Annotated in this window: 89 protein-coding genes (1 of these 89 only partly in view); 37 read left to right on the forward strand and 52 right to left on the reverse strand. The window is 47.8% G+C overall.

The window, feature by feature from the left end:
• Positions 1–303: 303 nt before the first annotated feature.
• Positions 304–588, reverse strand: a complete 285-nt coding sequence (locus tag NG792_RS01550) for a DUF427 domain-containing protein (RefSeq protein ID WP_261196982.1) — start codon at positions 586–588, stop codon at positions 304–306.
• A gap of 79 nt (positions 589–667) precedes the next feature.
• The gene (locus tag NG792_RS01555) at positions 668–889 is read right to left on the reverse strand and encodes a hypothetical protein (RefSeq protein ID WP_261234259.1); all 222 of its coding nucleotides are present in this window, start codon (positions 887–889) and stop codon (positions 668–670) included.
• A gap of 317 nt (positions 890–1206) precedes the next feature.
• Between NG792_RS01555 and recQ the strand changes: the two genes are divergently transcribed.
• Together recQ and NG792_RS01565 are read left to right on the forward strand one after the other, a co-directional pair.
• Complete coding sequence (gene recQ / locus NG792_RS01560; protein WP_261234379.1) at positions 1207–3726, forward strand: DNA helicase RecQ; 2520 nt, start codon at positions 1207–1209, stop codon at positions 3724–3726.
• Positions 3727–3906: 180 nt separating this feature from the next.
• Complete coding sequence (locus tag NG792_RS01565; RefSeq protein ID WP_261196984.1) at positions 3907–4245, forward strand: antibiotic biosynthesis monooxygenase; 339 nt, start codon at positions 3907–3909, stop codon at positions 4243–4245.
• A gap of 487 nt (positions 4246–4732) precedes the next feature.
• On the opposite strand, the gene NG792_RS01570 is transcribed toward NG792_RS01565, so the two are convergent.
• Positions 4733–5833 (reverse strand): tetratricopeptide repeat protein, encoded by a 1101-nt coding sequence (locus NG792_RS01570; RefSeq protein WP_261234260.1) that lies wholly within the window; start codon positions 5831–5833, stop codon positions 4733–4735.
• Between the two features lie 223 nt (positions 5834–6056).
• Between NG792_RS01570 and NG792_RS01575 the strand changes: the two genes are divergently transcribed.
• Positions 6057–7130, forward strand: coding sequence for a DUF3616 domain-containing protein (locus NG792_RS01575; protein ID WP_261234261.1), 1074 nt, complete (start codon positions 6057–6059; stop codon positions 7128–7130).
• Between the two features lie 96 nt (positions 7131–7226).
• On the opposite strand, the gene NG792_RS01580 is transcribed toward NG792_RS01575, so the two are convergent.
• The 6 genes from NG792_RS01580 to NG792_RS01605 all read right to left on the reverse strand — a co-directional run bounded on the left by NG792_RS01580 (position 7227) and on the right by NG792_RS01605 (position 18918).
• The gene (locus NG792_RS01580) at positions 7227–7580 is read right to left on the reverse strand and encodes a DUF732 domain-containing protein (protein WP_261234262.1); all 354 of its coding nucleotides are present in this window, start codon (positions 7578–7580) and stop codon (positions 7227–7229) included.
• Positions 7581–7954: 374 nt separating this feature from the next.
• On the reverse strand, positions 7955–15736 hold the full coding sequence (locus NG792_RS01585; protein ID WP_261234263.1) for a CHAT domain-containing protein: 7782 nt from the start codon (positions 15734–15736) through the stop codon (positions 7955–7957).
• Between the two features lie 465 nt (positions 15737–16201).
• Entirely contained in the window at positions 16202–17332 is a 1131-nt protein-coding gene (locus NG792_RS01590) for a site-2 protease family protein (RefSeq protein WP_261201517.1), read from the reverse strand.
• 233 nt (positions 17333–17565) lie between these two features.
• Positions 17566–17880 (reverse strand): Mo-dependent nitrogenase C-terminal domain-containing protein, encoded by a 315-nt coding sequence (locus NG792_RS01595; protein WP_261201516.1) that lies wholly within the window; start codon positions 17878–17880, stop codon positions 17566–17568.
• 328 nt (positions 17881–18208) lie between these two features.
• Positions 18209–18406 carry a hypothetical protein gene (locus NG792_RS01600; RefSeq protein WP_261201515.1) on the reverse strand — a complete coding sequence of 66 codons (198 nt, stop codon included), beginning with the start codon at positions 18404–18406 and terminating at the stop codon, positions 18209–18211.
• 263 nt (positions 18407–18669) lie between these two features.
• Positions 18670–18918 (reverse strand): hypothetical protein, encoded by a 249-nt coding sequence (locus NG792_RS01605; protein WP_261201514.1) that lies wholly within the window; start codon positions 18916–18918, stop codon positions 18670–18672.
• Positions 18919–19386: 468 nt separating this feature from the next.
• On the opposite strand from NG792_RS01605, the gene NG792_RS01610 reads away from it, so the two are divergent.
• Positions 19387–20181 (forward strand): DUF4114 domain-containing protein, encoded by a 795-nt coding sequence (locus NG792_RS01610; protein WP_261234264.1) that lies wholly within the window; start codon positions 19387–19389, stop codon positions 20179–20181.
• Between the two features lie 454 nt (positions 20182–20635).
• On the opposite strand, the gene NG792_RS01615 is transcribed toward NG792_RS01610, so the two are convergent.
• Complete coding sequence (locus NG792_RS01615; protein WP_261234265.1) at positions 20636–22429, reverse strand: SWIM zinc finger family protein; 1794 nt, start codon at positions 22427–22429, stop codon at positions 20636–20638.
• 284 nt (positions 22430–22713) lie between these two features.
• On the opposite strand from NG792_RS01615, the gene NG792_RS01620 reads away from it, so the two are divergent.
• Positions 22714–23454 (forward strand): Uma2 family endonuclease, encoded by a 741-nt coding sequence (locus NG792_RS01620; protein ID WP_261234266.1) that lies wholly within the window; start codon positions 22714–22716, stop codon positions 23452–23454.
• 31 nt (positions 23455–23485) lie between these two features.
• Here the strand turns inward: NG792_RS01620 and NG792_RS01625 are convergent, their stop codons facing one another.
• Positions 23486–23722, reverse strand: coding sequence for a hypothetical protein (locus NG792_RS01625; protein WP_261201509.1), 237 nt, complete (start codon positions 23720–23722; stop codon positions 23486–23488).
• Positions 23723–23922: 200 nt separating this feature from the next.
• Here NG792_RS01625 and NG792_RS01630 point away from each other — a divergent pair, with 200 nt between their 5' ends.
• The 5 genes from NG792_RS01630 (at position 23923) to NG792_RS01650 (ending at position 28685) form a co-directional block, all read left to right on the forward strand.
• Positions 23923–27039 carry a tetratricopeptide repeat protein gene (locus NG792_RS01630; RefSeq protein WP_261234267.1) on the forward strand — a complete coding sequence of 1039 codons (3117 nt, stop codon included), beginning with the start codon at positions 23923–23925 and terminating at the stop codon, positions 27037–27039.
• Positions 27040–27162: 123 nt separating this feature from the next.
• Entirely contained in the window at positions 27163–27489 is a 327-nt protein-coding gene (locus NG792_RS01635) for a flagellar basal body rod protein FlgC (protein ID WP_261234268.1), read from the forward strand.
• Between the two features lie 137 nt (positions 27490–27626).
• A complete protein-coding gene (locus NG792_RS01640; protein WP_261234269.1) occupies positions 27627–27821 on the forward strand; it encodes a hypothetical protein in 195 nt (64 codons plus the stop codon).
• Between the two features lie 266 nt (positions 27822–28087).
• Positions 28088–28333: a type II toxin-antitoxin system RelN family antitoxin gene (locus tag NG792_RS01645; RefSeq protein ID WP_261234270.1), complete on the forward strand. Its 246-nt coding sequence runs from the start codon at positions 28088–28090 to the stop codon at positions 28331–28333.
• A complete protein-coding gene (locus NG792_RS01650) occupies positions 28323–28685 on the forward strand; it encodes a type II toxin-antitoxin system RelE family toxin (protein WP_261234271.1) in 363 nt (120 codons plus the stop codon). Before NG792_RS01645 ends, NG792_RS01650 begins: the two co-directional genes overlap by 11 nt.
• Positions 28686–28858: 173 nt before the next feature.
• Here NG792_RS01650 and glmS read toward each other — a convergent pair whose 3' ends face one another.
• From glmS to NG792_RS01665, 3 genes are all read right to left on the reverse strand, one after another.
• Positions 28859–30766 carry a glutamine--fructose-6-phosphate transaminase (isomerizing) gene (gene glmS / locus NG792_RS01655; protein WP_261234272.1) on the reverse strand — a complete coding sequence of 636 codons (1908 nt, stop codon included), beginning with the start codon at positions 30764–30766 and terminating at the stop codon, positions 28859–28861.
• A 336-nt stretch (positions 30767–31102) separates the two neighbouring features.
• Positions 31103–31348: a photosystem I iron-sulfur center protein PsaC gene (gene psaC / locus NG792_RS01660; RefSeq protein ID WP_007355303.1), complete on the reverse strand. Its 246-nt coding sequence runs from the start codon at positions 31346–31348 to the stop codon at positions 31103–31105.
• A 347-nt stretch (positions 31349–31695) separates the two neighbouring features.
• Positions 31696–32601, reverse strand: a complete 906-nt coding sequence (locus tag NG792_RS01665; protein ID WP_261234380.1) for a CoB--CoM heterodisulfide reductase iron-sulfur subunit B family protein — start codon at positions 32599–32601, stop codon at positions 31696–31698.
• 396 nt (positions 32602–32997) lie between these two features.
• Between NG792_RS01665 and acpP the strand changes: the two genes are divergently transcribed.
• The 3 genes from acpP (at position 32998) to tkt (ending at position 36848) form a co-directional block, all read left to right on the forward strand.
• Positions 32998–33249 (forward strand): acyl carrier protein, encoded by a 252-nt coding sequence (acpP, locus tag NG792_RS01670; RefSeq protein ID WP_261234273.1) that lies wholly within the window; start codon positions 32998–33000, stop codon positions 33247–33249.
• 60 nt (positions 33250–33309) lie between these two features.
• The gene (gene fabF, locus NG792_RS01675; protein ID WP_261234274.1) at positions 33310–34560 is read left to right on the forward strand and encodes a beta-ketoacyl-ACP synthase II; all 1251 of its coding nucleotides are present in this window, start codon (positions 33310–33312) and stop codon (positions 34558–34560) included.
• A 257-nt stretch (positions 34561–34817) separates the two neighbouring features.
• Positions 34818–36848, forward strand: a complete 2031-nt coding sequence (gene tkt / locus NG792_RS01680; protein ID WP_261201501.1) for a transketolase — start codon at positions 34818–34820, stop codon at positions 36846–36848.
• Between the two features lie 654 nt (positions 36849–37502).
• Here the strand turns inward: tkt and NG792_RS01685 are convergent.
• Positions 37503–37838, reverse strand: coding sequence for a WGxxGxxG family protein (locus NG792_RS01685; protein ID WP_261234275.1), 336 nt, complete (start codon positions 37836–37838; stop codon positions 37503–37505).
• Positions 37839–38022: 184 nt separating this feature from the next.
• Between NG792_RS01685 and NG792_RS01690 the strand changes: the two genes are divergently transcribed.
• Complete coding sequence (locus NG792_RS01690) at positions 38023–38187, forward strand: hypothetical protein (protein WP_261234276.1); 165 nt, start codon at positions 38023–38025, stop codon at positions 38185–38187.
• 286 nt (positions 38188–38473) lie between these two features.
• On the opposite strand, the gene NG792_RS01695 is transcribed toward NG792_RS01690, so the two are convergent.
• Entirely contained in the window at positions 38474–38755 is a 282-nt protein-coding gene (locus tag NG792_RS01695; protein ID WP_261201497.1) for a hypothetical protein, read from the reverse strand.
• 140 nt (positions 38756–38895) lie between these two features.
• On the opposite strand from NG792_RS01695, the gene NG792_RS01700 reads away from it, so the two are divergent.
• From NG792_RS01700 to NG792_RS01715, 4 genes are all read left to right on the forward strand, one after another.
• Positions 38896–41316 (forward strand): sucrose synthase, encoded by a 2421-nt coding sequence (locus NG792_RS01700; RefSeq protein WP_261234381.1) that lies wholly within the window; start codon positions 38896–38898, stop codon positions 41314–41316.
• Between the two features lie 916 nt (positions 41317–42232).
• A complete protein-coding gene (locus tag NG792_RS01705; RefSeq protein WP_261234277.1) occupies positions 42233–45664 on the forward strand; it encodes a Calx-beta domain-containing protein in 3432 nt (1143 codons plus the stop codon).
• Between the two features lie 162 nt (positions 45665–45826).
• Positions 45827–46390, forward strand: coding sequence for a peptide deformylase (gene def, locus NG792_RS01710; RefSeq protein ID WP_261201493.1), 564 nt, complete (start codon positions 45827–45829; stop codon positions 46388–46390).
• A 139-nt stretch (positions 46391–46529) separates the two neighbouring features.
• Positions 46530–46730: a hypothetical protein gene (locus NG792_RS01715; protein ID WP_261201492.1), complete on the forward strand. Its 201-nt coding sequence runs from the start codon at positions 46530–46532 to the stop codon at positions 46728–46730.
• Between the two features lie 63 nt (positions 46731–46793).
• Here NG792_RS01715 and NG792_RS01720 read toward each other — a convergent pair whose 3' ends face one another.
• Positions 46794–48080 carry an endonuclease/exonuclease/phosphatase family protein gene (locus NG792_RS01720; RefSeq protein ID WP_261234278.1) on the reverse strand — a complete coding sequence of 429 codons (1287 nt, stop codon included), beginning with the start codon at positions 48078–48080 and terminating at the stop codon, positions 46794–46796.
• 207 nt (positions 48081–48287) lie between these two features.
• On the reverse strand, positions 48288–49814 hold the full coding sequence (gene crtH / locus NG792_RS01725) for a carotenoid isomerase (protein WP_261234279.1): 1527 nt from the start codon (positions 49812–49814) through the stop codon (positions 48288–48290).
• 525 nt (positions 49815–50339) lie between these two features.
• On the opposite strand from crtH, the gene upp reads away from it, so the two are divergent.
• The 3 genes from upp to NG792_RS01740 all read left to right on the forward strand — a co-directional run bounded on the left by upp (position 50340) and on the right by NG792_RS01740 (position 52174).
• Positions 50340–50990, forward strand: coding sequence for a uracil phosphoribosyltransferase (gene upp / locus NG792_RS01730; protein ID WP_261234280.1), 651 nt, complete (start codon positions 50340–50342; stop codon positions 50988–50990).
• Between the two features lie 215 nt (positions 50991–51205).
• On the forward strand, positions 51206–51538 hold the full coding sequence (locus NG792_RS01735; RefSeq protein ID WP_261199941.1) for a ssl2009 family thylakoid membrane protein: 333 nt from the start codon (positions 51206–51208) through the stop codon (positions 51536–51538).
• Positions 51539–51886: 348 nt separating this feature from the next.
• Positions 51887–52174 carry a YggT family protein gene (locus NG792_RS01740; protein WP_261199942.1) on the forward strand — a complete coding sequence of 96 codons (288 nt, stop codon included), beginning with the start codon at positions 51887–51889 and terminating at the stop codon, positions 52172–52174.
• 124 nt (positions 52175–52298) lie between these two features.
• Here the strand turns inward: NG792_RS01740 and NG792_RS01745 are convergent, their stop codons facing one another.
• Positions 52299–52799, reverse strand: coding sequence for an FxLYD domain-containing protein (locus NG792_RS01745; RefSeq protein ID WP_261234281.1), 501 nt, complete (start codon positions 52797–52799; stop codon positions 52299–52301).
• Positions 52800–52963: 164 nt separating this feature from the next.
• Positions 52964–53830 carry a shikimate dehydrogenase gene (locus NG792_RS01750; RefSeq protein WP_261199944.1) on the reverse strand — a complete coding sequence of 289 codons (867 nt, stop codon included), beginning with the start codon at positions 53828–53830 and terminating at the stop codon, positions 52964–52966.
• Positions 53831–54147: 317 nt separating this feature from the next.
• Between NG792_RS01750 and NG792_RS01755 the strand changes: the two genes are divergently transcribed.
• The gene (locus tag NG792_RS01755) at positions 54148–55248 is read left to right on the forward strand and encodes a BLUF domain-containing protein (RefSeq protein ID WP_261199945.1); all 1101 of its coding nucleotides are present in this window, start codon (positions 54148–54150) and stop codon (positions 55246–55248) included.
• A gap of 984 nt (positions 55249–56232) precedes the next feature.
• Positions 56233–57138, forward strand: a complete 906-nt coding sequence (locus NG792_RS01760; protein ID WP_261199946.1) for an SGNH/GDSL hydrolase family protein — start codon at positions 56233–56235, stop codon at positions 57136–57138.
• 368 nt (positions 57139–57506) lie between these two features.
• On the opposite strand, the gene NG792_RS01765 is transcribed toward NG792_RS01760, so the two are convergent.
• Positions 57507–58688, reverse strand: coding sequence for a histidine kinase (locus NG792_RS01765; RefSeq protein ID WP_261234282.1), 1182 nt, complete (start codon positions 58686–58688; stop codon positions 57507–57509).
• A 302-nt stretch (positions 58689–58990) separates the two neighbouring features.
• On the opposite strand from NG792_RS01765, the gene NG792_RS01770 reads away from it, so the two are divergent.
• Together NG792_RS01770 and NG792_RS01775 are read left to right on the forward strand one after the other, a co-directional pair.
• Positions 58991–60817 carry a DUF2079 domain-containing protein gene (locus NG792_RS01770; protein WP_261234382.1) on the forward strand — a complete coding sequence of 609 codons (1827 nt, stop codon included), beginning with the start codon at positions 58991–58993 and terminating at the stop codon, positions 60815–60817.
• Between the two features lie 101 nt (positions 60818–60918).
• Entirely contained in the window at positions 60919–62106 is a 1188-nt protein-coding gene (locus NG792_RS01775; protein ID WP_261234283.1) for a glycosyltransferase family 4 protein, read from the forward strand.
• A gap of 282 nt (positions 62107–62388) precedes the next feature.
• On the opposite strand, the gene NG792_RS01780 is transcribed toward NG792_RS01775, so the two are convergent.
• The 5 genes from NG792_RS01780 to NG792_RS01800 form a co-directional block, all read right to left on the reverse strand.
• Positions 62389–63054, reverse strand: coding sequence for a DUF4276 family protein (locus NG792_RS01780; protein WP_261234284.1), 666 nt, complete (start codon positions 63052–63054; stop codon positions 62389–62391).
• Positions 63048–64268 carry an AAA family ATPase gene (locus tag NG792_RS01785; RefSeq protein ID WP_261234285.1) on the reverse strand — a complete coding sequence of 407 codons (1221 nt, stop codon included), beginning with the start codon at positions 64266–64268 and terminating at the stop codon, positions 63048–63050. The genes NG792_RS01780 and NG792_RS01785 overlap by 7 nt, the downstream gene beginning before the upstream one ends.
• A 184-nt stretch (positions 64269–64452) precedes the next feature.
• Positions 64453–65625, reverse strand: coding sequence for an IscS subfamily cysteine desulfurase (locus NG792_RS01790; RefSeq protein WP_261234286.1), 1173 nt, complete (start codon positions 65623–65625; stop codon positions 64453–64455).
• Positions 65626–65941: 316 nt separating this feature from the next.
• Positions 65942–67219, reverse strand: a complete 1278-nt coding sequence (locus NG792_RS01795) for a sensor histidine kinase (RefSeq protein ID WP_261234287.1) — start codon at positions 67217–67219, stop codon at positions 65942–65944.
• Positions 67220–67529: 310 nt separating this feature from the next.
• A complete protein-coding gene (locus tag NG792_RS01800) occupies positions 67530–72629 on the reverse strand; it encodes an ATP-binding protein (protein WP_261234288.1) in 5100 nt (1699 codons plus the stop codon).
• A 775-nt stretch (positions 72630–73404) separates the two neighbouring features.
• Here NG792_RS01800 and NG792_RS01805 point away from each other — a divergent pair.
• Positions 73405–73842, forward strand: a complete 438-nt coding sequence (locus tag NG792_RS01805) for a ribbon-helix-helix domain-containing protein (RefSeq protein WP_261234289.1) — start codon at positions 73405–73407, stop codon at positions 73840–73842.
• Between the two features lie 136 nt (positions 73843–73978).
• On the opposite strand, the gene NG792_RS01810 is transcribed toward NG792_RS01805, so the two are convergent.
• A complete protein-coding gene (locus NG792_RS01810; protein ID WP_261199953.1) occupies positions 73979–74203 on the reverse strand; it encodes a hypothetical protein in 225 nt (74 codons plus the stop codon).
• A gap of 216 nt (positions 74204–74419) precedes the next feature.
• On the opposite strand from NG792_RS01810, the gene NG792_RS01815 reads away from it, so the two are divergent.
• Positions 74420–75352, forward strand: a complete 933-nt coding sequence (locus tag NG792_RS01815; protein WP_261234290.1) for a ribbon-helix-helix domain-containing protein — start codon at positions 74420–74422, stop codon at positions 75350–75352.
• 250 nt (positions 75353–75602) lie between these two features.
• Here the strand turns inward: NG792_RS01815 and psbA are convergent, their stop codons facing one another.
• From psbA to NG792_RS01830, 3 genes are all read right to left on the reverse strand, one after another.
• Positions 75603–76685, reverse strand: coding sequence for a photosystem II q(b) protein (gene psbA / locus NG792_RS01820; protein WP_261197103.1), 1083 nt, complete (start codon positions 76683–76685; stop codon positions 75603–75605).
• 367 nt (positions 76686–77052) lie between these two features.
• Entirely contained in the window at positions 77053–77262 is a 210-nt protein-coding gene (locus tag NG792_RS01825) for a hypothetical protein (RefSeq protein ID WP_261199955.1), read from the reverse strand.
• A gap of 47 nt (positions 77263–77309) precedes the next feature.
• Positions 77310–77543 (reverse strand): hypothetical protein, encoded by a 234-nt coding sequence (locus NG792_RS01830; protein WP_261234291.1) that lies wholly within the window; start codon positions 77541–77543, stop codon positions 77310–77312.
• A gap of 760 nt (positions 77544–78303) precedes the next feature.
• Here NG792_RS01830 and NG792_RS01835 point away from each other — a divergent pair.
• Positions 78304–78690 carry a hypothetical protein gene (locus tag NG792_RS01835; protein ID WP_261234292.1) on the forward strand — a complete coding sequence of 129 codons (387 nt, stop codon included), beginning with the start codon at positions 78304–78306 and terminating at the stop codon, positions 78688–78690.
• A 608-nt stretch (positions 78691–79298) separates the two neighbouring features.
• On the opposite strand, the gene NG792_RS01840 is transcribed toward NG792_RS01835, so the two are convergent.
• Complete coding sequence (locus NG792_RS01840; RefSeq protein ID WP_261199958.1) at positions 79299–79421, reverse strand: hypothetical protein; 123 nt, start codon at positions 79419–79421, stop codon at positions 79299–79301.
• A gap of 79 nt (positions 79422–79500) precedes the next feature.
• Here NG792_RS01840 and NG792_RS01845 point away from each other — a divergent pair, with 79 nt between their 5' ends.
• Complete coding sequence (locus NG792_RS01845) at positions 79501–80250, forward strand: sulfite exporter TauE/SafE family protein (protein ID WP_261199959.1); 750 nt, start codon at positions 79501–79503, stop codon at positions 80248–80250.
• A 305-nt stretch (positions 80251–80555) separates the two neighbouring features.
• Positions 80556–81296 carry a glutathione peroxidase gene (locus NG792_RS01850; protein ID WP_261199960.1) on the forward strand — a complete coding sequence of 247 codons (741 nt, stop codon included), beginning with the start codon at positions 80556–80558 and terminating at the stop codon, positions 81294–81296.
• 155 nt (positions 81297–81451) lie between these two features.
• On the opposite strand, the gene NG792_RS01855 is transcribed toward NG792_RS01850, so the two are convergent.
• Positions 81452–83476 carry a mechanosensitive ion channel family protein gene (locus tag NG792_RS01855; protein ID WP_261234293.1) on the reverse strand — a complete coding sequence of 675 codons (2025 nt, stop codon included), beginning with the start codon at positions 83474–83476 and terminating at the stop codon, positions 81452–81454.
• A 230-nt stretch (positions 83477–83706) separates the two neighbouring features.
• Between NG792_RS01855 and ribD the strand changes: the two genes are divergently transcribed.
• The 3 genes from ribD (at position 83707) to NG792_RS01870 (ending at position 87657) form a co-directional block, all read left to right on the forward strand.
• Complete coding sequence (gene ribD / locus NG792_RS01860; protein WP_261234383.1) at positions 83707–84774, forward strand: bifunctional diaminohydroxyphosphoribosylaminopyrimidine deaminase/5-amino-6-(5-phosphoribosylamino)uracil reductase RibD; 1068 nt, start codon at positions 83707–83709, stop codon at positions 84772–84774.
• Between the two features lie 265 nt (positions 84775–85039).
• Positions 85040–85765 carry a hypothetical protein gene (locus tag NG792_RS01865; RefSeq protein ID WP_261234294.1) on the forward strand — a complete coding sequence of 242 codons (726 nt, stop codon included), beginning with the start codon at positions 85040–85042 and terminating at the stop codon, positions 85763–85765.
• A 491-nt stretch (positions 85766–86256) separates the two neighbouring features.
• Positions 86257–87657, forward strand: coding sequence for a CHAT domain-containing protein (locus NG792_RS01870; RefSeq protein WP_261199963.1), 1401 nt, complete (start codon positions 86257–86259; stop codon positions 87655–87657).
• Between the two features lie 162 nt (positions 87658–87819).
• Here the strand turns inward: NG792_RS01870 and NG792_RS01875 are convergent, their stop codons facing one another.
• The 3 genes from NG792_RS01875 to NG792_RS01885 all read right to left on the reverse strand — a co-directional run bounded on the left by NG792_RS01875 (position 87820) and on the right by NG792_RS01885 (position 90915).
• Positions 87820–88779 (reverse strand): Npun_F2552 family protein, encoded by a 960-nt coding sequence (locus NG792_RS01875; protein ID WP_261234295.1) that lies wholly within the window; start codon positions 88777–88779, stop codon positions 87820–87822.
• A 135-nt stretch (positions 88780–88914) separates the two neighbouring features.
• On the reverse strand, positions 88915–89235 hold the full coding sequence (locus NG792_RS01880) for a hypothetical protein (RefSeq protein WP_261234296.1): 321 nt from the start codon (positions 89233–89235) through the stop codon (positions 88915–88917).
• A gap of 270 nt (positions 89236–89505) precedes the next feature.
• The gene (locus NG792_RS01885) at positions 89506–90915 is read right to left on the reverse strand and encodes an aspartate ammonia-lyase (protein WP_261234297.1); all 1410 of its coding nucleotides are present in this window, start codon (positions 90913–90915) and stop codon (positions 89506–89508) included.
• 134 nt (positions 90916–91049) lie between these two features.
• On the opposite strand from NG792_RS01885, the gene NG792_RS01890 reads away from it, so the two are divergent.
• Together NG792_RS01890 and NG792_RS01895 are read left to right on the forward strand one after the other, a co-directional pair.
• A complete protein-coding gene (locus NG792_RS01890; RefSeq protein WP_261234298.1) occupies positions 91050–92231 on the forward strand; it encodes a tetratricopeptide repeat protein in 1182 nt (393 codons plus the stop codon).
• A 418-nt stretch (positions 92232–92649) separates the two neighbouring features.
• Positions 92650–93558 carry a tetratricopeptide repeat protein gene (locus NG792_RS01895; RefSeq protein ID WP_261234299.1) on the forward strand — a complete coding sequence of 303 codons (909 nt, stop codon included), beginning with the start codon at positions 92650–92652 and terminating at the stop codon, positions 93556–93558.
• A gap of 226 nt (positions 93559–93784) precedes the next feature.
• Here NG792_RS01895 and NG792_RS01900 read toward each other — a convergent pair whose 3' ends face one another.
• Entirely contained in the window at positions 93785–95662 is a 1878-nt protein-coding gene (locus NG792_RS01900; RefSeq protein WP_261234300.1) for an ABC transporter ATP-binding protein, read from the reverse strand.
• An 85-nt stretch (positions 95663–95747) separates the two neighbouring features.
• Entirely contained in the window at positions 95748–96392 is a 645-nt protein-coding gene (hisG, locus tag NG792_RS01905) for an ATP phosphoribosyltransferase (protein ID WP_261199970.1), read from the reverse strand.
• Positions 96393–96555: 163 nt separating this feature from the next.
• Here hisG and NG792_RS01910 point away from each other — a divergent pair, with 163 nt between their 5' ends.
• Together NG792_RS01910 and NG792_RS01915 are read left to right on the forward strand one after the other, a co-directional pair.
• Positions 96556–97269, forward strand: a complete 714-nt coding sequence (locus tag NG792_RS01910; protein ID WP_261199971.1) for a response regulator transcription factor — start codon at positions 96556–96558, stop codon at positions 97267–97269.
• A 99-nt stretch (positions 97270–97368) separates the two neighbouring features.
• Positions 97369–97989, forward strand: coding sequence for a hypothetical protein (locus tag NG792_RS01915; RefSeq protein WP_261234301.1), 621 nt, complete (start codon positions 97369–97371; stop codon positions 97987–97989).
• Between the two features lie 159 nt (positions 97990–98148).
• Here the strand turns inward: NG792_RS01915 and NG792_RS01920 are convergent, their stop codons facing one another.
• From NG792_RS01920 to NG792_RS01985, 15 genes are all read right to left on the reverse strand, one after another.
• Positions 98149–99450 carry a serpin family protein gene (locus tag NG792_RS01920; RefSeq protein WP_261234302.1) on the reverse strand — a complete coding sequence of 434 codons (1302 nt, stop codon included), beginning with the start codon at positions 99448–99450 and terminating at the stop codon, positions 98149–98151.
• Between the two features lie 112 nt (positions 99451–99562).
• A complete protein-coding gene (locus NG792_RS01925) occupies positions 99563–100414 on the reverse strand; it encodes a metallophosphoesterase (protein WP_261234303.1) in 852 nt (283 codons plus the stop codon).
• 205 nt (positions 100415–100619) lie between these two features.
• Positions 100620–101228 carry a glutathione binding-like protein gene (locus NG792_RS01930; RefSeq protein ID WP_261199975.1) on the reverse strand — a complete coding sequence of 203 codons (609 nt, stop codon included), beginning with the start codon at positions 101226–101228 and terminating at the stop codon, positions 100620–100622.
• Between the two features lie 441 nt (positions 101229–101669).
• The gene (locus NG792_RS01935; RefSeq protein ID WP_261199976.1) at positions 101670–102731 is read right to left on the reverse strand and encodes an NAD-dependent epimerase; all 1062 of its coding nucleotides are present in this window, start codon (positions 102729–102731) and stop codon (positions 101670–101672) included.
• A gap of 6 nt (positions 102732–102737) precedes the next feature.
• Positions 102738–104021 (reverse strand): nucleotide sugar dehydrogenase, encoded by a 1284-nt coding sequence (locus NG792_RS01940; RefSeq protein ID WP_261234304.1) that lies wholly within the window; start codon positions 104019–104021, stop codon positions 102738–102740.
• A 56-nt stretch (positions 104022–104077) separates the two neighbouring features.
• Positions 104078–105175 (reverse strand): MraY family glycosyltransferase, encoded by a 1098-nt coding sequence (locus NG792_RS01945; RefSeq protein WP_261234305.1) that lies wholly within the window; start codon positions 105173–105175, stop codon positions 104078–104080.
• A gap of 336 nt (positions 105176–105511) precedes the next feature.
• On the reverse strand, positions 105512–106687 hold the full coding sequence (locus tag NG792_RS01950) for a glycosyltransferase family 4 protein (RefSeq protein ID WP_261234306.1): 1176 nt from the start codon (positions 106685–106687) through the stop codon (positions 105512–105514).
• Positions 106688–106760: 73 nt separating this feature from the next.
• Positions 106761–108740 carry an asparagine synthase (glutamine-hydrolyzing) gene (gene asnB, locus NG792_RS01955; protein ID WP_261234307.1) on the reverse strand — a complete coding sequence of 660 codons (1980 nt, stop codon included), beginning with the start codon at positions 108738–108740 and terminating at the stop codon, positions 106761–106763.
• Positions 108741–109568 (reverse strand): class I SAM-dependent methyltransferase, encoded by an 828-nt coding sequence (locus tag NG792_RS01960; RefSeq protein ID WP_261234308.1) that lies wholly within the window; start codon positions 109566–109568, stop codon positions 108741–108743.
• Positions 109568–111313, reverse strand: a complete 1746-nt coding sequence (locus NG792_RS01965; RefSeq protein WP_261234309.1) for a carbamoyltransferase family protein — start codon at positions 111311–111313, stop codon at positions 109568–109570. The genes NG792_RS01960 and NG792_RS01965 overlap by 1 nt, the downstream gene beginning before the upstream one ends.
• Before the next feature lie 21 nt (positions 111314–111334).
• Complete coding sequence (locus tag NG792_RS01970; protein WP_261234310.1) at positions 111335–112423, reverse strand: glycosyltransferase family 4 protein; 1089 nt, start codon at positions 112421–112423, stop codon at positions 111335–111337.
• Complete coding sequence (locus tag NG792_RS01975; RefSeq protein ID WP_261234311.1) at positions 112420–113571, reverse strand: hypothetical protein; 1152 nt, start codon at positions 113569–113571, stop codon at positions 112420–112422. Before NG792_RS01975 ends, NG792_RS01970 begins: the two co-directional genes overlap by 4 nt.
• Positions 113572–113648: 77 nt before the next feature.
• Positions 113649–114113: a class I SAM-dependent methyltransferase gene (locus tag NG792_RS29065; protein WP_353961700.1), complete on the reverse strand. Its 465-nt coding sequence runs from the start codon at positions 114111–114113 to the stop codon at positions 113649–113651.
• The gene (locus tag NG792_RS01980) at positions 114083–114553 is read right to left on the reverse strand and encodes a class I SAM-dependent methyltransferase (RefSeq protein ID WP_261234312.1); all 471 of its coding nucleotides are present in this window, start codon (positions 114551–114553) and stop codon (positions 114083–114085) included. The genes NG792_RS29065 and NG792_RS01980 overlap by 31 nt, the downstream gene beginning before the upstream one ends.
• On the reverse strand, positions 114540–115343 hold the 3' portion of the coding sequence (locus NG792_RS01985) for a glycosyltransferase (protein ID WP_261234313.1). Its footprint extends 438 nt past the window's final position; the window shows 804 of its 1242 coding nt (coding positions 439–1242); the start codon falls outside the window, past its right edge; the stop codon is at positions 114540–114542. The genes NG792_RS01980 and NG792_RS01985 overlap by 14 nt, the downstream gene beginning before the upstream one ends.

The raw sequence follows: 115343 nt of genomic DNA on the forward strand, positions 1-115343 counted from the left end.
CGCTCTATGCATGAGGGTTCCCTTAATTCCCCCTGAACAAACAAGAACGCTCCTGTTTTTTCCGGAAATGTTTCGACCTTAGTCGAGTTGGCTCCTCTCTTCAGGCGATCGGTTGTCTCAACGGCTCCTGTTCTCTCTATTTTTATCACTTAAGTGATTTTTGCCGAAAAACAGAAAAACCCCCTCCAGTCGCCATTTCAGAGTAGGGGTCATTCATGAATCACCCCGACCCCAGTGGGGACGTTGAACCTGGAGAAACAGGTAAAACAAAGGTGTGTTCTATGAACACACCTTGAGCACAGCTTAGACTTCTACCTTAACTCCACGCCAGAAGGCGACATAACCTTTAATCTGCTTGGCAGCATCTTTAACATTAGGATAATACCAGGCAGCATCTTTGTTGACCTGACCCTCAACCACGATATCGTAATAACTGGCTTGACCCTTCCAAGGGCAATTGGTGTGGGTATTACTATCTTGGAAATATTCCGACTTGATGGAATCTGGGGGAAAATATTGATTCCCTTCGACAACTTCACAGCGATCGCTTTCGGCTAAGATAGCTCCATTCCAGATGGCTTTGGGCATGATAGGTTACTCCTGATGTAAGGGTCTGTTCACCATTATGAGCCGATGGGCGAGCAAGTGGAGTGGATTTTGGGGAAAACTAACCCGGGATTTCCACGGCGATCGCCGTTACCAAACAGCGCAGTTTGGCTGCGGGACACCAGGCACAGCTATCGTGGAGTTTGGTAGAAGAACGGGCGCAAACCGAGTTGAGCCAGAGTTCTCCCGTGATTGGACAGACAAAGGTGTTGGGGTCGATCGCCCGTTGTCGGTAAGCATCTAACCCGATGACTTTGCCCCCTTTGGATAATGGTAGCCCCACCCTTGAGGGGATTCCGTCGGGGGGGGCTGGTGGGAGCATTCTCATCCGACTCCACCGATGCCTGGTGGTTGGATGCCTTAATAAAGGCGTTCCCATGTTTCTCCTCACATCACTTAAGTTATAAAAAAGCATCAGGCTGGCAAGTCTCATCCCAATCCTTGTCAGCAAAGGCTACATCGAAACTTCTAGCGAGGAGGTCCTGTGACCGGATAAAATCAACGATCAGGACATTAAGCCAAAATCCCGACTTAATTTAAGAATGATGCGGGTCTGTGACCCGATAAAATAAGGTGAAACTCAACGACAAACTGCGAGCCATGTCAGGCATCAGCCCTTTAAACGCCACTGCCCCGAATCAGTTAGAGCGATCGCTCAAACATTTTTTTGGGCATGATAGCTTTCGTCCGGGACAGCGAGAGATCGTCGAAGCCGCCCTGCAAAATCGGGATCTGCTGATCGTCATGCCTACGGGTGGCGGTAAGTCTTTGTGCTTTCAACTCCCGGCCCTCCTGCGAAAAGGGATAACCGTGGTGGTGTCACCCCTGATTGCTTTAATGCAGGATCAAGTGGAATCCCTGAAAAATAACGGCATTGCCTGTACCTTTCTTAATAGCACCCTGAGTTGGGAACAGACGCGATCGCGGGAACAAGCTATTCTCCAAGGTGAAATCAAACTCCTCTATGTCGCCCCAGAACGTCTGCTGAGTGAACGATTTCTGCCCTTCATGGACCTGGTACGCGCTCAAGTGGGCATCTGTGGGTTTGCGATCGATGAAGCCCATTGTGTCTCGGAATGGGGCCATGACTTCCGCCCGGAATATCGGCAAATGCAACTGTTGCGCCAGCGCTATCCGGAAATTCCCATGATGGCCCTGACTGCTACCGCAACCGATCGCGTTCGTCAAGACATTACCCAGCAACTGGCCCTGCGGGATCCAAAAATTCACATCGCCAGTTTTAACCGCCCTAACCTCTATTACGAAGTTCGTCAAAAAAACAAGCAATCTTATCGAGAATTAGTCAAGCTGATTCGCGAAAGCAAGGGTTCGGGAATTATCTACTGTCTCAGTCGTCGCCGCGTCGATGAAATCGCCCATAAATTGCAGCGAGAAGGCATTGATGCCATCCCCTATCATGCCGGAATGAACGATGAGGAACGCACCCTCAATCAAACCCGCTTTATTCGCGATGATGCTCAGGTGATTGTTGCGACCATTGCCTTTGGCATGGGCATCAATAAACCTGATGTCCGCTTTGTGGTTCACTATGATTTACCCCGCAATATTGAAGGCTATTATCAAGAATCGGGACGGGCGGGACGGGATGGAGAACCGGCAATTTGTACGATGTTTTTTGGGTATGGTGATATTAAAACAATTGAATATATTATAGACCAAAAAACTGACGTAGATGAACAACGGATTGCCCGTCAGCAGTTGCGACAAATTATTAATTATTCAGAAAGTACGGTTTGTCGGCGCACGATTCAACTGGGATATTTTGGGGAACGGTTTCCGGGAAATTGTGAAAATTGTGATAATTGTAGACATCCTAACCCGACAGAAGATTGGACGATTGAAGCGATGAAGTTTCTCTCCTGTGTGGCGCGCTGCAAGGAAAGATTTGGGATGAATTATATTATCGATGTGTTGCGGGGTTCTAAAAATCAGAAGGTTTTAAAATATGGTCATGAAACGCTTTCAACGTATGGGATTGGATTAGATAAAACCGCTGATGAGTGGAAAATGCTGGTTCGATCGCTAATTCATCAAGGGTTACTGGAAGAAACGACTGATGGGTATGCGGTTCTCAAGTTAAATGAGGGCAGTTGGGAGGTGATGCGAAAGCAACGGCAGGTTTTCATTGCGGTTCCGAAAGCGCCGGTGAATACAGAAATGACCGATCGCGATCGCAAAAAGGCCGAGGTGGAAATGTTGCTCGATCGCTTGCGATCGCTACGCAAGGAAATCGCCGATGAGCAATCTGTCGCCCCCTATATGGTGTTTGCAGATTCCACCCTGAAATTAATGGCGCAGCAACGTCCCCAAACCTTAGATGAATTTGGCAATCTCTCAGGAGTGGTAGGATATAAAGTCGAGCAGTATGGCGAGCGTTTTGTAACAGAAATTCGCGAGTATTGTCGCACATATTCACTCTCTTCGGTGGGGATGAATCGCGGCAGCAATAGCAATAATGGTAATGGGGAGTTGGATGCAACCGGGGACGAGTTATTTGAGCAGTTGCGCGTCCTGCGTCGGGAAATCGCCAATGAGCGGGGGGTTCCGCCTTTTGTGGTGTTTCAAGATAGTACCTTGAAAGCGATCGCCCAGGACCGTCCCCAATCTTTGGCAGCACTGAAACAAATCTACGGGGTGGGAGAGTATAAACTGGCGGAATATGGCGATCGGTTTATTACCGAAATTCAAAACTATTGTCAAGCCAGAGGACTACAGGAAAGTGCGCCCACGGACATTCCTGAATTAGAGGTGAATTCGGACCCTTCTTTGACTCAGCTACTCACCCTAGAATACCATCAAAACGGGATGAGTATTGCAGAAATTGCGGCAAAACGAAATGTGAAAGAGACCCGGGTGGAATATCACTTAATTAAACTGTTGGAAATGGATCAGGCAGTGGATATTCACCGCTTGGTTCCGGTGCAACGGCAGCAGGTGATTATCGAAGCTTTGCAATTGTTAGGTTCTAATCTACTCAAGCCGGTTTATGAACATTTGGGGGGAAAATATAGCTACAATGAGCTACGGTTAGTCCGGGCGGCTTGGCAACGGAATCTCTGTGGGAATCTTCAGTCTATCGAGGATGAATTGGAGTTTTAAACGGGTCATGGATTGACGGGGTTGTTCTCGGTTAAGGGGGCTAAGAATGGTAAGGTGGAAACAACCCAGGAAGGAGAGGGAGGAGAGATTCGAGTTAGGGGAATGTACCGTCCGAACTTGCCTCCTCCGGACTCTACTGGGGATTAAATTAGCAAGTTTTGTGACCCAGCGGAGGCAGTCATGACCGAGTTTATGGATTTTCTCAGACATAAATATGCTTATGTGGCGATCGGCGAATTTAAACCGGGTAAATTTGAAGAAGCCAAGCAACTATATGCCAAAGCCGTCTCTACTTACACCCAAGGGTTTAAGGGAGCCTATCTACTGCAACAGCCAAATACTGATAAAGGAATTGCAGTGATTTTTTGGGACGATATCGACGCGATGGAGTCTAACCACAGTGAGGCTTATGCGGCAATTTTAGACGAAATTTCCCATTTATTTGCTAAACCCCCGATGACGGCGTTTTATGACGTTTGTACCGAATTTCCGGCACCGGAGTCGGTGGCAGTGGAGTAAATTAAAGGTGCCGATCGCCGGTTGTTAGCCAGAATACAGCGAGATCGGCCCTCCGATGTTCCCGTGGGGGATTCCGGACCACTGACCCCCGCATCAGTGGTCCGCTGGGGAGAACCCCCTGGTCCTTTCCCCTAAAATGCAGGCGATCGCAACGACAAAGACGGGGTACAAAACCGAGGACTCTCTCTATTTTTATGTACCCAGGCTGTGCAAATCACCAAAAGTAGTATTCAATTCAATAGCAGATCAACGGATTTTTAATTCTCCTAATATCATATTTGCAGGCGCACCCCTACTGACCTAACCCCCTTTCCCCCTGCAAAGGATGGGGGAGAAGAGGAAAAACTGTTTTTTTAGGTTAATCCAAGGGACTTGATATAAGTTGAAAAAGTACGACGCTTTTGCCAAACAGGCTTTAGTGAGTTGCGCAATGGGTTTTTTGCCAGCGCGATCGCGATTCCATGATGGAGCATACTCGCACTTACATTCAATCCAACTCCTCCGCAAGCTCCTCTGCTTGGGCTTTTAGTGCCGCTTGCATCGTTTTTTCCGCATCCGCGAGAATCGGACTGGCTTCGGCATCCCGATTAGCTAACTTGAGGGCTGTACCCAAGTGATTCAGGGCTTCGGCTCGATAACCATCAACGCCGATGGAGTAGGCTAATGCCGTGGCCTCACAGAACTGTCCAGAACGAGCCTGCGCTGCCACAATTTCACACAGTGCCTTTTCCGGCCAACTCGGATAGCGCATAGAGCGAGCGGCTTCTATGGCCTCAGAAAAACGTCCAGCTTGGGTCAGTGCCGTTGCCAGTTGGTTCAGACTATTCTCGCGCTGCACCGGAGCGCCCAGAGAATAGGCGATCGTTTGTGCTTCAGTCAAAACGGTATCCGCTTCCCTGGGTCGGTTTACTCGCTCCAGAGTTGTCATCACCTGAAGTAGAGAATAAACGGAGCAAGACTCCATCCCCCGAGCGACCGTAGTAGCTTCGGCGAAAATAGCGCTGGCTTCATCCGGGCGATCGCCACTCTCCAATGCTAGGGCTAACTCTAAAAACGCACGGACTCGCTCGCTACGCTTGGTAATCGAACGGATCACATTTGCCGCTTCCTCAAAGTTTCCGGCTTGAGTCCATGCAGTTGCCAAACTCCTGAGCGCCTTGATGCACTCGCGTTCCCCCTCCAAAGAAGCCGCAACAGAGGCCGCTTCGGTAAACTGTCCCGCTTGTGCTAAGGCTGCCACTAGCTCGCTCAGAACGTTTTCTCCACTGGAAGCAGGCCACAGGGACTGAGCGATTTGGGGGATTTCGGCAAACAGAGCCTGTGCTTCATCATGACGGTGGGCTCGATGGAATGCTGTTGCTAACTCGCACAGCGCAATCGCTCGACTAGACATTTTCCGAATAGAGCGAGTTGCTGTAGTTGCCTCGGCAAAAACTGCACTCGCTTCACTGTCACGATTAGCGATCGCCAATTCTACGGCGCGATCTCTCAATTCTTGCCTTCGTCTCGTCTCTACAAAGTCCATACAAGAGGCTACCTCCATGACCGATTGCAAATGCTTAAATGCCTGTTTAAGCCCGGTTATCAATATAGCTCGTCGTCGGTGTCCTTTGCTATAGACATAGCAAGCAAGGTGCAAAGCCTGATCCCAGGCGATCGCTTACCGCACGTCCCGGGATTCCAGATTGGATCCCTTGTCAAATATCAAAATGATTTAGGGTTGCGATAGAGTCGCCCGCAATCAATTGTGTAGAGGGGGCAATTCCTGTAAGATGGGCCTATATAAAATACCGAACTCTGGTTAACTTCTTATGTCTGAAGCTTTTTTACTCAGCCGAATTCTGCTTAAATTTGACCCGGAATCCCAGGAACGGCTGGGAGATTTATCCGCCGTTGCCTTTACTCCCGATGGTTCATTATGGGTTGGTTCCGATGAATTACTAACTCTGGAACGGCTTTCGGTGATTGAACCTTATGTTTATGGAAATCATCAACCCTTTGAAATCGGAGAATTGATCGAGTTATCTAATCACGAAGAGGAAATCGATATCGAAGGAATGGATTACTCGGAGGGCTACCTCTGGTTTACCGGGTCTCACAGTACAAAACGTAGCCAGCCGAAAGGGAAGAATCCGGAGAAAGATATCCGCAGGCTGGCCCGAGTCAAAAGCGAGGCCAATCGCTATTTATTGGCCAGAATTCCCATTCAAGATGGAGTTCCGGTTAAAGCCTCTCCCGACCCTTTGAATGGCGATCGCCCCTTGACTGCGGCTTCCTTGGAAAAAACTGAAAGCGGCAATATTTTAATAGACGCCCTGAAAAAAGATGTTCATTTCGGTTCAATTATCGCCGCACAGCTTCCCAGCAAAGAAAATGGATTAGATATAGAAGGATTGGCCGTTCGGGGTTCTAAAATTTTTATGGGGTTTCGCGGTCCCGTTCTGCGCGGTTGGTCGGTGATTATTGAACTGGAAGTCGAAGAAAGTGCGCCCGGAACATTAACGCTCAAAGAGATTGGCCCAGAAGGACGGCTTTATAAAAAGCATTTTTTGGATCTCAATGGCTTAGGGATTCGAGAAATCTGTTTAGATGGAGATGACTTAATTATTTTAGCCGGTCCAACTTTAGATTTAGATGGTGGAATGAAAATGTTCCGGCTGACCCGGGTATTTGAGCGCCCGGGAGATACAATCATCGCCCAGGATGAGACGGAATTAAAAGTTTTATTTGAGTTACCGTTTAAGCTAGGAACCGATCGCGCTGAAGGATTAGCCCTTGTGCCTTGTTTGGGACATCCCAATTCTTTGCTCGTGGTTTATGATTCCCCGGACCCGGCGAGATTAGTTAATAATGATTCGGTATTTGGGGATGTGTTTCGCCTATGATTATTCACGGCTGAAAAGATTAAAGGTTTAAAACTGAAGTCATGGCAAGGGGAGGCAGGCTTCCCCCACTGACACAGGGGTGAAGCCTGCTTTTGCTTATAATGCTTGCAATTGGGAAAAGCGCTCGGGACAGAAGAGGGCGACTCCAACAGCAATCACCTTACCGCTATAGAGTCCCCGCGCTTGTAATTGCGCTTCGGGCACATTTTCTTGGGCGATGGACTCGGCGACTTTTGTCGCAAAGTCTTCGACGGAAGACCCAGCAGCCAGGGCGCTACAGGCTTCTTGACCCAACTGTTCCGCCTGTTGACTCCCCACCTGTTGATGGATTTGGAGTTCTTCTGGGGTCAACAGTCCTTCTAAAACAGTATCAAATTCTTGAGCATAAGCCGGAGTGAGAGAGCCTAAAACAAGGGAAGTGCTTAGACAAACGAGGGATTTTTTCAGCATAATTGTATGTTAAGAAAGCGGTGATATTGTTTCCCGTTCCACGAGTGAGCGAGATTGGGGAAAGCTAGACGCTTTAAATTACCCCTGCATTATAGTCGGGAGTGGGGAAAGTCAGCTTAGGGGGTGATCGCCCTCCCCCTGGGTGAATTTGGTCGGCGGTACTCCAAAACCCTTTACCCTGGCCTAAATTGAGAAGGACGCCAGGGAAAGAGGGGTCGGAAACTGGGGGATTTTTTCCCCAAGACAAGTTGGATCCGTAGGCTCTAATCGTAGGGAGGACTACTTATTTAGGCCAGAATGAACTGACAGTCAAAGGTGGGAAATCATTTTATGTAGTGGGGATGAATGGCGGCGGGTTGAACTCCAAAGGGGGTTTACCAGGGACTGCCGATCGCTGTAAATCCGGACCAGTAGTAGGGATGGGATAAGGCATAATCTCCTACTTCTGACAATTCCGGTGGCAGGTTGAGCGCCCCTTGGGAGTGAATTAGGCGATCGGATTCAATTCTCACTTCACCGCGTAGCATAGCCAGTTGTGCTTGCCGCAAGGCATCGGCTTTCAGGGAAACTAAGTTGAGATGATGGTATAATTCGGTCATGAGTCCTAATGTGGCTTCATCATTGACATACCACAGAGAGGCGATCGCGGTTTTTACGCCACTTTTAACCGCTAATCCCGCAAACCCTAATTCTGCCTCGCGATCTCCCAGGGCGGTGCGGCAAGCGGATAGCACTAATAACTCCACCGTAGGCATATCTAACTGTAATGTGGTCATTTCATCTAAATTCAGCCGACGGTCCCAGAGTTGAATATAAGAATTCGTGCGATCGCCTGTTTGAAATTCCGCATGAGTTGCCAAATGAATGATTTTTAAATTATCTCTTTTATGGGATTCTGACAAATTTTCTAGGGTAAATTCTTCGTTTAAAAAGGCTTTATCTGACCCGGTTTGTTGCACAATATGGCTCAACTCTAACGGCACTGCTGGTAAAGGAGAGTGTTGGGCAAATTTAGAAGCACCCATTGCCAACACTGGAGAATTTTGCAGGGAATGATAGGTTTGGGCAGTTAGGCTAAAACTGGGAATTAAACTCAGACTATACCGTTCAATTAAAAATTGCTCCCCATCAAACAAGGCGGCAATGGGTAAGCTGCGTAATCCCGGATCCAAAGAAAACAGGAGGGTGTCAATTTCTAAATTTTCTAATTCTTCCGCAATGGGCCCAATAATCCAATCATACAACTGTTTCCCCGAGGAAAAATAGTTGTTCATATTTTGTCTTCTGGGGTCGGTAATTTCCCACCGAAATTCATTAACCACCGGAAACAATACTTCCGGAGTTGCTTCAAAAATGGTCTGGCGAATGGGAGGACCAACGGGGGGGACTAAGATGATTTCCAAGCGATCGCCCCGGGAAATGGCATAAAGAATGGCGGCCTGTTTTCCGGTTTGCTCCTTGAGGGTTTTTAAGGTCTCTTGGAAGCTAAACAGGGTTAGATTTTGGGAAGGCAAATTCCCCGTAACACCCAGATAATCTTGGAATTCTTGATTCCGCGACTCTTCGATCGCCCAGATAATTTCTTCGGTATTCTCATGGGCAAATGCCAGTTCTAAGCGCGAGATGATCTGTTCGGATTTTTCCCCCTCCATGAAGGTTTGAGGATTGGGGTACGCCCCCATCGCCCTGGAACTAATATACTGGTGTTCCTGTTGATGAGGAATCAACGAGGACTCGGTGAGATTAGCATTAGGAACGATGTTTCCCAGGGTAGATTTCATTTGTTTGAGGGATTCCAGCATTTCCTTCCCTTTGGCAATTTCAGTATCTGATAAGTTGGGATTTGTGCTGATTGCCCATTGATACCAAATTGAACTATCAATGTTCAAAATTTCATTAAAAATCCATCCCGCATCGCCGAGGGGTTCTAGGGGTTCTGTAGCGGAATAGTTTAGGTTAGAGGCAGAAACCTGATCGCCGGTTGTACTGGCGGGGATGGGGTTGGATAAAGGTGCGATCGCCACTTGTCCCGATTCTGGCACATTCTCCCCGGTGGGTTGGGATAAGGATTCGGGCAAAGTGTCGGTGACTCCCGATGGCGATGCCAGTAATGGCAGATTCTCGGTATCGGGTGCGATCGCTGGCATTTCTCCCCCAACCGTTGCCTTGATGGGTTCCGTTACCCCCTCACTTGGAGATAACTGAGGCAGTTCTATGGACTCACCGAGTTCCGGGGTGACCAAAATTGGCGATCGCTCACTTTCAGGGCCGACGCCTTGATCCGGTCCCGGGTCTAGAGATTGCTCACCGGGGGGTAATTCCATTGGCGATATCGAGGCGATCGAGACCCGGGGAATATTTCCTGACGGTTCTGCTGTAGGCAGGGGTTGGGATGTCGCCGGTGGTGATTGAATCGGTAGCGGTGTAGAAGATTGTACCGGCGCCGGTGTGGGTGTTGGCAAAGAGGATTCTACCGGCGTGGGTGTTGGCGCTGGCAAAGAGGATTCTACCGGCGCGGGTGTTGGTGTGGGTGTTGGTGTGGGCGTAGGGGATTCTACCGGCGCTGGTGTTGGCGCTGGTGTTGGTTCCTGTACGGGTTTCGGTGGAGGTTCGGGAACGGAGTAAATCCCGATATTGCCTTGGGTAAAGGTATATAAAAACGAGTCACTGGTGATCTCACTGGTCCCGGTGGTTAAAGCACCGGCAGTCCCATTGATGCGGGCATCTCCGACAATAAAAGGCACAATCCCATCCCCTCCGTGACGAATGACGATCGCACCGCTACCTGTACCGCCCATAGTGGAAATACTCGCCTCTTGTCCATTTGCTGCGGTAAATGTCCCGGTAGCGCGGAAATTGCTCCCGGTTGTGATATCCACCGTTCCCCCAATTGTTCCTCCTTGAGCATTAATCCAACTCACTTCGATATCCCCTTCCGGGTCGAGAGTGACATTTCCCCCGGCCCCCGCAGTTCCGGTGGCGGCGATCGCCCCGGCGAAGATGGCGGTTTCGGCGAGGACTTGAATACTGCCTCCATCCCCTGCACCAGAGGCGTTCAAGTCTCCCGAGGTAATCGTTCCCGGGGCCAGAGTCCCATTACCTCCGGTTAAGGCAATGTTCCCCCCATTTCCGCCGGTGGCGCCACTATTCACAGTCCCCATTGTGATATCATTCCCCGTTTGAATGCTCACCTCACCCCCGGCAGTCCCGCCGGATGTGTTAATATTTCCTAGGACAATATTCCCGGTTGTGGTATTAACGGTGAGGTTTCCCCCAGTTCCGAGGTTGGCACTACTATTAATGTTTCCCCCAGTAATTCCGGTATTGGCACTCAGGGCGATCGCCCCGCCATTGTCTCCCTGGGTGGTTAAGGGTCCGACGGCGACTGACCCGGATGTACTCTCTAGGTTAATGTTGCCCGCCGTGAGATCCGTGGTAGTGATGTTGCCCACTGCGGTTACCTGGGTATTGCCTTCAGTGGCGATCGGGCGGTTCAGACGAACGGTTCCTGTAGCATCAATGGTAACCCCGCCCAATTCTACGGCGATCGGCGCATCTACAGTTACATCCCCGGCCTGAATTTCTAACCCCATCAAGGGAATTATATTCCCGATCGCCTTCTCAAGTTGCAGGTTACCTGTACCGCTATTTAAGGTCAACTCTTGGGAACCATTCACGGTTCCCCCCAGGATAATCTGTCCATTTGCTGCGGAGGTATCCAGGATAATATCTCGCTTCAGTTGAATATTGTCGCTTTGAATGGTAATTCCATTACCCTGGGTGGTGACCATATCCCCATTGAGTATCGTTTCACTTGCTGTGGCATTCAGGTCGGCTAAATTAGCACTTTCTAAGCGAATTGTGCCACTCTGTGCATTCAAAATTAAGGCGCGATCGCCATTCACAATCCCAGCAAAATTAATATCTCCCTGGGACGTTTCCACTGCTGTATTATCCTGCAAGATAATATTGTTAGATTCAAAGGTAATTGACGAATCATTCGCCCCGCTAATAGACCCGGCGAGTTCTATCGTATTTCCCCGCAAGATGAGCGAATCTCTAAATTCTACAACACCCCGACCTACTTCTAAGGTGGTGGTTCCGGTCCCGTCTGTCCGTCCGATGGTGATGGAGTTAAACCCAGTTTGCAATAAATCCAGTTCCGTTGCTGTCAGGGTTAATGTGGAATTTTGGCCCTGATTGATTGCACCCAGTTTGATATCTAAACTGGGCGTAAAGGGTTGTAAAACCAAATTGCCATCACCCCAAATTGTCCCGCCAAAGTTTAGGTCGTCAGCAGTTAAGGTAATATCATTTAAAGGGGTGATGGCCCCGATGCTTAAATTAAAATTAATGCTGCTGTTTCCAGCAGTTACGGTTAAGTCTTGATTGCCATTGACCGTCCCATCAAAGGTAATGTCTGCGTTTGTTGTTTCTACAGTAGCGGGATTGAGGATTGAAATATCCCCGGTGGTTGAAAAGGTCAAAGAAGCGTTATCTGTGCCTTGGACTGTATTGTGTAGATTAATCATGCCCGTCTGCGATCGCACGGTCAAGGGGTCGCTGATGGAAACTTGATTCAAATCAATGGCGGCAGTGCCATCCATCCGGCCAATGGTAATAGAATTAAATCCATTTTGGAGTTGATTTAATTCACTTAAAGTTAAGTCTAAAGCGGGGGTATGATTCTCGGCCTCCCCGAGGGCAATGGGTTGGTTAGGGGTGAAGGGTTCTAAGGTGAGGTCACCTGTCCCGGAAACTGGACCGCCAAAGTCAATTTCCTCTCCCCGTAAGCGCAGATTGCCCTTTAATAATATACTATCCCTGAAATCGAGGAGAGTCGCGGTAGCATTTCCCGATAAGGTGGTGGGGGTATCGGTGGTTAAGAGATTTAAGGGGGTGGTTTCTCCAATATTTCCCTCTAGGTTGATTGTACCTGTGGCGGTTTGCAGGGTTAAATCATACCGGCCATCAATCTCCCCGATTATATCAATTGTACCGCCCCCTGCATCAACGCTGGTATCTTGATCGAGGATAACTGTGCCTGCGATTTGAATGGCATTGCTGTGGGTAATGATTTCATCTTCCGGGGTGATGATTCCTCCAGCAGTGAGGGCGATCGCACCTCCCGTCCCGGAACTGCCCTGGGCAGTGATATTTCCCGGGGTAACATTGCCCCCTGCGGCAACGGTAATATCCCCTCCATCCCCAGCAGATGAGGCATTCAGGATTCTTGTGATAATATGTTCCCCAGCATTGAGTTCAATTCCTCCCGGGGCGATGATATCCTCGGTGATAATATGGGTTCCTGCATCGAGGGCGATCGCGGCATTTCCCACAATCCCATCGGGGGCGGATATCGACCCCGCACCCTCGGGAGTTCTAATCAGCAAGGGGTCGTTAAAAGTGTGAGAATTGGTAACGGTGACCATCCCGCTACTGTTACTCCGGCCAATAGTGAGGGAAGCAAACCCCGGTTGTAACCAACTCAAATCCGTTGTTGTCAGTTGGAAAATGTGGGGATTTCCGTTACCGGGTCCGGCGATCGCCATGTTTTGGGCCGGGTTGAAGGGTTGTAAGGTGAGGTGAGTTGTCCCGGAAACGACATCGGTAAAATGAATCCGATTGGCGGTGAGTTCCACATCCCTAGTGATGTTAATTGGGGTATTATAGGTTTGAGTCTGGGTGGTGGTGATATTCTCGGCGATCGCCGTCTGTGCCGCATTCACTGTTAAATCAACTAAAGGCGTCTTTTCCCCCACAATGGAATTCAGGGTGACGGTTCCCTCTTCCGTCTGGAGGAACAAACGGGCATCCCCATTTACTGCCCCTTCCAGGTTGATCCCTCCCTGATTTTGGTACTGTTCAAGGGTCAAATCCTGATTAACCTGAAGATCCCCCTCGATGTTAATCGGATTAATATATCCTTGAATCGACTGCACCGAAATAGTCCCCGTCGGAGCCCATAAATCTATACCTCCGCCCCGGGTCCCATTGCTCGTAGACCGGGACCAGATCCTCTCACTATCAATGTTTCCCTGGGGACTCATGAGACGAATGTTACCCCCATCCCCAGCACTATAGGACCGAGAATCGATATTCCCTGTCAAAATGGAACTGCTGGCACTCTCTAAAGTAACGGCCCCACCGGATGCCCCACTACTGCGAGTGCTGATATCGCCCGTTTGGATATCAGTTCCTGCGGCGATCGCTATTGCACCCCCATCCCCTTTCACCAACCCATCCATATAGGCAGCGGTACTCAGAATCCCCGTTTCCACTCGTCCCAAAGGGGCAGATAAGGTAATATCCCCACCCCCTTGCATGACCAAATCCCCCAGCAAATTATCATTCGCCTCGGCAATAATATTCCCGGTGACAATATCTCCCCCGGTGGCGGTGAGGGTGACACTCCCGGCATTTCGCGCCATCAGTCCTAAAAATAGGATGTTTGTACCCACATCACTCACATCCACGTTCCCGAGGGTAATATTCACCCCAGAAATGGTCAGACTCCGACCCTTAGCGATAATCGATTGGGTCGGGTCCATTCTAAAGTCGCCACTGCCGCTATTATTGGCATCAGCAATAAAGGCCAGTTGTAAGGGGTTGGCCCCCACGAGGGTTCCTCCGGGATTGGCAAAGTTCAGCGAAACCCCCGGGGCAATAGTGATATCGTTATTCGCCTCCAACCGGATATCAGCGACAATTGAAGTTAGATTCCCAACGCTGATTGTATAATTAAGGTTGGGGTCATCCATCCCGGAAATAGTGCTATTCAACAGCAGTTTATTATTGTGAGTTCCGCCCGTTGCCACAATTTCGATATTTTCTGGGTCCAGCAGCAAGTTCCCCACAGTTCCCCGGACGGCACTCAAGTCCACATGGCCTCGAAACAGGAGGGTCTCTTTCCCCGATACTTCCACAAAACCCCCATCGGATGAGGTTTCCTGACTGCCTCGGGCGGTGATACTTCCGGCAAACTCCGTTGTATCATCGGCCCATAAAATCACCGTCCCGCCATCGCCTTCTTGGATTGCATCTGCGGTAATTTCTGACCCTTCACTCACAACAGTCTGGGTGGCATTGGGAATATTTCCCCGTCCCTGAAAGTCTCCACCAATTCTAATCGTCCCGCCACCACTTCCCGAGGCATCCAGGGTTCCTTCAACCACCGCCACACGGTTGCCGAGGAGGGCGATTTGTCCTCCGGTCGTGTCCTCGGCGGAGACATCCAGGGTCCCGGAGGTAATGGCATCGCCCGGTTGTGCAGCAACGCTGATTCCTGAACCCGTGAGGGCGATCGTGCCATCTTCCTGAACCTCAACGCCGGTGGCATGGGTGAGACTCCCCCCGACAAGCAACTCCGGTAAAGACAAGGGGGCGATCGCCCCCCAGGGTTGCATTTCCGGCGGTCTCACCTCTAAACTCAGCAGATGATGTTCTTGGGAAATTCTCACTACGCTTTCACCGGGGACCGCTGCGATCGTAATGCTTCCCCCAGGCGCGGCAAGGGTTCCCGTATTAAAAATGCTCCCCCCTAACAAAGTTAAGTGATTTCCCGGTTGCAGGATTAATTCCCCAAAGTTGGCAATACTTCCGGGTTGTTCTAACCCAAAGGCAAACTGCGAAGGGGTTCCCACTAAACTTGCCCAGTTATTTTCCCCGATCGCCTTAAACCACCCGTCCCCCAACCCGATTGCTGTGGCAGTCGTTGCTAAAAAGTCTCCGGAAACATTAAGTTGTGCGTTTGATCCAAAGACAATTCCTGCTGGATTCATTAAATAGAGATTGGAATTGCCTCCAGTGATTTGAATTAATCCATTAATATAAGAGGCATCGCCTCCGGTAACTCGTCCCAAAATATTTGCGATCGCCGGGTTGGACAGAAAATTCGCAACTTGTCCTCCCTCTAAATTGAAGCGCTCAAAACTGTGGAACAAATTGGCCCCATCTGCCGACTGTTGTCCCCCCTGAATATTAAATTTTGTTCCCTCCGTGGTAATTCGGGTGCCGGTCCCATCGCTTGCCGGATCAATGCCTTGGGCCAACAAGGGGTGTTGATGCGCGCCAATCACCGTGGCAACCAATCCAGTGATAATCAACTGAATTTGCTTTCCCCTTAATTCTTTGACTGGACCAATACAATAACCCACAATTCCCCCTGACCTCCTGAGCTGTTCCTCTGTCCCCGTTTAGCGCTCTGATGTTCCTAAGACGGATTCCCTGATTCTGGAGAACCCCACCCCATTTTTTATCTGTTGGTGGGCTGTTAGTACCGGGTTTGAATTAAACAACAAGTCTATTTTAAAAGACTATTTTTACCATTCTTTTACTCTACTGGATTATATCCCCTTTGACAAGTTAAGTATTCTTGCTCAAGAAGCGTGTTAAGTTCCTATGAATAGGTCGCTTAAAATTACCTAAATTGGGGACAGATTGACGCCAATCCTTGCTACGGAGAGATTCCCGGGGTTAAAGGGGTCCGTGGCGTTAAAATTCCGCTTAAAATTCGGCTCAAGTGGGGCCGGGTTGAGAGGACGGATCAGGGACAGAAAAAAAACCCGGTTTCATTACAGAAACCGGGTCCAAGTTAGATTAAACGAACAGCCCCTGAAGAATTAGGCGGGATTCGTTTGGCTAGATTTGTGTTGCAGCTTTCGGACAATCTCACCTTTTTCCAGGAGTCCGACTAAGAGGCCATTGTCATTAATGACCGGCAACTCACTTAAGTCTCGATCTTCGAGAATGGCGATCGCTTCGAGTAAGGTGACATTGGATTTGATCGTGGTCGTGGATTCCACGGTTTTCATCAGTTCTTTCACCTGCGTATTCGGCCAGTCCGAGGTCGAAATCAGTTTCAAATCATCCACGGCGATCGACCCGATTAAATATCCTGCCTCATCGGTGACTAAAAACTTGCGCCACTGAGTTTTGCTGCCGATAATGTACTCGTTGGCAAACTCACGTAAAGAGAGTTCGGCAGAAACAATCGGACTGTTAGGGTTGACCGCATCCGCAGCGGTATAGTGAGAAAGGGTATCCTGAATCGCCGCTGATTGTGCGGCAGTTCCAGCGTTTTGAATCAGGAAGAACCCGATTAACAGGGTCCAGAAGCTCCCTATGTTACTGATGCCGAGGATGGCCATCCCACCGAGGAGTACAGCAATCCAACCGAGTGCTTGGCCGACTCGGCCAGCAAAGATGACACCTTTGTAGGGGTTGCCGGTAATTTTCCAGACGAGGGATTTGAGGATATTCCCGCCATCTAGGGGTAAACCGGGAATGAGGTTAAACAGGGCTAACATTAAGTTGATTGAGGCCAACAGTCCCAGAATCGCAGCGATTGGGCCAGTGAGGGGGGTTGTTAAGGCCAGGGCACTAAAGAGGGCAAACAACAGTAAGCTCACTGCAGGTCCGGCGATCGCCACCCAAAATGCCTCACCGGGCGTTTTGGACTCCCGCTCTAAACTAGCCAGTCCCCCGAACAGGAACAAGGTGATAGATTTCACTTCAATTCCCTGACGAATGGCTACAAAACTATGTCCCAGTTCATGGGCTAAGACTGAAGCAAACAGCAACAACGCTGCAACCAATCCTAAAATCCAGGGGAGTATTAACCCCATTGCCGGAAATTGAGCAGCCAGCGCTCCCCCATAACTAAATGTCACTAAAGCAAGCACTAAAAACCAAGAAGGATTAACGTAAAAAGGGATTCCGAATAAGTTGCCGATGCGAATGTTGCCGTTCATATTGGCTCCGTCATTTATTAACAATTGAGATGCAGTGTTTGGCTTCTCATTCCTTTTACTGTAACAAAATGTAACGAATCGGTCAATCTCAGTTGAGTCGTAGTAACCGTCCCTAGGGGTTCGGCTTAAATAAACCGGATTTCAACCTGAGTAAATCTACGGAGTTCCCCGAGGTAAAAGTCTGAAACTGAAGGGAAAGAAGCTCTATAAACCACCCGGTGATGGCAGAAGGATTAACAATAGGCCGTGACATCTTCGCCACATTCATCGGCGAGGAAACATAACGCCCGAAACCGCAGAAATACCAGTTGTTCATAAAACGGATTGAGCTTACACAGGGGTGGAATGTGAAATAAAGTCCGTCCAAATAGCTGGATATCCCGTTCAAATGGACATTGCGCCGGAATTAGCTTGCACAACTCTTTCGCCTGTTGGGGGTTTTTAATTTCAATGCGATCGATCCAGTTACGGATAGGGAGCAGGACATCATCAAACCGAAGTTTAGCAGGAATTTTTGACTGGCGTAATAAGCTGGATAGAATAAACATCACGATTCTTCCTTGACATCAATCTCTGAAGGTTTTTTTCTTATAGTCTTATAATTAACCATGCATTCCCACTTTGTCCCAGCCCAAAGTAGTAAAATCCACCCTCGCTAGATAGAGTTTTCTTATCTAAATTATACGAACAAAGGGAGAATCAATAGCCTGTCGGTGCATTTGCAGTCACAGAAAAACGCTGTAACCCTCTGTGTGCAAAGGATGTGTTTTCTAATACCTGAGATAGAGAGCCTCAGTGCGCTTTTAACTGCTGGCTTCCAAACTACCTCCCGGGTAAAACCCGGGGAGGTTTGTGGAAACTGGAGTTTTATCAGTCTTATAACTTTTGCAAATCTTCTGGTAAGGCATGGTAGCGCCAATACTGTTTTAAAAGGCTCACTTCCGAACTACTTCCCGGGTAAAACCAGGGAAGGTTTCGGGAAACTGGGGTTTTATCAGTCTTATAACTTTTGCAAATCTTCTGGTAAGGCATGGTAGCGCCAATACTGTTGCCGGAGTCCGTCGATATACTCATGCTCTTGCCGGGAGGGTTTAGCGAAGCATAATCGGCAGCAGCCTGATCATGCGGTCGGGTTTTCCTGTGAATATAGGAATGTACCAGTTAGTCGTACAGGGCGATCGCCTGTTGTATCTCCTGCGGTCATATCATGTTTGCTCGCTCACCCACAGTGAAACCCCCGTCCCACCTCTTTTAACACCTTCTCCTCAGAAGAAAGGGAGGTATAAGGAATAGATGTCTTTGCTGTTGTCCGGGGGAGAAGAGGAAGAATTGTTTTTTTAGGTTAACCCAACGGACTTGATAAGACAATGTTCTACACAATGTAACCTCTGTTCCCCGGCCTTCAAATTTGGATAAAATTTCACGGAGACAGCCTCGATCTGCAACAACAGCATCATCAGGCGATCCAGATTTTTCTGGTTCTTATTTTCTGGATAATATTTCACCAAATCCTCTAACAGGAGACAAATATTATCCGAACCCAATTTGTAGAAATTTGCCACCGCCTCCGGTATTTGCTGTTTCAAACCCATTCACCAATGCGATCGGACCTTAGAAACTTGCAGGGCGATCGCCCGAGGCCAGGACCGGCCCCTGAGAAACCCTCGAACGGGTGAGCAATTCTTAGACCTTCAAGCTGAACTCAGCTTTAATCCAGGATCCAGGCAAGAGAAAGAGCAAGACTGAAACACCGTTTTTGTCCTCGGGATTGAATCCTGAACCGAGGCCCTAGGTTAGGGGATAAAGCCCCTAAATGTGGCAATATTTTGAGGGAATTGAAGACCCAAACCCCTTAAAATTTACAAACCCTTTAAAAAACCCCCCTTAAAGATAAAGCTCTAAACAAGAGTTTTTTTTACTCTTGCCTTTGCTAGAAAATCCCCATATTATAAAAATGACATAGGGTGCAGATACCCAGACAGAGGTTGGACAGAGAAGTGCATTCACAACCACATTCCTTTAACTCATTCTTCCAAAACAGGGAGACCCCCATCATGAACGCTCAAATCAGTGACAAAATTTCCTCTTGCAAGACAATCGGTCGCCACTGCACCCTAGGTTTGATGGCCTTGGCTGCCACCACCGCCAGCGTTTTCGCGGCTCAAAGCGCTTCGGCTCAGGTGACTCAAAGCCAGTATGAGGCTCAATATACAAGCTCACCCAGCGATCTATTGCGTTTAGATTTCGATACGTGGAACCTCTTTAACAGTGTGGTGAATGTAGAGCGGCAGAAGCTCAGCACTCTTCAGCGCCCTCAAGCGGACCTCAGTAAACTGCGTTGGGGCGGTGGCGTTCAAGATGTGGAAGTGTTCTTCATCAATGAAGGAGCAGGCTACCGGAATCAGCTATTCTACTCTGTAGATGGTGGAACCAGCAAAAACATGATTTTTGGTGATATTTCCTCCCCCCTGAGCCTTCTTTCCAACAGTAATGGACCCCTGAAACTCGGGCAAGGGAGCAATTTGGGCAGTTTCACCGGAAATACTTTTATTGATTTCTTCGTGAAGTCTGACGGTGCCAATGGCGGCACAAATTACCTCGGATTTGACCCGGATCAGAACCCCGGCTCATCCAAGGGTCTGTCCCACGTGATTGGATATACTTTTGGTGACTACTTGCTCCTAGGGTTTGAAGACATTATAGGAGGAGGGGATCTCGACTTCAATGACGTTGTGTTTGCCGTCAAAGGGGTAACGACTTCAGTCCCTGAACCTTCTTTGATGATTGGGCTAATCGCTACGGGTGCAATGGTCGTGCTGCGCAAACGCGCTCACAATTCAGAAGTTTAAGGGTGGTATGAACTCAAGAAAAAACTCGCCTATTCTAGGCGGTTTGAGCCAAGGGGATTGAAGGGGTAGACCGGCTTTTCATCAAAGAGATCGCCCCTCTGGTCCCCGAAAACCCCTTAAACTGATCCGGCAACGCCGGATCAGTTGTCGCTGCTCACGATAACCGGGCTACAGGGAGGCATCTTTCATCAGATTCTGGTCAATCCCTTTGAGCCTCTGTGCGTACAAAGGCGCATTTTTGTAATTTTATCGCATCTTAGTCTGGATATACTTCATCACCTCTTATCATCAATGGCGATCGCCCGTTCAGGTCAATGTTCCTGAAATCCCGAGGCGATCGCCTCCGTTTCACCGCCCACAATAAAATACCCGGAACCCAGTTTCTCAGGGGGGAGCCATACTTCCCGCAATTCACTTCACCCCTGATATTGACCCATCTCCCCCTTAGAATGCTCTACAACCCCTTAAACTCATCCTGCAACGCCGGATAACTGCGATAAGTCTGCCGTAGCTGATCAATATATCCCTGCCACAGGGAGGCATCTTTCAGGATATCCAGATAAATCGATTTGATTGTTCCTGCATACATAGCAGCAGTTTGGTAATTGGCTCGCGTCTTAGCCTGGATATACTTTATCACCATTTTGTCATAAATGGCGATCGCCCCTTGAGGGCGATGTTCCTTCACCCCCTCCGCAATTTTCAGATCCGTAAACTGCCCACAAGGAGAGTTTTGAGATAAGGCGATCGCCTTGTCCCACTCTTCCTCCTCTAAATAAATTTCCGCTAACTGCTTCGGAACATTTGCCACCCCGTCCAGGATCTCCTTGTACACCAGTTCCCACCGATCTAACCCCGTCGCCACTTCCTTCAGTTGATGATACAGTGCGAGAGAATAGCCATATTCCCGCAACCTCAGCATCAACAGTCGATACAGATTTTCTAAGTCCCCTTGCTCTTGATAGAACTTGCTTAACTCAGAAAGAATGTTTTGGTCCTGGGAGCGGATTTTATAATAAGTATTGCTTCTTTGATCGCCTAAATCGAGATGATTCTCTCTGCCAGTAGAAACCCATCGTTCTAACGTTGCCCGATATTTTTCTACCTTCCCTTGTTCTCGCCAATAATAGGCTAACTCCACATACTGAAAGGGCTGGTTTAAATTTGCCTCCCGCAACCGCAGATAATTTTCATCATCCCCCAACTGGCGATAAAAGTCCGCCATCCAATCAAAAGTATCTTCATGATTACTATATTCCGGTAGGTGTTGAATCACATAGAGATAATCTTCCGGCATCGTACAAATCAGATTCAGGGTATCTATAATTACCCCATCCAGTGACTCATCCTCGAACATCTCCCACTGGAGCAAATTTAGCACCGAATCAATATAACCTTGCTTTCTTGGCATGGGCACTTCTCCTGCCGCCACCGCCTTTGCAAATAGGGCTAATGCCGTCCTTACTTCATAGGTGCCGATTAAATATTCTTCTTCGACGAAGTATTGATGCGCCTCCGTCACCACCTCCCACAAAACATTAATTTGGTCCGGCAATTCCAGGGTTGGGACTAGAGAGAAAACATGATCCAAGTCGGGATAATCCTCTTCATCATCATAATCCTCCTCATAGTCATCCTCATAATATCGCTCTTCTTCATCATAACTTTCTTTTTCAATCCATTGCTCATAGGTTTCCTCAAAAAAGTTCTGAATTTCTTGCTGGAGTCTGATCACCATTCCCAAGTTTGTTTGTGAGGGCTGAAGAAGTTCCGGGGATAGGTTTCCTTCAGACAATAGTAGATGACGCACCTCGGGAAATTCATCTACAAATTTCAATACCATTTCTACTAACTTATCAACCCCCATCCCTCGCAACGCCGCTTCCAAATCATCAGGAAGGGAGGCAACAGAAGAACCGGAGGCGATCGCCTCAACCTCATCCGAATTATTCCCCACCAACTCATCGGGGTCACCGTAAAGCGCATACAACAACACCGCCACCCGATGCTTACAAACCTCATCTTGAGCAGCACAAGTACAATCCGCCGAAACATTGCCGCCACTACTGCGAATTTCTACACTGTAGACACCCGTTTTGGTTCCTACCTTCGCTGTAATTCCCGTGCCGGACCTATAATAAAACTGCTCAATGGAACTCGTTTCATAGCACAATAAGCCCACTTCAAAACTATCCGGATTATCGGCAAATTGTTTAATGTCTTCTACCGTCAACTGGTTCAAATTCATAAGTAGCTGCTGATAGGATGGAATGGACCACTCAGATTTTACCCTAGAAAATCCCAAGGCGATCGCCCAATTAATCTCCCCGGGAAGATGTGCCGGTACGCACTGAATTGATAACTTAAGGGGAGCATCTGCTGCCCGTGCAGATAGATTTGGTTTATGATAGAAGCATCGGTTTTAAAGAAGCGACACTGAAGCAGGGTGGGGCAACATGAACAAAGCTGTGCCTGCACTTTGCTTAAAAGAACATTGATATAATTTGCATTGCATTTATGGAGAGTATTGCTATGACATCCACCCAACCTCAAGCGATCGCCTCTCGGGTGAATCCCACTCGCACCTTACCCCCCTTAGAAAATGGCGATCGCTTAAGGCGTCCGGAATTCGAGCGCCGCTATCACCTCATGCCGGACATCAAAAAAGCTGAACTCATTGAAGGAGTAGTTTATATGGCATCCCCCTCCCCCTTACGCTTTCGGTCCCATGCCGAACCTCATGGTGATTTAATCGGGTGGTTGTGGACTTATAAAATTGCCACCCCCCAAGTTCAAATGGGAATTGAACCCACAGTGCGCCTAGATTTAGAAAACGAACTCCAACCCGATGGCGTCTTATTAATCAGTCCCGAAAACGGCGGACAATCCACCATTGACGCAGAGGGATACATCCAAGGCGCACCGGAACTCGTCGCCGAAATTGCCGCCAGTAGCGCCGCCATTGACTTGGGGGATAAAAAACGCGCCTATCGCCGCAATGGGGTGAAAGAATATATTATATGGCAAGTTTTTGATGAAAAAATTGAGTGGTTTCAGTTAGAAGACGGGGATTATGTATCAGTCTTGCCCGATGAGCAAGGGATAATCCGTTCGCAAGTCTTCCCCGGATTGTGGTTGGATATTCCTAATCTCATCCAAGGGAATATGCAGCAAGTTTTGACAGTTTTGCAACAAGGAATCAGTTCGCCGGAACATCAAGCATTTGTGCAACCATTAGGAGAAGATTCGGCGGAATCATCTCCTGATGCTTGATGCTGGGATTAAGATTGGACTGCGATCGCCCCTATTGCTCATGTTCGGAGTCCTGGTTTTTCTCCTCCATCCCGGGGGCGATCGGTACCTGATGGGTGACCCGTTGCACCATACTGTCCTGCTGCACCGGCATCGTGTTATCATAGCGAATATGCCACAATGCCAATCCAAAGGTGAGAGCAACTCCTAACCCCTCATGAATCAACCCGATCGCAGTCGTTGCCATTGCTTCCCCAACAATTAACAGAGTGCGCTTAGAAATCTGCATTACCTTATCCTCAAACTCGATAATGCAGTTGTAAAATTGCGGGTATTCCCGAAAGCAAGGAAGCGCCGAAAGCACTATACTACAAATATTCGGGTAGATACGGGGAGGGGTTTCGGTATCGGGATCCCGAAACTTTCCCGAAACTTCTTTCGGATTCCGGAACCCGCAAACTCGGTTTTTACTCTCATTCCCTTGCAGCGATGGCGAAAAAAGCTCACGGCAATACTCCCAAAATACGAGTTCAGCTTCTGGTTGAGGCATTGTTGGACTATGAACTGAACAACAGCGATCGGATTAACAACCTGAGCGTTAGCTGGGATAAAAATGATGAAACTCTGCTCATCGTCAATACTACTCTGCAAGCGCTGCGGTATTTGGTGCGGGATAAAACCGAATTTAAACCGAGTCCTAAGACATCTGAGACGCAACTCAAGAAAATTATCGGCGAACTCCTCAGCTATTACCTCAAAGACTTCCTTGGCATCTTGCACGATAACCGCGCCACCATCAAAGGATCTGAGGATTGGGTATTTACCCTAAAATTGTGGAGTCAAGATAAAGAGAAGAACCTGCAACCACTAGAGGAACTGTGGTACGAGAAACAATCGCCCCAGTCTCGCGACAGTCAAAGCGGATCGGTTCCCCCGGTAGTGGAAACGAATCAAGACACAACGCCGCCTCCACCACCCCAGAGCAAAGGGATCCAAACCGTGGGACTGGAAACCATCGCTGAAATCCCCGTGTGGGTGGGGCGCGATGCTTTGTTACAGGAGTTAAAAACCAAATTACTCGCCCCCGAAACTCCCCCGAAAGTGCTGACAATTATCGGACAAGGGGGCATCGGCAAAACCAGTTTAGCGGTGAAACTCCTGGAAACCTTGGGAGTGCAGTTGCAACCGCCTACCCTCACCGCCACCTGTCCCTATCAGAAAGCATTGTATTTAAAAACCTACCAAGGGACCAGTTTTGATGCCGTGGCAGAGTTTCTCCTGCGGGGATTAGACATCGAAACCCCTGAACCCCTGAAAACCGCAGGGGAAAAAATCACCCAAATTCTGGAGGGGTTGACAAAACAGCGCAGCGTTGTCGTGCTGGATAACCTGGAAGATATTTTACACCCCGCTCACCATCCCGACTGCGGTAAAGCGCTGTCTCCAGAATGGGGCGAGTTGCTTCATGCCTTTGCTTACCGCAATCATTGCTCAACCCTGATTCTCACCAGTCGAGAATTCCCCGTGGATTTAACTGATACTCGTGCCCGGAACCCGAAACCCGACCCGAAATTAGTGGAAGTTCTCCCCTTGTCTGGGGTTGAGGATACGGATGGAGTGGAAATCTTGCGTCAGCGCGGATCGGAAGATAGTGAGGAAGATTGCCGATGGATTGCGGAACGAGTCAAAGGGAATGCCTTTATTTTGACCCAATTGGCGGCGATCGGGGCCGAAAGTCCCGGGTATCTGCGGAAACATCCGGAACTGGTGACAGAAGAAGCAGAACCGATTCTGCAAGCGCAACTCGGGCGGCAAAGTCAGGCAGGGTTAGACTTATTGCGGCGAATGTGCGTCTTGCGCGTCGGCATCGATATCCAGGGTTTGACCTTTTTGCGCCTGTACACCGATGACAGAGAGAAAAACAAGCGGTTTGAGATGGCAGCACTTTTAGAAGAACCGGCAGAATTGACCAAAGCGGAAGTCAAAGATACCCAAGAAATTGTCATGCGCTTGGTGAATAGTTCCTTAGTGCAGCGTCGCTATGATAAGGAGCAGTGTGAGTGGTATTATGACCTCCATCGCTTGATGGTTGAATACTTGCAAGGGCAATATCAAGCCGAATTACCGCAACTGATGCAACGGGTTTATAAGTTCTACTGTACGGGGAAGACGGTAGAAAATCCCAAAACCTTACAAGATTTGCGCCCGCTTTTGGAGGCACAGTATTTTGCCTTCATGTTGGGAATTTATAACGAGGCATCTAGTTTATTGATGGGACAAATAGAGGATTATCTAACACCCTGGGGATACGGGAACCTCTTAAAAGATTTGTATGAGCAAATCTTACCCCATGTTGATGAGGGGACTCGTCCTTATTATCTATCGCGAATTGGTTTGAGATATCGGGATTGGGGGAATTGGGATGAAGCAGAAGAATATTATCAGAATGCTTTAACTATCGCACAAAAACAAAAAAATAAGAGTTTGATTGCTGGATTACAAGCAAGTTTGGGATATATCCAGCAGGATCGCGGCAACTGGGATGAGGCGGAGCGTCTGTTTCGGCAATATTTGGAAGTTAAAACCCAATTGCGGGAGCGCAAAGGGATGGCAACCTCTTGGAGACTGTTAGGTTCTATTGAGCGACTGAGGGGCAACTGGGATGAGGCGGAGCGTCTGTTTCGGCAATCTTTGCAACTGAGTACCGAATTGGGCGATCGCTCGGGGATAGCATCCTCTTGGGCAAGTTTGGGATATATTGAGGGAAAACGGGGCAACTGGGATGAGGCGGAGCATCTGTTTCGGCAATCTTTAGCAATTGACACTGAATTGGGCGATCTTTCCAGTATGGCATCCTCTTGGGCAAGTTTGGGTTCTATCGAGCGACTTCGGGGCAACTGGGATGAGGCGGAGCGTCTGTATCGGCAATCTTTAAAAGTTAAAACCCAATTGGGCGATCGCCAAGGGATGGCATCCTGTTGGGGACTGTTGGGATATCTCGAGCGAAATCGGGGCAACTGGGATGAGGCAAAGCGTCTGTTTCGGCAATCTTTGGAATTGAGCACTGAATTGGGCGATCGCTCCGGTATGGCAACCTCTTGGGGACAGTTGGGAGATATCCAGCAACTTCAGGGCAACTGTGATGAGGCGGAGCGTCTGTATCAGCAATCTTTGCAACTGAGAACCGAATTGGGCGATAAATCTGGCATGGCAACCTCTTGGGGAGTGTTGGGAGATATCCAGCGAAATCGGGGCAACTGGGATCAGGCGGAGCGTCTGTATCAGCAATCTTTGGCATTGAGAACCGAATTGGGCGATCGCTCGGGGATGGCAGCAACTTGGGGTTGTCTGGGAGAAAACGAACTCGTCAAAGGCAATCTCGATGCTGCTGAAAAATATTTAACTGAAGCATTGGTACAGATGGAAGAATTGGGAATGACTTTGCATATTGCGGAAGCAAATTTTGACATCGCGCAACTCTGGCGCAAACGTGGGAATGAAGAAATTGCCCAGCAGCATTACCAGAAATCCTATCAAATCTATCAACAACTAGGTGCAGCAAAGGATTTAGAACGGATTGAGCGGGAGTGGAATCAGGAAGTTTAGGGCTGTAGTAAAATAGGGGCGAGTGCCAGAAACCTGGTTGGGGCGATAATTGGGGAATTTGTCCCCAGATTGGCTCAAGCAACTGGGTTCTCATTTTATAAACTTTTATCGGACAATATAACCATGTCAATCCCCTCTCAAGTTCTCGCCAAATTGAAAATTTTAGAAACCCTTTATCACCAAGGGAAATCTAATGATCTCATCAACCAGACATTAGACAAAATTATTAGCCAAGAATTGGCGGAGTCTCGGCAAAAAAATCAGGAATTCGAAGCCGAAATGCAAATTTTTGAACAACAGTATCAAATGTCATCGGCTGAATTCTCTCAACTATTCCACTCCGGAAAATTAGGAGATCAAATTGACTTTGTGGAATGGAACGCTTTTTATCAAATGTGGACGACATTGCAAGAGCAGATTCAACTTTTGCAATCTACGGAAAATCTATGATGATTGAAGAGTATTTGACCGTTTTGTGACAATTCTAATCCGGCTGGTGCTAGAATTATCGCCAGTGGCATCCGGGATATTCAGGAAACTATTCATAATGCTCAAACCTGGGAGAGGATTACAGGAGAATTTAACCCATGAACGAACAACCGTCAAAATCCATCTCTGAAATTTTTGAGGAGAGAACCCTCATCGATCGCGCTTTAAAAGTTGCCGCCAATCGTGCCTTTTTGCGTCACAAACAATTGGGGCGTCCGATTGTAGTCTGGCAGGATGGAAAAATTGTCAAAATTCCCCCGGAAGAGATTTGCGTAGATGAAGAATATTTCTAAACCCATCGGTCCCACCCGGAGTTACCGATAGTGGTGCAATTTCAAGGGTTAGAAACCGGGTTTCTTAATCAGATGTTGGCAATTGCCATGAAAGGCGGTGAGAAACCCGGTTTCTGGTCCAGTTTTAAGGGTTAGAAACTGGGTGTTCTCATGAGGGGGCTTCAGCTCCCTCACAAGGAAAAAAAGGGAAATTTGCTAAACTGAACCCATGAACCTATAAAAAGGCGGTTTGAGTGACAGCCTAACACACAATTTGAGGTCAAGCAATGAAAGCAGTTGAAGTCATGGGCAAAGTCGATGATAAGGGTCAACTTTTGTTAGATGAACCTTTAGACATTAAATCCGAGAGCCGAGTCAAAGTGATTCTCTTGATATCCGATGAAGATGACTTGGATCCGGATGATACTCCCGCCGAGGAAATTAAAGCTAGTTTAATCCGAGCCTTGCAAGATGCTAAAGCCGGAAGAAGAATTCCCTTAGAACAAATGTGGGAGGGAATTGATGCCGAATAATCCTGAACTCGTCAACATTGATTTAACACCTGAATATCGCAATAACCTCAAAAAACTAGCGAAGAAATATCGCAATATTCGTTCTGATACTCAGGTAGTCATTGAGGCATTACAACAAGGCTCTCGATTAGGCGATCGCCTTTCTGGTTTTGGCGAAAACCTTTATATTTACAAGGTTAGAGCCAAAAATAGTAATATCCAAAAAGCAAAAAGTAGCGGCTATCGCATTATTTATTTGCTGGAATCAGAAACCAGTATTTTATTGTTGACGATTTATAGCAAACCAGAGCCAGAAGATATAACACCGGAGCAAATTCAAACGATTTTAGAGGAGCTGTATCAATCAGAATGAATAGGGAGCATCTCAATCACGAACAGTTCTTCCCCCTCCCCGATGTCTTGGTGAGAGGGTTGGGGGGGTGGGGTCTTTCTCGTGACGCGGCTGAAGCCCCCTCACGAGGAAATTTTGCCACAAAAAAGCAGCCTCGGAAAAGGCTGCTTTTTCTCACATAAAACTTACTCTATTTACTCCACCGTGACTGACTTCGCCAAATTACGGGGTTGATCCACATCTAAACCGCGTCGGGCTGCGATGTGATAGGCGAGTAACTGTAACGGGATGACCGCTAAAATAGGTGAGAGTAACTCGTCTACAACGGGGACTTGTAAGACATCGTTAAAAATCTCTGCTGCGTCAAACCCATTTTGCGGAGTGACCCCAATCAGGCGGGCATCCCGCGCTTTTGCTTCTTGGGCGTTGGAAATCACTTTCTCGTAGACGGTTCCCGGCATAGCGATCGCCACCACCGGCACTTTGGCATCCAACAGGGCGATCGGTCCATGTTTCATCTCCCCTGCGGGATATCCTTCCGCATGGATATAGCTGATTTCCTTCAGCTTTAACGCCCCTTCCAAGGCGATCGGGAAATTAATCCCTCGTCCTAAGAAGATAAAATCCTGAGTCTCGGCAAATTCATGGGCCAACTCCTCAATACTACCTTCTTGAGAACTCAGCACCTGTTCAATTTGTACCGGAAGTTGGCGCAATCCTTGGATAATTTCCTCGATGCGTGCTTCTGGGAGGGTTTTGCGTTGATAGGCTAAGTCCAAGGCTAAACTATAAAATGCCATCAACTGCGCCACAAAGGTCTTTGTTGCCGCCACCCCGATTTCAATTCCAGCATGGGTATTAATAATGTCGGGGACAAGGTTCCCCAAGGAAGACTCGGGACGATTGGTAATCCCCAAGAGTCGCGCTTGATAGGCAGCAGAAAGTCCAGTTCGGCGCTGGTTTTCCATTGCTAGGGCCGCCAGAGTATCCGCCGTTTCTCCCGACTGACTGATGCCGATCGCCAGGGTGTAGGGGCGCAAGGGGGCCGGTGCATAGCGATATTCTGAGGCATAGTTGACCGAAGTGGGAATTCCCGCCAACTGTTCCAGCAAGTATTTCCCAACTAACCCAGCGTGCCAACTGGTCCCACAAGCGAGGATTTCAATCTGTTGCAAATCCTTATACAGTTCTGGATTAATTCCCAAATTAATCGGCGCAACTTGATTATCCCCCGGTTGCCACTCCCGGTTAAAATAGGCTTCCAAACAGGTGCGGACCACTGCCGGTTGTTCGTAAATCTCCTTATGCATGAAGTGGCGGAATCCTTGTTTTTCCACCAAGACCGGGTTCAGGTTGAGGACTCGGGGAGTTTTTTTGAGGCGATCGCCTGCAAAGTTATAAACCTCCACCCCTAACGGTGTCAACCGGGCCATTTCTTCATTTTCCAACGCCAAGACAGCGCGGGTATAGGGCATGATCGCCGGAGTATCCGAGGCACAGAAAAATTCCCCCTGGCCAAATCCCACCACTAAAGGGGCCTGCTGTCGGGCGACAATCAGTTCATCGGGGTAGTCACTACAAATCACGGCGATCGCAAATGCCCCTTCTAACTTATTCACCGCCTTGCGCACCGCCTCAAAAAACTGCGAGATTAACGGCATAAACCCCGGTGCATCCACCATCGGTTCAGTCATCAACTCCGCAATTAAATGGGGGATGACCTCCGTATCCGTATCGGATCGGAACTCATGTCCTCTACCCTTGAGTTCTTCGCGCAACTCCCGATAATTTTCAATAATCCCATTTTGGACCACCGCCACTTTGCCATGAGTGTCCATGTGGGGATGAGCGTTGTATTCCTCCGGTTTACCGTGAGTCGCCCACCGGGTATGTCCGATGCCGATTTGAGCGGGATTGTCGATGCCTTGGATTTTTTCTCGCAGGTTATGGAGTTTACCTTTGGCCCGGACACAAGTGACCTTCCCATCCCAAATCGTTGCTACACCTGCTGAATCGTAACCGCGATATTCTAGTTTTTCCAGTCCGGCGAGTAAAACATCTTTCGCCGCTTGAGTGCCAATATAGCCAACAATTCCGCACATTTATCCGTTAACTCCTCTCGATACGGTGCAATGGATAGAATTTTAGTTTTTCCGTGCTGTTTCTGCTATAATCACATCCCTTTATAGTTTCCTAACGTCTCAAGTGGCGATCGCCCGGTATGAGCAGAAATCGACAGCGCGATCGTGGATGCAAATAATCCCTACAGCAAGTTGATAGTCTCTTCCCCTGCCTAGTCTCTGATTCCGGAAATGAGTTCCCCTGGCCTGAAGCACAGGGACGCGAAAAAAGAGGGGCGCAAGGCTCCCTCTTTCTATTTCAATTCTAAATGTTTTAAAAGCACTCTTGAACCCAAAGTGCCTTCAAATCATCCAACTCTAGTAAGCCAGACCCATACTGCGAGTCGTTTCAGCGCCGAGATAGACTCGGATGCTCAAAAAGTCTGTCGGACAGGCAGTTTCGCAACGCTTGCAACCTACACAGTCTTCAGTCCGGGGAGAAGAGGCAATCTGACCAGCTTTACAGCCATCCCAGGGGACCATCTCCAGAACGTCTAAGGGACAAGCCCGAACGCATTGTGTACAACCGATGCAGGTGTCATAGATTTTTACGGCATGAGACATGGATTATAAGCTCCCAACGTGTTCTCAACAAATTTTTGGATCTGGTAATAGCCGCTTTAAGCGCTAGAGTAAGCGTTAAAGCTGTCGAAATCTTGGCTTAGTTTATCGTAGTCCTACCTATTCCTCTCAGAAAAGGAACGAGAACTTAAAAGATCGTAATATATTGCCCGGTGCTTTTACTAGAGGGGGAGGGTGGCGATCGGGCTTAAGCGGTTTCCAACCCGCCTAGGTTCATCCTTTTGTCATAAATCTTTACAAGTTTCCAGGGACCTGCCATCAAGGTCGCTCAATCCATTCCCCCGTTCGTAGTAACGCCTTCAGGCGTTACTACGAACGGGGGATGAGTTTTAGAGTCCCAATTTTTCTAAAACGGGTCGAGTAGATACTACGTGACGATCTAACCCCAGTGCTTTGGGGGGGATGCCTAACGCTAACGCCACTAATTGCGGCAGGTGGAGGACCGGCAGATCTAACTTATGACCGATGAATTTAGCCACCTCCGGTTGCCGGGAGTCTAGGTTGAGGTGACATAGAGGACAAGGGGTGACTAAACAATCCGCACCTGCCGCGATCGCCTCATCTAGGTGGTTCCCCGCCATTTGAAACGCTTGGTCTGTGGCATAACTGGAAAGGGGCCAGCCACAGCACTGGGTGCGGCCCGGATAATAGACAGGCGTGGCCCCTACCGTCCGAAATACATTTTCCATCGATTCCGGTTGATAGGGGTCATCATAAGGGATAGTTTTTTGAGCGCGCAGCAGATAGCAGCCATAGAATGCCGCACATTTGAGTCCACTCAGCTTGCGAGTCACGCGTTTTTGGAGCTCATCGAGACCATAATCCGTGACCAATGCCCATAATAGATGTTTGACTTCCGTAGTGCCTTGGTAGGGAGAACAGTTTTGTTTTTCCAGTAACCCATTAATCTGGTTGACATAAGCGGGGTCAGAGGTTTGGAAATCCTTGAGACGCTCATCCACATGACCGATGACCCCTTGGCAAGTGCTGCAATGGGTGAGTAAGGGGAGATTGAGTTGTTCGGCGAGGGCAATATTGCGGGCGTTGACCGTATCCTCTAGGAGGCGGGAGTCTTCTTTAAAGGTGCCGGAACCACAGCATGAGGCTTTTTTGAGTTCCAGCAGTTCGATACCGAGGGCTTTGGTTAAGGCGGCAGTGGATTGATAGAGTTCGCCGCAAGCGCCTTGAGCAACACAGCCGGGAAAGTAAGCGTATTTGAGGGTAACTGATGGCATGGCAGTGGCACAGTTGAGAGGACGGTAGGAGGCGATCGCCGTAAGTGAGCTCAAGGCGATCGCCTCTTCTATTATTATGATCTGGCCTGGGGCGCTGCACAGTCCTTATCTTAATTCCGGCTTAATTTTAGAAGGGTCCTTGGTCATTGGTTATTGGACGAGTGACAAATGACCAAGGACAAATGACAAATAACAAATGACATCAGAAATCGCGTGTGGGTGATGCATCTTTCAGATAAGATGGGAAAACGGCCTTGAGCCAGTCATCGGGCATAGGAGTTTTAGAAACGACTAAGGGCCAGAGCGACCAAACCGGGCAGGGACAATCCCACGTTAGAACGGCCCCACCCGAACCCAAATTTGTTATGATTTGCTGCATTCAAAGAGGACATCCCCATGAGTCAAGAAGATATTTTTTCCCAAGTCAAGAAAATTGTCACGGAGCAACTGGAAGTTGAAGGGGAGAAAGTCACCCCTTCCGCCAGCTTTGCCGAAGATCTCGGCGCTGATTCCCTGGATACAGTGGAACTGGTGATGGCATTAGAAGAAAACTTTGATATTGAAATTCCGGACGAAGCAGCAGAAAAAATCACCACCGTCCAAGAGGCAGTGAAATACATCGAGAGCCAAGTTGCAGCAAAAGCATAAAGCCGACTGCTTTCACCTGGATTCTGCGTGTTTGGTGTGGCAGCAAGAGATACCGCAATCATGACCAGCTTAGAACGAAAACGAGTTGTTGTTACGGGTCTGGGTGCCGTTACGCCCATCGGCAATACCTTACAGGACTATTGGGAAGGGTTGTTGAGCGGACGTAATGGCATTGGTCCCATTACCCTATTCGATCCGTCGAGTCATTCCTGCCGGATTGCCGGTGAAGTGAAAGGATTTGACCCCCATGACTACTTGGAAAAAAAAGAAGCCAAGCGCATGGATCGATTTGCTCAGTTTGCGATCGCCGCGAGTAAGCAAGCGATCTCCGACGCGAGTTTCGAGATTAATGAACTCAACGCCGATCAGGTGGGGATTGTCATCGGCAATGGCATCGGTGGCATGAAGGTAATGGAAGATCAGCAAACGATCTACCTCGATCGCGGACCGGACCGATGCAGTCCATTCATGGTCCCGATGATGATCGCCAACATGGCGGCAGGTTTGACTGCCATTCATACCGGAGCCAAGGGGCCAAATTCTTGTGTGGTGACGGCTTGTGCAGCGGGTTCCAATGCCGTGGGAGATGCCTTTCGCCTCATCCAAGGCGGATACGCTCAAGCGATGCTTTGTGGCGGAACCGAAGCGGCAGTGACACCGCTATCCGTTGCGGGGTTTGCAGCAGCGCGGGCGGTTTCCACCCGGAATGATGATCCGCTTCATGCCTGCCGTCCTTTTGATCGCGATCGCGATGGATTTGTGATGGGCGAAGGGGCGGGCATTTTACTCCTCGAAGAACTGGAGCACGCTCTGGCCAGAGGGGCAAAAATTTATGCCGAAATGGTAGGCTATGCCATGACCTGTGATGCCTATCACATGACCTCCCCCGTCCCCGGTGGTGAAGGGGCCACCCGAGCGATGTTACTGGCAATGAAAGATGCCGGAATCACCCCGGAACAGGTGAGCTACATCAATGCTCACGGCACCAGTACCGCTGCCAACGATAAGACCGAAACCAACGCGATTAAAAACGCTTTGGGAGACCATGCTTACAAGATAGCAGTCAGCTCTACAAAGTCAATGACCGGACATTTGCTAGGGGGTTCTGGCGGCATTGAAGCGGTAGCCACAGTCATGGCAGTCGCCAATGATAAAGTGCCCCCGACGATTAACCTGGAAAATCCAGATCCGGAGTGCGACCTTGATTATGTGCCCCATCACAGCCGGGATTGCCCAGTGAATGTAGCACTCTCCAATTCCTTTGGGTTTGGGGGACATAACGTCACCCTCGCCTTTGCCAAATACCAGTAAAGGGTTAAAGGTGACAAGGTTGCCGGATGAAGTTTGTTTTCGAGTTTCACCTGAACGGTTAAGCCTACAGATAGCGGCTTTCATTCTCAATACTCCCTCCTTGTCACTTGACCCTTGCCCATCGATCCGGGTAATGGGATCATGGGATTACCTGTTTGGGGCGATCGCGACGGGGTAACTTTCGCTCATCACCCCCAATCGTCCTCCATTACCAGACCAAGCTTAGACAACAGACCCTCATTTACACAAAAGAAACTATGGCCGTATCTGCTCCTACCAAACAATCTCTCGAAGAACTCTGCATCAACAGCATCCGCTTCCTGGCGATCGATGCTGTGGAAAAAGCCAACTCCGGTCACCCCGGTTTACCAATGGGTGCAGCGCCGATGGCGTTCGTCCTGTGGGATCAGTTTATGCGGTTTAACCCCAAAAACCCCAAGTGGTTCAACCGCGATCGCTTCGTCCTCTCTGCGGGCCACGGCTGTATGCTTCAGTACGCCCTCCTGTATCTCACCGGCTACAGAGGCTTAGAGTTAGAGGACCTCAAACAATTCCGTCAGTGGGAATCCAAAACCCCGGGTCACCCCGAAAACTTCCAAACCGAAGGCGTCGAAGTCACCACCGGACCCCTCGGTCAAGGAATTGCTAATGCTGTGGGTTTGGCTGTGGCTGAAGCCCACCTCGCCGCCAAATTTAACAAACCCGACCTCACCATCGTTGACCATTACACCTACGTTATTTTGGGTGATGGCTGCAACATGGAAGGGATTTCCGGCGAAGCTTGCTCCTTAGCCGGTCACTGGGGACTGGGTAAACTGATCGCTTTCTACGACGACAACCACATCTCCATTGATGGTTCCACAGACATCTCCTTTACTGAAGATGTCAGCAAGCGCTTTGAATCCTACAATTGGCACGTCCTCCACGTCGAAAATGGTAACACCGACCTGGATGCCATTGCCAAGGCGATCGCCGAAGCTAAAGCCGTCACCGACAAGCCCACCTTAATCAAAGTCACCACCACCATCGGCTTCGGTTCTCCCAACAAAGCGAACAGCCATGATGTCCACGGTGCAGCCCTCGGTGCATCCGAAGTCCAAGCCACTCGCGACCACCTCGGCTGGAACTATGGCCCGTTTGAAGTACCGGAAGATGCCCTCGGCCACTTCCGCAAAGCGGTCGATCGCGGTGCTAAATATGAAGAAGAATGGAACAGCCTCTGGACTCGCTACAAAGCTGAGTATTCCGAAGAAGCTGCCGTTTTAGAACGGATGATGAGTGGCAAACTCCCCGATGGCTGGCACAAATCCCTCCCCACCTTCCAACCCGGTGAGAAAGCCGATGCCACCCGGAACCAATCCGGTGCTTGCTTGAATGCGATCGCTGGAGTCCTCCCCGACTTGATCGGCGGTTCCGCTGACTTAGCCCCCTCCAACAAAACCTTGCTGAAATCTTCCAAAGATTTCCAAAAAGGTGCTTATGAAAACCGCAACGTCCGCTTCGGCGTCCGCGAACATGGCATGGGCGCAATTTGCAACGGTATCGCCCTGCATGGTTCCGGTTTAATCTCCTACGGTGCCACCTTCCTGGTGTTTACCGACTATATGCGCGGTGCCATTCGTCTGTCGGCCCTCTCTCAAGCTGGGGTAATCTGGGTCATGACCCACGACTCCATTGCCTTGGGTGAAGACGGCCCCACTCACCAACCCATCGAGCATATCCCCTCTCTACGCGCCATTCCTGACCTGATCGTGCTGCGTCCGGCAGATGGCAACGAAACCTCCGGTGCCTACAAAGTCGCGATCGAAAAAGCCAAAGGCATTGGTGCAGATCATCCCTATCCTTCCCTATTGGCCCTGTCTCGCCAAAACCTGCCCAACCTGGAGGGAACCTCCCTTGAAGGCGTTGCTAAAGGCGGTTACATTATCTCCGATAGTGAAGGCACTCCGGACATCATCTTGATCGGAACTGGCGGCGAACTCTATCTGTGCGCCGAAGCGGCTGAAAAGCTCCGTGCACAAGGGAAGAAAGTCCGTGTCGTCTCCATGCCTAGCTGCGAACTGTTTGACGAACAAGACGAAGCCTATCGCGAATCCGTGCTTCCCAAAGCCGTTAAGAAACGTCTGGTTGTAGAAGCCGGTTCCAGCTATGGCTGGCATCGTTACTTCGGCGACCAAGGTTCCTCGATCAGCGTCGATCGCTTCGGTGTCTCCTCTCCCGGTGAGATCGCCTTAGAACGGTTTGGATATACAGCCGATAATATTGCTGCCAAAGCAGCGGCACTTTAAGTATTTTATACAAAAAGTGTAGGGGCCTATTCCTGGCAATAACCCCCTAATTTTATACAAAAAGGCTCTCTAATCCTAGGGAGCCTTTTTATATAAAGTCCGGTGGATTAACCTCTTCTCCCCCGTACAGCCCTAAAAAAAATGGATTATACCTCCCTCTCCTCTTAAAAGAGGTGGGGGGAAAGGGAGTTAGGTCAGGGGGGATGAGCCAGCCAACATGAGATGATTATGTCTTTCCCAGCCCGATTCGGGATCCAGAATGTTCGGGTCAAACACCCCATTTTCGGCCCTTTAAAAACCCGATAGATTCCATTCGGATTGCTCAACCCTGCAGCCAGTTAAAATCAACCTAGGATTGAACTTTGAAAGCCGGTATATTGGCTCATACCAAATCCGGTTGGTAAAAGTAGGTTTTCGCTTTTAGCCCGCGCTTCTCGGGCTACCCTTCACCGAAGCCGCTAGCGCGTCTACGTCCGTATAGACCCACCCTTGAGGGTGTGGGTTTTTATAGACCTTTGCCAACCGCATTCCGTATCAGAGGCCACCCTGGGGACCAGTCGCCTCCAAAAACAAAATGCGGTAACATCAGACAAGATGCTACCGCATTTATAACTTGATTAAAACTTAGGCAAAAATTGCTCGCTTTTTTTAGGTTTAGCGATAAGTCGTCGAGGACCGACCAGTCACTTCTTCGCGATCGCGAGCCGGATCGGCATAATAAGTAGGGGATTCGTGGCGATTACGACCGGCTAAACCAGCCAGACCCAGTAAGCCTAACAAGCCTAGTAAGCCCCAATCTCCATTATCATTATCTTCTTCGACACTTCGAGTCCCTTCGCGGGTCTCATAAACCTGTTGAGTTTCATTTCCTTGGTTCGTGTCAGTTCCGGGGCTCGATTGAGCAGAGGCCGGTAAAATGGAAGGCGCGAAAGCTAAACCTGCACTGAGAACAGTGGCGCTTAAAATTGTGGACAATTTAGAACTCTTCATAAAAAGCAGTCTCCTTAAAACATTGCTTGCTTGTAACCAATTTATCTACAATCACAGTAAGGCGCATCAATCTTTAGATGTAAACTCCGTTATAACTCAGTTATTCCTGAAGAAATAGACAAAGGGGAAAACACAGTATATACCGTAGGAAAATGCCCTCAAACTTAAAGCAGGAGAAAGAAAGATGCTCTGGCTGGAGGTCTGGCGATCGCCCACTAAAATCCGGATTCTATGGGTTGCACAGCAGCACCCTCAAAGCTTTCTAGCCCTGGCATTGGAGGGCGAGAAACCCGGCGATCGCCACCGCAGAGGACCTCTGGATGAGGGTGCAATTTGCCCCGGGATTTAAACCCCTCCAGAAATTCCTCGGGTTTACATCCGAGGTTATCTCCAAATTAATCCCCTCTAGGGTTGATATCCCTAAAAAAACTGGAAGCAGATAAAAAAAATTAGCGCTTGAAAACTGAGAATCCCCCCAAGATGAGCTATGGTTTCCGATAAAAGTGGGGGTTCCCATGTCATCAAATATAGACAAAAAAACCTAAAAGGATAACAACCCTCATGCCCAATTCTCTTAAGCTCGCCTTAATAACGCCAATCGGTTGGGGGGATTAATCCTTTTTGTTGCCAGCGGTCTAATAAAGTAGGCGGGGCCAGCACAACTCAGGTTTTAGGCCCCCTAGAGCATCCCTGTAGAAGCGTCGGGCATTAATATAAGTGACCGGAATTTTCTCCGGCAACTTGGAAAAATAGCAGTCCTGAGATTGGGGTGAGTAGACAACGGGGTCACTCAAGGCAAAATAGGCTCGTGAAAAAGAGGCTACTCCAAAAGCGATCGCCCACCGCAGCGACAGACAATTGGACCCGATCGCCTCGGCAACCGTGACCCCTCCTGCGAGATCGCGTATAATAACCAATCAGTTGATAGTGCTTCATCCACAATATCCAGTGTCAATCGGGAGATATCTTCCTCTACAGACAGAGGCGATCGACATAGTTATGACCTTTAATTTGAGTGAAAACACATTCACTTGTCGAACGTAGTAAGGAGTATTGGATGTCAGACTTGATAGAAGCCGTCCTCAAAAGTGACGAAAAAATCGATCTGCGTCAGTTTGCCAGCGAATTACGCACCACAGGGCAGCAGTATTTTTTGAGAAATGATATCGTCCGTGCCTTCTCAGACTACTGTACACACCATGAAAAGCCCTCAGATTTTTATCACTCTTCCCATCTCGGAAAACTGATTTTATATACCCAGGAAATCATTCTGGAAAATGAAAGCCTCTGCATGATTATCCGGCCTAAGATTGCCTCTCAAAAAATCTTTCGGATCTTAGAGGACCTGACCGTAGAGGCCATGACCGTGCAGGAATTGCTAGATTTGCGCGATCGCCTCGTCAATCACCACCACCCGAACGAGGGGGATGTCCTAGAACTGGACTTTGCCCCCTTTTACGACTATTCCCCCATCATTCGCGACCCCAAAAACATCGGTAAAGGAGTCCAGTTCCTCAATCGCTACCTGTCGAGCAAGTTATTTCAAGATCCAGAGCAGACCCTCGAACTCCTCTATGAATTTTTGAGTCTGCATCAGTATAACGGGCTGCAATTACTGATTAACCAACGGATTAAAAACCGGCGGGAATTGTCCCAGAAAGTCAAACAAGCCCTCTCCTTCGTGGGCGATCGGCCCCGAGAAGAATCATTTGAAAACTTCCGATTTGACCTACAAATCCTAGGATTTGAACCCGGTTGGGGTAATACTGCTGGTCGCGTCCATGCCACCCTAGAAATTCTCGACGAACTCATCGACTCCCCTAACGATGCAGGACTGGAATCCTTCATCTCCCGGATTCCCATGATCTTTCGCATCGTCCTCGTCTCCGTGCATGGGTGGTTTGGTCAAGAAGGCGTGCTCGGACGACCCGACACCGGCGGCCAAGTCGTTTATGTCCTGGATCAAGCCCGCAGCTTAGAAAAACAACTGCAAGAAGAATTTAAACTCGGCGGCTTGGATACATTAGGCGTTCATCCCAAAGTCGTCGTCCTGTCCCGGTTAATCCCCAATGCCGATGGCACTCGCTGTAACGAACGCCTCGAAAAAATTTACGGCACCGATAATGGCTGGATTCTGCGAGTTCCCTTCCGTGAACAGAATCCTAAAATGACCCAAAACTGGATTTCTCGCTTTGAAATCTGGCCCTATTTAGAAACCTACGCCATTGATGCTGAAAAAGAACTCCTAGCCGAATTTCAAGGCAAACCCGATTTAATCGTCGGCAACTATTCTGATGGAAACTTAGTAGCATTCCTGTTGGCACGTCGCCTAAAAGTCACCCAATGCAACATCGCTCATGCCTTAGAAAAATCTAAGTATCTCTTCAGTAATCTCTACTGGCAAGACCTGGAAAGTCAATATCACTTTTCTCTCCAGTTTACCGCCGACTTGATTGCCATGAATGCTGCCAACTTCATTATTAGCAGCACCTATCAGGAGATTGTGGGGACTCCCTCTAGTGTGGGGCAGTATGAATCCTACGCCTGTTTTACCATGCCGGATCTGTATCATGTGGTCAACGGCATCGAGTTATTTTCTCCTAAATTCAACGTCGTCGCCCCTGGGGTGAATGAAACGGTCTATTTTCCGTACACCCGCACCCAAGACCGCATCCCCTCCAACCGGGAACGACTGGAGGAACTGCTCTTGACTCTGGATGACCCCACTCAAGTCTTCGGAAAGCTGGAAGACCCTAGCAAGCAAATTCTGTTTTCCGTAGCCCGTCTGGACCGGATTAAGAATTTGACGGGTCTTGCCGAATGTTTTGGCCGCAGTCCAGAACTGCAAGAACACTGTAATCTGATTCTAGTGGCTGGGAAATTGCGGCCAGAGGAGTCTACGGATACGGAAGAAATCAGCGAAATGCAAAAATTGTATGGCATCATTGAGCAATACAATTTGTATAATAAGATTCGCTGGTTGGGAGTTCGACTCTCTAAGAGCGATTCTGGGGAATTGTATCGGGTGATTGCTGACCATAAGGGCATCTTTGTGCAACCGGCTTTATTTGAAGCCTTTGGCCTGACTATTTTAGAGGCAATGGTTTCCGGTTTGCCCACCTTTGCCACCCAGTTCGGGGGTCCGTTAGAAATCATTCAGGATAAGGTGAATGGATTCTACATCAACCCCACGAATTTAGAAGAAACCGCCGAGAAACTGCTGGAATTTGTGTCCAAACATCAGCAAAATCCCCATTATTGGGAGGAAATTTCCCAACGGGCGATCGAGCGGGTTTACACCACCTATACTTGGAAAATTCATACCACCCGCCTGTTGTCCCTTTCTAAAATTTACGGCTTCTGGAATTATACTTCCAAGGAAAATCGTGAGGATATGTTACGCTACTTAGAGGCGTTATTTTATCTGGTTTATAAGCCCCGTGCTCAGGCGTTATTGGAGGAACACCGGGGCCGATAGGTCAGGCATTAAACTTTTCCTCAGATAAGCATTCCCGTTCTTGGGAATCGGTGAGGTTTGAACCTTGAGAATTAAGAATTAAACCCTAATCAGGATGATTAGATTAATCCTTAATTCTCAAGTTTAATTCCCTCTTCCCTTACCCCTGGATATATCCCGGCGCCCTACCCCGCTCCTCTTACCGAATCTCCCCTCATCATCCCTCACGGTTCCAGGAGAGCAATCATCGACTAACCCCCCTCCCCGTTCCTACTTTGCCTTACAATTCCAGAGTCGGGTTCTCACTAAAGTATTTAAAAATTCCCATAAAAGCGTGAGCGCAAAAAAATCGACTGTTGCCCAACTCTTTGAGCCGCCACTGATAGCTATTTTAGGAAATTTGGGTATAATCCCAAAAAACTGACTGTGAGCCAAATCCAGAAGGCTTCAGGAAAAATCACTTGTTCCTCCTCCGGACTGGGAATTGTAAAAACCGTCGGGAGGGGGTCGTTCCCGATCCGGGGACTCAGAATAAAAGAGAGTAACCTAGGGGTATCCTCTCAGACGCCAAAAATTAGCCAATGACTACCATTTACATCTCGTAAATATTGGTCTATGGTGCTAAGGGTGTATTTCCATCCAAAATGGGGACGGCCCATGATTCTCGGGTTCCTCATCTTCGGTTCGATAAGGCACTGCCATTGTCCAATTAGAGGGAATGGGTGCATTGTAAAAACCCAATCGCAAAAACAGGAGGAGGGTGCAAGTTTTATTGAATTTATCTTGAGTGCATCTGAGTATTAGTGAGCGATCGCCCATGTAAAGAAGCGATGACAACCCCTACTTTTTAATGATCAAGCCGAGCGATCGGTCCTAAAAAACTCCGAGTGATGAGTTTAGTATTCCCCAAAACTATTCTGTAGATAGAGTTCCCAAAATGGCAGAAATTAGAGACCCGAACAATCCCCAGGCGACGAATCTCCCCGGATCCAACCTACCCGGATTAGATGAAAGCGATCCCCTAGAATCCTCTCGAACTTTAGAGGAAGAGGGAATTTTTTTAGATTTATCCTTACGGCAAATCATCCAAGGCCAAGGCGGAGATGATACCCTTATTGGTTCCCTAGCCGACGATACCATCGTTGGAAACCCAGGGAACGATACCCTCTATGGGAATGCAGGCAGTGATAGTGTTCAAGGAAACCAAGGCAGCGACACGATCGCAGGCGGTCCCGGCAACGACTTCATTCAAGGCAATAAAGAGGACGACTTCCTCTTCGGAGACTTAACTCGCGACGGACTCCCTCTCCCCGAAGGAACTGGTAACGACTTCATCCTCGGTGGCATCGGCAATGACCTAATGTTCGGTAACCAGGGTGACGATAGCCTCGATGGAGAAGGGGGGACCGACACTATTTATGGCGGCAAAGACAACGACTTTATCATTGGTGACGCAGGGGAAGACTTCCTCGCAGGCGATGATGGCAATGACCTGCTCTATGGTGGCCTGGACAATGATATTCTCGTTGGTGGCCTTGGTATCGATACCCTCTACGGGGAAGACGGCGCCGACATCCTCAATGGCAGCGAAGGCAACGACCTTGTAGTTGGCGGTGCCGGTGATGACATCCTCTATGGCGACGACCTCACCGCAGAATCCTTTGGCGCAGGAAACGACATCGTTTACGGAAACGAAGGCAACGATATCGCCTACGGTGGCTCCGGCAACGATGTTCTATTTGGCAACGAAGGCAATGATAACCTCTTTGGCAACCGAGGAAATGATGTCCTCTATGGGGGTCAAGGAGATGATACCGCCTACGCTGGACAAGATAATGACCAAGTATTTGGCGACAAAGGAAATGATGTCCTCTTTGGCAATCTGGGAAATGACTTCGTAAATGGTGGTGAAGGCAATGACCTCCTCCTAGGCAACGAAGGTAGCGACCTCATCGACGGCGGTTCTGGAGGCGATATCATTTACGGCGGTCAAGATAACGACACCATTCGAGGCGAGGATGGAGATGACCTGCTGTTTGGGGATAAAGGCGATGACGTAATTTTTGGCGGCGTAGGCAGCAATACCCTGACCGGCGGCCAAGGGTCGGACCAATTTGTAATTTCCCCGGGATTGGGATTCTTACAACAGACGCGAAACTTAATTACCGACTTCACCGATGGGCAAGATTTCCTACTCTTAGCCGATGGCATCACTTTTGATGATCTCGACCTCCGCCAAGAGATCGACGCCAACGGGACAGTTAATACCGTCGTTTTGGATCGCCTCACCGGCACCGTGACCATCTTGCAAAATGTCAGTGCCAGCGCGATTACCCGGGATGATTTCCTACCCCCACTCGCACCGCCACCGCCTCCGCCTCCACCGCAGGCAGCGCCACTCCCAGACATCCCCACCCCTCCGATTGTCAATCCTCCAGTAACCCCGGGACCCGGACCCACCGAACCCGAACCCGAACCCGAACCCGAGGAGAGTGTCATTCAATTTAGTAATGCCACCTATCGCATTAATGAAAATGGGACTCCCGAAGCCATGCTAGTCACGGTGACTCGCGGCAATAATACCGAAGGGGTGATTAGTGCCGATGTGGTTCTTCAAAGCAATCCGGGAACTGCAACAGCGGTAAACGATTATGAGAATTTTGTCCCGGTTACTATCCGGTTTGCAGAGGGAGATACCACCGCCAAACAGGTTGCTATTCCCATCGTTAACGATACCCTCGCTGAAGATACGGAAACGATTAGCTTACAACTGACTAATCTCACGGGTACTGCGGTTTTAGGCAGCCAATCTACCGCGACGGTCGAAATTATCGACGATGATAATCCCGGAGAGTTAGAGTTTGTCATTCCAGCAGAAGGGAGTTTCCGAGTTAAGGAAGATGGAAGCGTAGTCCGACAAGTCCAGGTCCGTCGAGTCAATGGCAGCAGCGGCGAGGTAAGTGCTCAGATCTCTCTGGCTGCCGGTTCAGCGAGTACAAATCCACCGGGACAACCGGGGAATGTGGGAGAGGATTTTGGGGCAGTTACGGTTCCCGTCTCCTTTGCTGATGGAGAGACGGCAACTAAAACCATTCAACTCCCACCTACAGCAATTTTACGGGGGACATTAGGTCAAGTCGATGGTCTCAAAATCGTCAACTTATCGTTGACAAATCCCACAGGGGGGGTAGAACTCAGTACCACTGCAGCACCCCTGCAAATTGAAGATATGGATCAACTGGTTGTCAGTCTTGAGGTGACTCCCCCGGGAAATGAGGCGTTTGAGGCCCAGGGGGCCCTGCAAGCCCCGGCCACCCGAGAAGGGGTGTTTACGATCGCCCTGCGAGATGCCAATGGTGCTCTAGTCCCTGCTCCTGCCGGGGGCTTAACGGTTTCCTATCGGGTTGATACCACAGCACCGACAGAACCCACCGATCCAGAAGTAGCAGTCGAGGGTCAAGACTACAATGCCGTCTTCAATAATGCACCCTTCACTTTGGCGAGCAATACCGTCTTCATTCCCGAAGGATCTTCCACGGCTACCATTACTATCAATCCCACGGACGACAGTTTGCCCGAAGGGAAGGAATTCATTAAGGTCATCCTGAATGAAACGGCTGATTACAACATCGCCGCTGACAAGCAAGAAGGGGAAGTTATCCTGATCGATAATGACTCACCGATTGTCCGCATCAGTCCAGCCACCGGACGGATTAAGGAAGGCACAAACCCCCAGACTGTCTTGACCATCTCGCGAGAAGATAGTGTTGGTAATCCCATCACCTCGGGAGCTTTGACCGTCAATTATGGGCGGGGCGGAACTGCGGCCAATGGTGTAGACTATGACCTGTTGACTGGGCAAGCCGTGATTCCAGATGGTCAATCGTCAATCACCGTGACGGTTCGGGCTTTGGATGATAGTAATGCAGAACCGGATGAAACGGTCCGCATTACTCTGCAAGGGTCAACGGAGCCCACCCAGGTTTATGAACTGAAAGAGGGACAAACTCAGAGTGTGGTTACCATTGAAGATAATGAGACCCCTCAAATCAGTGTAGTGGGACGGGCTGCGGATGTCTTGGCTGACCCTCCTACGGGTAACCAGTTCCAATTTATCCGCTTTGGTGATAAAGCCATCCCCCTGACGGTGAATTATACTCCCGCTGGGACGGCTGTAGCTGGCACGGACTACACGGCATTACCTGGCACAATTAGCTTTACTGCGGGACAAAGTTCGGTGTCGGTTCCGTTAACTACTATTGACAATCCGAATGATGCCAATGCCAAGGTTACGGAGATTCAGATAGTAGATGGCGCGGCTTACGATCTAGGGTTTGCTCCTACGGGCAATTTGCTGTTCTTAAACTAAGAAGACAGCCTATTGGGGTTAACGGCTGTTAACCCTGACCTTTTTAGCCCCAGTCTCCCTTACTTAGGGTAGGGGAGACTCTGCGGCTTTTGTATCAATAGGTTAAGATCAAAATAACAAGCCTAGATTAAAACCTAGCCGGAAACCGCACCCCCTAAGTTCATGAGTTCTCAAGTTCTTGTCGAAAAGAAAAAGTTAGAGCATCCACCTCGGGATATTCGTTATCTCGGCGATCGCGATCTGCGTCAGTCTGCCAAGCGCGTTGCTCAAGTGGATGCGGATATCCGCCAACTGGTGCGGGAAATGCTCCAGAGTATGTACACGGCGGATGGCATTGGATTGGCGGCACCTCAAGTCGGGGTCCACAAACAAGTGATTGTCGTTGACTGTGATTTGGAAAACCCTGCAACTCCCCCCCTGGTCCTGATCAATCCGGTGATCAAGAAATTCGGCGGCGATGAATGCACCTATCAAGAAGGCTGTCTGAGTATTCCCGGTGTTTATTTGGATGTTAAACGCCCTGAAATTATCGAAGTGGCTTACAAAGATGAACGGGGACGTCCTCAAAAAATGACGGCGAATGGAATCGTCTCTCGCTGCATTCAGCATGAGATGGATCACCTCAATGGTGTCCTCTTTGTCGATCGCGTGGAAAATCACTTGGCGCTAACTGAAGAACTTGCCAAACAAGGGTTTTCGACGAAAGACGTTAAATCCATGCTTTAAGAAAGAGTCAACGGTTAACTATTAGGGGTTAACCGTTTTTTTGGGCTTCAATTGTAACCCCGGGCGGTTTCATTGACCCTTAGTAAATCTCCACAGACGTAGTGATACTGTAATCATACTTTATTGGTCAGGGTTTCTCATGTTCATGTCTCCCAAAACTTCCCTCTTTCTCGGCGCTTCCTGCGTGGCGGCGATCGCCTCGGTGGGTTCGATTTTTGAACTCTCCTCCGGACAACCGGAACTCGGAACCCTTCCCACGGGTATCATTCTCGCCATTAGCGTTCCTAGCGTGGTTTTATTCTTCCTCGCTGCAGTCCGGGATGCCCGGTCTTCCGGCTGATTGGCCCCTCTCTCGTCGGGTTTGGCAAGTTTCCTTTTTAAGGTAGGGTGGGTCCTCTCTACCCTACTCCTTTAAAACCCCTAAATCTGTCACTAGGGGTAGATGATCTGAGCCAATATTAGGTCCTTTTCGAGTTTTAAAAACTTGAATTTCTCGATTGACGAAACAATGATCGATGGGGATGGAAAGCAGTGGGTTAAAACTAGGCCAAGTGGGCATGATTCCAAACCCTGAACGTGCATTTTGAAGGTGAGCATTTTGGACAAACTCCCTGTAAATAGGAGACCAGAGGCTGATATTAAAATCTCCTAGAACTAGGGCTGGGTTGTTTAAAGGAGCCACATAATCAGCAATCGCTTCTAACTGCTGATTTCGATTTTTAAAGAGGTTTTTTGAAAGGGGAATATTAGTATGCGCCACCACAATCGATAAGACTTTTTCCGGCAAAGATATTTGGGCGATAACCCCTCGTTTTTTGAAGTCTAAACTCTCCTCATAAACCCGTTTTAAGGGTAGGGAACTATACAAAGCTATATCTCCTTTTAATACGGCATAAGGCAGAATATCCCGTAAGGTTTCTAACTGTTCCTTCCATTCCCCTTTCACCTCCATAAATGCAGCAATATCGGGAGTTTCTTGGCGGACAAAACTTAGTAGTTTTTCGTAATGTTTATTTTGGAATAAAAGGTTGGACTGCAAAACTTTGATGGGAATTGAAGATTGAACCGGGGTGGCGATCGCTGGATTGGCCCAGTACCAAGGCGCAATTTCTGCAAAATTTATCAGAATACAAATTAAACTAACAATAATCCAAGGCTTACGCCGTTTAAAAGCAAAATAAAATAAGCCAATTATTCCCCCTATCAGATATTGCAGTTTAAAATGAGAAGTTAAATCGAGGAGATAGAAAAACTGGCCAAAATATCCCAATAGAGAAAGCAAAATTACTCCACAAACCCCTATTTTAAACCCATGCCTGCCTAAAAATTGAACTACTGGAAAATTTGGAGTTTCATTGTGTAAAACTACCCACTTGAGTTGAATTTTTAAAGGGTATGAAAGAGGTAATTTGTCAATTTCTGCTAAGAGTTGGTCGGTGGGTTCTAATTGCCTGCGTTTTTGATAAATTTTTATCCAGACTGTATCCATGCACCGATTAATCACCCCATTCACGACTAAACCCACCGCGACTAAAAAAAACAGTCCTCCCAATAATTGAAACGGTCCGCCTAAGTTCTGTAATCCAGACCAAATTGCTGAATTTCCGGTTTTTCCAGTAGCCTGCATACTGAAAAAAAGAAGTAACCCCGGGACAGCAACAGTCATTCCGGTAATTATTAATTTATCCATATTTTTTAGGGTTTAAACTTCGGAGTAACTTGCTAAATATTGTAGTGGTATAGGGTCTCAAAATATTTACAAAAAATTTTGTAATGTAGCCCTAAACTTCCGTAGTAATCCAGTCTATTTGATAATTCCCTGATTGCCCAAAGTAATGGCAGTCGCCATTACTTTGGTATCCCCAAAAGCCTAATCGCTTCGCTTACTTTTCTGCTCTTACAATCCCAAATCTACCCCAATTCTATGGGCGCAGGCAAACCCAGAAAAAGCCACTGCATTTAATCCTTGTCCTGGGAATGTACTATCTCCCACACAGTACAAACCAGAAATTGATGTTCGATTAAATGGCATTCCCAACAATCCTAATAACTTACGTCGGGGAATCGGTCCATAAGTCCCATCCACCCGATTTAAAAACCTGCGATGCGATCGCGGTGTTCCTACCTCCATATAATCCAATCCCGCATCTAAACCCGGAAAAATCTCTTCTAAACGCTCAATAATTCGTCCTGCTGCTTCTTCCTTTTTCTCTTCATACTCTTCAGAAGACATTCCCTCCCAATCCTTAATCCAACTGGGGGTAAAAGTATGAATAATATGATATCCGTCCGGGGCTAAACTCGGATCCAAGAGGGTAGGAATCGACACGAATATTGTCCCCTCGGGTTCTTCCATCTTCTGCCACTGGTCTAAAACAATATGATGACAAGCAGTATCCCGTGGCAATACCCCCGCTTCTACCCCTAAGTGCAAACTAATAAAACTGGGGGATTTGCGATAGCGACTGCGCCAATTTTCTTCTTTCCCAGGCAGTGGGCGATCGCTCAATAACTTGTCAAAAGTATCCCAGCGCGTGGCATTCGACACAATCCGTTTGGCCCGATATTGCTCTCCTGTGGTCAATTTTACCCCCACAGCCCGTCCTTTTTCCGTAATAATTTTATCCACCCGAGATTGATAGCGAATGCTACTTCCGGCATTCACTAATCCTTCGGCTAATTTCTTAGCAATTTGTCCCACGCCGCCTTTAGGATAATTAATTCCCCCATAGTGGCGATCGGAAAACACCATCCCGGCATTAATCATCGGGGTCATTTCTGCTGGAACTACGGACCAGCAATAGCATTCGATATCGATAAATTTCAGCAGGGCCGGATCTTTGATATACTTGCGGGCAATATCTCCAGCATTCAGAGGGAGATATTTGACTAACCCCAAACAGGCGAGGGGATGCTGGAAAAACACCTGGGTCAGATAGCGCGGTTCTTCCAGGGACAGTAATGGCATGGCATTGAGGCAGTTGAATACTTTCCAGCATTCATCGTAAAATTGGCGAATCCCCTCCCGTTCATGGGGAAAGCGACTGCTTAGTTCTTGCAAAAATTTCTCATAATCCCGATGAACTTCTAGGTCCAGTCCCTCCGGGAGGTGATAGTGGATTTGAACCGGATCGGCTACGGTTTCTAGGTGGACATTGACTGCATTCAGGGCGCGAGTCAGCAGGTTCGTGGTGCCTTTGTCCCCAAATCCGAAGATCATCGAGGCCCCTTGGTCAAAGCAATAGCCGTTGCGCTCAAAGGATCCAGAACTGCCTCCCGGAATGGTGTAGCTTTCCAGGACTAGGACCTTGGCTCCTTTGGCAGCGAGTTGGGTGGCGGTAACGAGTCCGCCAATGCCAGAACCGATAACGATAACATCGAAATTCTGAGTTTGGGGTGAGGTTGAGGTGGAAGCAACTGCCATGAGTCGAAGTCTTGCGATCGCCTAAAGGGTTATGAATGGGAGAGCTGAACACATTGCACTGCACCCACATCTGCACCCCAATTCGATTTGGAGGACAACGGGATGTAGGTTTTAGAGACAATGCCACAAGCTATGGGGTTATTGTAAGGGAAATTTTAGGTCAGGGGCGCGTTGTGTTAGTTATTCTCCCCCCCCAAGGAATTAGGGGAGCAAGGCCCCAAGCTTTGCGCCCACCCCCCAAAAAGAAATACGGGACTAGCCGTTGCTGACCAATCCCGCCTGCCGATCCTTTTTGAGAGGAGAACACTTTAGTAATCTCAATATAGACTTATTGAAAATATTTGTCAATACTTATTGAGAAGTTTTTTCATAAAAATTTTCAAGAGAATCTGCAAGTTAACAACAGGTAACGGAGTCTGGGGCACAAAACGATCGCCCCTCGATGAACTAAGCAGACGCGGAAGGCAGTACAATCGGTCTGGTCTCCAACCTAGAATTAAGACAAGCGATCGCCTGTAAAAGTCCATGACCATACAAATGCGAGTTTATGTGCCGCCGCATCCGTTGATCAAGCATTGGCTTGGGGTGGCGCGGGATGCCGGAACCCCACCAGCCTTGTTTCGGAGTGCCATCACCGAATTAGGACGCTGGCTGACTTATGAAGCCTGTCGCGACTGGTTGCCGGTGGTAGAAACCACCATCGAAACCCCCCTGGCTCCTTGTCCCGCAACCTTTGTGAATCCCGAAGTGCCGGTGGTGGTAGTGCCGATCCTGCGGGCGGGATTAGCCCTCATGGATGGGGTGCAACCCGTGATCCCCTTGGCAGCGGTGTATCATCTGGGGATGGTCCGGGATGAAGAAACCCTGGAAGCGCGATGTTATTTAAACAAACTCCCGGCTCAAATTGATCCCCAAACCCGAGTGCTGATTTGCGAACCGATGTTAGCCACTGGGGGGACAATTATGGCAACAATGGCGATGCTCACCGAGCGCGGGGTGGATCCGGGGCTGATTCGGATTTTGTCTGTGGTAGTGGCATCCCCAGCTTTGCAAAAATTGAGTCAAGCCTATCCGAGTTTGAATATCTATACCGCTTGCATTGATGAAAGTCTCAATGAGAACGGTTATATTGTGCCCGGGTTGGGAGATGCAGGCGATCGCGCCTTTGCAACTTGAGTCAAGCCGACACACCTGCCACGCCTTCATGAGCCTTGACAAGCTGCCGGTGTGTCGCGCTGCCGAGGTTTTCGCCGGAACTCAAGATGAGGAGAGTACCCGCCCCTATGTGTTATTATATCGAGCATGAGAGGGGTTCCGGGACCCGAGATTCCCAGGGTAGAAATTAATAAGCCACAAGTGAAAGAAGCAGCAACTCTAGACAGGGTAAAGCAATGAGTAATCGAGATAATTTTGCAGGCGGATTTTTACTGGGAACGATTTTAGGTGGCATCGTAGGTGGAGCGATCGGGGCGATCGTCGGTGCAAAACTGGCAGAAGATAATAAGCCACCGGAAAACGGGAACCGTCCCGAACCTAGACCCCGAAAGCTAAAAAAACGTCAGTTTGCCGAACAAGCTGGCATGGAAACTGCACGGCGTTCTTTGGAAAACAAAATCGCTCAACTCAATGATGCGATCGATGATGTGCGGCAACAACTGAGTCATGTGAACGGGGCTGTAGTTGATGAAAACGAGACCCTTTCACCTCTGACGGAAGAATCCTAATCCGATTCCGAACGTTGCCACAACGAGGAAGCCAGTACAGTAGTACAGTAGGGATGAGAAACCGGGTTTTTTGAACAAATTTCTGCTAATTCCCGAGAAATCTAGGCAAAAACCCGCTTTCTGGCCCCCTGGATGAGAACCCGGGTTTTTTTGCCGAATTTCTGGTAATTTCCCATAAATTCACAGAAGAACCTGGTTTTGAGTCCCCTGGGTCTCATATTTCTGTAGCGATCGCCCGGTTCGCTGGCGATTCGGAAACCCGACTGCCTAAAAATTCGGCGATCGATTACACTAAAAACAAGGCTCGATAGAGCTTAGAGTTCCGATAATCCAAGCCAATCAACCATAATGAATCCCGCACTAGACTTAATTTTCAGCACCCTAGCTGCATTCTTTCAAATTTATTTCGTCCTGTTGATCATTCGGATTCTCTTAAGCTGGTTTCCCAATGTCAACTGGTACGATCCACCGTTTTCCATTGTCAGTCAGCTAACCGATCCTTACCTCAATATTTTCCGTTCTTTTATTCCACCATTAGGGGGAATCGACTTCTCCTCCATCTTGGCAATTTTGCTTTTGCAATTCGTCTCGGGGTTCTTCGGCAGCTTATCAGCCAGTGCAGCATTGGGTTTTTAATGCCCCCGAGGGACCCTTTCCCTTGGGAACTTCCAAGTCCCCGGTTACTGAGGACTACAAAAGCGGCGAGCTCAGACTCGCCGCTTTTTGTTGATAAAGAGGGGGGAGTAAGAAGAGATTCAGCTTAATCGAGACTATCGAGACTATTCTCATAGAGTAACGGTTTGACCTGCCCGCTAAATCCCCGCGCCTTGAATTTGTCTAATTTGAACGGCGTGGGGAGATTCGCTGGAACAGAGATTCTGAACTCAAAATCGCTATTTCCTGGGGGAACGGACTGAATATTGCCGATGCGGGTCCGATTGGGCATGATATTGTTGCCATTGGCATCATAAATCACGCCAAATACATCAGCATCATAAACGGGTTTACCGGAGGTATTTTTAGCAGTCCCGCTAATGATAAAACAGTTGGCAGCGCTCATATCGCCACTGGCTACGATGCCCTCGGAGAGTTCTTCACCACAGTCTTTGTAGGCGATATTGGCAATTTGGATATCGGTCAGGGCTAAAGCGGGAGGACTAAACCAGAACAAGCCGATCGCGATCGCAATGGGAAGAATTATCCTCCTCAACGGGAAGAAGCGCCCGGTTTTAGGGAGGGAGATTTGCAGAAATTTGCTCATGAGAACACCTCGGAATAGGGGATAGTTAGAATTAAACACAATTAACGATAGGCGGGATTTTCAACAACCAAGCTAAAACATAGCTTACCGCGAAGCAGGGCCTAGGAAAAAACGCTGGGGTGAGGGTTTTAACCCAGGGGTTGGAGGGGGTTAAGGAAGAGGGATTATCCGCGTAAATGCTGACGGAGTGCTTGACCCATGATATCAACGGGCACGGGGCGATCGAGCCAAATTTGCAAGGCGGCAGCCCCTTGTTGGACTAACATTTCTGAACCATCGATCGCCTCTGCGCCCACTGCCTGCGCCTGTCGCAAAAATTCTGTAGGACTTGGGGTGTAGATGAGATCATAGGCGATCGCCCCCTGGGGGAGGGTTCCTAGGAGGTCTGGGGTCACCGGCGAGTGCCCCACATCCGGATACATTCCCACCGGGGTGGAGTTCACCAGTAATCCCGCCTGGGGTATGAGTTGTGGCAGTTCTGACCAGTCATGGACCGAGAGATTGACCAGCCAAGGGGAATCCTGCCAACTGGTTTGAAATGCCTGTAATTTGTCCAAATTCCGGCCCACAACACAGATTTGGGCACAGCCTAACTGGGCTAAACCGGCAACTACAGCCCGCGCAGCCCCCCCGGCCCCTAAAATAACGGCGAGGGTTTGATTCCAGGGGCGATCGCAACTCTGCAACGGGGCGAGAAATCCTTCCACATCGGTATTTGTGCCTGCCCACCCAGTGGGAGTGCGCCAGACGGTATTCACCGCCCCCACCGCCTGAGCAACGGGAGAAATCTCCGATAACAGAGGAATAATGGCCTGTTTGTGAGGGATGGTAATGCTAAATCCGCGCACCCCAATGGCAGCAAAACCGGCAATAGCGGTGGATAAATTGGCCGGGGCGACTGGCCAAGGTAGATAGACAAAATCTACCCCCATTTCGGCGATCGCCGCATTGTGCATCACCGGAGAAAGGGAATGCTTCACCGGATAGCCGATGACACCGAGTAATTGAGTTGTTCCTGTAATAGTTGGCATGGGCTAAAAAAGCGGATTCCTGACACCTGTTCGTGAATACGGTTAGAGTAGAGTTCTAACTACTGTCCCGCCCCTTGATTTTATGTCACAATTTTGAATAAGAACCGTAAAAAAAGCGCGTTCGGCTCAGGGTTATGAAGGGCTGGAGATTTGTAAAACACTCAACTTCAGGGAATTCTACCGAAATATTAGGGTTGTTCAGGTTAATCGGTGATTTGTACATAGACAACCCTCTGCTGTCATACCCGCTTCCAGCCCCTGGCATTGATGGTTGAGCTTGGCGGCCCTATTTTGCTTTAGTGGACTAGAATTTTATCATGAAAAGACTCACCTATATTAGTAAATTTTCCCGCACCCTCTCCCATGACGATATTGAGGCGATCGGTCGCGTATCCGCTCACAAAAATCAACAAGCAAATGTGACCGGCGTGTTGCTCTGTTTGGACGGGATATTTTTTCAAATCCTCGAAGGCGAAGCGGAGAAAATTGACCAAATTTATGACCGAATTCTGGCCGATGAGCGTCATACGGATATTCTCTGCTTAAAATCGGAAGGGGAAGTCGTCCAAAGAATGTTTCCCGATTGGTCCATGCAAACCATTAATTTGGATGAAAATACTGATTTGCTAATTGGACCGATTAAGGTATTATTGCAGACTCTCACCGAATCCCATCGCGTGTTGGAAAAATATACCCAACCCAGTATTTTTAAAATTATTAGTCAAGGGATTAATCCCCTAAGCATTCGGCCCAAAGCAGTCGAAAAAATTGTGTTTTTTAGTGATATTGTTTCTTTTTCTACCTTTGCGGAGAAACTGCCCGTAGAGGAGGTGGTTTCCGTGGTGAATAGTTATTTTTCAATTTGTACTGCCATGATTACCCACCATCGGGGAGAGGTAACTAAATTTATAGGGGATTGCGTGATGGCTTATTTTGATGGAGACTGCGCTGATGACGCCATCCAAGCGAGTTTAGATATCTTGAGTGAACTGGAAAATTTAAGAAATGTTTCCCCCGAAGGGAGTCCGCTGCGGGTGCTCTACAGTGGGATTGGTTTAGCCAAGGGGAAAGTGATTGAGGGAAATATTGGTTCGGAAGTGAAAAAGGATTATACCATATTAGGGGATGCGGTGAATGTAGCAGCTCGCTTGGAAGCCTTAACCCGCAAGTTATCCCAAGCCTTAGTTTTTTCCGGGGAGGTCAAAAAGAGTGCGGCGAAATCTTGGGACTTTATTTGGTTAGCAGATTCGGCATTGAAAGGAAAATCGGAATCAATAGAGATTTATTCAATTGATAATGAAATGACGCGAAAATCCAGCGGTGGATTAGAAATTGCGCGGAATATTGGGCATTATTTGGAACGAGTGGGCGATCGCGAACCTAGTCAGATTTTTGGGGTGACCAGTTTGCCACTATAAGGAAGTCCGTGCATGGGGTGCATCTTGACTCAACCTCACTTGGACATCGGTTTTTGGGGGAAGATCAGCCCCTGGAAACCGGGAGATGACGGCGGAGTTACCTGCCTCAGTTGGATTCCCCGGATGAGGGAACTCCTGTATCTTGGGACGGGAATCTCTCCCTGGCGATCGCCGTGCCCAAACCGGCCGATCTATAAAATTTTGATAAACCTCCTCCCGATTTTTCAAAAAACTTTATAATAGCTTTAACTGAATCAGGGAACCGGCTGTTCATCGGCCCTCACATCCATCAGTGATCTAAATTTTTCATCAGACTGAACTGACTCTATATCTCCTCAAAACAGCCCAATTTTTCCCTCCCCCTACCGATTGACATTTATCAAAATTTATGGCCCGCTTGACCCGAAATTGGATATAAACGGGGTCTTGTACCCCCGTTTTCCACCTTCTTCGTGTTCTGCGAAATAACGCTTTAAAGCGAGTGTATCAGCAAAAACCTTGAATAATCCCCTCAAAATCAAGGGTTTCCAACCTCTTCCTTGCTGAAGGCTACCTCACTCCCCAAGGCCAATTCCCATTCTTCTCCAAACTCAGCACAAAGATAGAGTGACTGACTTAGAACATAGAGGAAACTAATAAGCAAAGCCTACCCCAAGAAAACCTCAGCCCTATGCAGGGTCAGGTTACAGGAACAGATTTTCTGAAAAATATCCTGTCTTCTCGGGCTGGCGAGTCGGTATGACATGAATAGAACAAGAACCCCGGTTTCTCGCTCTATGTTGTTGCCAAATCGGTGAAATTTTCTAAGGGGAACGGGTTTATAACAGCGGCTATCCCGCTACCCTGGGGTCAACAATCACTCTAAGTTATACCTGTGGGATTCGACCCGAATCCGCCTAAATTTTACCCTTGTAGTTGAGAAATTCAGCAAAAAGCATCCCTTCTATTCACTTATTTTGAAGAGTTTACCCGAGGTATTACAACATGAAAAAGATAAATCTCACCCTGACATCTGCGGGTTTTGCGACCCTAGTGCTTTTGGGTGCAACCTCCTCTACGGTACAAGCCTTTTCTTTAACTCAGTCCAACCCCTTGAAAATTATGCCATTAGGGGATTCTAATACCCGAGGCAAAGGTGAGGACGTTGCGGGCTATCGAGATGACCTCTGGATGCGGCTGAATGACAGTGGATTCAATGTTGATTTTGTGGGGAGTGCTACCACGAATCCCCCCAGTAGTTGGAATCAACCCTATCCATTCGATCGCGATCATCAGGGTCATGGTGGATATGCCGTTAGCGGGGACACCTACGCCACTGGCGGTGATTTGATGTCCAACATCGATAACTGGCTGAATGCCGCCACTCCCGATGTCATCCTGTTGATGGCAGGAACTAACGACTTTATCTTTCAGAAGACAACAACTGCCCAGGAAACCCTTGATGAACTGGGTACATTACTAGATAAAATCTTTGCTTGGTCGTCCGATGTAGCTGTATTGGTTAGCTCGATCGCCCCGTTAGCGCCCAAGGAAGGATTAGCACAAGAAGCCGCTTTATACAATAATATGATTCCGGGTCTGTTAGGCAGCGATCGCTATCAACAGAATAACCTCTCCTTTGTGGATACCCGCAATTTGTTTACCCTGGATGATGTCTATGATGGGGTTCACTTTACACCCGAGGGTTACTCCACCTTAGCCAATGCCTGGTTTGATGGGATTGTTTCCGCCTCTAATGTAGGTCAACCTCCTATAAGTCCGATCGTCGTTGAAACTCCCGGATCAGACGACCCAGTTTCTATACCTGAACCGACTTCTGTATTAGGACTCTTAGCATTCGGTTTAGTTGGCGCAGGATCGTTACGCAAACGCCGTCATGTTTCTCCCTAACCCGAACTCCAGGATTTTGCCCCAGAACAATTCCCAGAAGAAAACCGGGCGATACCAGGGGATACTTAGGGCGAATGAGGGCGATCAGGTGGGCTGAATTGAGATTTAGCCCCCTTCTTACAAAAAGTGCTTACAGGAGGGGATTAAAGCCAGTCTGAAATCGGGTTTGCTCACCGGAATTCCCTCCGATTAAAGCAACTTCTAGGGGGTCAGTACAGGATTTAAAGTGGATGACCCTAGGACAGCTTGATGTAAGTGCAGCACTCACAGGCTGGAGAGCATTAACTACACCAGAAAGAGCGATCGCCATCCTGCACTCCCCCAAATGTACAAAAATAATTGTACAAAGGGCTATAATCTGCTCATTTTCACTGTCGATAGACGGGTAGGGTAAAGTGAAATGCACTGCCTTTATTGCAAGAAGAATCCACCCAAATTTCCCCACAATTGGCCCGAATTAATCGCTTACATAAGCCTAAACCGATTCCATACCCATCTTTTTGCTCATCGCGCTTGAGGCGAAACTTATCCTCAAAAATATGCTCCTGATTTTCGGAGGGAATGCCGGGACCCGTGTCGATTACACTAACTTGAACCTTTTGTGTCGTGCGGTGCAAGATACAAACTTGAATTTCGCCGCCTTGGGGAGTGTACTTAATGGCATTGTCCAGAAGATTGACAATCACCTGGCGTACCCGTTCTCCATCGGCATAAACCGAGGGTAAATCGTTGGGAATGTCGGTTTTTAGGGTATGGGATTTTGCCAATAAGCGGTCTTTGAAATTTTCTAGGATGTTCAAAGTCAGGGTTTTGAGGTTGAGTTTCTTGGGATGAATGTGAAACTCGGCACTATTCGTGCTATGAGCAGCAACGAGGATATCTGAGATCATGCGATCGATCAGGCGGGTTTGAGTCCGGGCATGGTAAATTAATCGCGATCGCAGTGCCGATGCCGCCTCGGGACTGAGAGATTTTTCCGGTTTGTAAGTGATTTCTAGGGTTTCTAAAGCCAGAGAAGCTGCCGTCAGAGGATTTCGCAACTCATGGGCTAACATGGCAATCAAGCGGTCCTTAAAATGCAGTTGGTCCACCAGTTCTTCTTTTTCCTGCTTCAGGCGAAAAATTTCATCGGAGAGCTCCATCAGTTCAGCGGAATGTGCCAGTTCAGAAGAGATGCTTTTGCGGGGGTAATGCCCGATCGCTTCTTCTGATGCCTGCTTGCTGAGATACTCTTCCACGGACTTTTGCCAGCGATCCCACCACTTATCCAGTTCTCCGACTAAATTACTACCGGCGAGAACTTGTCGGGGTCCCGGGTGGAGTTTAATCAAAGCTGGAGTCGCGACCAGTTTAAACTGTTCCGCTAGATAAGGCTGTTCGCTGACATCAATGATTTGCAAGTCAAAGGGGATACCTGTCCGCAGTTTCTGAAAATAACTGCGGATTCTGCGAATTTGTTCACTGGATCTCGGACGCCTATCAACAAATAGGACAAGCTGTAAAGGTGCTTCATCGTTCTGATGCATGGTTTTTTCCGGAACTGCCCTCATGCAATCCCCTTGCGGCAATGCGGCTAAAAAAGTAACACTGATTTTGAGCTTGAGACAAGTGACTCGATCGCCCTAGCGATTCTTTTGTTTTTCTTTATATTTATAAATTATCCTGTTTATTGTCGATTCGTGAAAGAGTACAAAGGATTCGACTCTTGTCACGACTTGACTGCCCAGAAGGAAAAGAGCTAGGGCCTCCGGACTGGTCTAAACCTACCCAATGGAACCTCAACTTTCAACCTGTTGAGGCAGCAGAACGTTTGTTGTCAAACCTTAACATTTTCTTAAGACTTAAGCGAGGAATGTTGTCAAATTTGCCGAAAAATTCAGGGGGGCGGTTGGTGATCACAGTTGCGATCGCCTTCTTTGTGGTGACCCTAGTCTTCACCCTCCACCGCTACTACACCTTTTACGCCTCTTTTGACCAGGGAATTTTTAACCAGGTCTTTTGGAATAGCAGCCAGGGACGGTTGTTCCAAAGTTCGCTGTCCTCGGGTCTTTCCACCAATGTTGTCCATAGTGGAGAAGTCCCGGACGTTTCCTATCACCGTCTCGGACAACATTTTACCCCGGCCCTATTACTCTGGCTACCCATTTACAGTCTGTTTCCCTCTCCGGTAACCTTGAGCGTACTCCATGTGACAATGGTCACCGCTGCTGGGGGGGTACTCTATGCCCTCGCCCGAGTCTATCTCCAACCCGCGATCGCCAGTTGGATTGCCGTCAGCTACTATGCCGCCAATGCGATCGCCGGTCCCACCCTCTCCAACTTCCATGACAATTTCCAGATGCCCCTATTTGTCTTCAGTCTGTTGTTGGCAATGGAAAAACGCTGGTGGTGGCTCTTTTGGCCTCTGGCCCTCTGCATCCTCGCAGTCCGCGCCGATGGCGGCATCTCCCTCTTTGGCGTCGGAGTGTACATGATTCTCAGCAAACGCTATCCCAAACGGGGATTAGCCATTTGTACCCTCAGTTTCACTTATATCGCCCTCTTGACCAACCTGGTCATGCCCCTGTTTTCCGACGATATTTCTCGCCGATTCACCATTGAGCGCTTCGGGCAGTACATTGATAAAGAAGAAGCGACCACCTTGGAGATTCTCTGGGCCTTTATCAGCCAACCGGGATTAGTCCTTTGGGAGATTATCACCCCGATTGGGGGAAAAATAAAGTATCTCCTGGGACAATGGCTGCCCTTGGCCTTTATTCCCGCATTTTCCCCAACCGCTTGGGCGATCGCCGGATTTCCCCTGCTGGCGATTTTCTTACAACAAGGTCAAACCGCCTTATCCATTAATATCCGCTATGCTATGACTGTCGTTCCGGGTCTCTGTTATGGGGCAATCCTCTGGTGGTCCTACCGACAACAGTCCTTACAAACTCCAGTCCGGGACGTAATTCGCCAGGGACTCTGGAATAAACCTGCGCCACCGCCAGTCCCCATCAATGAACCGAAGCAAACCCCCAAGACCAATTTATTAACCGGCAAGATGTCCACCTGGGGCGATCGCCTCGGTTCCCTCCTCGAACCCCTGCGCAAAAAAGCCGACTACTGGTGGGAAACCCATCCCAAACTGCTCAAAATTTCCATGCAGCGCTTTTGGGCCATTTGCATTGGGTTGTCCCTATTGTTTACCTTTACCTCCAACCCGAATCGCACCTTTTATTTTATTATTCCCGACTCCATCGACCCCTGGGTCTACGTTTCCCTGCCGCAGCAGTGGGAACATAGTCGCCACATCCGGAACTTAATGTCCCAGATTCCCCCGGATGCCAGTGTTTCCGCGACCACCTATTTAGTGCCTTCCCTCTCCGGACGCCGAGAGATTCTGCGCTTTCCGTTTTTGCGGTTCCGCAATGATGCTTCCCAAGAGGTTAACGTCGAATATGCGATCGCCGACTTGTGGCAACTCCAACAATATCTCCCCGCCTTCAAACATGACCGCGCCCTCTTTCGCGATTTAGTCCCTTTTATCGATCAACTCCATGCCACGGACCAATATGGCATTATTGGATTTGAACAAGGGGTGATTTTAATGCGCCGACAAACTCCCTCAGATTCAGCAGCATTAGCGGCATGGCAACGGTATCGTGAAGAGATTGAGCCATTATTGAAACCGGATGCGTAAGCGACAATCGGCACTCTCAAGCGGGTGCCGATTTAGCAGGGGATTAAGAATGGTGCAAAATCTCAGTTCTATCCAAACCTAAACTTGTGTAATCTGCGTCCATGAAAATTCTGGTACTCACTTGGGAGTTTCCTCCTCGGATTGTCGGGGGTATTGCACGTCACGTTGCGGAATTATATCCGGAGTTGGTGAAATTGGGCCATTGCGTCCATTTAGTGACCGTGGAATTTGGTCATGCCCCGATGTATGAACAACTGGAAGGGATTGACGTGCATCGGGTCCCCGTCGAACAGGGAAACGACTTCTTCCACTGGGTTGCCAACATGAACGAGAGCATGGGACGTCATGGGGGCAAATTGATTTTAGAAGAAGGACCCTTCGACTTGATTCACGCCCATGATTGGTTAGTCGCCGATGCAGCGATCGCCCTCAAACACCACTTTAAAATTCCCCTGATTGCCACCATCCACGCCACAGAACATGGCAGAAATAACGGCATTCATAACGAAATTCAGGGGTATATCGCTCAGAAAGAGCGAGACTTGGTGTACAACTCCTGGCGGACGATCGTCTGTAGCGATTATATGCGTCGAGAACTGGAACGAGCATTAGGCTGTCCCGGGGATAAAATCGACGTCATTTTTAATGGCATCCGGGCCGAAAAAAAACCCCGGTGGCAGGATTTTGATGCTCAAACTTTTCGCCGTCAGTTTGCGGGCGATCATGAAAAAATCGTCTACTATGTCGGTCGCATGACTTACGAAAAAGGCGTCGAAGTCTTATTAAGAGCAGCCCCCAAAATCCTCTGGGAAATGGGAGGATTGGTCAAATTTGCCATTGTAGGCGGTGGCAATACCGACCACCTCAAAGAATTGGCCGGTGCTTTAAATATCTGGGATAAGTGCTATTTTACCGGCTTCATGTTTGAGGATGACCTGCACAAATTCCAAGCGGTTGCTGATTGTGCCGTCTTCCCCAGTCTCTATGAACCCTTTGGAATTGTCGCCTTAGAAAGTTTTGCCGCCCGGGTTCCTGTGGTTGTCTCCGATACCGGAGGATTACCCGAGGTGGTTCAACATACAAAAACCGGCGTCGTCACCTGGGCGAATAATCCCGACTCCCTCGCTTGGGGAATCCTCGATGTGTTGAAAAATCCTGGGTATGTGCAGTGGTTGATTGATAATGCTTACGCGGATTTAAACCGGCGATTTAGTTGGCCGAAATTGGCTCATCAAACTGAAGTAGTTTATCATCGTGTGGTGAATGAGCGATCGCAAATTGTTTGGTAATGTGAGGGGAATTGCCAAGTCATCCCCCATCCGGTTGTAAACCGTTGGTTTTCTTTCTGAGGGAAGCAAAAGACAGCCTAATTCTGCTTTCCTGCCCACCCTAACTCACCCAGTTGCTGCATCATCTCTCTCCAAAACCCCACCTACAATCCTCGGATTCTAATCCCGAATCACCGGCCCTAGAGGGTCGGTATCGGATTAGGAAAACTAACCTAGTTGCTGTACAAACCTCCCTCAATCCCCTCCCAAAATCCTTCCGTGAAAATCTGTGAAATCAGTGGTTCATCCCTCTACCTCAATTGATTCTATATAATCAATTAACCGCTCAACTTCCTTAAAATCATGTATCAATCCTTCTAAATTCAGCAATCCTATTAATTTGGCTCCATCCTTAGCTTTGGAATATTTTTTATTTTTTCTTTTCTGTTTTCCTCTAACAATTTTTACCTCTTCAAAATATTGACATAAAATAGTCTCTAATTTTTCACTAGGTCTTTCAATTTCTTCCGGATGTCTATTTCTAATTAAGGGATTGCTGCGGATATCTTGTTCTTGTTTTTTACGAGTCAATCCTTCACTCTTCCCAAATTCTTCAATCTTATCAACTTGAGACAGTATCCAAGCTTCCATTTCTTGGACCATAAAAAAAATTCGGGTTGTATCAAACGGCTGATATCGCGCCAATCTTTCAGGGATTATTTCTGTGGGTCCATCTAAATCGATGAGAATAGCTGCATTAGACTGCTGTTCTTCTATAAATACAAGACGGTTCCTAGTTTGGGTGATGGTTCCAAAGGGTTGAATGATGAGATTAAAGTCAGCAGGGGAGAGCCTTTGAGATAATAATTTATGAAAACTTTCCCGAAAAACAGCTGTATTATCCACGGTCAATACTGAGGGATTTTCGGAGTAGACTCCCTCAATATAAATCGTAACATTGATTACCATCGCTTGCCACCTATCAAACCTTGTAACCAAGCTTGACCCACCAAAAAATCTTCATCCACTTCATCAGGGAAACTGTAATTGACTACCGTTTCATTCCCCTGGTTCTTTTCAAAAACTAAGACATCCTCTAGCTCAAATAAATTCAGGAGTAAGGGTGAATGAGTCGTCAAAATGATTTGAGTCTCTTTTGAGGCTTGTTTCAGGGCCTCCGCAACCGTATTAATCATGTCCGGATGAAGATTAGTTTCCGGTTCGTCAAGACAGACCAGATTGCCGCGTTCAGGGTTAAATAATATGGATAACAAGAGAAGATATTGTAGCGTTCCATCCGAAATCTGTTCAATAGAGACAGACCGAGTTAAATTTTTTTCTCGAAGAACTAGATATAACTTAGAACCTATTACATCAAAATTAATATCCTTGAAAAAAGGATTGATTTTCTTAATAGCTTCTTCAATTTTTTCATAGTCGAGAGAATTATTATTTTTGATTCTATTCAAAATAGTTATTAGATTTTGTCCGTTAGGCAATAATGTTGTTTCTGTGCTGTAGCTGGCAGGTTGTCGGATCAGACTAGAAAAAGTTGTATCAAAATTAGAGTAGACAGCAGCAGATTCTAATGCTCTTTTCAAGGTAAACAAGGGATAGAATCTTTCCGGATCCGAAATTTGACTCAAAGCGGGTTCGGTTGATTTGAAGGTGATTTCTTGATTTTGTTCGGGATATTTTTCGAGGCGCACTTTTCCATCTTCCCTCCTTTTGGAAATAACTCCCTGGGCATTATTCATTTCCATGAAAATAAAATCATCTTGGGTAGAACTAGGACTTATAGAGTATAATTTTTCAGCCAACCAATAAGAGGTTGACGCCATTTTATAAATCGTCAGTTCATAAATTGGATTTTCCCTAAATTGATAGCCTTTCTGATTTTTTATATTATTAATGAATTCTTTATCAAATTCAAAAGACAACTTAATATAGTCTTTTTCATTGGCATTGAAATTGGCTACCGTAGGAAATCCACCCCAGGTTTTTAAAAATATGTATTCTAATCCATTCCCAATAATCGCTTGGTATAATAGTTGAATGGCTTTGAGTAAATTTGATTTACCACTGCCATTAATCCCTAACAAAATATTAAGACCGGGATTCAGTTTTACGGTGGTTGGACCTCTGAAACTAAAAAAGTTCTCCAATGTTATTCGTGAAAACATAATTTTGGGGGTTGGCTAAGGGTGGAGATGAGATTAGGTTGAGAATTGTACGAATTCCGTGGAATAATTATCTCCCTACAGAATATTTTACAAATTTTAAAGTATTATATAGCAATTGTCAAGGTTTCTGCTCACCTCGGGGTTTAATTCAGATAAAAGTCTGTGAAATCAGTGGTTCATCCCTCTACCTCAACAATCCTCCCCGAACTTTCCGTAACGATTCAATCGTGGCGATCGCCTGTTGTGCCACTCTATCAATCTCCTCAACCGTATTAAATCGCCCGATTCCAAATCGTACCGAAGCAAATGCCAACTCCGGCGATCGCCCAATTGCCTCCAACACATGAGACGGTGCAATTTTAGCCGAAGTACAAGCGGAACCCGATGACACCGCCATCACTGATTGCAATCCCAACAACAACGCTTGACCATCCACTCCTGCTACACTTATATTTAAGTTACCGGCTAATCGTTGGGTGGGATGACCATTCAAAAACACCGATTCCAAAGATTGTAATTGTTCCCATAACCGCTGTCGCAACCTCATCAGGCGATCGCCTTCTGACTCCATTTCTGCCAATCCCAACGCTACCGCTTTAGCAAATCCCACAATCTGCGGCACATAAAGCGTCCCCGATCGCAATCCTCTCTCATGTCCTCCCCCATGCATCTGAGGAGCAATTTTCACCCGAGGATTACGCCGCCGAACATACAGTGCACCCACCCCTTTCGGTCCATATATTTTATGGGCAGTTAATGACATTAAATCTACCTGCATCTCCTGCACATCTAGGGGAATTTTACCAATCCCTTGTGCTGCATCACTATGAAAAATAATCCCCCGTTCTTTACACATTAACCCAATTTTTTTTAACGGTTGTAAGACACCTATTTCATTATTTGCCGCCATGATGGATACCAACACTGTATCGGCACGAAAGGCATTTTCTAACTCCACTAAATCCAGCAATCCATCAGGTTGAACCGGCAAATAAGTAATGTCAAATCCCAAGGTTTCTAAGTAGGCACAGGGGTCAAGAACAGCATTATGTTCGGTGTTAACGGTGATGATATGCCGTCCTTTTTGAAAATAACTTTCCGCCACCCCTTTAATCGCTAAATTATTGGCTTCCGTTGCACCACTGGTAAAAATGATTTCTTCTGGGGTGGCATGAATAGCATCAGCGAGGGTTTCTCTAGCTTGTTGAATAGCAGCTTCTGCTTCCCATCCATATTGATGATTGATGCTTGCCGGATTTCCGAAATAGTCCGTAAAATAAGGCAACATTGCCTGGATAACCCGTTGATCTACAGGGGTGGTGGCATGACAGTCGAGATAAATGGGGCGCTCGGACATAAGCAATGTTAGGAAAAAAGGTAGGCTCTAGCTTTAGCTTAACTTAAATTAGTCTACAATTTGAAGTATAGAGGGGATTTAGGATGAGTTGTAGGGTGCTTCAGACTCATTTTGAATCTATAGCAAGTCTAAATCCTTCTGACAATCCCTACAATACCTACAATTGACGGAGTAGGAGCATCTTGCTCCCTTAAAGTCACAGAGAGCAAGATACTCCTACTCCCTTTAAAAATTGTACAAGGCTTACCAGTGCGCTCTCTATCCCGGTCCTGGGTAGGATTTTCCGAGGTAACCTTACCCTGAAATTACCATTTTTTCATTCCGGTTGCTGCACTGCAAAATATTCTGTCTTGATACCCGGGCGATCGCTGGATTTAGCCGACTGAATACGAATGGGTAATTCAATTTTAAATTCGGTTCCTTTTTGGGGATGAGAAATACATTCTATCGTCCCTTGATGTTGCTGTACAATAATTTGATAAACCATTGATAATCCGAGTCCGGTTCCTGAACCGACGGGTTTTGTACTAAAAAAGGGGTCAAATATTTGGGATTTAACCGATTCGGAAATTCCGGGGCCATTATCGGCAATCCGAATCAGAACTCTATTTTCACTTAAAGTTTCCGTCTGAATTGTCAAACAACCGGGATGAGAAGGGGAATATAAACTGCTGCTTTCTATCGCATCAATGGCATTATTGAGGATTTGCAAAAAAGCTTGATTAATTTGGGCCGCGTAGGATTCAATAGAAGGTAATTTTCCGTAATTTTTAATAAGCTGAATTTGTTGATTAGTGGCGTTAGATTGCAACCGATGACCTAAAATTAATAACGTATTTTCTAGGGCTTCATTGATTTGAATGCACTGGAGTCCCGACCGTTCAAAGTGGGTAAATTCCTGAAGAGATAAGACAATTTGGCGAATGCGATCGCTCCCATGTTGCATTGACCCAATGATTTTCGGTAAATCTTGCAGCATGAAATTCAAATCGATGGATTCGAGTTTGGTTTGAATCGCCTCACTGGGTTGATTAACTTCTTTTTGATACAACTGAACCAGGTCAATTAAGTCTTGAGTATATTCTTGGAGATGACTGAGATTACTGTAAATAAAGGTAACCGGATTGTTGATTTCATGAGCGACCCCAGCGACGAGTTGACCAATGCTGGACATTTTTTCGCTTTGGATTAATTGAGACTGCACTCGTTGTAAATCCTTGAGGGTTTTACTCAGGCGTAAACCGGCGCGAACCCGGGCCATTAGTTCTTCGGTGTCGATGGGTTTAGAGAGGAAATCATCCGCCCCGGAGTCCAAGCCGATCACGCGATCGGTCACCAGTTCGCGGGCAGTTAAGAGAATAAAAAAGGTGCTGGATAAAGCGGGGTTGGCTTTGACGTGCTTGCAGACGGCTAATCCATCAAGTTGGGGCATCATCCAGTCACAAATAATTAAATCGGGACGGAGTTGCTCTGCTTGATGGATACCTTCCTCCCCATCGGAGGCGATCGCCACATGATGACCTTCACTTTCGAGCAATTCTTGCAAAACAATTTGCACCGTAATATCATCATCAATCGCTAAAATTTTACCCATAATCTGGTTATCATTGATAATTTTTGCGTTGAAATTTTTTCGGGGTTGGGGGAATCTAATCCCTAGCCTAGCCTAGGTTTTATGATAATTTATACTCCTTACGGTTAAAGTAGGAGTCCGACCGTTGAGAATCAGGGTAGGTTTCCCAAGCTTCTACTTTCTTCGGGGGTCTGTGAGGACTAGACACCAGGTTTCTGGTCCCAAACTTGGTAGGTTATCCTTCCAAACCCCTCTGAACAAGAGGGGCTTATTTATAATTCAACCGGGGATAAAAAACCGCAGGGGGTTGATGGAGGGTTTCACCGTGGATTTAAAGTAACTCGGGTAGATGAGTTTCAATAAACTCGCAAACGCTCTTTAATTGAGCTTGCAAGCTAGATAAAGGTGAGTCAGCTTCCGCTAAGCGGTTTTCGCGAGCGAGAGTGCCTAAGTGTTCAGCTAGGGCTGATATAGCTTGCGCTCCTACATTAGCACTGGCTCCTTTCAGGCGATGGGATACCCGGTCAACTTTAACACAATCATTGGCTTGAATGGCGGAGGCGATCGCCTGGGTATCTGCTGTAGCGGTGGTGGCAAATGCTTCTAACAGGCGGCGTTGGAGTGCTCTTTTGCCGCGAGAGACTTCTTCCAGACGGTCCAGGTTAATGGGTGGTGGAGAGTCTGAGGCGATCGCCTCGGCAGGATCAACAGGCAGATCCGGAGTCGAGAAATTCGGTTCTGGGGGTTGCCTCACCGGGTACATCTGCTGATCGGGGTGAACAATCCACCGTTCTAAAAGCGCCCTCAAGTGTTCTAGCTGGACTGGTTTACTGATATAGTCATCCATTCCAGCAGCCAGACACTTATCCCGTTCCGCAGACATGGCATGAGCGGTGAGAGCAATGACCACGGTTTTGTGAGGTGTGGACGGGTCCTGGGGTTCGCCATCGGCAGAGGGGCAAAGGGACCCGGTTGCTTCCCGGTTGCGGATTTCTTGGGTGGTTTGATAGCCATCTAATCCGGGCATCTGACAGTCCATCAAGACAATATCATAGCGCTTTTGGCTCAGGCGAGCGATCGCTTCGACCCCATTTCCCACACATTCCCCTTGATAGCCTAATGCCTCTAATTGTTGGAGAATCACCTGCTGATTAATCGGGTGGTCTTCCGCCACTAAAATATTTACTGTGGAACGAATCAGGGGGGGCACGAGGGGTCTGGGGGGTTGAGAAATGCGGCGACTGCCTCCCCCGGGTTTAGACGTCAAGGTTTGCGGGCGCAGGACCACAGTCATGAGACTATTAAATAGTTCAGACGATCGCACGGGTTTGACCAGATGCCCTTCTACAAAACTCAACCCGCGCTCTTGCAAGGATTGGATCAGTTCTAGGGCGCGATCGCGATATTGGAGTGTGGACATCAAAAATAAAGACGTTTGCGGGGGAAACGGGGATAATTTTTGGATAAATTCCTCGATGAGGGCGGGATTAGCCTCCCCACTCAGGGTACAATCGGTACAATCTTTACAATCATCTTTACAGTCTCCGTCATCCCGGCGATCGTCCTCAATTCCTAACAGCAAATGAAGGTCAACGATCGCCACTTGATAGGGACGTCCGGCGCTCACTGCCTCTTGCAACTTCTGGCACAATCTGCTATAATCTTCTACTTCATCAATACTGATACCCCAATCCTCCGCTAGATATCTTAAGGATTGACGAGTCGCCGCATTTCCCTGAGCGATTAATACCTGAACTTCCGTTAAGGCGACGGGCAGAGCACAACGGGGAATCGAACCGGATACCCGAGTCCCTTGTTTGCGAAACTTCAGTTCAAACCAAAAATTAGACCCGCGATCGGGGGAACTTTCCACCCCAATTTCGCCTCCCATCAGTTCCACCAATTGTTTACTAATCGCCAGTCCCAAACCCGTCCCCCCATAGCGTCGGGTTGTGGAAGTATCCACTTGAGAAAAGGATTGAAACAGTTTGTCTTGGCGATCGCTCGGGATACCAATCCCCGTATCTTGTACCGTAAAGCGCAGCCAAACTTCTTGCCCTCTGGCATCGGAAGACTCCGGTTTCATCGACTGGTTGACCTGAACCACCACCTCCCCCTGGTCAGTAAATTTAATCCCATTATTAATCAAATTCAACAAAATTTGACGGAGGCGGGCTGCATCTCCGATTAAGTGTTGCGGCACCTTCGGGTCAATCCAGACGGCTAATTCTAAACCCTTCTGATGAGCTGGAGCCGCTAATAAATACACCACTTCTTCAATACAAGTTGATAGTTGAAAATCTAAAGATTCGAGGTTCATTTCTCCGGCTTCCAGCTTAGAAAAGTCTAAAATATCATTAATGACCCGCAGCAGGTGTTCCCCACTGATGCGGATGGTTTCAGCACAATCCCGCTGCTGATTAGAAAGCGGAGTTTGTAATAATAAACCCGTCATTCCTAATACACCATTCATCGGGGTCCGAATTTCATGGCTCATGTTAGCCAGAAATTGGGATTTGATTCGGGCTGCTTCTAGGGCGGTTTCCCGAGCTTCCACCAGTTCATTAATATTATCGGTGACAATGGCAATTCCTCCAACTTCTCCCGTAGGACTATACCAAGGCTGAATCGCCCAACGCTGATAGAGTTTAGACCCATCAGCCTGTGCCCAGCAATCTTCCCCAGAAGAGATAGCTTCTCCGCCTAGGACCCTTTCCAGCAGAGGACCCCACTGTTCAAATAGATCCGGCATCACGTCAAAAAAGTGATATCCGATCCAGGAAAGATGGGTACAGGAGAAGTTGCCCTTGTAATCATTCAACCACTTCTGAGAATGGGCAATGTAACGCAGATCGTGATCCAATATTGCGATCGCTACGGGTACTCGGTTAATGATTTCTCGCAGTTGCAGGCGTTCCTTTTCTAGGGCTTCTTCGTACTGTTTGCGGTGAGTGATATCTTTGTGAGTCCCTAAGATCCGCACGATGTTGCCTTGGTGATCCCGTTCTACCACCTTTCCCCGGTCCAGAATCCATTGCCATTCGCCGGTTTTGGTGCGAATCCGGTATTCAATTTCAAAAACCGGAGTACCGCCGTGGAGATGCTGGTTCCAGGCGGCGATCGCCCGGGGTAAATCATCAGGATGAATCAATCTGTGCCAGGATTCGACCAGATTTGGGGTTTCATCGGGCATCCAGTCGGCGATCGCTCTCCATTTTTTCCCGATAAACAAATCTCCCGTCTCCAGATTCCAATCCCATAATTCCAAATTGCTGCCTTCGAGGGCTAATTGCAATCGTCGGTTACTTTCCTGAAGGTGATCGAGGCATTGCTGATTTTCCCGATCGCATTGCGATGCGGATTGTCCCTTGCCATCGGCGATCGTCACCTCTACAATATTGGTATAAATACTAAAAATCCCCACCACTGCGCCCTGGTCATTGGGAATGGCGTGAGCGCGCAACAATGCCCTCTTGCTAGTCCCGTCTTTTTTTTGTACCCAGACTTCTGCACACCAACTATACCCTCGGCGCACCCTTTGGCAAATTTCGCGATCGAGTTCGGGAGTGCCGTACAGTTGGCTAATCCCTCCGGCGGCATTGATTTCATCACAACTATATCCAAATTGTTCCTTCCATGCTCTATTTTGATAGGTGAGAATCCCATTGAGGTCGGTGATGGCAATGGCATCGGATGCTTCATTGATACCCCACTCCAGCCACGATCCAGAGGCGATCGGTTTCCGAACCCGATTCAGTGGAGTGCCAGTGGGAATACTCACCCGAACGCGCTTGAGATGTTTGGGATGTTTGAGGAACAATCCAGTTGAGGCGTCCCAATCCGCAGATATGGGATGAGGTTTGCGGATACAGGACCGCCATTTTCTCAGTTCGACGGTTAATAACATCGAAGGTTGTAATTGAATCGGTTGCACTTTTGAGCCATTCCCAGGATTCGGATCTGAGCTCAGACTCGCCGATTCTTCCGATGCCTGAACTGGGTCCGGTGCGATCGCCCTTTGTCCCTTCCAAATCAAAAACACGACTTGATGATGGCGATCAAAAACAGGTTGGATAGAAAAATTAACCCCCTCCCCCCTGGCATTACTCCCGTCGAGAGGAAGGCAACTGCGAACGAATTCTCCCCTAGCGGCTGTAGCGATCGCCTGCTTTAATTGTTCTTGTATTTCCTGATTCTGATGGTGAGTTTCCTGGCATTCAGGAGGACTCCACCCTCGACTGTTCCAAAAAGGAAGACCCACTTGCGCTTCCCGCTGTGAATTACCCCCGCCTGTGTCCCCTAAAGTTTGAATCTCCAGAAGGGTTCCCTCGGGTTCTAACAGGGCGATCGCCTCCCACAGTTCCGGGACCCCAGATGGACCACTCCCTTGAATATCTCCGTTAGACTGTCGGCGATAAGCGGCGATCGCCCGTCCTGCGCTTTGCAATACAGGGATTTCCCCGGAACTAACCGGGTTCGGGTGAGAATACTCAAACCCCATCCATCCCAGACAACAGCCATCGGCAATGGCGGGAATCAGCAGAATTGAGGAGATTTGGCGATCGGCAAAAAAAGACCCCTCTGATTCCGGCAGTTCCGCCACTGCCAGAGAAATCGCCTGTCCCCCCGAGGCGCTGATCTGCTCTAAATCCGGTAAACTCGGGACCCTTACCTCCCTGGGGAAGTCCTCGGCATACCACTGCGATCGTAAACCCGTTCCCCTCTCATCCCCTGTCCCCTTCCTTTCCCAGAAGTATGCACCCGTCGCACCAGACACCTGTGCCAGTCGTTGTAGAATCTCTTCATAAAGCAGAGTTTCCCTCTCGAAATCAGGCGTTACAGCCATCAGTAACTGTTGCTGAATCTCCACCAACGCCGTGAGGTAGGAGGAACAAGAACTGGAATGAGCCAGTTCTGAGTCAAGGTCCCCGTTGCATCCCCCAGAACAATCGCTGTGTGACGTCCCCGAAGTTGGGTTAGAGAAACCCTTGACCCGGGCAACTTCCCCAGTAAATGGAGGGTCATTTTGTGCCGGAGTTTCTACCGACTTTTCCTGACTCTTTTGAGGATTTGGGCTGATCAGGCGAGCTTCCCATTTCCAGGATTGTTGTTCATCCAGGGCGATCGCCATTGATTGCATCAAGTTTTTCCAGTCATCTGAATGCAGGCTAAAACTCACCTCAACCCGAACAGGTTTAGACTGTCCTTGAGGATGAGTTCCCTGATTTTGCACGGCTGTAGCACCATTTTTTTCCTCAAAGGTTACAGGAATGGTTTCCTTGTCGTGATTCCATGCTAGATCAAGCAGTTCTAACACAATCCCTGGATTGCGAGTCGGTTTGAGCGGTTGACTAGACTCTACAGATTCAATCGGAGTCAATTGGCGAGTTCGCCCGGATGAGAGTGGGTTGGGTTCTAGGGGAAGGACCATTTGATATACCTTTTTTTATTTCGACTTTTAATCCTGGAGTGAACAATTCTAAGATTCAACCTTTCCCGGGAAAAGTTACTATGCTGTTCGTGATTTTAATGGTTTCTTTATTTTTTGGCCCCTAAAAAATACTGAATTGCTTTGAGGCCAGATTGTGGTGGAATGCTTGGCGATCCAGTTACCTAACTCAATTTTAGACTTAATGTCACTTCTGTCTTAGTTTAACCTGAGAGTTGCAAGAGCGGAAGGAGTTAGGGGCGCTCAAGGGTACAGTCGTAAAGGTTCGTCCCTGTTTTGAGTTGAATGTCACAGGCAGTCGGTTAGAGTTAGAGGAACACCTGAGTATTTCTTGCAACCTGGTCACGCTTTGGTGGGTTAGGGGAGATTTCCCTGCCTCACCTGGGTACAATTGCTCGGCTGTGCAGTCGCGTTTGAGTGCCTATATTTCCCGAGGGGTACCTGGGAGTTAGAAGCGATGTATTTCCCTGAAAAGCCTGTAAATTGAGGGGTTTAGCACTGTTTTCGAGTCGGGTTATCAAGGTTAAGCCAACGGCGCACTCCCGAGGGAGAACGTCCGTCTACAAGCGCGATCGGCTGCCAACTCAGAGCAACCTTTCATCACATTCATCAACGCGAGCTCATCCTTTTGGTAAGAGTCGTTGCTAAAAGTGGACGCCCTTGGATGTATGTTCGCTCTATAAAATCCCCAATTAACCCTGTATGACGTCCCGAAGACGCTCTAGGATTGGGATAACCTTGTATGACGTTATAGAAAATGCCAACAAAACCCGTTACCTTAAGACTACCTGAAGAACTCTTAGAGGCGATCGATAAGAGGGTTGTCTCCACCGGTTCCAATCGCACAGAAGTCGTGATTAAAGCTCTCCAGCAAGTCTTTTTTGCCCAAGCCGATCAACCCACCCCGACGACAACAACGGCAACAACTGCAACCCCTCCCGATACCACCCTCCTCAAACGACTAGAAGACCTAGAGGTAAAAATCTTTAAAATCTCTAGCGTCCTGGAGCAGTTAAATTCCAATATTCTCTCCCATCTAACTGAACGAGTCAGCCTCTTAGAAGAAGGCTTAAGTTCCTCTGAACCTCAGACTCCCACCGAGGCTCAGAGTAACGCCAAAACGGTGATCAAAGGCCAAAAAAGAAGTAGAGTCTTCCTTTTAATAAAAAACTTCTTTCTTTCAAGTCACCTCTGAAGGGTAGCTGGGGGGAGTAAGCGATCACTCGCACGGAGGTGGCGATCGGCTAATCAAAAAACAAAAGTTTTTGACGAAATCAACAGCTTCACTTTACAATAAAAACCGGGATTGGTAATGTAGAGCCATGTCCATACTACAGTAGCCACAACCGGCGTAATCGCGATCGTCCCAATAGATAGCGCAAGACAGGCGCTCTTACGGACCGAAAGATTGGAGCAGCGTTTGCAAAGCGCTTTGCCACCGAATTTTTTGACCTGACGTCTTCCAACGCCAGGGCGATCGTGCCAATCAAATAACTAGACTTGTAAGTAGGAAACTGTTTTCGAGTCGTGTTATAAAGGTTAACAGAACGGCGCACTCCCGAGGGAGAACGTCTGTCTACAAGCGCGATCGGCTGCCAACTCTGAGCAACCTTTCATCACATTCATCAACGCGAGCTAACCCTTCTAGTAAGATTCGTTGCTAAAAGTGGACGCGCTTCGATGTATTTTCGCTCTATAAAATCCCAAATTAACCCTGTATGACGTCCCCAAGACGCTATAGGATGGGATAACCCTGTATGACGTTATAGAAAATGCCAACAAAACCCGTTACCTTAAGACTACCTGAAGAACTCTTAGAGGCGATCGATAAGATGGTTGCCTCCACCAATACCAATCGCACTGATGTCGTGGTTAAAGCTCTCCAACAAGTCTTTTCCGGAGAAGCAGCTCAACCCACCCCGACGACAACAACTGCAACAACTGCAACCGCTGCAACAACTCCCGATACCACCCTCCTAAAACGACTCGAAGACCTAGAGGTAAAAATCTCTAGCGTCATGGATCGCTTAGATTCTGATGTTCTCTCCCGTCTAACCAAACGAGTCAGCGTCTTAGAAGAAGGCTTAAGTTCCTCGGAACCGCCGACCCCGGTGGAGACTCCGAGTACCACCAAAACTACGACCAAAGGCCAAAAAAGAACCCCCACGGTCAAGGAAACCAAAACCAGCAAGGTCTCGAAAGAACCCGCCGAACCTCCTGCCTCCAAAGAACCTCCCGAACCCCCGGCTTCCAAAGAACCCGCCGAACCCCCGGCCTCTAAGCAGTCTAAAACCAAAGCCGCAACCAAAACTCCCAATGGACGGCGGCGTCAGGCTAAAGCTGAAAAAAAGCTCCCCGCCGCAAAAGAAGCCTCTAAAACAAAAACAATCGATTCTCCGCCTCCGGCAGAGGAACCCACTCCCACCAAACGCAAAACTCGCGCTAAAGCTACTCCAGAGGTCACGACCCCTGCGGCAACAAAAAACCAGCGGGGGACGATAGAATGGCTCACGGTCAAACAGGCATTTGAGAAACTAGGCGGCGATGCAAGTGATCCAGAATCCGTTATTTCTAGCATCGATGGCGCTCGAACCGTCAAATTAAATCGGTTCGGGGTACTGAGTGCGTCGGATTATAAAACCTTTGGTTTAGAATTCCGACCCGATCGCCGCAGTCGGCGCTTACCCTGTTTACGGAAACTCTAACCCCCCGGAATACCCGCTACCCATAACCGCAGGATTCCCGAATTCATCCCACGAAGTGCGAGTTGATCTGTGAGCGATCGCTGGCATTGTTCCGAAGCGTTCCCCCCTGTTTACGGGGAGAAAAGGGGGAACCCTTGAGGAAAATGCCTTCAGCCTTCATCAAGATAGACTCGGGTTGATATCAGTCGGAACAATACCCAAATAAAAAGCGCCCCCAAATTGGAGGCGCTTTTTTTATTCAAATCTGAGATTAACCATTGATAGCAGGAGCAGTTAAAGCAACCGGAGTTGCTTCGCCAGCAGCCAAATCAAGGGGGAAGTTGTGAGCATTACGCTCGTGCATCACTTCCATACCCAGGTTAGCGCGGTTGATCACATCAGCCCAGGTATTGACCACACGACCCGTAGAATCGATAATGGACTGGTTGAAGTTAAATCCATTCAAGTTAAAGGCCATCGTGGACACACCTAAAGCGGTGAACCAGATACCCACAACCGGCCAAGCAGCTAAGAAGAAGTGCAAGGAACGGCTGTTGTTGAAAGAAGCATATTGGAAGATTAAACGACCGAAGTAACCGTGAGCGGCAACAATGTTGTAGGTTTCTTCTTCTTGACCGAACTTGTAACCGTAGTTTTGAGATTCGGTTTCGCTGGTTTCACGAACCAAAGAACTGGTAACGAGAGAACCGTGCATGGCACTGAACAAGGAACCACCGAACACACCTGCCACACCCAACATATGGAAGGGGTGCATCAGGATGTTGTGCTCAGCTTGGAACACCAACATGAAGTTGAAGGTTCCAGAGATACCCAAGGGCATACCATCAGAGAAAGAACCTTGACCGATCGGGTAGATCAAGAAGACGGCGCTTGCTGCTGCAACAGGAGCAGAGTAAGCAACGCAGATCCAAGGACGCATACCTAAGCGGTAGGAGAGTTCCCACTCACGACCCATGTAGCAGAAGATGCCGATGAGGAAGTGGAAAATCACGAGTTGGTAAGGGCCACCATTGTAGAGCCACTCATCCAAGCTGGCTGCTTCCCAAATGGGGTAGAAGTGCAGACCAATTGCGTTAGAAGAAGGAACAACTGCACCAGAGATGATGTTGTTTCCGTACAACAGAGAACCGGCAACGGGTTCGCGGATACCATCGATGTCCACAGGAGGAGCAGCGATGAAGGCGATGATGTAACAGACGGTAGCGCTTAACAGGGTGGGGATCATCAATACGCCGAACCAGCCGATATAGAGGCGGTTTTCGGTAGAAGCGACCCATTCGCAGAAGCGGTCCCACAGATTAGCGCTTTCGCGCTGCTGTAAAGTGGTGGTCATAGTTTTATGATTGCTATTGGTTTGTCGAGGTAGTTATGATGTTTTTAGATTAACGAGTTTGTAACGATTTGTAAAGGGGTTGTCACCCTATTTTTTCTTATCAGACCGATAAGGTAAGCTTATCAGGCTATTGAGATGCAGAAGTACAATGCTGAGATTGAAGATAGAACCAGGTGGGGAGCAAAAAGGGGGTTTTTCGGATGACGCTTCCACTGGGATGGGAAACCCAGTTTTTTTGAGGAAAATCTTTGCTGATCTACAAAAAATCAGGACCAGAAACCCGGTTTCTGGTCCTATAGTCCTAGGGATGTAAGACGAGACCGACGTTTTAGGATGAGTTCATCGATGCTGTAGCAACTCGCCCGGGTTAAGCCGCAGCTTTTGCAAAAATTTCAATGATCTGATCGATTTCATCTCGGGCCCAGGCGATCGCGTCTTCGGGAGTATCAAAGGGTCTGAGGCTGATATTGCGGTATCCTTCGGGACTATGAAATTCATAAAAAAAAATATCTTCTGCCAGAATCGGAACCACGATCCAGCCGCGATAGAGTTCTCCTCGCAGGTCATAATTTGCCATAGTTTATCCTCTTGAATCGGTGGTTAATCCACCCATCTTTGTTAAAATTACAGTCTAGCCATTCCGGTGGGATGGCGACAACGGATACTCCACCCCTCAACGGGCTTTCGGTGAGGCTGGAGGGCGATCGCGCCGGGGAAAAGTGCGGCATTGTTACTTTCGATGTTTTTTAAGCGAACCCATGAGCGGTTAATTTTGTCAATATTCTGGAGAAGAATTGTTATAAAAGGCGGACAAGTTTCGGAAGATTGACGCGCCACAACATTCAGTGGCGATCGCATCGGAACCGGGACATCTAAGGGGTCGCCGGGAGTCTAAAGAGGGGATAATCTATACCTGATGATAGAAATTTCTATCGTATCTACCTTTAGTCTCATGTTTTTGGCAAAGAAAAATCGTTACATTAGTTTATAACCGAGCGAAAAGAGGAAAGATAGGAGTAGAATCGATCGCGGTGCGACATTCGGAACAGTTGGGGTCCGTTTATTCCCTTAGCCCAGTGTACAAGGAACACCCAAGCGGTTCTAACCCACGGATCACAGTTCTGGAGGGTTGATTAGGATTGCGCCCGCTTGGAGTAACCTGAAACAAGAGGGACATCGTAAAAAAAACGAGCTAAGATTCAAGTCGAGAGGTAAGCCACCTTGTAAAAAATTCCCTCCTTCAGGGTAAAAGGAGTGGAAACGGAACGAAAAGAGATGAGCGGGGTCTTTGCGGTATCAGTTCTAACTTATCAAGACAACCCGATTCGGACTCAACGCTCGCCGCTTACAGCAGACCCGCCTTTGAGGATAATTTTGTGATAGGCTTGCCCGAAGGCCGACTGGGATCAAAGCCCAGTTGAGGCAATAGCAGCCCAGTAACACACAGCCAAAGTCGGAGGGAAAACACAACTTGACCGGGATTTGCATCACTGTAAATTCTGATGAGAGTCACGTTCTACCCGGATAGCGATCGCAGTGAGCCCCATTAAAAACGGCCACACTAGAACCATAGCCGTATTTTCAAGCCCTAGAAACACTGTTACCTTTGAGAGTTATTATGTTGTATAAACCCAGCTTTGGCGATCGCCAGCTTGCTGAATCATTTTATCAAGCCTTGTTCAACCGTTTCTACGATTCCGTAGATCGCCCAACTCAGCAACTGTTGAGAGAATGTCAATTTGGTCTCGCGCCTTCCCCAACGGGGGTCAAAACCTTTTTTATTTTGACACCGCATTTAGAGCAAGCTCAAAACCTGATCGAGCAGATCGATGAGATCATCAACGGAGTCATGGCAATTATGGTCGGAGTTCACCAAACTGCCATTTGCATTGCACCCCCAGACGGCGGCGACGGTCCCCGGGAGCAACCGGGACAATTGAACCCGCGCTACATGATGGCCAAAATATTTCCCCATCCCCCACAAGACGATGAGGAACAGGGTTAGAGTGATCCGGGTAAAAGCTAAAAGCTAGATGAGCAGTGCTATTTTTACCGGGGTCGGGAATTTTGATGAAACTTAGCAAACCGGACTCGGAGTAGAAGAAAGGAGAAGTTAGATCCAGTAGGGGGCTTTCCTGGAGTAGATTGTCCCTTACAAGAATGCTCCACAGGATTGAACCGGGCGAGATCGGACACTCCCTATCCTAAAATCTTCCCCTCGCTCCCTGCAATCAAGACCGGACAGTGCCTGTTACTCACGGTCAAGCTCTCAACCAAAGACTCGGTTTCGGGATAAGGCAACACCCTGACTCAAGTTAGGTGCGTTGTGTTCCTTATGAATTTGTCGGACACCGAAACGTAGGAATATATAAGGAGATGTTAATTTGAGGTTTGCCCATAAACGCAGGGAATGAAGGAATCAAGCGATCGCCAACCTTCCCAGGAGTAATCAGCAAAATTACGGATGTCACCACAGCCAACCCTCGTATTTTTCCTGATGACAACCCTGAAAATTACCGGCAAAATAGAAGCAGAAAGATAAACATGCTGGTACACCTTCCTTTGAAAAACCTGCTCCTTACCCCAGGAGCAGGTATTTTTATGGCCTGTAGATCACGAACCCAAAAAAGAGCGATCGCCCATTGTCGCGCCGATTACCCACCGGGCGATCGTCAAACCCGTCTTTGAGTGCCTGTGTTCCCCAGACCGCTTAACTTCCCCCCGAACCCGACTCATTCTGGCGAACTTCCCAGGTTAAAATTCGGTTAAAGGTGGCAGAATAAGAGATAAAGAACTTTAAACAGCCCTTCTATTCGTGTCCATACTCCTTGTTTGGTTAACCCTAGCTAGTTTCCTGTCCTGGTTTACCAGTACCTTAGCAGCCGCAGGCAGTCCGCTCCTCTTAATTCCACTGGTTAACCTTTTGCTGGGGTCTGGCGCAGTCGCACCCGTCATTACCCTGGGGATGTTGCTCGGAAACTCACAACGGATCTTTTTATTCTGGAGTGATATCAACTGGAAAATCACCCTTTGGTACCTACCTGGTGCGATTTTAGGTGCGATTTTAGGTGCGTATTTGTTTACCCAAATGAATATAGAATGGCTGCAACTCGTGATCGGCTTATTCCTGATCTTGAGCGTAGTCGGCTTTGGGTTCAAAAAACAAGAAAGTAATTTCCGTATCGCCACCTGGTATTTTTTACCTGCCGGATTTCTGTATTCCTTTATATCCGGACTCATCGGCAGTAGTGGTCCCCTCTTAAATCCCCTTTACCTGAAATACGGATTAGTCAAAGAAGAAATGATTGCCACGAAAGCCGCTAACGTAGTGGTGATCCATATTGTCAAGATTGTGATTTATTTGGCCTTTGGTGCAATGACACCGCAGTACCTGGGATATGGATTGGCGATCGGTCTAGCCGCAGCGCCCGGGAACCTCCTGGGTCGCTACGTCCTGCGCAGCATGAGCAACCAGCACTTTCGTCAGCTTGCCCTCGCGACAATGGCAATTACAGGCATATTAATGCTCTGGCAACAGCGCGAGTTATTGCAATTTATGCACTAAGGCGATGTTACTGGCCATATACATCCCCTGTTGATTTTTGTCAACAAGCGTAAGACATAAAGCGATCGCCTTAAGCCACCGCTCACCCCTACCCTTGCCCGATGCTTGAACAGTCCCGGAGATTCGCTACAATAGTGAAGCACCAAATCCCCGGCTTTCTTTCCCACCCTTAAAGAAACAAAGCTGATCACTGTTGGCCTGGGTTTTATTCACTCTAGCCCAAGAGAACAACGAGGGGTTTTGATGCCTGAATTAACCCTAAATTCTGGCATTTATTACTAAATCAACAACTCGGAGAATCTATCGTGTTACAAAATCGTGAAGGGCAAACCGTTCCTGATGTTACCTTAAAAACCCGCCAAAATGGAAACTGGGTAACGCTCACCACGAATGAGCTATTTGCTGGGAAAACCGTAATCGTCTTTTCCCTACCAGGTGCATTTACCCCCACTTGTTCCTCCACTCACGTTCCAGGCTACAATGAATTAGCCCCAACCTTTAAAGCTAATGGTGTTGATGACATTATCTGCGTTTCCGTCAACGACCCATTTGTAATGAATGAATGGAAAAAGGAACAAAAAGCAGATAATATCACCTTCATTCCGGATGGAAATGGCGAATTCACCGAAAAAATGGGAATGCTGGTCAACAAAGAAGACCTCGGTTTTGGCAAACGTTCCTGGCGCTACTCCATGTTAGTCAAAGATAAAACCATTGAAAAAATGTTTATCGAACCCGAGGTGGAGGGCGACCCCTTTGAAGTCTCCGATGCAGAGACGATGCTCAAGTATATCAACCCGGAAGCGAAGAAACCCGAATGTGTTTCTCTGTTGACCAAAGAAGGATGTCCCTATTGTGCGCGTGCTAAAGCAGCTCTAAAAGAACATGGGTTTGAGTATGAAGAAATTGTCTTAAAAGACAATATTACCACCCGTTCTTTACGGGCGATTTCTGGAGCCACAACGGTTCCCCAAGTTTACATCAATGGTAAGCATATTGGCGGTTCTGATGACCTGATCCAATACTTAAATCAACACCGTAACTAAACCCCGTCCTACTTCAATTGGGTTTATATTAGATCGGAAAAATCCCCCACCTGTTTAAGGTCGGGGATTTGTGTAACTATAGCGTTTCCCCCAGTGATGAGGTACGGATAGCAGTTAGTTTGCGCCCACCGCCTCGGGCATCGCTGCTACTTTAATTACATAGAAGCCTGATCGGAATTTCCTATCAGGATCTTAGGGGAGCGATCGCCGTTGCCATTACGGCCCGGTTTCAACAGTTCCAATGAACTCTGAAACACCACGGATTGTTGAGGTACACCGATCGCAATTCCCTGTTGATCCAAGCGCATCTTCATCCGGCGGCGAAACTCTCGCCCCACAATCCAATGTTGCAGCGGTTTAGTTTTAATCCAAATCCGAATTAAAACTCCCGTGTAATCAATCTGGTCAATCCCCAACACTTCCGGGGGATCAACCATTTTTTCCTGCCATTCGGGTTCGCTATAAAACTCTACGGATAAATTTCGCAGCACTTCCAACACATGATCCACATTATTCTGATAAGCGACAGTGATCGTGAGATCCACTCGCGCCCATTCTTTGGAGAGATTGCGGACAATGGAAATTGCACTATTGGGAATCGTAATTAACTGTCCTTCCCCATTGCGAAGTTGGGTAATGCGGAGATTCATATTTTCCACAAGTCCGCCTACATTGTCTACCAGAATCACATCCCCGATCGCATATTGGTCTTCAAACAAAATCAAAAAGCCATTGATCGTATCTTTAATTAAACTTTGAGAGGCCAAGGAAATCCCCAAACCAATAATCCCAGCCCCAGCAAGAATCGGCGCAATATCGAGGCCAATCACGGATAAAGTCATGAGAATGCCGATACTAATACAAACGGCGGCAGTCAGACTTTTAAACACTCCGGAAAAAGTAGAAAACCGCAATGCCAACCGTCGGGACGTATCCAAGTCTACTAATTTACCCTCTTGCAAGACGCTAAAGAATCGATCAATAGCGATCGCACTCAGGCGCACCCCCACATAAGTAGTCAACACCACCCCCAGCAACCGCAAAGGAACGGGAAGTAAAGACAAAATCAGCACTTGGATGCCTCGACTCACGGGAAACAATCCCAAAATGCTGTAAGTGCCGCCTCCCCAGATGACGACTTGTCCAAATTGTGCCAATCGCTGCTGGATATCGTTGACATTGAGCTGTTGCTGCTGCTTCATCTTGTACTGCAACTCCCGCATGGATTCGGTTTGTTGCTGCACTTCAAGGGATTCAGATTCAGCGACGGGAACAGATTCTTCTGACTGCTGGACTTGCCGGGGAAGAACTGGGGGTCTCTCCTGGGGGAGGGGATAAGCAGCGGCGTGAATTTGCTCCCGTTTCCGTTTAAATTGTTGCTGATAGTAAAACAGGATCAAACTGGATAGCACCATCGCCAAACCGATGGAAACCGACCAAACGACCTGTTGTTCGAGATAGTCCGGTTGACGCTCTAACAAGGCTCGTAAGAGTCCTTGGCGAATCTGTTGCTGCCAGCGATCGGCCACCATTGCAGCCGGCATCCCTAAGCGTTCAGCATCTAACGCAGTTACCGTTAGGAGCCTAATTTGTTGGGTTTCCGCGCGCCCCCACTGGGCATAAATGACGGGTAAACCGCCTAGGGGATTGTTGTAGATTTGGAGATTTTGATTGATGAAGGTGGTAATCTCAGCAGATGAATAGGTTCCGTCAGGGTTCTGAGTCTGCTGATTCTGCTCAAGTTCGGTTTGGAGTGCTTCGAGTAACTGCTGGAGTTGTCGCTCGATCGCCTCTACCCGAGACCCCTCGTCCAGTTCGATGGGAGCCACAGGAAATAGGGTCCTGCCATCGAGGCGGACGCGATGATTTAGATATGGCGACAACCAGTCTTTTGATAGCCAGTTGTTCGGGAATGCAGATAATCGCGCTGCTGTGGTGGACGAGTGAGACGCTGATTCTGCGGCAGGGTCAAGGGGTTCGGATTCGGTGGAAGCCTCGGGGTTAGATTGTTCCGGTGGAATTTGGGCGATCGCTGCCGGGACGGGACAGGCTTGGAGGCTGAACACCTGAAGCGCTGCGATGACTGCCCATTGCCCGATCTGTTTACCAATCTTTCCACCCACTAGGGGCGATCGCCCAGTCCTAGCTGGTTTTATATCTTGACTTTTTTGAATGTCCATGATAAATTATTCAGCTTTTAACTTTACAAAACTTAACCTTGCTTCGACTAGATTATACTGCGTGGCTGTTGGAACGTCAGTCTTTTCGATAAACTCAGGGTTAAGCTTCATTGTGACAGCAGGAAAAGGAACATTTGCCCGTGACCCCTCAAGCGCCAGGACTCCCGAATCCAGACTTCACCCCCTCAAACCCCAGTGGCGAGAGTGAGTTTAGCGACTTTGATTGCTCAATGATGCGTCGCTGTATTGAGTTGGCTCAACTTGCATTAGGAAAGACTGCACCGAATCCCTTAGTGGGTTCCGTGATTGTCAAAGAGGGCCAAATCATCTCAGAAGGCTTTCATCCCGGTGCGGGACAGCCTCATGCAGAAGTCTTTGCTCTGCAAGGAGCAGGGGAACAGGCCCAAGGTGCCACAGTCTATGTCAACCTAGAACCTTGTAATCATTATGGACGCACCCCCCCTTGTTCCGAAGCCTTGATTGCGGCGAGAGTCGCGAAGGTGGTAGTCGGGATGGTCGATGCCGATCCCCGGGTGTCCGGTGGAGGTATCCAGCGCCTGCGATCGGCAGGAATCGAAGTAGTCGTCGGCGTGGAAGAAGAAGCCTGCCGCAAGCTGAATGAAGCCTTTCTCCATCGGGTCATCTACCATCGTCCCTTTGGAATTTTAAAATATGCCATGACCCTAGATGGCAAAATTGCCACCACCACAGGTCACAGCGCCTGGATCACCAGTACGGAAGCGCGTCATGAAGTGCATACCCTGCGTGGGGCGTGCGATGCCGTCATCATCGGGGGAAATACCGTGCGTCAGGACAATCCTCAGCTCACCAGTCACCATACCGGCACTCAGAACCCCTTACGAGTTGTGATGACTCGCACCCTGGATTTGCCCGAGGAGGCCCATCTGTGGGAGGTTTCTGAGGCAGCGACCCTGGTACTGACTCAGACAGGAGCAAATCCGGATATGCAGCAGCGGCTTTTGAATAAAGGCGTTGAAGTGATAGAGCTTGATCCCTTAACTCCGGCGATCGCGATGGAGTACCTCTATCACCGGGAGTTTCTGTCGGTTCTGTGGGAATGTGGTGGACTGTTGGCGGCGCGGGCGATCGCAGATGGCGCAGTTCAAAAAATTCTCGCGTTTATTGCTCCAAAAATTGTCGGGGGTCAGTCGGCCCCCTCGCCGGTGGGAAATTTGGGCTTAACTCGTATGGGTGATGCCTTAACCTTAGACCGGGTAAAATGGCGGACGATTGGAACAGACTGTTTAGTTGAAGGGTATTTAAAACTGAAGGAATAAGGGTGAAGTCTAAACGATGAAGTTTTAAGGGACAATTCAAGAGCCATAACCCGGCTTTTTTGTAGATTAGGGCGGAAATATGCCCGCCCTAATCCTGTACAGTCCAGGGTCAGTCCGGATCAAGGGTGAGAGTTTTACATAAAAATCACCAAATTTTAACCCCCAAATAAAATTTGAGAGCTTAGCCAATCCTTGCGCCCTGAGACTGTCCCCTTCATCCTTCATCCGTGAGCCTTTATCTCACCCCCTTGAGGCGAGGAAAAATATGCAAGTCATGCTGTTGTGGAGCGTATTTGTGGGAAGTCTCGGCATTGAGGCAGTAGTTGCCGGGGGATGGTTGCGCTGGCGGCAACTGCTTTTGCGGCAACAAGATCAGGAGGAGGAAGAACTTGTGACGGATCAACAAAATCATCGGAATTTAACAAAACTCGAAAACCCACCCACTTCCTTGCCTCTGAATGGCGGCAAGAGTGCAGAACAATTTGTAGCCCCCCCTAAACCCGAGGAGGTGACTGCGGTGATTGCTGCCTTGCGTCCCCCGTTGCCCGAGGCGAACGTCGGATCCTCAAAGGATTCCCAGAGTGGGGAGTGGGAGTATAAAATCGTGCGGGCGAGTTTCGATCTGTTTCGCGATCCCCAAATTTTCCAGGGATTGTGTGAGGAAGAACTCCAGGCGGGTTGGACGCTGTTGGAAAAGCTGGACGATCGCCGGGTACGGTTCAAGCGGGCGATCGCATGGCGGACGATGATCAACGAGGATGGGATCAATTTCGACCCCTATCGCTCTCATTATGGACCGGCTACAGGATGGCTCAATGTGGTTGGCGCGATCGCCGCTGTCACTTCGATGGTTTTACCTGCTTACTTAGGGTATGTTTTGGTCGCCAATACCCTCTCGGCAAAACCCTTGTCTCCCTCAGTGCCTACCCTGAATCCAACGGGTGCTCCCGTTTTCGAGCCATCCAATCCGGAACCCCCCCTGATCCCCTAGGGGCAATCCCCAAATTAACATCTCCCCGGGTCCTGCTCAGTTTGAGTGGTCCTCAAATTTGGAGCAGGAGTGAGGTCCCTTTGTTAGAGCGAAGCGCGATGATTAAAGGGACCTAATCCACTGGACTCGCTGAATTGATTAAGAGTCCTCATCCTCCCTCCGGTTTTTAAGCCCGGGTTTTCTGGGCACAGAAGCGCAGGAACAGCTTCTCTTTCCGTAGGCCGAACGGAGCAGATCTGTCGGTTTGTGCCGAGCTAAAAATACCCGATTTGGTCTGATCAGCAACCCTGAATTGTTCTGAACTTTTAACCCCCCTCTCCTGAACTCGGTAAGCCCGCAACAAAACGCAACAAAAACCGGGAAAAAAAGCCTAAAAACGAGGTATTCATAACCCCTGGAATGGAGTATGATTGAAGCGATCGCCTAAAAATAACGCGGCGTTTCCTCCCCGTCAAGGCGATCGCATTGAATGCTGAATTTAGGGGCAAAGCATGAACGTTTTTGCGAATGAGGGACAACCGGATATTTACCGAGGCTTTGAACGAATTTTAGTGGTTCAACGCCGAACTGAATCGGCCTTAGAAGTCGCAGAGCAAGGACGAGCCAAAGCGGTTGAGCATCTCTTAGCCAACCGATTAGGAGCAGAGGGGAAATGCCAGCAATCCGTAAAACCACCGAGTCTTTATAAAATTAAACAAATCGCTAAAGCCCAAAATTCGACTTTAGTTTATTATTCCCTGATTTATGATTATCAACAATTTTATGAAATGTCCCGGCTGCAAATCGGGCTAAATACCTTGTATGCTTATGCAACGGAACTATTTATTTGGGTAATTTCCCCCGGGGGGAGAATTAGCTTTCGTCAAGTAGACCTGCAATCGTTATGGTACGAAGATAATACATCACTGGCGGGGCTGGTTCGCAGCGTCCGGGAATTAATTAATGTGGGCTATAGCGATCGCGAACGGCTGCTTTGTCGTCAGCAACTCCAGTTGCTATATCAAATCCTCCTGGAACCCATCGCCGATTTACTGCCCAAGGATCCCCAAAAACGGGTGACAATTATTCCCCAAGATTTCTTATTTCTGGTTCCCTTTGCCGCATTAATCGATTCCAACGGTCAATATCCCATTGAAAAGCATACCCTACTCACCGCTCCCTCGATTGAAGCCTTGGGGGTGACTCATCTGCAGCGAAAACCGATCGTTGAACGGGAACTCGCACTTCAGACGGTGGGAGGTAATAGCAGTTTTCCTTGCTGTCCCACCCTCGAATCCCCTCAAGAATGCCTCGTCGTCGGAAACCCCACCATGCCCAGCATTTGTTTGGAATTTGGGGAACCTCCGGTGCAATTGCTACAAATTCCCGGGACTCAACTGGAAGCCGAGACGATCGCCGAGATTCTGAAAACTCAACCGATTACGGGCGATCGCGCCACCAAATCAGCGATCCTCCAAAAAATGCGTTCTGCTGATATCATTCATCTGGCTACCCATGTTTTTCTCGATGATATCGAAGGATTGCAATCGGCGATCGCCTTAGCACCGAGTCCCAACACTCATGGACTCCTAAATATTAATGACATCCTGCACTTAAATCTCCAAGCTCAACTCGTCGTTTTGAGTGGCTGCGATACCGGCAGAGGTCGCATTTGGGGAGATGGAGTTGTGGAATTATCTCGGGCTTTTATCGCCGCAGGAGTCCCCAGTTTACTGATGTCTCTCTGGTCGCCCCCCAGCAAGTCTAACCTAGATTTTATGAGGAAATTCTATCAGCAATTCCGGCAAAGCTGTGATAAAGCTCAATCCCTAAGAACCGCCATGTTAACGACAATGGAACACTATCCCAACCCGCGAGACTGGGCCGCATTTACCTTAATTGGAGAAGCCTAAAATTTCTGGACTCAGCACCCTTTATAAACCGGGTTTCTTTCAAAAAAGCTCGGGTTATGCGATCCAAATCAACTCCATTAACCCGGTTTCTTCTCCCCAAAAACGAGAGTAAAAACCGGGTTTCTGATGCCTGCAACCTTATCCTAAATCCACGTCTTCCGGCTACCGATTGGCATACAATTTTATCGGTTCCTTAATAAAGCGAATGTACAAATGCCGAAACGTAGACTGGAGAACCCGAGGCATTCCAAAATCAATGGGAACTAGCGCCTCTGGCAGTTTCCAATCCTCAATTTGGAGGTCCACAGGTTTCAACAAGGGAAACTGGATCTCTTGCAGTTCGGGACAGAACCCCAAGCGTAAAGATGCTGCAGCGGTGGGAACAAGGTCCGGTGAAACATTGAGTACCTCTAACAGGGCGCGATCGCAGGCAAACACATCCTCCGACGCCGCCAACAGTCCCAGCAGTCGGGGTTCTCCCCCACTCGGACCATTCCCTTCATGGCCGATAATCCCATCTACAAGAGTTAAATTTGGAGAAATAGCCCGCGCCGTTTCCACCAGCATCTCTCCAAAGCGATTCACATCCTTTCCCGCTTCCAAATGCCACCAGGCTTTCATCTTTCCAGGTACACAGCCAAATAAATTTTTAACCCCCATCGTTACCGTCAATTGAACATGGGATTTTACCTTCGGTAAATTAATCACCACATCCGCTTCCATTGCCTCCTTGGACAATCGTAAATGATTAAATTCAGTGGCAGTCGTGGGATATCGCTTACCATGAAATTCCACAATTGGCAAATTCAATCGTTCCACCATCTCCTGATATCCATTGGCAAAGGCAACCCCCCGCGCACTCCCAAAAGCGGGACTATCTCCTAAAAAAGGTTTTCCTCCCACCTCCATCACCATTTCTGCCACACAAGAGACAATTTCGGGCCGAGTTACACATTCTTTGGTCGGACGGGAACCCGTGAGCAAATTAGGTTTAAGTAGAACTCGATTTCCCGGTTTTACAATGGCAGCTATTCCCCCCAGAGGCGCTAAGACAGTCTCTATAGACTCCCGGAGAACAGCTTTGCTGTAAGAGTTGGCGCGAATTAAACTAACACTTGTCATGAGATAAACTGAGCTAATTTTATTAAAAAAAAGTCAACCCTGAACCGGGAGGGGTGAACATTTAAGGGTGATGAATCCCCTCCCGGGCGTGACCCTGACCCCTTCAAAAATTCCCTGAATCGAGGAATTTAAAATTCAACCACTCTGGGGTAATCGTCCCGTAGCACCACGCTGCATCGTCGTCACTCGTTCTCCATTATTGATGACCCCAGGACCTTGCAGTTCGGGAATAGGTGGATTAATTTCTACCTTAACAACCTTAGCCGTTGAGACCATAATCGTGTTATCAATCAGATGAAAGGTGATCCAGGGTTGGGCTAATAACTGGGGTAACTGCTGCTGGAATTGGGCTCCGGGAACTGGAACCTTAAATGAATCTGTATGACCGTTTTCATAATAAAACGTCACTTCTGTACTGGATTGAGCTTGCATTGTGGCAAATGAACCTCTCGCCATAATTGCACTCCATATTGACAATTTTGTGAATTTCGGTGGTATGCCGCCACCTCTACTTAATTTAACAGGTAGGCTGTCCTGGACGAAACAGGCTTTGAGGGAAAGGGGTTCACTGGGGATTTGGTACCGCCTCCAGGTACTGCTGAAGTTCTTTCTTCGGTTCCACAACGTCGCGACTTGCTGGGGTTGGGTTATCCAAACCACAGTAAGTCGTGACACCGAACAATTAAGAACGACTTGCTGTCGTTGCCGCATTTGCCCGTTTGAGTTTTAATGCGGGAGGGCGCTCATTTTCTGTAAGTCCAGAACCTCCGCTAACTGTTCTGAGGTCATTAGACCCCGTTCTAGGACGATTTGCCGTAGGGATTTACCTGTTTCGAGGGATTCTTTGGCGACGGAGGCGGCGTTGAGGTAGCCGATGTGGGGGTTGAGGGCGGTGACGAGGGCTAAACTGCCTTCGGCGTAATGTTCGCAGCGAGTGCGATCGCAGGTAATGCCTTGGAGACAGAACTGACTCAATGCACCGATCGCATGACCTAAAATTTCAATGCTGTGAATCAAGTTATAGGCGATCAAGGGCATCATCACATTTAGTTCCAGTTGTCCCCCTTGTGCGGCCAGGGCGATCGCACTGTCATATCCCATCACCTGAAAACATACCATCGAAGTCATCTCGGCCATCACCGGATTATATTTCCCCGGCATAATCGAGGACCCGGGTTGCACAGGAGGTAATTGAATTTCCTTCAGTCCGGTTTTCGGTCCCGAATCCATCAAGCGCAAATCATGGGAAATTTTTAGGCAATCTGTGGCTAAATTTCTTAATGCACCGGAAACACTAACAAAGGGGGCCATACTTTGCATTGCTGCCATCAAGTGCGGGGTGGGAGTCAGGGGGATATTGATTAACTCTGAGAGAATCTTCACCACGCGATCGCGATACTTCGGATGGGTATTTAAACCCGTTCCAGCCGCACTTCCCCCAATTCCGAGTACCGTGAGTTCTTTCCCGGCAGTTTCGATGCGCGTCCGGTGTTCCGTGAGTATATAGGCCCAGGCGCGAAAACTTTCCCCGAGTCGGACGGGTACGGCGTCTTGCAGATGGGTTCTGCCAGATTTGACGATATCCTGGAATTCAACTGCTTTGGCTTCTAGGGCGGCGATCGCCTCGTTGAGTGCCGGAGAAAGACTATGCTGCAACGCCAACAGTCCCCCGATGCGAATGGCGGTGGGTATGACATCATTGGTGGATTGTCCGTAGTTGACTGTATCGTTCGGGCTAATCCGCTGATAATTGCCCTTAGCGTCCCCCAACAGTTCCAGGGCGCGATTTGCCAGCACTTCGTTGACGTTCATGTGGTGAGAAGTTCCGGCACCGGCTTGGTAAACATCTACCACAAATTGATCCCGTAATGCGCCGTTGAGGATTTCATCGGCTGCATCAGCGATCGCCTGACTCAGTTCCTGGGGAATGCAGCCGAGTTCACCATTGGCAAGGGCTGTGGCTTTTTTGATCAGCAAACAGGCATCCAGGTAGGTGGGTAAGGGTTTGAGTCCGCTGATGGGAAAATTTTCCGTTGCCCGTAGGGTTTGGATGCCATAGTAGGCAGGGGCGGGAATTTGCCGTTCTCCCATCGAATCCCGTTCTATGCGGTAGTCTAATTCCGATTGTTCGCTCATCAAATCTTTCTGGGCTTATTGTTGAAAATTTAAACGATTCAAAGTAATTTTACCGAGCAGAGTGAGCTTTGATCGCAGTATCCTTAATATTGGAGAGATTTAATAGATTTTGCACTAAAAGTATGAGTCAAACAATGAGTCGCATAATTTCTATCTATGAGCGCACTTTAGAGTGTAGACCCGATAGCTATTGGGAATGGTATCAACAGGCGAATGCCATGCGGGATACGGGTCATTATGATGATGCCCTCCGCTGCTACGATAAAGCCGTGGAATATCGCCCGGAAGACTATTGGGCCTGGTATCAAATTGGGAATGTTTTAGATGAGTTGGGTCGGTATGAGGAGGCAGTCGCCAGCTATGACCGCGCCTTAAAAGCCCGTCCGGGAGACTATTGGGCCTGGTATGAACGGGGGAGTGCCTTCCGGCAATTGCGGGAGTATGAGGAGGCGATCGCCAGCTATGACCGCGCCTTGGAAGTCCGTCCGGGAGACTATTGGGCCTGGTATGAACGGGCGATCACCCTCGCCCGGGCCTGTCGCTACGAGGAGGCAGTGACCAACTACGATCGCGCTCTAAAAGTCCGGCCTATGGATTATTGGGCCTGGTATCGCCGGGGAATTGCCCTGGAGATGAGCCAGGAGTATGAGCAGGCGTTAGGGAGTTACGACTGCGCCTTGGAGGTGAAACCCACGGCAGAGATGGCCTGGTATCGACGGGGAAAGATGTTGGATTTGTTAGGAGAAACGGAAGGGGCGATCGCCAGTTATGACCGGGCATTGGAGATTGACCCCGAGGATGATTTGGTTTGGTACGATCGCGGCATTGCCCTGGATGACCTAGACCGCCCTGCCGAAGCCCTCCATTGCTACGAACGGGCTATTTCTATCTATTCAGATAATTTCTGGCCTTGGTATCAATTGGGGAACGTTCATAGTCAGTTAGGCAACTACGATGAGGCTGTGGCCAGCTTTGACCGCGCCTTGGAGTGTGAACCGAACTGGACCCAGTGGGGTGAAGATTATGAGCGGTTAAGCGGTTGGGTCTGGCATGAGTTGGGTATCGCTTTAGGGGAACTCTGTCGCTACGATGAGGCAGTAATGAGTTTCCAAAAAGCCCTGACCATTGAAGCAGAAGATGGGGCCGTTTGGTACGACCTGGCCCGCTACTTGATCCGCCAAGGCGATGGCCCCGGGGCAGTTGCCAGCTTGGAACAGGCGATTCATTGGGGGGGCGACTCCTATCTTGAGAAAATTGCCACGAATATGGAATTTGACGGTTTGCGGGGCGATCGCACCTTTCCCGGGTTGATGTAATTTTCGTTCGGCTGATATCGCACTGAGAGTTTAGACTCTTGGGGTGGAACGTTGAAAGACACTGACCTCAATTTTTAACGTTTCATCCCCTGTCTCCGGTATCAAGGTAACTGACGATTCCTCGGGGTCAAATTGTCAAGATTTGCTGACAAAACTCTCCTAAAATTGGGTAATAAATTGCGTTTAATTCGTGAGATAAAAATATAAATTTAATTGAATAGAAAGGGTCAAAAATCCTTTAAGATTCTAAAGGGGATTTACAGTGAATGGACCCCCAGTAACCTCGGATTAAAATTTTAGCCAGGTCAGTATAAACGCTTATCGAAAGGGCAGACAAGCAGCTAAATGGCAAAAAAATAGCCCGAATCGAGGGAACAAATCCACAAAGCGCAGATATGTTCTGCTTTGGAGCGCTATTATGAGCGAAAATCAAGACTCAATGGGATTAGACAATTCAACAGATGTAGGGAACAGCGCGACGGCGACTGCACTCAAGCCAGAATCAGCAGACCACCCGAAGGATTATCAAGAGTGGTATAAGCGGGCCAGCGTTCTCCATGACTCGAAACGGTATGAGGAGGCGATCGCCAGTTATAACCAGGCCCTGGAAATCCGCCCCCATGATTATTGGGCCTGTTATGAACGGGCCAATGCACTCGCGGCCCTCCAACGGTATCAGGAGGCCGTCGCCTCTTATGATCAGGCATTGGAAAGCAAACCCAATGATTATTGGGCCTGGTATCGCCGAGGGAATGCTTTAAGACATACAAACTGCTATGAAGAAGCCGTTGCCAATTACGATAAAGCTCTAGAATTGCGGTCCCGGGACTATTGGGCCTGGTATCAACGGGGTAAAGCTTTAGGAGAACTCGGACGGGTTGAGGAGGCAGTCGCCAGCTTTGACCAGGCCCTCAAAGAACGCCGGGACGACTATTGGGCCTGGTATCGTCGCGGGGAAGTCTTAGCAAAACATGATCGCTATGAAGAAGCGCTAGATAGTTATGACTGCGCCTTAGACCTCCGTCCGCACGATCGCTGGGCCTGGTATCGTCGCGGGGAAACCTGGCAACGGTTTGGGCGGTACGAAAAGGCGATCGCCAACTACGCTGAGGCCCTGGATATTGAGGCTAATTTTCCTGAAGTTCATTATGCCAAGGCTACCTGTCATCTCCTCCTGGGTCAGATCGAACGGGCGATCGAACATTTGCATTCTTATATTTCCCAAGACCCCCAGCAATGTCACGAACGGACTCGTCTGGATGGAACCTGGGACTCGATTCGCCAAGACCTCCGATTCCAAGCCTTGTTACATGAAATCCAGACTTGACCCCTTGCCATAAAAGTCTAGGGTAGTTGCACCGCATTATTGTATCAATCTGGCGCTAACTCACAAAAAAAGGCGATCGCCTCTTGACAGGCGATCGTGTTTTATGTATATTAGTATCATGGAAATCTGTGCCGGAATATATACAAGCTTTGGGCCTCCAAATCACGCCAGTCCCCTGTTCAACGTCTCGACAGCAAGGCGAGACGTTGAACTAAGAAAGATATTTTTACTTTCCTAACATCTGTAACTGATATAACCCGGCATAAAGTCCACCCTGTTGCAGCAATTCTTCGTGACTGCCTTGTTCCACCAGTTGACCTTGCTTGAGGACGAGAATGCGATCGACATTTTTAATAGTCGAGAGACGGTGAGCGATAATAATCGCTGTGCGGTCCTGCAATAAATGGTCTAAGGCATCTTGAATTAAAGATTCGGTTCCTACATCTAAACTAGCGGTTGCTTCATCTAGCACTAAAATTTTGGGGTTGCGAATCGCCGCCCTCGCAAACGCTAACAGTTGCTTTTGTCCCCCGGATAAATTGGTTCCCCGTTCCCGCAATTGGGTATTGTATCCTTGGGGTAAATCCTCAATAAAACTGGCTACATTAGTTCGTTCTGCGGCGGATTGAATCTCAGCTAGGGTATAGGTTTCTCCGAGGCTGATATTACTTTTAACATCCCCGGCGAACAAAAATCCATCCTGGAGAATTACACCGATATGCTGGCGTAATTCAGCTTGGCGCATATCTCGAACATTGACGCCATCGATGAGAATTTGACCTTGACTCGCTTCATATAGCCGACACAACAACCGGACAATCGAACTTTTTCCGGCCCCGGTGGGACCGACTAAGGCGACTTTTTCACCGGGTTTGATGGTAAAGTCTAGGTTTTTGAGAACAAATTCATCATTTTTATAGGCAAAGGAAACGTTCTGGAAGCGAATTTCTCCGGCATGAGGGTTGTTAGAGTGGGCGATCGCCGGAGAACTTTTCTCTGGGGCGGTCCTTTGCCACGGGTCACCCACTGCCCGTTCTTTGACATCGGGATCGCGAATTTCGATGGGTTCGTTAAAAATATCGCTAATCCGTTCAATGGCGGTAAATCCCGCTTGAATGGCGGTGAATTTCTCAGCAAATTGGCGCAAGGGGTCAAATAAGCGCTGGGAAAAGAGAATAAATTCAGCTAATTTCCCCACTGTCATGGTATCGCCTAGGACCAGTTGACCGCCTAACCATAAAACTCCTGCGATCGCCACAAAGGCAATCCACTCTAAGGTTGCAGAGACAGCAGAATCATAAAAAATGGTTTTGTCAACGGCTTTAATATAACGCTGGTTATTCACCCGGAAAATTTCCGCATTAAAGGCTTCCCGGCGAAAAATTTGGACGACCCCAACGCCAACAATATTTTCTTGTAGCTTAGAGTTGAGGGAGGAGAGTTCTTCTCGCGCTTTATAGTTTTCTAGGCGATATTGCTGTTGGAAATAAATAATTAAAGCGGCGATGGGAATGAGCATTAGCAATAGGAGGAGTGCCAATTGCCATTGCCGATAAAACATGATGATTAAGACGATCGCAATCGAGAATAAATCCGTGACTACCCCAATTGCGCCCGTAGAAAACACCTCCCCGAGGGCTTCCACATCGCTAGTGAGGCGGGTAATCAAGCGTCCTACAGGAGTGCGATCGAAAAACCGAACCGCCAAAGAGGTGACGTGTTCAAACAAATCATTGCGAATATCCGCCGTAATTTTCTGCCCGACTTCCTGAACGAAATAGGACTGAATTGCTTGTAAGGCAAATCTGACCGTAATCGTCAACAAGAGTAACCCAGAAAGGAGATTTAAACCTTGGCGGAGGGTCACCGTTGACAAAAACGGGAGATTGGTGGGTTCGCCCCGAATCAGGGAAATCGTCTGTCCGATAATAATCGGTTGGACTGCCCCGGCAAAGGCTAAGGGGACTAATAATATCAGGGAAAGCCCCAACAGACGACCACTGCGACGGGCATAAGGAACCAAACGCAGAAATAAACGCCAATCATTTTCGCGACGGCGCGATCGACCTTCTTTGGGAGTTGGGGGCGGTGATAAGCGAGTCATCAATAAACCTTATGGACAATGGAAAACAGATGTCCTCCCACTCTAGCGCAACCCCCGACGCGATCGGCTTTGCGGACCCCCGGGATTACACTGCGGTTGTCGTCATTTCGCGGATGGCGGCAATGCGATCGCAGATGCCATCGGTATTCAGACGATAGCTAATCGGATGGGCAATCAATCTCGCGGAACTCTCGAATAACACTTCCATTTCGATTAAGCCATTTTCCTTGAGAGTCCGTCCAGTGGAGACCAAATCAACGATCGCCTCAGACATCCCCGTAATCGGTCCCAGTTCCACCGAACCCGACAGGGGAACGATTTCCACCGGCAAATCCAAGCGTTGAAAGTATTCCCGGGCACAATGGACAAACTTACTGGCAACTCGTCCGTGGGCGGGTAAATCCAGCGATCGCCGGTAGGGACTCGACTCCTTCACCGCCACAGATAACCGGCATTTGCCAAATCCCAAATCCAGGACCTGGGCGACTCGCGGCTGTTTTTCCCGCAATACATCATAACCGGCAACCCCCAATTGCGCTTGACCGTACTCCACATAAACCGGCACATCATGGGTCCTGACTAACAACGCCCTAGCGGTCCCCGTGGGGTCTAAAATTTGCAACTGTCGATTTGACGAATCCAGAAATGCACTAAAATCCAATCCCACCGACTGCAACAGTCGGATGCTATCGGTTAACAACGATCCTTTCGGTAAAGCGACGGTCAGCATAAGACAAAATGAGAATATCGGTTTTAGATTTTACTGGGGAATGGGGACAAGATTTAGAATCGGGGACAACAAACCGGGATTCTGTCCCTCATTGGACACAAACCGGGCATGACTGTTGTGAAAAAACGCGCTTTCTAACCTTCAACCCTTACCACTGATACCAATGCGAATTCTCTTAGTGGATGATGAAGTCCAACTCACTGAACCCCTAACTCGGGTTCTGACTCGGGAAGGATATCAAGTAGAAGTCGCCTCCGATGGCGCAACCGGGGCCGAATTAGCGCGGCAAGGGGGATATGACTTGCTCATTTTAGATTGGATGTTACCCCACCAATCGGGATTAGCCATTTGCCAGGAAATCCGCCGTCAAGGGGATGTGACGCCGGTTCTATTTCTGACGGCAAAAGATACCTTAGACGATCGCGTTCAAGGACTCGATGCTGGGGCCGATGATTATTTAGTTAAACCCTTTGAATTGCTAGAATTATTAGCGCGAGTCCGAGCACAACTACGGCGATCGACCACCCCCAAAACCCCGGACCCTGAGACTCACCTCCACCGGGAGGACCTGGAACTCGATCGCGAAAACCAGTTAGCGTACCGAGGCGGGCGCACCATCGAACTCTCGGAAAAAGAAAACACCCTCCTGGAATATTTTATGCGCCATGCTGGACAATTACTCACCCACAGCGAAATTTATCAACATTTGTGGCCTACGGGAGAAAAACCCAGCAGCAACGTCCTCGCCGCCCAAATTCGCCTACTCCGGCGCAAAATTGAAGCCCCAGGGGAGGTGCCATTAATTCATACCGTTTATGGCAAAGGATATCGATTCGGGTCCGGGGGTGAATCGTCTTCATCATCAGGCCCCGACTAGATTTTAGGTCGGTTATTCCGCCAATAAATCCGAGTCCGCAATCAGGATATCCCGAATTAAGTCTGACGAACAGAAAATTGAACTATTCACTGATTTAGCATGGGGCAACACCAAGTTATGTATTTGGATTATTTGTGGAAAACTCTGACTCAATTGGGCAACGATCGCGGTAGATTTAAGCCTCTAGGTTTACCGATTTTACTGGCGATCGTCACCCTGAGTACCCTAAGCTGTACGACATCCCCCCCATCTCCCCCATCTACCCAATCTCCCCAATCGCCTGTAGTCAATCCCACTTCCCCCCCAATTCAGGACGATCGCGGCAGCGACAGCCCCGATGAAAAGCCGCCTATCACCTCATCGGTTTTACCTCAAACCAATGCCCAAGGGGATTATACAGGTAAATCTAATCATATAAATTGGCGAGTCGTAGACCCGGACCCCAAGGGTTTGAACTGTCGCATGGGCGCTCAAACCATTGAGCAAGTCTGGAATCCCTCTGCCGGACCCTTAAATATCGGAAGTTGGCCCGCAACGGGAACATTACCCCCTGATTCCACCTTCCAAGCAGCACTTTCTCCCGGCGGGTTTATCTTAACCTTTGATTCCAACAATCAACCCTGGATCTTTGTAGAAAGTAGCAGCGGACCCGAACAAACAAACAATTGTTTCATTCGCGCCAATACCAACTACATCGAACCCGTAACCAGCACTCGTTAATATTCTCCATGTTTGTAGGACCGACTTCAGTCGTTTCTTTTATCCCTGGGAGCATCTTCCTTCCCTGCTATAACCAGAGAGGAAAATGCTCCCTTTTCTTAAATTGATAACCCGAATCATTTAAAAGAGCTTGCTCTAATTTTGACAATTTTGGACAAATTAAAGTGTCGGATTAACTAAGGTCCCCATAAATAGCAAAGTCCCCGTGGTATCATCCCGAATGGCAAAAAAGAAAGGGCGATCCATAATCATTTCCACTGGCCCACTACGAGTCCCCAGTATTCCTGTTACTGCCGATGCTTCCGTTCCTTCTTCATTCACCTCCACAAATGTTTTATGCTTGATTTTACTAATCCAGAAAGGTTCGGGAGTAATTGAGCTAAAATCTGCCTGGGGGCTAAAGGCTATCCCCATATTCATGGCGGTTAGGAGATCTTTCAGTTCAATCTCATATTCTATTTTAAATCTGGGCAACCCCAATTTAATAGGCTTGTGTTCCCAATAATCTTTAAGCCATAAATTCCAGTTTTCTGAATTCAATTTTTCTAAAAATGAATCTAAACCCACTTCCGACTTGGGCAGAAAAATATATAAATTTACTTCTGCGGTATTGCCATAAGGCAAGGCAATGGCCTGGAACAAGGCATTTTCATAATAAGCAAACTCTTGGGTTTGAAACATCAGGGGATGAGGTTGTATCTGTCCATCGGCTAAGACAAATGGATGCTCACGAGTGTCTGCTTCAGAAAATGGACTCAACCAAGCAGATTTAAAGTAAATAGCATTCACCAACAGGGCAACCGTACCGCTCATGATCTCATGAGGCTCTAAAATATGGTCTATTTTTTGACGAGTTTCTTGGCCTACCCACCCATTAATCAGGGGGGCAGCAGTAGCGGGATTACTAAAATCAATTTCACGACTTAGGGCTTGATAACAGGTTTCGATTCTTTGAATAAAATTAGAATTAAAAGAGTCACCTTGCTGCCTCCAAAACGAATTGGCAATGGCTAATTCTACTTCTGAATCCCTTTCCTGGAGGTAAGTTTGCAGTGCGGATAGGGTAGAATCAATTTGCTCTTGCTCCATTCCTGGGGTTTCCAAAACCGAAGCGATCGCCTCGTGAGTTGCCCCCGTTGCCCCCCCATTAAGCATTTGTAACGCCAGGGTCAAACTCAAGGGAGAAATAAAAATATTCTTAGCCTTTTCTTGTTGATAAATTTGAGAAAATAACTTAATACCAAAGCGAGTATTAGCTGCAATAATGGGTTTAGTAACCACCGTATTTTCTAGTGCTCCATCTAAAGTTATATCCCATGCCCCGACGGGTGTAGGCTCGCTCATATTGATGGCAGAAATCTGGTCAAAAAGGGGTTTAGAACCCTCCAATCGTGCCATCCCACCGAGTACGATTGAAATCGCCACTGCACCCAGTAAAGCGATCGGTCTTACAGCATCCATACAATCTTTTTTCATACCATTCCACTACATTCTTTTAATCTTCAAGGCCGAACCTTGTAGACAGCACCCTGAGCTCTTGTTGTCGGGGAATATCTTGAGTTTAAGACCGGCTTTATTCCGTCTTTTTATCCTCTGATTTATGCAACGTAATAATGGTCACCTCTGGGGGACAAAATAACCGACCTGGGAAATAAGTCCCCAATCCCCGGCTCACATAAAGTTGATTATTTCCTACCTGATGTAACCCTTGAGACCACTCCCAACGCTCCACAATTTTATAAGTGTTTTTGGATAAATAAGGAATCCATTGCCTTAACCCTTTAGGAACTTGTTCACGGAAGCATTTGAAATAAGCGGGGAGGGGTCCAATTTTGGGTAAAATAATTTGTCCTCCATGAGTATGACCGGATAGCTGTAAATCAACCCGCAGGGTTTGTAAATAAGCGGCAGTATCGGGACTATGGGAGAGAACAATCCGGGGAATTGACTCATTAATACTCGGAAAAACTGCCCGAGCATTAAATTGACCTGACTGCACCTCTGCCATCCCCACAACAGCTAAACCTGCCCCCAAAGGATAGGCTACTTCATTCCAAAGAATAGGGATTCCTATCTTCTCAAATGCTGTTATAATGGTTGACTTAGAGTGAGGTAATTTGATATCATGGTTGCCTAAGATACCATAGATACCCCGGCGACTTTGAAGATGCTTGAGTTGCAATGCCAAAGGGTAAATGCAGTCAGGATTATGGGTTACATAGTCCCCAGTTAGCAGGACCAAATCCGGGTCGGCATGATTGGACGCGGCGATCGCCTCCGCCAAGAGTTTATCGGACAACCCATCCTTTTCATAATGAAAATCGGATAACTGGACTAATTTTGTCCCTCTCAGATGAGTGGGTAAGTCGGCGATCGCCACGTTTAACCGTTCAATTTTTAACGATCCGGTCAGAAACCCGTGCATACCTGTAATTATCCTAGTGGACAGATAATCCCAGCATAACAAACTTTATCAAATCAACCCGTAAAGCTCGTATCCCCTATTTGTAGCAACGACTTCAGTCCCTATCCCCAATTCGGGGTCACGACTGAAGTCTGGATCTAGCCTTTGCTCTAAAATTAACCCGGTTTCTATCTTCCGGCAAAATTTTCTCTTTAAAAAGAGTAATTTAGGCGGGGACTGCCATTCCCCGTTGTACTGCCGGACGTTCCTGTAGTATTTCTACCCAGCGCTTGAGATGGGGATGTTTTTCCAAAGTCAACCCCATAAACTCGTAACTCGCCACCCAAGGATAAAGCGCAATATCTGCAATGGAGTAATCCTCCCCAGCAATATAGGAGCGATCGGCCAATTGTCCGTCTAATACCCCATACAGTCGTAAAGTTTCTTGCTCATAACGGGCGATCGCATAAGGAACTTTTTCCGGTGCAAACCGATTAAAATGATTAAACTGCCCAAACATCGGACCCACACTGGCCATTTGAAACATCAACCATTCGATTACTTGATAGCGAGATTTAGTCTCCCTTGGCAATAATTTTCCAGTTTTTTCCGCTAAATACATCAAGATAGCCCCGGATTCAAAGACCGTAATTTCTGTCTCATGGTCGATAATGGCCGGAATTTTGCTATTGGGATTAATCTCCACGAAATCCGGGGAAAATTGCTGCCCTTGGGTAATATCAATTTTATGGACATTGTAGGAAATTCCTAATTCTTCTAACAGAATAGAAACTTTGCGTCCGTTGGGCGTGGTAAAGGTATAAAGGTCGATCATCGTTGGAAAGTTTCCTAGAATTGGGCGATTATTACACTAGATTACTCCTAATTTGAACCAATTTATTCGAGCTAATTGGGTATAAATTGTACTTGACAAACCGGCCCGGAGAGATAATACGGGATTCAGGGACTAGAAATGATATTTCGGGATGTCTGGGGCCTATCCAGAAGGTGAAATAGGGGCCTGACCAGACTTGGGGTGATTCCGCATCCAGGAGGCGTCATATAAAAATAGGGAATGTGAAAGACCACATTCCCTAAAGGGCAAATAATTTAAACTACCCTGATGACCCCACGCCTCAAACCCGTTTTTATATTATAAATAACGACTGAGTTTGAATAAAGCTTATCAAATTTGGGATAATTAACTGCGTTAATATCCTAGTCCAACCCACTAGAGTGAGAAACCGCCAGCTTTATTTTTTTAGGAATATCCCTATCATTCTAGCAGAGGTAGACAGTCCGTGAAACCTTGCACTCGATTACTAGAAAAAGGTCGATAATAGGACTGATACCAAGAAACAAACCGGGGAATTCCGACCTCCAGGGGAATACTGGGGCGAAATCCTACATCTTGCTCCAATTCCTCAATATCGGCATAAGTCGCAGGGACATCCCCCGGTTGCATGGGAAGAAACTCTTTTTCAGCTTTTTTCCCTAGACAGTCCTCCAAAATTTCAATAAAGCGCAACAATTCAACAGGCTGATTGTTGCCAATATTGTAAACTTTATAAGGAACAGCCAGACCGGGACTAGGACAGTGCATTTCGGTTACATCTGGATTGTCCTTTGGAAGGTGATCAAGAACCCGGATTACTCCGGTGATAATATCGTCAATATAGGTAAAATCTCTTTTCATTTTACCGTAATTAAAAACCGGAATTGGCTTTCCGGCTAAAATCGCTTCAGTAAACAGAAATAAGGCCATATCGGGACGGCCCCAAGGACCATAAACCGTGAAAAATCGCAGCCCAGTGGTCGGCAATCCATATAAATAGCTGTAGGTATGCGCCATCAATTCATTAGCTTTTTTAGTGGCTGCATATAAACTAATGGGCGCATCTACATTGTCCCGAACGGAAAAGGGCATTTTGGTATTTGCGCCATAAACTGAACTGGAAGAGGCAAATACCAAATGTTTAACATTGTTGTGCCGACACCCTTCTAAAATGTTGGTGAACCCGATTAAGTTACTCTCGACATAAGCATGGGGATGAGTTAAAGAATAACGTACCCCCGCTTGGGCCGCTAAATTGATCACTCGGTCCGGTTGATAGTCAGCAAACAGTTTCTCCATCCCCTGGCGATCGCTCAAATCTAATTGGCAAAATTCAAATTTGGGATGCGCTTGCAATAACGCCAGTCGCGATCGCTTCAAGTTAACATCATAATAATCATTCAGATTATCCAGCCCCAGAATCGTTTCCCCGCGTCCCAGCAACCGCTGACACAAATGAAAGCCAATAAAACCAGCCGCCCCAGTCACTAAAATCGGTTTCATAACCCCTTATAAACTCCAATAAACTATTTTTGAAGGAAAAAGACTCGGGTCCAAAACGGATTTAATATCCATAAAAATGCCCTCGGGATTCAGACATTGGATTAACTCATCCGGTGAGCATTCTAAATACTGACGATGGGGCACCGCTAAAATGAGTGCATCCAAGGCAAAAAACTCAGACCAGGAAGTGAGGGAAATGCCATAGACTTGGTGAACTTCTTCCCAATTGGCAATAGGATCATGGACTAAAGGTTTGATACCAAACTGTTCAAGTTCTGCCACAATATCGGGAACCCGAGTGTTACGAGTATCGGGCACATTCTCTTTAAAGGTCATCCCTAAAATCCCCACCCGAACCTGTTTAATGGGAATATTTTCATGATTGCTCAGCAGTTTAATCAACCGCTGACCCAGATAACGCCCCATATTGTCATTGATGCGCCGACCCGCCAGAATGACCTCGGGACGATAGCCCACTTGTTTGGCTTTTGCGGTTAGATAATAGGGGTCTACTCCAATGCAATGACCCCCCACCAATCCCGGTTTAAAGGGTAGAAAATTCCACTTAGTCCCAGCGGCGGCTAATACTTCATGAGTCGAGATATTCAAACGGTCAAAAATTAAAGCCAGTTCATTCATTAAGGCAATATTCAAATCCCGCTGAATATTTTCGATTACCTTTGCAGATTCTGCCACTTTAATCGAAGGAGCGCGATAAATTCCCGCATCAATAATAGATTCATAAACCTGTGCCACCCGCTCTAAGGTCTGTGCATCTTCCCCAGAAACCACTTTAATAATAGTTTCCAGCCTATGTTTTGGATCTCCTGGATTGATGCGTTCTGGAGAATAGCCTAATTTGAAATCAATACCCGCCTGCAATTCCGATTTTTGAGCTAAAATTGTTCCGCAAATTTCCTCAGTCACCCCAGGATAAACCGTAGATTCATACACAACAACCGAACCCCGTTGCAAGACCCGACCCACCAGTTCTGATGCCCGGATTAAAGGGGTTAAATCGGGTTGACGATTGGAATCAATCGGCGTGGGAACAGCAATAATAAAAAAAGTTGAGGATTTTAAATGCTCGGGGTCACTGGTGAAGTGAAGAGAAGTTGACTTTAAGTCATCTAAACAGACTTCTCCAGTGGAGTCGATTCCCTGGGTGAGGGCGAGAATTTTCTCAGAATTGATATCAAAACCAACCGTGTCTGGAAACTTTTTAGCTAAGGCAATGGCTAAGGGTAGCCCGACATAACCCAGTCCAATAATTGCAATTTTTTCCGACATAATGGGGTGTGGTTTAATTGAAGAGGTCAATAGAAGCGTGGTATCCCGGATTAAAGTTAGGGTTGTTTATAAACTGGAGTAGAAGCTAATGATTCGGCGTTAGAAACAACCCGGGAGCGGTTAGAATCTGGGGTGGGTTGTCCGGTATCGGAAAGGTCCACTTGCTCAAACCAAAAGAAGGCCACGATCGCCAACAAACCGAGAATCATGACACTCGGTGCCGCGATCGCCCAAGATGGGGTGAGAGCGATCGCCACTCCCATCCCACTGCAAATGCCAGCTACCTTGTAAATTCGTCCTACTCCCTGGGGAACCGTCAACCCCACCCGCACTAACCGATGGGAAGTGTGATCCCGTCCTCCATCAGTGATTTTAAGTTGCCGACGCAGACGTGAGAAGGTAACCAGGGTTGTATCAAAAATTGGAACTGCTAAAATAACGATGGGAACTAGCCAGGTTCCGGAAAATTCTGCACTTGGAGAAATGACCATCAATCCCAGGGCCGCTAACAAAAATCCCATAAACAGACTGCCAGCATCTCCCATAAAAATTGTAGCCGGATGCCAGTTAAACCGCAGAAATCCCAACGTGATCCCGAAGATCGCCCCACAAACGACGACCAAGGGAATTTGTCCTTGGACCCAGGCGATCGCCCCGAAACCAACACAGGCGATCGCACTCACCCCCGCAGACAGCCCATCCATATTATCCAGAAGATTCAGAGCATTGCAGATTCCCACCACCCAAAACAAAGTCAAGGCAATATCTAACCCCTGAATTCCCGTTATATGTATAAAAATCCCACTAGAGACCAAAGCGATCCCTGCCCCGAGTTGGCCGACCAGTTTCGGTAGAGGATTGAGTCCGCGCAGGTCGTCATACAATCCCATCCCCGCCAGCAACGTCGCGGCGATCGCCAGGGTCACCCCTTGGGAGAATAACCACTGTGAATTAACAATCAGTAAAGTTGAAATAAATCCTAGATACATCGCAATTCCGCCTAACAGGGGAATTGGACGACTATGTGCCTTGTGCTGTCCCGGTTTATCCAGCCACCGCAAGCGGCAAGCAGCAGAGCGGGCCAGATAAGTCCCTCCACCGGCCAGAGACATGGACAAAATAACAGTCTCAGCGAGTAACCAATGTGTAGTCATGAAATTGCCCTCATCTGGTACATCAGGGTTCAGTTCAGGGTGAGGGAGAGCCACAATATCACCCAGCGAGTTAACTCAGCCGAAGTTTCGAGAATTGTCTCCTCTGCCGGTAAGCTAACCCACTGATTTTCCCCTCACCCTGCGGTCAAATGCACCCCGATGACCTAGGGACTCAGGGAATCCACCAAAATCGAATACCGGATTGAATCGGTTTCATATAGCACTTATGCTTAAAACATGAGGTTGATGAACTACCAATCAGGATTCATAGGCAGAAGGAGAGTATAAAACCAGGTTTTTAGTTTCAGTTCGGTCAATCCAGGGTTTAACGACGGTTCACCCTGATGCAATCCCTAGAGAAGATGGACAAGCTTTCGAGACCCGGGTTAAAGTTTTGTAAAACTTGTCCATATCAGCAACCAAGCGCTCTGAAGTATAGTTTTGTAACGTCAGTCTTTGGGCTTCCTGTGCCAGTTGCGCTGTAGTCGTAGACTCCTCAAATAAAGTGAGGATGGCTTGAGCTAAAGCCTCCGGGTCCCGGGGGGGAACTAGACGCCCAGTATAACCCTCCTGGATTAAATCAGCAACCCCCCCCACCCGGGTAGAAATCACCGGACAACCGGCAGCCATTGCTTCAATTAAAGAAGCCGGAGTACCTTCATTATCCGAGGAAATTACCACCGCATCCAAATCTGCATACACTTGCGCCAAATCCCGACGCCATCCGGTAAAGATGACCGCTTTCTCAATGTGCAACTGTTCGGCGTAAGTTTCAAGTTCACCACGCAGTTCGCCATCGCCCACGATCGCACAGCGCAGATTGGGATTTTGTTGATAGGCGATCGCTGCCGCATCTAAAAAGAGATGCAAATTTTTAATCGGCACCAAACGCCCTACCGCACCCACTAAACCGACATCCGCCGGTAAGTCGAATTCTGCACGAAACCGATTTGTGGTCGAGACGTCCTTGAGCCGATGGAGTTCCAGACCCAAAGGAATCACTTCAATGTGGGAAGCATCGGTGATACCATAGCTAACAATTTCCGATTTCAGGCGATCGCTAATCGTAATAATCCGGCTACTCAGTTTCGCACAAAATTTCTCTAATTCAATAAAAAATCGAGTTTTCGCCGCCCCGAAATACCCATGAAACACATGACCATGAAACGTATGCACCACCCAGGGAACCCCCGCCCACCGCGCTGCCAATCGTCCCACCAAACCCGCTTTCGCCGTATGGGTATGAACAATATCCGGCTTCCACTCCCGCATTAACTGATACAGTTTAAACAGCGTAGAAATATCCTGACGAAAATTAATTTCACGCCCCAAGTCTGGAATAATTTCCATCGCCAACTGACGCGCCGCAAATTCATCTTTGAGCGTCCCTTCCCGACTGGTTTCCATCCCAGTCACTAACAGACACTCATAACCCAGATGAGTTAACCCTTCATTAAGTAAAGTAACATGAGTGGCAGGGCCACCCACATTCATGCGGGCAATAATTCGCATGATACGGATGGGGGGGGAGGGGGAGGAGGAAAGCATCTTTTTTAAAGTTACTTAATTTACGTTGAATTTTAATTCACTGATGAACCTGCGAGAGCAAATTTTTACTATTATTCTGTTGCTCTAACCAAGATTGAAACATCAAAATATCCCAGAGATAGTATTTCCAATCGTGCCGACCCGATAAATGTTCTTCCCACTTTTCGCGAATCGGTTGGGGGTTAAAAAATCCTTCTTGTCGCAGCCGTCGTTCATCTAATAAGGCTTCGGCCCAATCGCGCAACTCACCGCGCAACCAGCGCTCAATCGGCACCGCAAAACCCATTTTGGGTCTTTCCATTAAACCAGCAGGAACGTATTGATCAAGAACCTGACGTAACAACCACTTGCCCATCCCGTTCCGGATTTTCATCCTGAGCGGAATTTGCCATGCAAATTCTACAACCCGATGATCTAAATAGGGAACTCGTGCCTCTAGGCTAACCCCCATACTGGCTCGGTCAACTTTGGCTAAAATATCATCGGGAAGATAGGTAACCGCATCCAAATACATCATGCATTCGGTCAAGTCGGAGAATTCGTGCCAGATTTTCGAGTCACTTAATACCGTTGGGGGTTCTGTGCTCCCGAGTACCACAGTTTCGGGATTTTTACAGTTTGAAACCAAACGTTTATAAAGGGATTGGGGGTTATGAATGGCTAAAACTTCAGCCAGCTTTTGCAGTTTATCTCCCGGTTGACGGAGTTTGAATTTGTGAGGGATAAAGCGATCGCTTTTCTGGAAAATCGCATCCCAAGTTTCGGGAGACAACTGAGTTATTGCACCGGCTGCCATTTGGCGAGCCATTGGGGGAATCCAGCCGAGTTTTTGCCAAAACCGACGCCCCCATAAATGACGGTTATAGCCTGCAAACAGTTCGTCACCGCCATCACCAGAAAGGCTGACCGTGACTTGTTTTCGAGTCAGTTGAGAAATCAGAAAAGTCGGGATTTGGGAAGAATCAGAAAAGGGTTCATCGTAAAGGGTCGGGAGTTTGGGAATGACAGCCAGAGCATCTTCTGCGGTGACATAAAGTTCAGTGTGGTCGGTGCCCAAATGTTGAGCTATTGCCTTAGCATGGTCAGCTTCATTGTAAATTTTTTCATGGGTTCCAATGGTAAATGTTTTAATCGGTTGAGTGCTTTGCGCCTGCATCAAAGCAACCAGGGTTGAGGAGTCAATTCCACCGGAGAGAAATGCCCCTAACGGAACATCCGCCATCATGCGTAAACTCACCGCATCTCGTAGGAGAGCATCTAGTTGGTGAATGGCTTCGGTTTCGGAACCTAAAAATGGCTGAGAAATGCCAGAAATGGCAGTAGATTTTGCCGACCAATAGGGAATAGGTTCGGCATGAGTCTCTGGCGATCGCACCGTTAACAGGCAAGCGGGAGGTAGTTTATAAATGCCTTGATAAATCGAATAAGGTGCGGGAATATAACAAAACCGAAGGTAAAGGGCTAAAGCATCGCGATCGATTTCAGCCGAAAATTTTGGATGCGCTTTAAGGGCTTTGAGTTCTGAAGCAAAGAGAAACGATCCATTGACCCAACCGTAGTAAAGGGGTTTTTCACCCAGGCGATCGCGACCCAAATGCAACACTCGTTCTTGCCGGTCCCAGAGTGCAAAAGCAAACATTCCATTAAAACGTTTAACCGCCGGTTCAATTCCCCATTCGCTAAACGCCGCCAGCATCACTTCCGTATCTGAACCGCCCCGAAACCGATGACCCAGGTTTTCCAATTCTCGCCGCAATTCTAAGAAGTTATAAATTTCGCCATTAAAGGAGATCACATAGCGATCGTTTGCCGACATCATGGGCTGATGTCCTTCTGGGGAGAGATCCACAATCGCTAATCGGCGATGTCCTAATGCAATTCCCGCCGTTTCATCAACCCAAATTCCACCGCTATCCGGGCCGCGATGCAGCAGCCGGTTGTTCATTCGTTCTAGAACCGAACGAGACTCTATAGGGTTTGAAACGCTGCGATCAAGCCAGCCGCAAATTCCACACATTTATTTCTTATACCCCAGAACACACCAATAGGGAGCGCGATCGCTAAACACAATATTTATCAGACCTGCCGCTTCCATCATTTGACGTATTTCATCTTGAGTGAATCGGCTTTCTAATTTCGTGCCAAAGCGATCTAATGAATCATTACGCATAACATAAAAGCTCCGGCTTCTGTAAATAGACAGGGGAATAACATCCACATTTAAGCCTAATTTTTCTAAGAGAAGAGAAAAACGAGCCAGTGGTAGATAAACCAGCAAAGCAATCATCTGACTTACCCCATAACGAACTGGGTAAGGAAGCCGATAAATCCCCTGCCTAATGATATTGCTGAGTTGCCAAATCAAGCGAAACCACCAAGGCCGATTGTCGAAGGCATAATAAAGATATAGCAGCAAGGGGGCACCAGGCTTCAGCTTCTCTACACAAGCTTGAATTCCCAAGAAAGTATTGGGAACGTGATGGAGAACTCCGAGAGAATAGCCGAAATCCATCGAATTATCTGGGAGGGGAATATGATCAACACTAGCGTGATAATATTCACAATTTTCCACTTTCAACAAATTGTTTTTAGCCACCTCTAAAGCGGCTGTACTAGCATCAATACAATGTAACGTTCCCACTTTAGGAGAAACGAATTTCGCCCAGCGACCGCTACCGCAACCCAAATCAAAACCCACTGCCTCATTAGGCAGCCGTTCCCAATGAAATATAGAAAAATACGAGGTAAATATTTCTGTAATTTCCAAATTTTCAACTTCTGAATAATTGAAGCTCTTCCATTCGCGGCCAAATCTTTCTACAGTTTCTAAGTCAATATTTTTCATTAGAAAAAATTTTTAATTAATTTATTTTCACTACTTGTTTGATCTCTATCTATCAAACAACCACCTAAAACCAAATACCTCACTTGCGACTTCAAAAAGGTATTCACTGCATCTTCAGGAGTACAGACAATCGGTTCTTGAATGTTAAAACTGGTATTAAGTAAACAAGGAATACCCGTTAAACATTCAAATTCTTTAATTAACTTCCAGTAGCGCGGATTAATCTCTTTGCGAACCGTTTGCGGTCGAGCGGTTCCGTCTATATGAACCACCGCCGGAATTTTTGCTCTCATGTCTTCAACCACTGGAAAGACGGTAATCATAAATGGATCGTAGCGATCGGTTCCAAAAATTTCGCAACTTGCTTCTTCTAACATCGATGGAGCCAAAGGACGGAACCACTCTCGTAACTTCACTTGATGATTCAACTTTTCTCGCATTTCAGGATCGGTAGGATTCGCAATAAAACTGCGATTGCCCAACGCTCGCGGACCCCACTCCATGCGTCCTTGAAACCAAGCGACAATATAACCTTCTGCTAACACCTGGGCCACTTTCCGAACCAAAGTCTCTTCAGAAAAATGCTCGTACTTCAATCCTTTTTGATCCAAGACTCGCTGACACTCCGCGTCTGAAAATCCCGGTCCCCAGTAGGCGTGATTCATCACAAAATTGCGAGGTTTGTTCAGCTTGCTGTTCCAGATTTGATAACAAGCACCTAAAGCGCACCCGGAATCTCCTGCAGCAGGCTGAAAATAGAAATTTTTAAACGGAGTTTCTGTCATAATTCTTCCGTTCATCAAGGAGTTAAAAGCTACACCTCCCGCCATGCATAGATTGGTTTCCTGGGTTTCTTCATAAAGCCAATTAAGCAATTTAATGACAATATCTTCCAGCACTCTTTGAGCCGTAGCCGCTAGGTTGCGATGAGCTTGAGTGATTTCTTCATCCGGTTTTCGATTGGGGCCTACTACCTTCATAAACTCTAGATTAAAAATATAATCCTTTGCTAAATGGTGATCCAATAAGTTTGTGTTAAAATGAAATTTATTTTTGCCGATAGGAATGAGAATGTTGTCTATAAAATAGTCATAAAATTCGGGCTTGCCCCATCCGGCCAATCCCATCATTTTCCATTCGTCCCCCTGGAACATATCAAAACCGAGGAAGTTCGTCATTGCAGAGTAAAATTGTCCCAGGGAGTGGGGTAACTTAATGCGATCAAGGGTGTGAATGCGGCTTCCTTCCCCTCTGGCACACAGAGTGGTGCAGTCTTCGCCAGTGCCATCTACGGTAAAAATAGCTGCGTGATCAAAAGGCGAGACAAAAAAACAAGAAGCAGCATGACACAGATGATGGCTCAAATAGTGGAATTTAAACTTGCTATCCCCAAACGTTTCCTTCAAGTGCTGCTGCATGAAGAACATTTGTTTGTAATGTCCCCCCACTTGTTCTAAACCGCGCTTCCTGCGGCTATTAAAAGCAGCCCAAGATTGCGGTAAGGTATTGAGCGTTACCAAAATGCGCTGTCCGACGACCCAAGGTTTCCAGTAGAGTCCGATATGGTCTACCTCCTTAAATTGAATATCGGCTTCAGAAAGAACATATTCTACTGATTTATAGGGAAAACCAACATGATGCTTGATCCGCGAAAATCTTTCTTCTTCAGCCGCTGCGATCAGCTCCCCATCTTTTATCAAACAGGCAGCGGCATCGCCCATTGTTGTTAAACCCAAAATATACATTTCAATATTCTCCTAAGTTGATTAAAGCTGAGTTGTAGATGCTGCCGAGCGCAGAATTTCTTTAAGTTTGGGAACCCAAACCGCAGCCGAATACCGGTTTTCAACAGTTTTCCGTCCGGCTAGACCCATTTCCCGACGCAAGTTGGGGTTTTCAATTAACCGGGATAACTTTTCAACCCACTCCTGATCTGTTGAAGCTAAAAATCCATTTACACCATCTTGGATGTAATCAGGAATAATGCCAATTGGCGAGGCGATCGTGGGAATACCAATCGCCATGTATTGCAAAATTTTTCCATGACAGCGCCAAGGTGTCCAACCTGTATTCGGAAACGGTGCTAACCCAATGTCGGCATCGTGTAAATCCAGCGCTTCAGTATCGGCCTTCCAGAGTTTGGAGAAAGTCGGTACTCCCTCCATTTGATAGGTATCGGTATGAGAAATAACTGATAATCGGAAGGAATATATACTGGTCACTTGTTGCAACGGTGTTTTAATGTCTTCCAAAAAGGGTAAAGTGCTATGACTCCCTGTCCATCCCAGCGTCACAGTTGCCTGCTCTTGGTGATCGCCTTTCGGTGGATAATCTTTCATGTCGATGGTACTCGGTACGACAGAAACGCGATCGGTGTATTGTTTAGCATACTGAGCTAATAAAGAATTCCCGACCATAACGGTCTTTGCTAATCGACAAATTGTTGCCGTTTTGCTCGGCCATTTCAGTCTGCTCAAGAAACCATTTGTGGGACTACGATAAGACATCCAAATCGGGTCATCAAAATCATAAATAATTGGCAACCCCTGTTGGGCAACCAAGCGTTCGATGACTGCCGGACCGATGGCAGCAGCTTCTCTGTAAATAAAAACTAGGTCAAACTTTTGGGTTGTCGTTAAAAATTCCAGGCGACGGATAAATGCCTGCATCATTAACTGCGCTTTTTTAATATATTGTCCCGGTTGATAAATGACTTGGTGCAGCGTCTCGTCTTCAAAAGGCAGAAAAGTAAAATGAAATCCGTCTTTTTCTAAATATGTTGCCCACTGTTCGAGCCGAAACCGCTGGCCCGGAGAGGTATCGTATAAAGCTGGCATTAAAGCTAAAACTTTCATCGGATTTGTCCTCTGAGCTGCTTGGATTCCAACTGGGCTAATCTGCGCTCGTACTTTTGTTCCCAACCCAGTCCCGCAAATACTGCCCACAGTAGCCATACCTGCGCCCGCATTCGGTAAGCAGTACCAATATTGCCCATAAATAAAGCATACAAAATACAGATAGATGCAGTCATGGCAATAATTAGCACACTTCCCTGGTAGTTGCGGATCAACCCGCGTTTCATTCCACTCAGTATCTGAGGAAAGAGTAACACCCAAAAGGCGGTCTCTGGAATCGTAATATTCTGTCGCATACTTCCCAACTGCCAGGGAAAGGGAACAGTAAGAAAATAAAGTAGCCCCAAGGGTAAAAACGCTAATGCTCCTTCGGGTGTGGATACATCAGCATCAGGTAAATAACCGGAAGTAGCGCTTGTTGCCAAATCGAAACGGGAGATTTGGATAGTTGCCAATGCCTCTTCCAAGTTCGCAGGTAGATCCGCTTGCACGCGATCAAAAAATCCGACCTGTCCTAAGAGAAATATCAAACCCGCCACTAAGACTATTTGCCTGAGTAGCACCCACAGCAGATTTACAAGGTCAGCGTGTGTTTTGACACGCCCGAACAGCAGCCCCAATGCCACAATTGGTGCAAGTCCTGCAGCTAAGTAAAAGCGCAGAGCAAACAAAGCAGGCATACAACCCACAACAATTAACAGCGATCGCGGCTGCCATTTTTCTTGCAAGAGCAAAATATGATAAACCATCAGATTAAGCACCACATAAATTGCCCCTTCTTTATAAAGAGCTGACCAAATCAAGAACGCTGGCGACCACATAATCAAGCGTGCGCTGTAATACGCCCCGGACGGTGAAGTACCTAACTGTCGCGCAATCTTATAAGTTAGCACTGGTCCCCAAGCGGTAATAGAAGAGTAAAAGGCTAGAACCAGGGGTAAAACTCGCAAGCCGCCGGTTAGGAAATAGAAAAAAGCAATTAGGAGAATTGGCCCTGGCGCTCGCGCTCCAATACCTACTTCCAAAACCGACGAGGGTCTTCCTACGAGCCAGTCCGATGCCAGTTGAGCCGCATATTTTTCGTAGCTAAGGCCATCCTGTATCAATGGCATATCCGGATAAAAAATAGTCACTAGCCAGGCAGCCATAGCAAGCCCAAAGCGCAGGAGAAAGCTTCTAAGATAAATATGTTTGAGCAGAGGTGCTTCAGCAGGTGTTATACTCATCACTCACGGATGGCCCAGCACGTTATTCCATCACCCATACCGATCGACCCCCCAATAAATTGGACTATATCGAGACCCCTGTGTTCTAATCTGGCTCGTATGTTTTTTCCAGTCGGCAATTCATTGCTCCAACGATGAAGCTGTAGTGAAATTGGCCGAAATCCAGTGGAATTCAGAAGATATCGCAGGCTTGCTGGAGAAAAGCCAACCACATGAAAAGGAGAAAAAGTTAGACTTAAGTTGATCGCCCAATCCGTTCCCCGAAGACGCATATAGGCATTTCCAACTCTGGTTACCAAAGACCCTTTATTGGGAATATCGATAAATACCAGACCTCCGGGACGAAGTGCATTGTAAACTTTTGTGAGAGTCTCAAATGGATCATAAAGGTGTTCGAGAACCGCAGCTAAAAGTATAGTGTCATAAACTTTTTCTAAATATTTACAGTTTTGAATGAATTGCATTCAATCTTGATATTATATGACTTTGATACCGTGGCAAAATTTTCTGTCATTTCTACACCATAAACTTCCCATCCGCGATTTGCAGCTCCTTTTAGGAGTTCCCCACGTCCACATCCTAATTCCAACATCTTGCCCGGTTTTTCAAGAATATTTTCTGCAAAAGCAGCGAGTGCTTCACCATTTAAAATTTTTCTATTTGCATAATGTGCTTGGAAATATTCTTGCTCTGAGTATTCTGCATAAGGATTGGATTGAGGCAGTAGAGTTGGTGACTGGTAAACAGTATCACAGTCACAGCAGCGAACTATATTAGTTGCTACACCTAGACTTCTGTGATGAGATTGTCCACCCCTAGAACCGAGAATCCTTGCTTTCTTCGAGTGACAAACGGGACAAGGACGATCCTCTGCATACCATAAGACTTCTTTAATTCTTTCCATGATTTAATTGTTTTCCTATCGCAACAGCACGAGTGCCAAGTGATTGATAAATTTGTTTATAAGACTTGACACCTTGTTCTAAAGAAAAATAGTGATGGGCAGTGGCGACACAGCGATCGCGCACATTGGGATCTTCGACTAATTGCAAAAGTTGCTGAATCGCGAGCACTTGTGCTTCTGGGTTAAATTCTCTAAGTACCACACCCACTCGATGATTTTCTAAAATTGCTGTCATATCTCCCACGCCATCATTGCTTAAACAAGGAATGCTACAGCCCAAAAATTCGCCTAGTTTAGTTGCCGCAGATGCCCGTTTAGAGAAAACAGGTTTAATAAAAAAAATTCCGGCATTCATTTGATGCATTTCTTCGGCAACCTGGCTATGAAAAACGGTTTTAAGTTCCACTAAATGCTCATCTATTCCATAAAAATGAAGGCGATTCCGGATATAATCGCCTTCATTTCGATTCAGAATTAATAATCGAGCATTCGGTCTAATTTCTAATAATTCTTTGAAACACTCCAAAACTGGATCAAAAAGATACCAGCCTCCCACAGAACCAACATATCCTAGAGTGAAAGATTTGTCTTGTCTATCTTGGGTATTAAACCTAGGATGAAATATTTCTAAATTGGTACAAGTGGGAATCACTTCAAATCGGGGTGGATTTTCTTTTAAATAAGGAAATTCTCGCATCGCCGCTACTCCCGCATGAGTCAAGGAAACCACCACATCTGCATTAGTTAAAAATTGCTGTTCAGCCCATTTGGCAATTGTATAAAGTCGAGA

It is taken from the genome of Laspinema olomoucense D3b, assembly GCF_025370785.1.
GTDB classification, from domain to species: domain Bacteria; phylum Cyanobacteriota; class Cyanobacteriia; order Cyanobacteriales; family Laspinemataceae; genus Laspinema; species Laspinema olomoucense.

What these genes read in the sequence shown, in the direction of transcription:
- NG792_RS01550 (WP_261196982.1), bottom strand. Translation starts at nt 588, where the DNA reads ATGCCCAAAGCCATCTGGAATGGAGCTATCTTAGCCGAAAGCGATCGC.
- recQ (WP_261234379.1), top strand. Translation starts at nt 1,207, where the DNA reads ATGTCAGGCATCAGCCCTTTAAACGCCACTGCCCCGAATCAGTTAGAG.
- NG792_RS01565 (WP_261196984.1), top strand. Translation starts at nt 3,907, where the DNA reads ATGACCGAGTTTATGGATTTTCTCAGACATAAATATGCTTATGTGGCG.
- NG792_RS01575 (WP_261234261.1), top strand. Translation starts at nt 6,057, where the DNA reads ATGTCTGAAGCTTTTTTACTCAGCCGAATTCTGCTTAAATTTGACCCG.
- NG792_RS01580 (WP_261234262.1), bottom strand. Translation starts at nt 7,580, where the DNA reads ATGCTGAAAAAATCCCTCGTTTGTCTAAGCACTTCCCTTGTTTTAGGC.
- NG792_RS01590 (WP_261201517.1), bottom strand. Translation starts at nt 17,332, where the DNA reads ATGAACGGCAACATTCGCATCGGCAACTTATTCGGAATCCCTTTTTAC.
- NG792_RS01595 (WP_261201516.1), bottom strand. Translation starts at nt 17,880, where the DNA reads ATGTTTATTCTATCCAGCTTATTACGCCAGTCAAAAATTCCTGCTAAA.
- NG792_RS01600 (WP_261201515.1), bottom strand. Translation starts at nt 18,406, where the DNA reads ATGAGTATATCGACGGACTCCGGCAACAGTATTGGCGCTACCATGCCT.
- NG792_RS01610 (WP_261234264.1), top strand. Translation starts at nt 19,387, where the DNA reads ATGAACGCTCAAATCAGTGACAAAATTTCCTCTTGCAAGACAATCGGT.
- NG792_RS01615 (WP_261234265.1), bottom strand. Translation starts at nt 22,429, where the DNA reads ATGAATTTGAACCAGTTGACGGTAGAAGACATTAAACAATTTGCCGAT.
- NG792_RS01620 (WP_261234266.1), top strand. Translation starts at nt 22,714, where the DNA reads ATGACATCCACCCAACCTCAAGCGATCGCCTCTCGGGTGAATCCCACT.
- NG792_RS01625 (WP_261201509.1), bottom strand. Translation starts at nt 23,722, where the DNA reads ATGCAGATTTCTAAGCGCACTCTGTTAATTGTTGGGGAAGCAATGGCA.
- NG792_RS01630 (WP_261234267.1), top strand. Translation starts at nt 23,923, where the DNA reads ATGGCGAAAAAAGCTCACGGCAATACTCCCAAAATACGAGTTCAGCTT.
- NG792_RS01635 (WP_261234268.1), top strand. Translation starts at nt 27,163, where the DNA reads ATGTCAATCCCCTCTCAAGTTCTCGCCAAATTGAAAATTTTAGAAACC.
- NG792_RS01640 (WP_261234269.1), top strand. Translation starts at nt 27,627, where the DNA reads ATGAACGAACAACCGTCAAAATCCATCTCTGAAATTTTTGAGGAGAGA.
- NG792_RS01645 (WP_261234270.1), top strand. Translation starts at nt 28,088, where the DNA reads ATGAAAGCAGTTGAAGTCATGGGCAAAGTCGATGATAAGGGTCAACTT.
- NG792_RS01650 (WP_261234271.1), top strand. Translation starts at nt 28,323, where the DNA reads ATGCCGAATAATCCTGAACTCGTCAACATTGATTTAACACCTGAATAT.
- glmS (WP_261234272.1), bottom strand. Translation starts at nt 30,766, where the DNA reads ATGTGCGGAATTGTTGGCTATATTGGCACTCAAGCGGCGAAAGATGTT.
- psaC (WP_007355303.1), bottom strand. Translation starts at nt 31,348, where the DNA reads ATGTCTCATGCCGTAAAAATCTATGACACCTGCATCGGTTGTACACAA.
- NG792_RS01665 (WP_261234380.1), bottom strand. Translation starts at nt 32,601, where the DNA reads ATGCCATCAGTTACCCTCAAATACGCTTACTTTCCCGGCTGTGTTGCT.
- acpP (WP_261234273.1), top strand. Translation starts at nt 32,998, where the DNA reads ATGAGTCAAGAAGATATTTTTTCCCAAGTCAAGAAAATTGTCACGGAG.
- fabF (WP_261234274.1), top strand. Translation starts at nt 33,310, where the DNA reads ATGACCAGCTTAGAACGAAAACGAGTTGTTGTTACGGGTCTGGGTGCC.
- tkt (WP_261201501.1), top strand. Translation starts at nt 34,818, where the DNA reads ATGGCCGTATCTGCTCCTACCAAACAATCTCTCGAAGAACTCTGCATC.
- NG792_RS01685 (WP_261234275.1), bottom strand. Translation starts at nt 37,838, where the DNA reads ATGAAGAGTTCTAAATTGTCCACAATTTTAAGCGCCACTGTTCTCAGT.
- NG792_RS01690 (WP_261234276.1), top strand. Translation starts at nt 38,023, where the DNA reads ATGCTCTGGCTGGAGGTCTGGCGATCGCCCACTAAAATCCGGATTCTA.
- NG792_RS01700 (WP_261234381.1), top strand. Translation starts at nt 38,896, where the DNA reads ATGTCAGACTTGATAGAAGCCGTCCTCAAAAGTGACGAAAAAATCGAT.
- NG792_RS01705 (WP_261234277.1), top strand. Translation starts at nt 42,233, where the DNA reads ATGGCAGAAATTAGAGACCCGAACAATCCCCAGGCGACGAATCTCCCC.
- def (WP_261201493.1), top strand. Translation starts at nt 45,827, where the DNA reads ATGAGTTCTCAAGTTCTTGTCGAAAAGAAAAAGTTAGAGCATCCACCT.
- NG792_RS01715 (WP_261201492.1), top strand. Translation starts at nt 46,530, where the DNA reads ATGTTCATGTCTCCCAAAACTTCCCTCTTTCTCGGCGCTTCCTGCGTG.
- NG792_RS01720 (WP_261234278.1), bottom strand. Translation starts at nt 48,080, where the DNA reads ATGGATAAATTAATAATTACCGGAATGACTGTTGCTGTCCCGGGGTTA.
- crtH (WP_261234279.1), bottom strand. Translation starts at nt 49,814, where the DNA reads ATGGCAGTTGCTTCCACCTCAACCTCACCCCAAACTCAGAATTTCGAT.
- upp (WP_261234280.1), top strand. Translation starts at nt 50,340, where the DNA reads ATGACCATACAAATGCGAGTTTATGTGCCGCCGCATCCGTTGATCAAG.
- NG792_RS01735 (WP_261199941.1), top strand. Translation starts at nt 51,206, where the DNA reads ATGAGTAATCGAGATAATTTTGCAGGCGGATTTTTACTGGGAACGATT.
- NG792_RS01740 (WP_261199942.1), top strand. Translation starts at nt 51,887, where the DNA reads ATGAATCCCGCACTAGACTTAATTTTCAGCACCCTAGCTGCATTCTTT.
- NG792_RS01745 (WP_261234281.1), bottom strand. Translation starts at nt 52,799, where the DNA reads ATGAGCAAATTTCTGCAAATCTCCCTCCCTAAAACCGGGCGCTTCTTC.
- NG792_RS01750 (WP_261199944.1), bottom strand. Translation starts at nt 53,830, where the DNA reads ATGCCAACTATTACAGGAACAACTCAATTACTCGGTGTCATCGGCTAT.
- NG792_RS01755 (WP_261199945.1), top strand. Translation starts at nt 54,148, where the DNA reads ATGAAAAGACTCACCTATATTAGTAAATTTTCCCGCACCCTCTCCCAT.
- NG792_RS01760 (WP_261199946.1), top strand. Translation starts at nt 56,233, where the DNA reads ATGAAAAAGATAAATCTCACCCTGACATCTGCGGGTTTTGCGACCCTA.
- NG792_RS01765 (WP_261234282.1), bottom strand. Translation starts at nt 58,688, where the DNA reads ATGAGGGCAGTTCCGGAAAAAACCATGCATCAGAACGATGAAGCACCT.
- NG792_RS01770 (WP_261234382.1), top strand. Translation starts at nt 58,991, where the DNA reads ATGTTGTCAAATTTGCCGAAAAATTCAGGGGGGCGGTTGGTGATCACA.
- NG792_RS01775 (WP_261234283.1), top strand. Translation starts at nt 60,919, where the DNA reads ATGAAAATTCTGGTACTCACTTGGGAGTTTCCTCCTCGGATTGTCGGG.
- NG792_RS01780 (WP_261234284.1), bottom strand. Translation starts at nt 63,054, where the DNA reads ATGGTAATCAATGTTACGATTTATATTGAGGGAGTCTACTCCGAAAAT.
- NG792_RS01785 (WP_261234285.1), bottom strand. Translation starts at nt 64,268, where the DNA reads ATGTTTTCACGAATAACATTGGAGAACTTTTTTAGTTTCAGAGGTCCA.
- NG792_RS01790 (WP_261234286.1), bottom strand. Translation starts at nt 65,625, where the DNA reads ATGTCCGAGCGCCCCATTTATCTCGACTGTCATGCCACCACCCCTGTA.
- NG792_RS01795 (WP_261234287.1), bottom strand. Translation starts at nt 67,219, where the DNA reads ATGGGTAAAATTTTAGCGATTGATGATGATATTACGGTGCAAATTGTT.
- NG792_RS01800 (WP_261234288.1), bottom strand. Translation starts at nt 72,629, where the DNA reads ATGGTCCTTCCCCTAGAACCCAACCCACTCTCATCCGGGCGAACTCGC.
- NG792_RS01805 (WP_261234289.1), top strand. Translation starts at nt 73,405, where the DNA reads ATGCCAACAAAACCCGTTACCTTAAGACTACCTGAAGAACTCTTAGAG.
- NG792_RS01815 (WP_261234290.1), top strand. Translation starts at nt 74,420, where the DNA reads ATGCCAACAAAACCCGTTACCTTAAGACTACCTGAAGAACTCTTAGAG.
- psbA (WP_261197103.1), bottom strand. Translation starts at nt 76,685, where the DNA reads ATGACCACCACTTTACAGCAGCGCGAAAGCGCTAATCTGTGGGACCGC.
- NG792_RS01825 (WP_261199955.1), bottom strand. Translation starts at nt 77,262, where the DNA reads ATGGCAAATTATGACCTGCGAGGAGAACTCTATCGCGGCTGGATCGTG.
- NG792_RS01830 (WP_261234291.1), bottom strand. Translation starts at nt 77,543, where the DNA reads ATGCGATCGCCACTGAATGTTGTGGCGCGTCAATCTTCCGAAACTTGT.
- NG792_RS01835 (WP_261234292.1), top strand. Translation starts at nt 78,304, where the DNA reads ATGTTGTATAAACCCAGCTTTGGCGATCGCCAGCTTGCTGAATCATTT.
- NG792_RS01840 (WP_261199958.1), bottom strand. Translation starts at nt 79,421, where the DNA reads ATGAGTCGGGTTCGGGGGGAAGTTAAGCGGTCTGGGGAACACAGGCAC.
- NG792_RS01855 (WP_261234293.1), bottom strand. Translation starts at nt 83,476, where the DNA reads ATGGACATTCAAAAAAGTCAAGATATAAAACCAGCTAGGACTGGGCGA.
- ribD (WP_261234383.1), top strand. Translation starts at nt 83,707, where the DNA reads ATGATGCGTCGCTGTATTGAGTTGGCTCAACTTGCATTAGGAAAGACT.
- NG792_RS01865 (WP_261234294.1), top strand. Translation starts at nt 85,040, where the DNA reads ATGCAAGTCATGCTGTTGTGGAGCGTATTTGTGGGAAGTCTCGGCATT.
- NG792_RS01870 (WP_261199963.1), top strand. Translation starts at nt 86,257, where the DNA reads ATGAACGTTTTTGCGAATGAGGGACAACCGGATATTTACCGAGGCTTT.
- NG792_RS01875 (WP_261234295.1), bottom strand. Translation starts at nt 88,779, where the DNA reads ATGACAAGTGTTAGTTTAATTCGCGCCAACTCTTACAGCAAAGCTGTT.
- NG792_RS01880 (WP_261234296.1), bottom strand. Translation starts at nt 89,235, where the DNA reads ATGGCGAGAGGTTCATTTGCCACAATGCAAGCTCAATCCAGTACAGAA.
- NG792_RS01885 (WP_261234297.1), bottom strand. Translation starts at nt 90,915, where the DNA reads ATGAGCGAACAATCGGAATTAGACTACCGCATAGAACGGGATTCGATG.
- NG792_RS01890 (WP_261234298.1), top strand. Translation starts at nt 91,050, where the DNA reads ATGAGTCGCATAATTTCTATCTATGAGCGCACTTTAGAGTGTAGACCC.
- NG792_RS01895 (WP_261234299.1), top strand. Translation starts at nt 92,650, where the DNA reads ATGAGCGAAAATCAAGACTCAATGGGATTAGACAATTCAACAGATGTA.
- NG792_RS01900 (WP_261234300.1), bottom strand. Translation starts at nt 95,662, where the DNA reads ATGACTCGCTTATCACCGCCCCCAACTCCCAAAGAAGGTCGATCGCGC.
- hisG (WP_261199970.1), bottom strand. Translation starts at nt 96,392, where the DNA reads ATGCTGACCGTCGCTTTACCGAAAGGATCGTTGTTAACCGATAGCATC.
- NG792_RS01910 (WP_261199971.1), top strand. Translation starts at nt 96,556, where the DNA reads ATGCGAATTCTCTTAGTGGATGATGAAGTCCAACTCACTGAACCCCTA.
- NG792_RS01915 (WP_261234301.1), top strand. Translation starts at nt 97,369, where the DNA reads ATGGGGCAACACCAAGTTATGTATTTGGATTATTTGTGGAAAACTCTG.
- NG792_RS01920 (WP_261234302.1), bottom strand. Translation starts at nt 99,450, where the DNA reads ATGGATGCTGTAAGACCGATCGCTTTACTGGGTGCAGTGGCGATTTCA.
- NG792_RS01925 (WP_261234303.1), bottom strand. Translation starts at nt 100,414, where the DNA reads ATGCACGGGTTTCTGACCGGATCGTTAAAAATTGAACGGTTAAACGTG.
- NG792_RS01930 (WP_261199975.1), bottom strand. Translation starts at nt 101,228, where the DNA reads ATGATCGACCTTTATACCTTTACCACGCCCAACGGACGCAAAGTTTCT.
- NG792_RS01935 (WP_261199976.1), bottom strand. Translation starts at nt 102,731, where the DNA reads ATGAAACCGATTTTAGTGACTGGGGCGGCTGGTTTTATTGGCTTTCAT.
- NG792_RS01940 (WP_261234304.1), bottom strand. Translation starts at nt 104,021, where the DNA reads ATGTCGGAAAAAATTGCAATTATTGGACTGGGTTATGTCGGGCTACCC.
- NG792_RS01945 (WP_261234305.1), bottom strand. Translation starts at nt 105,175, where the DNA reads ATGACTACACATTGGTTACTCGCTGAGACTGTTATTTTGTCCATGTCT.
- NG792_RS01950 (WP_261234306.1), bottom strand. Translation starts at nt 106,687, where the DNA reads ATGCGAATTATTGCCCGCATGAATGTGGGTGGCCCTGCCACTCATGTT.
- asnB (WP_261234307.1), bottom strand. Translation starts at nt 108,740, where the DNA reads ATGTGTGGAATTTGCGGCTGGCTTGATCGCAGCGTTTCAAACCCTATA.
- NG792_RS01960 (WP_261234308.1), bottom strand. Translation starts at nt 109,568, where the DNA reads ATGAAAAATATTGACTTAGAAACTGTAGAAAGATTTGGCCGCGAATGG.
- NG792_RS01965 (WP_261234309.1), bottom strand. Translation starts at nt 111,313, where the DNA reads ATGTATATTTTGGGTTTAACAACAATGGGCGATGCCGCTGCCTGTTTG.
- NG792_RS01970 (WP_261234310.1), bottom strand. Translation starts at nt 112,423, where the DNA reads ATGAAAGTTTTAGCTTTAATGCCAGCTTTATACGATACCTCTCCGGGC.
- NG792_RS01975 (WP_261234311.1), bottom strand. Translation starts at nt 113,571, where the DNA reads ATGGCTGCCTGGCTAGTGACTATTTTTTATCCGGATATGCCATTGATA.
- NG792_RS29065 (WP_353961700.1), bottom strand. Translation starts at nt 114,113, where the DNA reads ATGCAATTCATTCAAAACTGTAAATATTTAGAAAAAGTTTATGACACT.
- NG792_RS01980 (WP_261234312.1), bottom strand. Translation starts at nt 114,553, where the DNA reads ATGGAAAGAATTAAAGAAGTCTTATGGTATGCAGAGGATCGTCCTTGT.